This is a genomic window from Limoniibacter endophyticus (assembly GCF_014652835.1).
Lineage (GTDB): Bacteria > Pseudomonadota > Alphaproteobacteria > Rhizobiales > Rhizobiaceae > Limoniibacter > Limoniibacter endophyticus.
The window spans coordinates 226,865-326,558 of record NZ_BMZO01000004.1; the positions used below are offsets into that span (position 1 = coordinate 226,865).

The 99,694-nt window shown below is 57.7% G+C and carries 85 protein-coding genes, 1 tRNA gene and 4 pseudogenes; 46 read left to right on the forward strand and 44 right to left on the reverse strand.

Annotation, left to right across the window (positions count from 1 at the left end):
* Positions 1 to 935: 935 nt before the first annotated feature.
* Positions 936 to 3,149 (forward strand): transglycosylase domain-containing protein, encoded by a 2,214-nt coding sequence (locus IE151_RS07590; RefSeq protein ID WP_189489387.1) that lies wholly within the window; start codon positions 936 to 938, stop codon positions 3,147 to 3,149.
* Positions 3,150 to 3,253: 104 nt separating this feature from the next.
* Here the strand turns inward: IE151_RS07590 and IE151_RS07595 are convergent, their stop codons facing one another.
* Positions 3,254 to 4,147 carry a hypothetical protein gene (locus tag IE151_RS07595; protein WP_189489388.1) on the reverse strand — a complete coding sequence of 298 codons (894 nt, stop codon included), beginning with the start codon at positions 4,145 to 4,147 and terminating at the stop codon, positions 3,254 to 3,256.
* A gap of 198 nt (positions 4,148 to 4,345) precedes the next feature.
* On the opposite strand from IE151_RS07595, the gene IE151_RS07600 reads away from it, so the two are divergent.
* Entirely contained in the window at positions 4,346 to 4,993 is a 648-nt protein-coding gene (locus IE151_RS07600) for a DUF1214 domain-containing protein (protein ID WP_189489389.1), read from the forward strand.
* Positions 4,990 to 5,589, forward strand: coding sequence for a hypothetical protein (locus IE151_RS07605; protein ID WP_189489390.1), 600 nt, complete (start codon positions 4,990 to 4,992; stop codon positions 5,587 to 5,589). Before IE151_RS07600 ends, IE151_RS07605 begins: the two co-directional genes overlap by 4 nt.
* A gap of 11 nt (positions 5,590 to 5,600) precedes the next feature.
* Here the strand turns inward: IE151_RS07605 and IE151_RS07610 are convergent, their stop codons facing one another.
* Positions 5,601 to 5,792, reverse strand: coding sequence for a hypothetical protein (locus IE151_RS07610; protein ID WP_189489391.1), 192 nt, complete (start codon positions 5,790 to 5,792; stop codon positions 5,601 to 5,603).
* A gap of 534 nt (positions 5,793 to 6,326) precedes the next feature.
* Here IE151_RS07610 and IE151_RS07615 point away from each other — a divergent pair.
* Entirely contained in the window at positions 6,327 to 7,295 is a 969-nt protein-coding gene (locus IE151_RS07615) for a hypothetical protein (RefSeq protein ID WP_189489392.1), read from the forward strand.
* Between the two features lie 32 nt (positions 7,296 to 7,327).
* Here the strand turns inward: IE151_RS07615 and IE151_RS07620 are convergent, their stop codons facing one another.
* The gene (locus IE151_RS07620; protein WP_189489393.1) at positions 7,328 to 7,693 is read right to left on the reverse strand and encodes a hypothetical protein; all 366 of its coding nucleotides are present in this window, start codon (positions 7,691 to 7,693) and stop codon (positions 7,328 to 7,330) included.
* Between the two features lie 57 nt (positions 7,694 to 7,750).
* Between IE151_RS07620 and IE151_RS07625 the strand changes: the two genes are divergently transcribed.
* Complete coding sequence (locus IE151_RS07625; RefSeq protein WP_189489394.1) at positions 7,751 to 7,906, forward strand: hypothetical protein; 156 nt, start codon at positions 7,751 to 7,753, stop codon at positions 7,904 to 7,906.
* Positions 7,907 to 7,957: 51 nt separating this feature from the next.
* On the opposite strand, the gene IE151_RS07630 is transcribed toward IE151_RS07625, so the two are convergent.
* From IE151_RS07630 to IE151_RS07640, 3 genes are all read right to left on the reverse strand, one after another.
* Positions 7,958 to 8,353, reverse strand: a complete 396-nt coding sequence (locus IE151_RS07630) for a DUF1491 family protein (RefSeq protein ID WP_189489395.1) — start codon at positions 8,351 to 8,353, stop codon at positions 7,958 to 7,960.
* Between the two features lie 65 nt (positions 8,354 to 8,418).
* Positions 8,419 to 9,345, reverse strand: a complete 927-nt coding sequence (locus IE151_RS07635) for a peptidoglycan-binding protein (protein ID WP_244636655.1) — start codon at positions 9,343 to 9,345, stop codon at positions 8,419 to 8,421.
* Positions 9,320 to 11,068 (reverse strand): sensor histidine kinase, encoded by a 1,749-nt coding sequence (locus IE151_RS07640; RefSeq protein ID WP_189489396.1) that lies wholly within the window; start codon positions 11,066 to 11,068, stop codon positions 9,320 to 9,322. The genes IE151_RS07635 and IE151_RS07640 overlap by 26 nt, the downstream gene beginning before the upstream one ends.
* A 328-nt stretch (positions 11,069 to 11,396) precedes the next feature.
* On the opposite strand from IE151_RS07640, the gene IE151_RS07645 reads away from it, so the two are divergent.
* Complete coding sequence (locus IE151_RS07645) at positions 11,397 to 11,822, forward strand: SufE family protein (protein WP_189489397.1); 426 nt, start codon at positions 11,397 to 11,399, stop codon at positions 11,820 to 11,822.
* Between the two features lie 374 nt (positions 11,823 to 12,196).
* On the opposite strand, the gene IE151_RS07650 is transcribed toward IE151_RS07645, so the two are convergent.
* The 6 genes from IE151_RS07650 to tssH all read right to left on the reverse strand — a co-directional run bounded on the left by IE151_RS07650 (position 12,197) and on the right by tssH (position 19,769).
* Positions 12,197 to 12,631, reverse strand: a complete 435-nt coding sequence (locus tag IE151_RS07650) for a hypothetical protein (RefSeq protein WP_189489398.1) — start codon at positions 12,629 to 12,631, stop codon at positions 12,197 to 12,199.
* A 147-nt stretch (positions 12,632 to 12,778) separates the two neighbouring features.
* Positions 12,779 to 13,351 carry an SMI1/KNR4 family protein gene (locus IE151_RS07655; protein ID WP_189489399.1) on the reverse strand — a complete coding sequence of 191 codons (573 nt, stop codon included), beginning with the start codon at positions 13,349 to 13,351 and terminating at the stop codon, positions 12,779 to 12,781.
* A gap of 235 nt (positions 13,352 to 13,586) precedes the next feature.
* Complete coding sequence (locus IE151_RS07660; RefSeq protein ID WP_189489400.1) at positions 13,587 to 13,889, reverse strand: PAAR domain-containing protein; 303 nt, start codon at positions 13,887 to 13,889, stop codon at positions 13,587 to 13,589.
* 4 nt (positions 13,890 to 13,893) lie between these two features.
* Complete coding sequence (locus IE151_RS07665; protein ID WP_189489401.1) at positions 13,894 to 15,795, reverse strand: type VI secretion system Vgr family protein; 1,902 nt, start codon at positions 15,793 to 15,795, stop codon at positions 13,894 to 13,896.
* A gap of 693 nt (positions 15,796 to 16,488) precedes the next feature.
* Complete coding sequence (locus IE151_RS07670) at positions 16,489 to 16,959, reverse strand: Hcp family type VI secretion system effector (RefSeq protein WP_189489402.1); 471 nt, start codon at positions 16,957 to 16,959, stop codon at positions 16,489 to 16,491.
* A gap of 44 nt (positions 16,960 to 17,003) precedes the next feature.
* Positions 17,004 to 19,769: a type VI secretion system ATPase TssH gene (gene tssH / locus IE151_RS07675; RefSeq protein WP_189489403.1), complete on the reverse strand. Its 2,766-nt coding sequence runs from the start codon at positions 19,767 to 19,769 to the stop codon at positions 17,004 to 17,006.
* A 225-nt stretch (positions 19,770 to 19,994) separates the two neighbouring features.
* On the opposite strand from tssH, the gene tssA reads away from it, so the two are divergent.
* The 14 genes from tssA (at position 19,995) to IE151_RS07745 (ending at position 37,709) form a co-directional block, all read left to right on the forward strand.
* Positions 19,995 to 21,035, forward strand: coding sequence for a type VI secretion system protein TssA (tssA, locus tag IE151_RS07680; protein ID WP_189489490.1), 1,041 nt, complete (start codon positions 19,995 to 19,997; stop codon positions 21,033 to 21,035).
* Between the two features lie 68 nt (positions 21,036 to 21,103).
* A complete protein-coding gene (gene tssB / locus IE151_RS07685) occupies positions 21,104 to 21,619 on the forward strand; it encodes a type VI secretion system contractile sheath small subunit (protein ID WP_189489404.1) in 516 nt (171 codons plus the stop codon).
* Positions 21,620 to 21,646: 27 nt separating this feature from the next.
* The gene (tssC, locus tag IE151_RS07690) at positions 21,647 to 23,125 is read left to right on the forward strand and encodes a type VI secretion system contractile sheath large subunit (protein WP_189489405.1); all 1,479 of its coding nucleotides are present in this window, start codon (positions 21,647 to 21,649) and stop codon (positions 23,123 to 23,125) included.
* 62 nt (positions 23,126 to 23,187) lie between these two features.
* Positions 23,188 to 24,576 carry a type VI secretion system contractile sheath large subunit gene (gene tssC, locus IE151_RS07695; RefSeq protein ID WP_189489406.1) on the forward strand — a complete coding sequence of 463 codons (1,389 nt, stop codon included), beginning with the start codon at positions 23,188 to 23,190 and terminating at the stop codon, positions 24,574 to 24,576.
* Complete coding sequence (locus IE151_RS07700; RefSeq protein ID WP_189489407.1) at positions 24,573 to 25,373, forward strand: type VI secretion system accessory protein TagJ; 801 nt, start codon at positions 24,573 to 24,575, stop codon at positions 25,371 to 25,373. Before tssC (IE151_RS07695) ends, IE151_RS07700 begins: the two co-directional genes overlap by 4 nt.
* Positions 25,366 to 25,875, forward strand: a complete 510-nt coding sequence (gene tssE / locus IE151_RS07705) for a type VI secretion system baseplate subunit TssE (RefSeq protein WP_189489408.1) — start codon at positions 25,366 to 25,368, stop codon at positions 25,873 to 25,875. Before IE151_RS07700 ends, tssE begins: the two co-directional genes overlap by 8 nt.
* Positions 25,868 to 27,652, forward strand: a complete 1,785-nt coding sequence (tssF, locus tag IE151_RS07710; protein WP_189489409.1) for a type VI secretion system baseplate subunit TssF — start codon at positions 25,868 to 25,870, stop codon at positions 27,650 to 27,652. Before tssE ends, tssF begins: the two co-directional genes overlap by 8 nt.
* Positions 27,649 to 28,683, forward strand: coding sequence for a type VI secretion system baseplate subunit TssG (tssG, locus tag IE151_RS07715; protein ID WP_244636656.1), 1,035 nt, complete (start codon positions 27,649 to 27,651; stop codon positions 28,681 to 28,683). The genes tssF and tssG overlap by 4 nt, the downstream gene beginning before the upstream one ends.
* Entirely contained in the window at positions 28,673 to 29,791 is a 1,119-nt protein-coding gene (locus tag IE151_RS07720) for an FHA domain-containing protein (protein ID WP_189489410.1), read from the forward strand. Before tssG ends, IE151_RS07720 begins: the two co-directional genes overlap by 11 nt.
* Entirely contained in the window at positions 29,788 to 31,143 is a 1,356-nt protein-coding gene (gene tssK / locus IE151_RS07725) for a type VI secretion system baseplate subunit TssK (protein ID WP_189489411.1), read from the forward strand. Before IE151_RS07720 ends, tssK begins: the two co-directional genes overlap by 4 nt.
* The gene (tssL, locus tag IE151_RS07730) at positions 31,140 to 32,645 is read left to right on the forward strand and encodes a type VI secretion system protein TssL, long form (RefSeq protein WP_189489412.1); all 1,506 of its coding nucleotides are present in this window, start codon (positions 31,140 to 31,142) and stop codon (positions 32,643 to 32,645) included. Before tssK ends, tssL begins: the two co-directional genes overlap by 4 nt.
* Positions 32,645 to 36,154, forward strand: coding sequence for a type VI secretion system membrane subunit TssM (gene tssM, locus IE151_RS07735; RefSeq protein ID WP_189489492.1), 3,510 nt, complete (start codon positions 32,645 to 32,647; stop codon positions 36,152 to 36,154). The genes tssL and tssM overlap by 1 nt, the downstream gene beginning before the upstream one ends.
* A 26-nt stretch (positions 36,155 to 36,180) precedes the next feature.
* On the forward strand, positions 36,181 to 36,858 hold the full coding sequence (gene tagF, locus IE151_RS07740) for a type VI secretion system-associated protein TagF (RefSeq protein ID WP_189489413.1): 678 nt from the start codon (positions 36,181 to 36,183) through the stop codon (positions 36,856 to 36,858).
* The gene (locus IE151_RS07745; protein ID WP_189489414.1) at positions 36,855 to 37,709 is read left to right on the forward strand and encodes a protein kinase domain-containing protein; all 855 of its coding nucleotides are present in this window, start codon (positions 36,855 to 36,857) and stop codon (positions 37,707 to 37,709) included. Before tagF ends, IE151_RS07745 begins: the two co-directional genes overlap by 4 nt.
* Here IE151_RS07745 and IE151_RS07750 read toward each other — a convergent pair.
* Both IE151_RS07750 and IE151_RS07755 read right to left on the reverse strand, forming a co-directional pair.
* Complete coding sequence (locus IE151_RS07750) at positions 37,706 to 38,830, reverse strand: polysaccharide biosynthesis/export family protein (RefSeq protein ID WP_189489415.1); 1,125 nt, start codon at positions 38,828 to 38,830, stop codon at positions 37,706 to 37,708. The two genes, IE151_RS07745 and IE151_RS07750, sit on opposite strands and share 4 nt — an antisense overlap.
* A 351-nt stretch (positions 38,831 to 39,181) precedes the next feature.
* Entirely contained in the window at positions 39,182 to 41,278 is a 2,097-nt protein-coding gene (locus IE151_RS07755) for a S9 family peptidase (protein WP_189489416.1), read from the reverse strand.
* A gap of 150 nt (positions 41,279 to 41,428) precedes the next feature.
* On the opposite strand from IE151_RS07755, the gene IE151_RS07760 reads away from it, so the two are divergent.
* On the forward strand, positions 41,429 to 43,384 hold the full coding sequence (locus tag IE151_RS07760) for a metallophosphoesterase (RefSeq protein WP_189489417.1): 1,956 nt from the start codon (positions 41,429 to 41,431) through the stop codon (positions 43,382 to 43,384).
* Here the strand turns inward: IE151_RS07760 and msrB are convergent.
* Positions 43,342 to 43,740 carry a peptide-methionine (R)-S-oxide reductase MsrB gene (gene msrB, locus IE151_RS07765; RefSeq protein WP_189489418.1) on the reverse strand — a complete coding sequence of 133 codons (399 nt, stop codon included), beginning with the start codon at positions 43,738 to 43,740 and terminating at the stop codon, positions 43,342 to 43,344. The genes IE151_RS07760 and msrB overlap by 43 nt on opposite strands.
* Positions 43,741 to 44,214: 474 nt before the next feature.
* Between msrB and IE151_RS07770 the strand changes: the two genes are divergently transcribed.
* Complete coding sequence (locus tag IE151_RS07770) at positions 44,215 to 44,652, forward strand: Ros/MucR family transcriptional regulator (protein ID WP_189489419.1); 438 nt, start codon at positions 44,215 to 44,217, stop codon at positions 44,650 to 44,652.
* 79 nt (positions 44,653 to 44,731) lie between these two features.
* On the opposite strand, the gene IE151_RS07775 is transcribed toward IE151_RS07770, so the two are convergent.
* Positions 44,732 to 45,154, reverse strand: coding sequence for a hypothetical protein (locus IE151_RS07775; RefSeq protein ID WP_189489420.1), 423 nt, complete (start codon positions 45,152 to 45,154; stop codon positions 44,732 to 44,734).
* Between the two features lie 257 nt (positions 45,155 to 45,411).
* Between IE151_RS07775 and IE151_RS07780 the strand changes: the two genes are divergently transcribed.
* Entirely contained in the window at positions 45,412 to 45,831 is a 420-nt protein-coding gene (locus tag IE151_RS07780) for a helix-turn-helix domain-containing protein (protein ID WP_189489421.1), read from the forward strand.
* Entirely contained in the window at positions 45,828 to 46,583 is a 756-nt protein-coding gene (locus IE151_RS07785) for a DUF6456 domain-containing protein (RefSeq protein WP_244636657.1), read from the forward strand. The genes IE151_RS07780 and IE151_RS07785 overlap by 4 nt, the downstream gene beginning before the upstream one ends.
* Before the next feature lie 57 nt (positions 46,584 to 46,640).
* On the opposite strand, the gene IE151_RS07790 is transcribed toward IE151_RS07785, so the two are convergent.
* The 4 genes from IE151_RS07790 to IE151_RS07805 form a co-directional block, all read right to left on the reverse strand.
* A complete protein-coding gene (locus IE151_RS07790; RefSeq protein ID WP_189489494.1) occupies positions 46,641 to 47,552 on the reverse strand; it encodes a c-type cytochrome in 912 nt (303 codons plus the stop codon).
* Positions 47,553 to 47,556: 4 nt separating this feature from the next.
* Positions 47,557 to 47,985, reverse strand: coding sequence for a c-type cytochrome (locus IE151_RS07795; RefSeq protein ID WP_189489422.1), 429 nt, complete (start codon positions 47,983 to 47,985; stop codon positions 47,557 to 47,559).
* Positions 47,986 to 48,150: 165 nt separating this feature from the next.
* Positions 48,151 to 48,753 carry a superoxide dismutase gene (locus tag IE151_RS07800; protein WP_189489423.1) on the reverse strand — a complete coding sequence of 201 codons (603 nt, stop codon included), beginning with the start codon at positions 48,751 to 48,753 and terminating at the stop codon, positions 48,151 to 48,153.
* Between the two features lie 129 nt (positions 48,754 to 48,882).
* Positions 48,883 to 49,761, reverse strand: coding sequence for a branched-chain amino acid aminotransferase (locus tag IE151_RS07805; protein WP_189489424.1), 879 nt, complete (start codon positions 49,759 to 49,761; stop codon positions 48,883 to 48,885).
* A 402-nt stretch (positions 49,762 to 50,163) separates the two neighbouring features.
* On the opposite strand from IE151_RS07805, the gene IE151_RS07810 reads away from it, so the two are divergent.
* From IE151_RS07810 to IE151_RS07830, 5 genes and pseudogenes are all read left to right on the forward strand, one after another.
* Complete coding sequence (locus tag IE151_RS07810; protein WP_189489425.1) at positions 50,164 to 50,886, forward strand: L,D-transpeptidase; 723 nt, start codon at positions 50,164 to 50,166, stop codon at positions 50,884 to 50,886.
* A 139-nt stretch (positions 50,887 to 51,025) separates the two neighbouring features.
* Entirely contained in the window at positions 51,026 to 52,819 is a 1,794-nt protein-coding gene (locus tag IE151_RS07815) for an HsdM family class I SAM-dependent methyltransferase (protein ID WP_189489426.1), read from the forward strand.
* Entirely contained in the window at positions 52,816 to 53,895 is a 1,080-nt protein-coding gene (locus tag IE151_RS07820; RefSeq protein ID WP_189489427.1) for a BsuBI/PstI family type II restriction endonuclease, read from the forward strand. The genes IE151_RS07815 and IE151_RS07820 overlap by 4 nt, the downstream gene beginning before the upstream one ends.
* A 161-nt stretch (positions 53,896 to 54,056) precedes the next feature.
* On the forward strand, positions 54,057 to 54,377 hold the full coding sequence (locus tag IE151_RS07825; RefSeq protein ID WP_189489428.1) for a hypothetical protein: 321 nt from the start codon (positions 54,057 to 54,059) through the stop codon (positions 54,375 to 54,377).
* A gap of 36 nt (positions 54,378 to 54,413) precedes the next feature.
* Positions 54,414 to 55,588: pseudogene (locus IE151_RS07830) on the forward strand (IS3 family transposase).
* 347 nt (positions 55,589 to 55,935) lie between these two features.
* On the opposite strand, the gene IE151_RS07835 reads toward IE151_RS07830, so the two are convergent.
* Positions 55,936 to 57,423, reverse strand: coding sequence for a helicase HerA-like C-terminal domain-containing protein (locus IE151_RS07835; protein ID WP_189489429.1), 1,488 nt, complete (start codon positions 57,421 to 57,423; stop codon positions 55,936 to 55,938).
* A 222-nt stretch (positions 57,424 to 57,645) separates the two neighbouring features.
* Here IE151_RS07835 and IE151_RS07840 point away from each other — a divergent pair, with 222 nt between their 5' ends.
* Entirely contained in the window at positions 57,646 to 58,977 is a 1,332-nt protein-coding gene (locus IE151_RS07840; protein ID WP_189489430.1) for a methylmalonyl-CoA mutase family protein, read from the forward strand.
* Between the two features lie 3 nt (positions 58,978 to 58,980).
* Here the strand turns inward: IE151_RS07840 and IE151_RS07845 are convergent, their stop codons facing one another.
* Positions 58,981 to 59,985, reverse strand: coding sequence for an asparaginase (locus IE151_RS07845; protein ID WP_189489431.1), 1,005 nt, complete (start codon positions 59,983 to 59,985; stop codon positions 58,981 to 58,983).
* A gap of 119 nt (positions 59,986 to 60,104) precedes the next feature.
* Positions 60,105 to 61,274: an acetyl-CoA acetyltransferase gene (locus IE151_RS07850; protein WP_189489432.1), complete on the reverse strand. Its 1,170-nt coding sequence runs from the start codon at positions 61,272 to 61,274 to the stop codon at positions 60,105 to 60,107.
* 317 nt (positions 61,275 to 61,591) lie between these two features.
* Between IE151_RS07850 and IE151_RS07855 the strand changes: the two genes are divergently transcribed.
* Genes IE151_RS07855 through IE151_RS07865 form a run of 3 tightly spaced genes read left to right on the forward strand, consistent with a single transcriptional unit; the run spans position 61,592 to position 64,617 of the window.
* Positions 61,592 to 63,307: a type I secretion system permease/ATPase gene (locus IE151_RS07855; RefSeq protein WP_189489433.1), complete on the forward strand. Its 1,716-nt coding sequence runs from the start codon at positions 61,592 to 61,594 to the stop codon at positions 63,305 to 63,307.
* Positions 63,304 to 64,044, forward strand: a complete 741-nt coding sequence (locus IE151_RS07860; protein ID WP_189489434.1) for a putative HlyD family type I secretion protein — start codon at positions 63,304 to 63,306, stop codon at positions 64,042 to 64,044. The genes IE151_RS07855 and IE151_RS07860 overlap by 4 nt, the downstream gene beginning before the upstream one ends.
* A 36-nt stretch (positions 64,045 to 64,080) precedes the next feature.
* Entirely contained in the window at positions 64,081 to 64,617 is a 537-nt protein-coding gene (locus IE151_RS07865; protein ID WP_189489435.1) for an HlyD family type I secretion periplasmic adaptor subunit, read from the forward strand.
* A gap of 228 nt (positions 64,618 to 64,845) precedes the next feature.
* Here IE151_RS07865 and IE151_RS07870 read toward each other — a convergent pair.
* Positions 64,846 to 64,922: transfer RNA gene (locus tag IE151_RS07870), tRNA-Pro, on the reverse strand.
* A gap of 221 nt (positions 64,923 to 65,143) precedes the next feature.
* Between IE151_RS07870 and IE151_RS07875 the strand changes: the two genes are divergently transcribed.
* Both IE151_RS07875 and IE151_RS07880 read left to right on the forward strand, forming a co-directional pair.
* Positions 65,144 to 65,485: a hypothetical protein gene (locus IE151_RS07875; protein ID WP_189489436.1), complete on the forward strand. Its 342-nt coding sequence runs from the start codon at positions 65,144 to 65,146 to the stop codon at positions 65,483 to 65,485.
* Between the two features lie 216 nt (positions 65,486 to 65,701).
* Positions 65,702 to 66,454 carry a proteasome-type protease gene (locus tag IE151_RS07880; RefSeq protein ID WP_189489437.1) on the forward strand — a complete coding sequence of 251 codons (753 nt, stop codon included), beginning with the start codon at positions 65,702 to 65,704 and terminating at the stop codon, positions 66,452 to 66,454.
* Between the two features lie 67 nt (positions 66,455 to 66,521).
* Here IE151_RS07880 and IE151_RS07885 read toward each other — a convergent pair whose 3' ends face one another.
* Positions 66,522 to 67,436 (reverse strand): transglutaminase-like domain-containing protein, encoded by a 915-nt coding sequence (locus tag IE151_RS07885; protein ID WP_189489438.1) that lies wholly within the window; start codon positions 67,434 to 67,436, stop codon positions 66,522 to 66,524.
* A 163-nt stretch (positions 67,437 to 67,599) separates the two neighbouring features.
* Between IE151_RS07885 and IE151_RS07890 the strand changes: the two genes are divergently transcribed.
* The 6 genes from IE151_RS07890 to IE151_RS07915 all read left to right on the forward strand — a co-directional run bounded on the left by IE151_RS07890 (position 67,600) and on the right by IE151_RS07915 (position 73,648).
* Entirely contained in the window at positions 67,600 to 68,511 is a 912-nt protein-coding gene (locus IE151_RS07890) for a cation diffusion facilitator family transporter (RefSeq protein WP_189489439.1), read from the forward strand.
* A 144-nt stretch (positions 68,512 to 68,655) separates the two neighbouring features.
* On the forward strand, positions 68,656 to 69,762 hold the full coding sequence (locus tag IE151_RS07895; RefSeq protein WP_189489440.1) for a branched-chain amino acid ABC transporter substrate-binding protein: 1,107 nt from the start codon (positions 68,656 to 68,658) through the stop codon (positions 69,760 to 69,762).
* A 1,314-nt stretch (positions 69,763 to 71,076) separates the two neighbouring features.
* Entirely contained in the window at positions 71,077 to 71,286 is a 210-nt protein-coding gene (locus IE151_RS07900) for a cold-shock protein (protein WP_189489441.1), read from the forward strand.
* A gap of 175 nt (positions 71,287 to 71,461) precedes the next feature.
* Positions 71,462 to 71,737, forward strand: coding sequence for a DUF982 domain-containing protein (locus IE151_RS07905; RefSeq protein ID WP_189489442.1), 276 nt, complete (start codon positions 71,462 to 71,464; stop codon positions 71,735 to 71,737).
* Between the two features lie 288 nt (positions 71,738 to 72,025).
* Positions 72,026 to 72,784 (forward strand): LuxR family transcriptional regulator, encoded by a 759-nt coding sequence (locus IE151_RS07910; protein ID WP_189489443.1) that lies wholly within the window; start codon positions 72,026 to 72,028, stop codon positions 72,782 to 72,784.
* Positions 72,785 to 72,940: 156 nt separating this feature from the next.
* Positions 72,941 to 73,648: an acyl-homoserine-lactone synthase gene (locus tag IE151_RS07915; RefSeq protein WP_189489444.1), complete on the forward strand. Its 708-nt coding sequence runs from the start codon at positions 72,941 to 72,943 to the stop codon at positions 73,646 to 73,648.
* Positions 73,649 to 73,703: 55 nt separating this feature from the next.
* Here the strand turns inward: IE151_RS07915 and IE151_RS07920 are convergent, their stop codons facing one another.
* From IE151_RS07920 to IE151_RS07935, 4 genes are all read right to left on the reverse strand, one after another.
* The gene (locus tag IE151_RS07920; RefSeq protein WP_189489445.1) at positions 73,704 to 75,335 is read right to left on the reverse strand and encodes an ABC transporter ATP-binding protein; all 1,632 of its coding nucleotides are present in this window, start codon (positions 75,333 to 75,335) and stop codon (positions 73,704 to 73,706) included.
* Position 75,336: 1 nt separating this feature from the next.
* Positions 75,337 to 76,476 carry an ABC transporter permease gene (locus tag IE151_RS07925; RefSeq protein WP_189489446.1) on the reverse strand — a complete coding sequence of 380 codons (1,140 nt, stop codon included), beginning with the start codon at positions 76,474 to 76,476 and terminating at the stop codon, positions 75,337 to 75,339.
* A 10-nt stretch (positions 76,477 to 76,486) separates the two neighbouring features.
* Positions 76,487 to 77,410: an ABC transporter permease subunit gene (locus IE151_RS07930; RefSeq protein ID WP_189489447.1), complete on the reverse strand. Its 924-nt coding sequence runs from the start codon at positions 77,408 to 77,410 to the stop codon at positions 76,487 to 76,489.
* An 87-nt stretch (positions 77,411 to 77,497) separates the two neighbouring features.
* Positions 77,498 to 79,093: a peptide ABC transporter substrate-binding protein gene (locus IE151_RS07935; RefSeq protein WP_189489448.1), complete on the reverse strand. Its 1,596-nt coding sequence runs from the start codon at positions 79,091 to 79,093 to the stop codon at positions 77,498 to 77,500.
* A gap of 38 nt (positions 79,094 to 79,131) precedes the next feature.
* Between IE151_RS07935 and IE151_RS07940 the strand changes: the two genes are divergently transcribed.
* On the forward strand, positions 79,132 to 79,374 hold the full coding sequence (locus tag IE151_RS07940) for a hypothetical protein (RefSeq protein ID WP_189489449.1): 243 nt from the start codon (positions 79,132 to 79,134) through the stop codon (positions 79,372 to 79,374).
* An 8-nt stretch (positions 79,375 to 79,382) separates the two neighbouring features.
* Here the strand turns inward: IE151_RS07940 and IE151_RS07945 are convergent, their stop codons facing one another.
* Positions 79,383 to 81,014, reverse strand: coding sequence for an alpha-D-glucose phosphate-specific phosphoglucomutase (locus IE151_RS07945; protein WP_189489450.1), 1,632 nt, complete (start codon positions 81,012 to 81,014; stop codon positions 79,383 to 79,385).
* Positions 81,015 to 81,378: 364 nt separating this feature from the next.
* On the opposite strand from IE151_RS07945, the gene IE151_RS07950 reads away from it, so the two are divergent.
* Positions 81,379 to 82,503 carry a DegT/DnrJ/EryC1/StrS family aminotransferase gene (locus tag IE151_RS07950; protein ID WP_189489451.1) on the forward strand — a complete coding sequence of 375 codons (1,125 nt, stop codon included), beginning with the start codon at positions 81,379 to 81,381 and terminating at the stop codon, positions 82,501 to 82,503.
* On the opposite strand, the gene IE151_RS07955 is transcribed toward IE151_RS07950, so the two are convergent.
* Positions 82,504 to 83,601, reverse strand: a complete 1,098-nt coding sequence (locus IE151_RS07955; protein WP_189489452.1) for a DUF2793 domain-containing protein — start codon at positions 83,599 to 83,601, stop codon at positions 82,504 to 82,506. It lies immediately after the preceding gene.
* A 323-nt stretch (positions 83,602 to 83,924) separates the two neighbouring features.
* Here IE151_RS07955 and cysQ point away from each other — a divergent pair, with 323 nt between their 5' ends.
* Entirely contained in the window at positions 83,925 to 84,728 is an 804-nt protein-coding gene (gene cysQ / locus IE151_RS07960; protein WP_189489453.1) for a 3'(2'),5'-bisphosphate nucleotidase CysQ, read from the forward strand.
* A gap of 84 nt (positions 84,729 to 84,812) precedes the next feature.
* Here the strand turns inward: cysQ and IE151_RS07965 are convergent, their stop codons facing one another.
* The 3 genes from IE151_RS07965 to rpsO form a co-directional block, all read right to left on the reverse strand.
* On the reverse strand, positions 84,813 to 85,829 hold the full coding sequence (locus tag IE151_RS07965; RefSeq protein ID WP_189489454.1) for a class I SAM-dependent methyltransferase: 1,017 nt from the start codon (positions 85,827 to 85,829) through the stop codon (positions 84,813 to 84,815).
* 78 nt (positions 85,830 to 85,907) lie between these two features.
* The gene (gene pnp, locus IE151_RS07970) at positions 85,908 to 88,037 is read right to left on the reverse strand and encodes a polyribonucleotide nucleotidyltransferase (RefSeq protein WP_189489455.1); all 2,130 of its coding nucleotides are present in this window, start codon (positions 88,035 to 88,037) and stop codon (positions 85,908 to 85,910) included.
* 224 nt (positions 88,038 to 88,261) lie between these two features.
* Positions 88,262 to 88,531 (reverse strand): 30S ribosomal protein S15, encoded by a 270-nt coding sequence (gene rpsO / locus IE151_RS07975; RefSeq protein ID WP_189489456.1) that lies wholly within the window; start codon positions 88,529 to 88,531, stop codon positions 88,262 to 88,264.
* Positions 88,532 to 88,987: 456 nt separating this feature from the next.
* On the opposite strand from rpsO, the gene IE151_RS07980 reads away from it, so the two are divergent.
* Positions 88,988 to 89,185 (forward strand): hypothetical protein, encoded by a 198-nt coding sequence (locus IE151_RS07980; RefSeq protein WP_189489457.1) that lies wholly within the window; start codon positions 88,988 to 88,990, stop codon positions 89,183 to 89,185.
* A gap of 49 nt (positions 89,186 to 89,234) precedes the next feature.
* On the opposite strand, the gene IE151_RS07985 is transcribed toward IE151_RS07980, so the two are convergent.
* Positions 89,235 to 89,591: a winged helix-turn-helix transcriptional regulator gene (locus IE151_RS07985; RefSeq protein WP_189489458.1), complete on the reverse strand. Its 357-nt coding sequence runs from the start codon at positions 89,589 to 89,591 to the stop codon at positions 89,235 to 89,237.
* 141 nt (positions 89,592 to 89,732) lie between these two features.
* Here IE151_RS07985 and IE151_RS07990 point away from each other — a divergent pair, with 141 nt between their 5' ends.
* Entirely contained in the window at positions 89,733 to 90,347 is a 615-nt protein-coding gene (locus IE151_RS07990; protein WP_189489459.1) for an NAD(P)-dependent oxidoreductase, read from the forward strand.
* A gap of 56 nt (positions 90,348 to 90,403) precedes the next feature.
* Here IE151_RS07990 and truB (IE151_RS17950) read toward each other — a convergent pair.
* The 9 genes and pseudogenes from truB (IE151_RS17950) to trmB form a co-directional block, all read right to left on the reverse strand.
* Positions 90,404 to 90,634, reverse strand: a pseudogene (truB, locus tag IE151_RS17950) (tRNA pseudouridine(55) synthase TruB); the annotation flags it as partial.
* A gap of 143 nt (positions 90,635 to 90,777) precedes the next feature.
* Positions 90,778 to 91,441, reverse strand: a pseudogene (gene truB / locus IE151_RS17955) (tRNA pseudouridine(55) synthase TruB); the annotation flags it as partial.
* Entirely contained in the window at positions 91,441 to 91,848 is a 408-nt protein-coding gene (gene rbfA, locus IE151_RS08000; RefSeq protein WP_189489461.1) for a 30S ribosome-binding factor RbfA, read from the reverse strand. The pseudogene truB (IE151_RS17955) and the gene rbfA, both read right to left, overlap by 1 nt.
* Positions 91,849 to 92,063: 215 nt before the next feature.
* Entirely contained in the window at positions 92,064 to 95,054 is a 2,991-nt protein-coding gene (gene infB, locus IE151_RS08005) for a translation initiation factor IF-2 (RefSeq protein ID WP_189489462.1), read from the reverse strand.
* A pseudogene (locus tag IE151_RS08010) lies at positions 95,051 to 95,725 on the reverse strand (RNA-binding protein); the annotation flags it as partial. The gene infB and the pseudogene IE151_RS08010, both read right to left, overlap by 4 nt.
* 20 nt (positions 95,726 to 95,745) lie before the next feature.
* Positions 95,746 to 97,353 carry a transcription termination factor NusA gene (nusA, locus tag IE151_RS08015; protein ID WP_189489495.1) on the reverse strand — a complete coding sequence of 536 codons (1,608 nt, stop codon included), beginning with the start codon at positions 97,351 to 97,353 and terminating at the stop codon, positions 95,746 to 95,748.
* A 124-nt stretch (positions 97,354 to 97,477) separates the two neighbouring features.
* Positions 97,478 to 98,134: a ribosome maturation factor RimP gene (gene rimP, locus IE151_RS08020; protein WP_189489464.1), complete on the reverse strand. Its 657-nt coding sequence runs from the start codon at positions 98,132 to 98,134 to the stop codon at positions 97,478 to 97,480.
* 168 nt (positions 98,135 to 98,302) lie between these two features.
* Positions 98,303 to 98,659, reverse strand: a complete 357-nt coding sequence (locus IE151_RS08025) for a DUF1236 domain-containing protein (protein WP_189489465.1) — start codon at positions 98,657 to 98,659, stop codon at positions 98,303 to 98,305.
* Between the two features lie 147 nt (positions 98,660 to 98,806).
* Complete coding sequence (gene trmB, locus IE151_RS08030; RefSeq protein ID WP_189489466.1) at positions 98,807 to 99,535, reverse strand: tRNA (guanine(46)-N(7))-methyltransferase TrmB; 729 nt, start codon at positions 99,533 to 99,535, stop codon at positions 98,807 to 98,809.
* Positions 99,536 to 99,694: the final 159 nt, after the last annotated feature.

The following is a 99,694-nucleotide window of genomic DNA, read 5'->3' on the forward strand; positions in this document are numbered from 1 at the left end:
CAGCCCTTGGCGGCGAGCCGGGGATCGCCATCGCCTCCCCGCCTCCCCGCCTCATGACATCGGCCGACACATTGCTGCCAGTCCCGCGCACGAACCTGCAAGCGAGTGGACCAGCTAAAGCGCTATCCGCGCAATGCACGGCAGACCGTCACCAGCCGTGAAACAATGAGCACCGTGCCTCGTGGATGCGAGTGCGACGGCTGCAAGGAAGTTTCTTGCAAGCCTGTCGCAGCTGTGGCGACACGTCTGAAGTGTTTGAATTTAAGAAAGAAGCGCCGACGAGATTACGCTGGCGACAGAGATTTGGACCGACCGATCTCTGGACTTCTCTGAACAGCTAGCATAATGCGCCAAAGCATCCCGCATACGCCTTTCGACGCACAACTCTGCCGCACTGCATGACAACTAGGCAGGCTTTCCCATTATGGAGGTTTCTAGCAAATCACCGTAACGGTGTCAACACTATATTTAAGGATATCGATTTTTTAACCGTGATATTCTTTTTATATTACTAAATACTAAATATACATAAGATTTTCATTGCTACCCACCTCCAACCCGGGCAGCCTGCCTACAAGAAGAGTCTCATATTAGTAACTGTGATCAGCAAACATTGTGTGATGACCCGCATTTGACTTGCCTTTGGTTCAATTTCGTCGACAATATGCAAGCAAGTCGATAGTCTCTCCAAGGGTCCCTGCGCAGCCATGCGTCGGAAATTCCTTTCAGAAACACAGACTTGAGACGGAGGAGAGTCCAGCGCGAAAAAATTCCGGATCGCATGTCGCCTGCCGGGCGCCTGCGCTCTTTATTGCGCGCTCTTTCCCCGAACAATTCGCCTCAGGCAACTGGTCAAGGCGAAAGCGTGAGGCGACGGAACTCCTTTATCGGCGCTTCGTTGCGGTGTAGTACATGATCGGTGAGAGTTTTAGTCGATGTTCTGGCGCAGGAACAGAAAGGCGCGTCGCGCCGTCCGGTCTCGCAATGCCATCTCTCGCAATCTCCTTGCGCTGGATGCCGCGCTGGATTCCGCACTCTACAATCTCGGCTTCACGCTCGCAGATCGGTGGGAACGCGCCATCATCTTCTTCCGCCGCTTCCGTTTCACCGGCTGGCGACGTGGCGTCTTCGAGATTCTCGGCGAAGGCATGACACTTGGTGCAGTGGGTTCGGTGGCGCTTCTTGCGCTTGCAATGCCGGCCTTTGAGGATACCAAGGGCAACTGGCGCGCCCAGGATGATTTCGCTGTCACCTTTCTTGATCGCTACGGCAATGAGATTGGCCAGCGCGGGCTGCTGCAACGTGATTCCGTCACCGTCGAGGATATGCCGGATCATGTCATTCAGGCAGTTCTCGCCACCGAGGATCGACGCTTTTTTGAGCATTTCGGGATTGATTTCCTTGGCCTTTTCCGAGCACTCAGCGAAAATGTCCGCGCCCAGGGCGTTGTTCAGGGCGGTTCGACGCTGACCCAGCAGCTTGCCAAGAACCTGTTTCTGTCCAACGAACGTACGATCGAGCGAAAGATCCGCGAGGCTTTTCTTGCTCTCTGGCTGGAAAGCAATCTGTCGAAGAGGGAAATTCTCCAGCTTTATCTTGACCGGGCCTATATGGGCGGCGGCACTTTCGGGATCAATGCGGCGGCCAATTTCTACTTCGGCAAGGACATTCGTGACGTCACGCTTGCGGAGGCGGCCATGCTTGCCGGCCTCTTCAAGGCTCCCACAAAATATGCGCCGCATCTCGATCTTCCGGCAGCGCGGGCACGCGCCAATGTCGTGTTGAGCAACATGGTGGAAGCCGGTTTCATGTCGGAGGGGCTGGTATTGCCCGCCCGTCTCAACCCGGCGGCAACCATCGACCGCGCCAAGATCAAGAGTCCTGATTACTTCCTCGACTGGGCGTTCGAGGAAGTGCGCCGAATCGCCAGGAATTCGCCGGTGCATTCGCTGGTGGCTCAAACCACCATCGACATGAACATCCAGCAAGCGGCCGAGGAGTCGCTCGAATTCCACCTGCGCAAGTTCGGCAAGGACATGCATGCGAGCCAGGGGGCCATCGTGACGCTGGAATCGGATGGCGCCGTGCGCGCCATGGTCGGCGGGCGCGATTATGGCGAAAGCCAGTTCAACCGCGCCACCAGGGCGTCGCGCCAGCCGGGCTCCTCGTTCAAACCTTATATATATGCGCTTGCCATGGAGCGCGGCATGACGCCCCAGACCCTTGTATCGGACGGGCCGATCTCGTGGGGCAACTGGTCGCCGAAGAATTACGGGCGCTCCTTCTCCGGGCGCATGACGCTGGAAACCGCCCTTTTGCGTTCCATCAACACGGTGCCGGTGCGCCTCGTGAAGGAAAAACTCACCACCGCGCCAGTCGTCGCGCTGGCGCATGCCATGGGGGTTGAGTCCGAACTAAGCACGCACAAGACGATGGTGCTCGGCACGTCGGGCATGACAGTGCTTGATCAGGCGACCGGTTATAATGTTTTTGCCAATGGCGGCTATTCCGGCACGCGCCACGCCATCATGCGCCTCACCTCGCATCATGGCCAAGTGATCTATGATCGCGGCCGCGCCAACCACGTGCCCACGCAAGTGCTTTCCGAGCAGGCCGTGGCGTCGATGAATTCCATCATGGTGCAAAATCCCGAACGTGGCACCGGCCGACGCGGCGCCCTTCCCGGTATCCGCTCAGCCAGCAAAACGGGCACGACGCAGGCTTATCGCGACGCCTGGTACGTAGGCTATACCGGCAATTACACCACCGCTGTCTGGATCGGTAATGACGACTTTTCCCCGACCAAGGACATGACCGGCGGCACGGTCCCCGCCATGGTCTGGCAGCGTGTCATGGCCTATGCGCATCAAGGCGTCGAACTTCGTCCCATTCCAGGTGTCGAGAACCCGTTCCTCAGCCCGGAGGCTGTGGCCAAGGCGCATGCCGAGCAACAGAAGCTCGCCGAGGCCAATGCGGAGACCTCCCGGCCCGCCGCCATGCCGTCGCGTCTCACGGTGGAAATGAATGGCGCGCTCACCGATCTTCAGATTCGCCTGCTCGCCGCGCCGCAACCGATTGCGGCTAACGCAAAGACGATCAAGGGGCCGGAGCGCCTATCGGCTGTAGCGGAAGAAACCATGCGGCGATAGCGCCGCGCATCTAGCCTGATCTCTGTCCTGAAACGTCGGCCCGATCTGATTCGGGCCGATGCTTCCCTGTGTTTCGCGCTGCGCGCGCGCCGCACCTATTGCAACTAAAGCCGGGCGCGAACCGAGATCTTGTCCACTTCGATCCGCTTGAAGCCAGCCGGAACGACGATTTCAAGCTTGTTCACACCAGGTGAGAGCGCAAAATCGCCGGAAAATGAGCCGCTGCTTTTCGTTGCCGCGAGCGGCAGCCTGTACTGGCCATCATTCAATTGCACAAATGCCGCATCTGGTGCTGTTCCCTGCTCATTGTGGCTGAGATCGACGGCAACATTATAAAGACCGGCATCCTCTACCTGGAACTCTTGACTGGCGATCACTTCGACGGTGCGAACCTCCAGGAATGATTTTCCATCGCCCGACAGGAAACGATAGGTGTCAGGTGCACTCGCGACCCAGTGCTCGGAGGCATTGATGAAATCGCCGTTCAGGATCAATTCCTCGCCGAATTCGATGATTTCGACCAGCGAAATGGACGTAATGGTAAAATGGTGGGCCCGGTAGTGATCAAGATTGCCGATTTCGATCTTATAGGAATTCGTGTCGCTCGGTTGGATCGTGTATTCGACGAGATATTCCTGCTCTCGGGTGGAGAATTCATGGATCCCGTTGTTAAATCCGAGCGTTACACCTCCGTGTGCAGCCCACTGGTTTCGGTCCTTCAGTACATCCTTGAATCCGATTTCCAGCTTGTATTTTTTATCGAGACTTAGGTCCAGATCTTGCGAAAGCCGCGTATAATCCTTGTCGACGTAGTTTTTTCTTCCTTGATCATCCTCAACTATTTGAAAGTCGTCGGCTTTTGCAGGTGCCGTTCCCCCGCCCGTAACCTGCAGAACAGTCCAGTCAAGGGGCAGTCCATCGCTTCCGAGTTCGAAGGAGGGATTTTTAATCAGGTTGACGGCGCGCACAGCGGCGGGCCTGACGGCTTTGGTAGACATTCGGTTTATCTCCGGTGAATTTTCCAAAGAGATATTCTGCAATTATAAGTTGTATTTCTATACGTGTTTCATGAAATCGCGCGATAAAACTCAAATTCACCTGAAGCCAATTAACAGCTCCCATAATACGGCTTGAGCAATTCCGACGTGCGCCTCGTAAAGGCGGGGTAATCTTCCCGCCGGACTCGAGCGCTCCGCTTGCTCCTCCTGTGCCCCTGCGCTATCCACGATGCGTCGCAGTTCTTCAAACAGGCATCCGATTTGCGCTTCTACACCTTCCTCATCGCCTTTACTGTGGCCATTTTTCTTGGTCTTGGAAGTGCATGGATCGCGCTTGAGCGCGGCTATGGACTTGAAAGACGCGTCAACGGCGTCTGGTATTCTTACCCTGATCGCGGTTCGCCCGATGCCGGACCTTATGCGCGCGCGCAACTCGCTGTTGCGGGGCGTCTCATTCCGGGTCGTGCGGAAGGCATGGTCTTTTATGCCGATATGGATAGCGCCGGACATGCCCTGCTGCGCCAATGCAGCTATCGCATCCAGGGGGAGTTCCCGCAGGCCCGGTTCTGGTCGCTGAACGCGCAGGATGAAGCGGGTGCAGTCATTCGCACGGCTGGCCTTTCGCCATCCTTTGTCTCCGATCATGCCACATATGGCGAGAATGGTACGATCTCGCTTGTCATTGCGTCACGCATCGTGTCCGGCAACTGGCTGGGAATCTCGGGCGAAGGCCCGATGCGCCTGGTGCTGAGCCTCTTCGACACGCCCGCCAGCGCCAATTTTGGCTTGGCGCAGTCCACCATGCCCACTATCACGCGTCTGACCTGCGCAGGAGATCGCCAATGAGCCTCTTGCGCAGCACCGCCTATGGGCTTTTCGCCGGCCTCGTCGGCGCGGGTATCCTCCATGCAGGGGCGATTTTGCTCGCCCCCACGCTGGCCATTCGCTACGAACTCAGCCCCTTCCCGATTCCCGCCCCCGGGGAAGTGGCGCGACTTGGCACCGATGGGGAAAACGGCGTGTTCGAGCCGCACTCGCCGGTTGTCCTTGCTGCCGCATGCGGCTTTTCGCTCGAAGATGATGCCGTCACCCTGTCCGCTCATGGCACTGTGCCCTACTGGGCAGTCACCACCTATGATGCGGAAGGTCATGTCACCTACAGCTTCAATGATCGCGTTGCCACGGAAAGTGCATTTGAGGTCGCGGTCGGTACACAGCCGCAACGTGATGGCTTTGCACGCGCACGGGTCGAAGACGAGGCCGATGGAGGGACGCTTGATCAGCGAGCACCCGTCATTGCCATCGCGCAAACAACGCGTTTTGCCGTGCTGCGTGTCTATGTGCCGGATGCAAGCTGGACGGAAAATGCGAATTCCATGCTGGAGAGCTTGAACTGCTCCCCTCTTCCCGTCCCCACGTCGGAAGCTGCACCGCAGGATTGACCTGCCACAGTCTATTCCGGCTGCGCCTTCAGAAGCGACTTCTTGCGCGAACGACGGCGCTTCACGGGTTCGGCAGTGGTCTTCTGGTCGGTAAAGCGCTCATAGCGAATGCCTGGGAAAATCACGATCTCCGCAGAGACGTGCTTGCCCGTCTGCACAATCTTGCAGGATCTGGAAGGCAGGAACTGGATAATCGTTGCCATGACACTTCGCCTTTTCCGAGACATTCGGAGCGGCTAGGTCGCGCTTCTCCTGCATCGGCGCGAAAATCGGAATGATCCTCGACAGGTGCGATGCAGCAGATTCTGAATCATAGCGCATCACTGTGCGTCGGCTGACTGCACGATGCGCTAGAAGCGCAATTTGCTCCAATGCCTAAAATCTAATTTACCAGATCATACAGGACGTGACGACAGCTTTTTTCCATCCGTATTACCGACACTACTAACGAAACGTTAATTTTCCCGTGAAGCCCATAGGCATAACTGCACATTGTCCGCGGTTCTCATATGTGGAAACTGCTTTCGGGGTAGAGCGGATGCGCCATCGTTTCACCACCTGTTAACCACGGCAGTCTAGGGTCAGGAAGCCGATGCGGCATCACTCCTGCAAGAGCGTGACAGCGGATCGGCATCGATGTTCGGATCGAGGATGGCGCGCAGCCTTCTGTTCCGGAAGATTGGTTTCAGGCGGCTTCTCGGTCGCAACGTGTCTCTTGTATCTGTTCGGGCGTAATCGTGGTCAACGAAGACTTCAGGTTCATTACGGTGAATAATGATCGAGGGGACCGTCCCGACCGCATATTGAGGGCTGCCGTTTGCGCGTTCTGCGCCTTGCCGCGTCCATCCCGAAACGAGATCGCGCAGCTCGACGATCTTGCGCGACCGCTTGTGCCGCGTGCATCCAAGGCGACGCTGGCTTATGTGTGCGCCATGCTATCGGAATGCACCGCTCAGCCGCCAAGACTTCTGCGCCTGTTGTGCAACCAGCCTATCGACGTGTGTGCGCCGCTTTTACTGCGCTCGGTTGCGCTCTCTTCCATGGATTTTCTGACTATCATCGGTCGCCGTGGCCTCGGCCACGCCAAGGTCATCGCGGCGCGGACCGATCTCGATCCGCAGATTCGTGATCTCATCGCCACGTTGACGGCTGCTCCCGCTGTCGTGCAGCCGGCCATTGCGCAAGCTCTGTCCATCGAAGTCGAGCCTGCTGCTCCGGAAAAAATGCAAGCTCCGCTCGCGCCCGCCTCCCTTCCGGGTGGAAAGGCCGAGGCCGTGCGCGAGCAATTGCGCAGCTATATGAAGCCGGCAGGCCCCGACGGCATCGCCCAGGCGCGCACCGACTTCGCCGTTTTGCGCGCTGCTGCCCTTTCCGGCATCCCGTCGCAAATCATTGCGGCCTTTGCGGCCCGTGGCCGCATCGACCTATCGACAGCGCGCCGTGTCGCCACCTCGCGCGATCCCTTCACCATGCTGGTCGGTTTGCGAAAGCACGAACTCGCCGTCGAGCAGGCTTTCTTTATTGTTGCGGCCATCCTGCCCGAGGCGTTCAACTCGACCGCGGATATCCGCAACTTCGCCAGCACCTATGCCGCTATCGGGCCGGAAGAGGCCACTGCCCTCCTCAAGGCCTTCGCTGGCAGCCTCCGCACTACCATCCCCTCGCCTCTGGATCGCGATTTCGCGGTGGAGCGTTCATCCGTCTGATCCGTCGTAACGGAGCCGCGTTGAGGGTTTGATCAGGCGATCTGCTCGCCAGCCTGCACCGTCCCGATCTTCTGAAAATGAGGACTCTGATGGAGCACCTGCCAAAGATAGGATGGCAGGTAGGACGCGCTGTCGAGGTTGAACGTCTTTGCAATGGCCTTTGTACGAAGGTCCCCCAGGATTGCATTCTGTTCTATGGCGATCTGGTAGCACAGGACGACGAACTCCGAACAAAAATACGATGATCCGCCGTCGGAAAACAGCGTATCGAGCGTTTCACTACCCAGATTTTTGCGTCTCCGCACAGAACGGATCAGCGAAGGACTGATGGCGCTTCGATAACCGATCTTCATGCCATCGCCCTTGAAACGGCAGGCGAGATCGCCCTTCTCGATCATTAAGGCAACTTCCGTCGCTCCTTGCGCTATGCGGCTTATCTGGCAACGGAAAACGTCATGAACCTCATCGAACTCATCCAGCTCGTTTCTGGCGAAGGTCCGCCCATCCATTTCTATGACCGACTGGCCGGAAACGGCAAGCGCGGCATGTACGATTTGGGACGGGCCTTTCCCGAAGGATTGAAACAAGGAAATACCGATATTGTGGATTGATCGGTTACTCCGCTTAAGGAGAACGTCGCCAGGTAAAATCATAAAAAACAATTACTTATTATTGGAAGACCGGCTGTCGCCACGCGCTTGAACCGCGTCGCTGTCCTTCACCAATGCAATGTAATCGTCAATGCCTTTTGATCCCAATTCGACATCAAGCACCCAGACGTCAGGGTCGAAACGCCGCTCGCGCGCAAGCTTTGCCTCGACGGCTTCGTCTTCGGCCTCCTTCAGCATCAGCCTGAACAGGCGTTCGTCGGGTTTTCGCTCGTCATAGGCGCTTTGCGGCGCCGGGCCATAGAGCGTCACCTGCCCCATGCGATCGCGCAGGGTAAAATAGATCGCGCCTGCCTCGTCCGCACCATGCGATACGACCGCAGCAAAGCCGCCGTCGGAAAAGATGCGCCGCGTCAGCGCCGAGACGAAAAAAGCGGATGTGACTCGCATCAGGATGCGCCCGGCAGACGCGAGAACCATGATCCCGGCGTGTCAGTTTCCATCGCAAGCATTCCTCAGCTCACCAGACCAATTTCTCGCATCTTGCTCAATACATCCGGCGATGGCTCGCCCGTCTCGTTCAGGCCGAAAAGCGACTGGAATTCTCGGATGGCGTTCTTGGTCTTGGCGCCCATCTTGCCATCGACTTCGATATTTGCGGCACCGAAGGCCCGAAGACCCTTCTGGATCTTTCTGATGCGTTGCTCGGCGCTGCCGCCGAGATCGGCCTGCGGGCGTCGAAGGCTTTCATCCGTCCGGACGGATGCAGTCTGTGTAATATCGCGTGGCGGCGTTGGCGCCGCATTCGGTCGGATTTGCGGACGTTCCTGCGGCAGCGCCACCGTCTGCACGCGCGCCGGCGCTTCCGGGTCTTGGCGCGGCTGTGGCGGGATGCTCTGCTGCGGACGCGCCGCTGCGGGCTGCGACGCCAGCCTCTGCGCTGCATGTTCAATGCCTAGCTGGCTCAACAGCGCGTCGTCCACCTTGCCGCTCACCGGCATCCCCACGATACGTTGATAGCGCGAGACAGCCTCGCGCGTGCTAACACCTTCCAATCCATCGATCGAGCCGTTGTAAAGTCCGAGATCGGTCAGTACGCGCTGTACGCGTTCGACCGGATTGATCTCCCGTTTTTCCTGCGGACGCTCGATCACGAAGGTGGTGGCGTCGTTCTTGCGGCCAAGGCTTTCCTGCCGGGTGATGGCGGGTGCCTTGTAATGCGCATTGTCGCGCGTGCGAAAGAACGCGTCCTCATGGAACTGTCCCTGATACCAGACGGCGTTGGCGGAAACGAAAGAAAGACAGACGACAAGCGCCGTCGCGCCCCCCACCGCAACCGGGTGGCTGGCAATCCAGTTGCCGACCCATCCCGCCATACGCGCGATCAACGGCGAATTCTTCTTCTTTTTCCTGCGCCTAGCCGGCTTTGCGGAGCGAGCCATGGGTCTCCTCTTGCATTTCGTTCGTCTGCGCCTGCGATACCATCGGTCTCTCGGTCGCAACCTCCAGCGGCAGCGTCACGGTCACCGTCGTGCCCTGATCGACCACGCTGTCGATCGTCACGGTGCCCTTATGCAATCCGACGAGGCCCTTGACCAGAGCAAGACCGAGACCGGAGCCTTCGCGCATATCATTGCTGTGGACTTGTGTGAATGGCTGGCCAAGCTCGGCGATACGGTCGGCCGGGATGCCGATGCCGTCATCGCTGATGCGGATCACCAGATGAGAGCCGGAGGCGCGCGCGGCGATGGTCACATGGCCATTCTGGCGGCAGAATTTCACCGCATTGCAGGCCAGATTGATCAGCACCTGCTGTACCGCGCGGCGATCCGCTTCGAGTTGCGGCAGGTCGGCGGCGAGATCGAGCGTGATATGCACATTCTTCTTCCCCGCCTCCGTTTCCAGCATGCGGGCGCAGAATTCGGCGACATCGGCAAAGGCGAAAGGCTCCGCCTTGAGACTATAGGCGCCGAATTCCACCTTCGAGACCTCGAGAACGGTGTTGACCACGGAAAGAAGATGATCGCCGGATTGACGGATCAGAGAAACATATTCGCGCTGGCGCTCATTGGAGAGCGGGCCGCAAATTTCATGCGCTAGCATATCGGACATACCGATGATCGCGTTGAGCGGCGTGCGCAGTTCATGGCTGACAGTCGCCAGGAAGCGGTTCTGCGCGCTATTGCGCCCGCCTTCGCCATCTTCGATGTCAACTTGCCTGGCAATGGCATCTACCGCAGCAAATTCCAGCCAGAGACGTCCGTTTGCATCGCGGCCGAGATCACATGCCAATGTATGAAATGTACCATCGAAAGAATGAACCCGCAGCTCCAGGGGACGCGTTTCCCCATCCAGGTGCACATCCGATACGGCCTTCAGGAAGACGACGCGGTCGGCGACGTGCAGCCGTTCAAACAGGCCCCTGCCCATAAGGCCCTCTGCCGGGAAACCGGCGGCACCCTCGCATTCGCCGCGTTCCTCCAGGACATCTCCCTGGCTGCTTAATTCAAGCGCAGGCTTCACTTCTTCCACCTGATCGACATCGACCGTCGGCGCAACATGCCCCTTGCCGCCACGGATGAACCGGCCTCCCAGCGTCATCCCGTAAAGCAGCGGCGCAATCCATTGCGAAATCGATGGTCCACCGGCGAAGTCTCCCGTCTGCTGCACGATCATCGCAACAATCGCGGCACTCAGGCTGGCTGCCCCGGCAAGTTTCAGGTCGCCGCGTGTGCGGCCGATCCAGCGTGTCTCGAGGAAGGGTATTGCAAGCAGCAGCGCCAATGGCGATGCAAGCCCCCCCGAAAGGGCCATCGCGATGCCGATCATCAGCGAGAACATGGCGAGACCGGAAACCAGCCCCAAATTGTGGCGACCGCTAAGGGACTGCGCAATCGCACAAGTCCAGAAGCCGCAGAACGCAACACCGCACAGAACCGTAACTTCCTGGATCGACGAGCCCTGCGCTACGCTTGCAGCAAAAGCCGGGGATAGAATGAATGGCGCGACCATGAGCCCGGCAAGCAGGCGCGATTGGCGCAGCCGCTCTTCCGCGCTCTTGACGGAAAAGTGAACCAGCCGATCGAACGACCGGGAAAAACGCGCGGCTGCTGGAAGCAGTCTGTCGGCGACGATTTTGGCGATGACCGATGACACTGGGGGCACTCGAACTCAATCCTTGCGGAAACGCTGTCTTACGTCCCCACCCTCGCATCCGCACCTTTAAGGAAAGGATAAAAGTGGAACGATCGCGGCAACCATGTGGGCACAAACCCCGCAATTGCAGCTTTTTCGAATGCTCAGTTTTGGCAATATGGTTAACGAAGGATTTTACGTGTGTTTCGGCTGAAAAGCCGAATGGCTTTTCAGCTCATGCGCAGAGATGCCCGGCACGTCCCCGGCTTGTCGGTTTTGTCGGTTTTGTCGGTTTTTTGTTGGCCATTGTCTGTTGTTTTCTCGTGACGACAGACAGGGCAATCCTTATATGAGGCGCATGAGCGACCGTATCGAAGAAATCCGCAGTGACTTCTCTCTCCTAGAGGATTGGGAGGACCGCTATCGCTATATCATCGAGCTCGGGCAGGACCTTTCCCCTTATCCGGAAGATGCACGCGACGATGACCATAAGGTTCCCGGCTGCGTCAGCCAGGTCTGGCTCAAGACGTATGTAGGCGACGGCACCGACCCTCTCCTGCGCTTCGACGGTGATTCTGACGCCCATATCGTTCGCGGTCTGGTCGCCATCGTTCTCGCCCTCTTTTCCGAAGAGCGCGCCAGCCGCATTCTCGACATCGACGCGGAGGCAACATTGCGCGAACTTGGCCTTGATGAGCATTTGAGCCCGCAGCGCGCCAATGGCCTGCGCTCCATGGTAAAGCGCATCAAGAGCGAAGCCGCGATCGCAACCACGCCAGCCTGACCTTCGCCCAAATTTGCACCCATCCCCTTCAGCATCACATGCAAGCGGCACAGATTGCATGACGATGACTGCTTTCGTTCGTCCCGAGGCGCTGGTGAATGACAGCTCGCAACCTGTGATCCGGCCAGGCAGAGCGTCCGCTTCCGCGAGAGCGGTCTGAGAACTCACCACCCCACCGGCACCAGCAGTCATGTTCAGGGCATCTCCATGTGCAGATTCACGGGCCTCTGAAGCGACCAGGTATTTGCAATGTTTTGCAAGATCATGCGGCTGTTCTCACGCATAGCAGAAGCAGCATGATCACAAAGAGTGCGGGCGAGCAGTCGCCCGTCACTCATTTTCCATAGCACACTTCGACCTATAAAATCAGCGCCTTACGATTCCTCGATCAGGCCGCGTTCCTGCAAATGCTCCAGATACTGGAGGCCAAAATCCTCGAAGATTTCATCGCCTTCCATCATGTATGCCTTGAGCAGGGGCTCCGTTGCCTCATCGTCGCGCCCAAGATCGAACAGAAGCGCGCCCAGCATGATCTGAACAAAGGGGTTGGAGACGCCATCCTCGGTCTTGGCAGCACGCTCGAACGTGGCAAGCGCCTCTTCATCATCTCCCATGTTGGCTTGCGCTTCGCCAATCGAGGCCAACAGCCAGGTTGCGGCCTCCCACTGGTCCTGCGGTTGCGGCAGGAGCGCAAAAGCTGCGCGCCAGACGGCAATTGCACCGGCATCGTCGCCAGCCTCGACGAGCGCATCGCCCTCTTCGGACAACGCCGTGACCTTTTCATAGATATCCTTGGGCAGTTCCTGCATCGATGCGCTCCTGGTTGCTCAGCGTACCCACGCATAGAGCAATTCCGTTAAAAGGGAAAACCGGTTTCGCCTCTTCCTCAGTTGATCTTGCACAGCGTCATCCGATCATCTCCCGCGACCGCGCTCCCACGCGGTGTCCATCCGCTCTCAGAGAACCGGATAGCGGTATTTCGCCACTAGTTCCTCTTTCGTATCCAGTTCGCTCAGAAATGTCGTGAAGGACGAGGCAACGAAGCCTATGTCGTTCCAATCATAGGCGTTCGTTCCGAAAGTCTGTCTCTTGATCTTCGGGAGATACCAGACCTTCCCGAATTCATCGTCACGTATGTCGATCAGCAATGTCGACTGATTGTCGATAGTCAACGGCACCAGCCCCGCGGGAATGCGCGGACCGACGGTGGAGTCTGTCGCCATTGTCTTTCTCAATGTGCGAGTGGCGAGAAGTGTCAGCTTCGCCCACGGGATAAGCGTCGCGTCCCAGGTGATGACGTCCTTGCCCTGGTATGTCATCGTGAAATAGTTGGCTCCATCGCCTATACGCGCGAGAACCGTGGAATACTCCTTCAGGAATTCCTTATAATCTTGAGGCAGCTCTGCTTTAACTTCCCCTTCGAGAGCCTTTATATCTTCGTCCGTGCTTTCTTCGAAATAGCCTGGACCGAGCTTTTTCTGAGCAATCCACATATCGTAAAGCTTGGGATTGATGGCTTTCAAATCCATGTGCGCCTCCCATAACCGGTTTTGGATCCTGCACCGAAAGGAACGGTACGTGGCACAATCGTGAACTGGCGAAGTTGCGAACCGTTCCATCTTGGAAATGGCCGTCCACGCTTGGAATGGCAAGAAACGCGACCGGCGCGAAAGCGTTTTGCGCTTCGCCATCATCAGCGTCGGTCGCGTCTAACGTGACATGCCATCGAGGCGCACGGCCTCGGTCAATCAGGTGCCGATTTACTCAGTCGCAGAAGAACCATCCAAGTCCTTGCGCGACCTTGCCCCCATGCGCTGTCGAATCTCCCATTCGCGCAGCAGGCTTTCCGTCGATTATCAGAAGCGTCGAGCCGGAGACGATCGCGTCCGGCGCCGGGGACATGCAGGCGCATTGCGACCCAAGCGTTGCTACCGGAACGCCGCCGACAACTGCTACGGTCTGCATGGGTTGCACGATTGCACCGCCCACATGCGGCTTCGGCACAGGTCCCGGATCGACCATGGGGCATATGTGATTATGGCCGATCAGCGCAACAGGAAGCCCCATGATCCTAGCCCTTTGCCATATTGATGAGGGAGGCCAGCATGTTCATGCCCTTCGCCTTCATGTTGAGATTGGCCTTGGCGCGGATATTGATGCTTGCGGCGGAAAGATCGATTCTCTGATCGGCCTCGAAGCTGATCTTTGTCCCTGAAACGTGAACGGTTCCGTCAGCCGACATGACGAGGCGCGACTTTCCGACCGTGACCTCATAGCGATCGCCGACCTTCAACGTCTTGATCTTGCCAATGTTTTCATCGTGGTTCTTGCCGACCTCTGTCCCCTTGTTACGCCCGACGGTCTCGCTTTGGTCATTCTCGACATGTTTCTTGCGATCATTGCCGATATGCAGACGCTGGTCCTTCTGGGCGTGCAAATAGATCTCCTCGCGACCGTTCTCGTCTTCGAAGCTCAGTTCGTTGAAGCCCTGCCCCTTATGCGTATGGGTACGGAACGCGCTTTTCGTCTTGTTGGCAGGAAGCGCGTATGGCACGGCGTTGCCGGCGTTCGCCACCGCTCCGACCACCAGCGGACGATCCGGATCGCCGTCGATGAAGGCGCACATCACCTCCATTCCAATGCGCGGGATGATCTGCCCGCCAAAGCCCGCCCCCGCCCAGTTCTGCGCGACGCGAACCCAGCACGTATCGGACCCGTCCTTTCGGGCTTTCCGGTCCCAGGGAAACCAGAGCTTGATACGGCCATAGCTGTCGGTCTCGATTTCCTCGCCCGCCGGTCCGGCAACGATTGCCACCTGCGCACCGTGGACGCGCGGTCGCCTGGTCTTGCGATGCGGCGTCAAGGCGACACGAGACGGCACTGCCTCGAAGCGATTGGCATAGGAACAGTTCCGACCGCCAGCATCATACGAGCCGTCACTGATCTCGTGCACGATCCTGACAATCACATATTCCTCATATATCTGATCCGAATGCGCCTTCTCGCACGGCGTAAAACGACGACCCGGCTCCAGGAAGCGCACGCTGGAGGCGCCGGCGATCCGCTCGTGATCGGCTTCGCTCGCCTGCATCCGCCACTTCTGCGCCCGCTCGGCAGCGCCAACATCGGAGACGCGCGCCGGGTACTCATAAAGCTCGCGTTTGGAAGCCTCGGGCATCTGCACCAGAGAGGGTACCGTCGCGAGCGGCATGGTGGAGGGCGTCTCGAAATTCCAATCGGCACCGCTGCGGCTGCCCGGCACGAAAGCGAAGTTGCGCGTCCAGCTTTCAATATGGCTCCCGGCGGTAGAGCCACGGGAGATAGGCACGCGACTTTTGCCCTGGGCGCAGGCCGATGCCCCCCTCCAGCCGCTCGCGCTATTGGCGACGACGAGCTTATGACTGCCCTTAGCGTGCTCGAACCAGAAGAACAGGCCGTCCTCCTCGAAGCGACGCATAAGATAATCGAGGTCGGTCTCGTTCCATTGCACCGAATAATGCTGCGCCGGCGGAGGCGAAACAACGCCTGACTTGTCGGCGGCAGGCAGCCCATGCTCGGAAAGCAGCGTGTCAAGAATGTCGAGGGACGTCTTGTCCATCCAGATACGGCAATCCGAACGCTGTGACAGAAGCCATAATTGCGGACGAAGCGTCATGGAATAGCTGCGCAAGCCGCGCCCAAGCATCGGGCCTTCCTCAAGACCGGTTACGAAGCCGTTGAAGGATCGGCGAATATCGTCACCGAATTCCTCCTTGGAAACAAGAAGCGAAATATCTACGAGACGCCCGACGAGCTTTTCGGCCTCCATCTTCTCGACCTTCGCATGGACTGCGGCGCGAATTTCAAAAAGCGTGGATACGCCTTCGTCGATATGAATCTGTTGCGGCAGCAGCATGTCTGAGCCGAGGGGGGAATCGATCTTCAAAATACGATTTGCCTGGACAAAATTCCCGGCAGATAAAAATTGGTTCATCTATGTTTCTCGTTCTTCGCTTCCAGCCTTCGTAGACAGAACTCGCGATGCGTCCGGAAGCAGCCATCCGCGCCAGTGGCACTTGACGCGCCGTCGACCTGGAAGCCTGCCATCGGCGCATCAGGCCCTTTGCCCGATAAGACGCGCATAGAGCCACTCAGCGTTCCTGGGCGGCGTTTCATCAATCTGCGGACCGTACGGAATGTGTCGGTCAGTATGTCGTGCACGCGGTCGAGATCTGGCAAGTGCCAAGCAGATGGATGCAACGGATCATAAAGGTCCGCGTATCGAAACCGCGATAAAAGTGCGTAATTCACCTTGACGATGAAACGCTGTGGTTGCGCCGTCCATCTCGCACAGGATCCTTGTCTCGTGCGCCTCGAGCCACTTGCGTGTCCCGACCTTGACGGACAATTCGTTCAGCGCCTCGATGCCCGTGCGGAAGGCTCCTGCCCCAGCACCGGCTTTTGCTGCGCGCGCCACGCGAGCGGATGGTCTTAACTCCCGTTCATTCGCCGGATGCACACGAAGCGCTCCGTCGTAATGTTGAAACCCGGCATAGCTCCTCGCAAGCAAAGCCGATATCACCGGCCTGCCCGAGGGATTCGACCGAATGCCAGGCCGCTTCCTCACCTACCAGTGAGACACAGGCGAGAGACTGGCGCGAACGCCAGTCTCGGGCTCTTGATGAGCTTAGGCGACTTTTGCGTCTTCGAGGTTGTAGGTCGTGCGGACCTTCGAACCGTTTGCGTTGTCCGCGGTACGCGGCGTGTAAGACATTTCGATCTTTGTGAAATTCAGGCTGATATGCTCCTGCGAAGAGGTGCCATCGGCCGACTGCTTCACGAAGTTGGAGATCAGCGCGTTGGTGAGCGTGAACTCTTCATAGGTTCCGTCGACATTGACAAAGTGTATCTGGACGGTATCGCCATTACCGCCCTTGAGCGCCTTCTGGGCCAGCTGCGGGCTGGCGGAATCGACGACCTTGTTGAAGGTGATTTCATCCACATGCGCATGAGCGCCCTCACGGTTCGAAGCACGACCGACTTCCGTGTGGATGTAACGGTGAATGCCGAGCTGGAAGTTGTTGATTTCGATCCAGCCCTTATGTGCCTGCTCCGTAACGTCGCCAGTGATGCCCGGAATCTTCAGGTAAATTGCCATTCTCTAATTTCCTTATTCAAAGTTGAGGGTTCGCCCTGTCGCTGTCAGGGCGTATGGGCCTTTCGGGTCTTCTGCATCCGGACAGTTTTATGGCCTGCCGGGTCTGCTTTATCCGCCACCTCTCTCGAAGATCGGGCGGATGCGTTTGCGGCATTGAGCGGCTCCGTAATTGCGAAACCGTCCTTGCCGAATTCGATGGCGATGCCGGTGACCTTTCGCTGGTCAGCCAGGGCATCGAGAAAAAAGGTGGAGAGCACCGGCAGAAGATCGCGAGCGATCATCACCTCGATGACGCGCGCACCCATTTCGCTGGTGCCTGCACGCGCCACCAGCGCATCGCGTGCAGCTTGGCTTAAATGAAGGGACGCGCCATACGTCGCGGCGACGCGGCTGCGAATGCGCTCGATCTGGATATCGACGATACCGGCCAGCGTTCGCGCCGTCAGCGGCATGAAGGGCAGAACCGTGGTGCGCCCGACGAAGGCAGGCTTGAACGCCTTCTGCAGCTCGGGCAGCAGCATGGCTTCCAGCGCCGCGCCCTCAGGCATGGTGTCGGGGTCGGCAGCCAGACTCGCCAGAAGCTCCGAACCTGTATTCGCGGTCATCACGATGGTCGTGTTCTTGAAATCGATGTCGCGTCCTTCGCCATCGCGCAACGTGCCCTTGTCAAACACCTGGTAGAAGATTTCCTGAACGCCCGCGTGCGCCTTGTCGATCTCGTCTAGCAGCAGAACGCCATAGGGGCGCCGACGCACTGCTTCCGTCAGCACGCCGCCCTCGCCATAACCGACATAGCCGGGAGGCGAGCCGAGCAGCATGGAAACCTTATGCTCCTCCTTGAACTCCGACATGTTGATCGTCGTGAGGTATTGCGTGCCGCCATAAAGCATGTCCGCCAGCGCCAGAGCCGTTTCGGTCTTGCCGGTGCCGGACATGCCAACGAACAAAAATACCGCCGGAGGACGGCGCGGATCATTGAGGCCCGCACGTGCCGCCCGCATTGCATCGGCGATATGTTTCAGAGCCCTGTCCTGGCCGATAACGCGCTCCTTGAGGCGCGCATCGAGCGTCTTGGCGGCAGCCACCTGATCGGAAAGAAGTTTACCGACCGGAATACCGGTCCAGCGGGCGACCACCGCGGCAATCACCTCGCGATCGACGACGCGCGGCACCAGCGCAGCTTCGCCCGCCACCTTGCCTCGCTTCTTCTCGGTTGCGGCATAGGCCTTGCGTGCCTGTTCGCCTGTGTCCTGCGGATCGACCTTTTCGGAAGGAACCGCGGCAATATTGCCAGCTGCAATATCCGCACGTGGCGAAAAAGCTTCTTCGAAGCGATCGGCTTCCCGCACCAGACGCAACTCAGCGTCAAGGCGGATTTCGACAGCTTTCTGCTCGGTGGCGAGCTGCGTCTCCCTCGCCTTGATAGCCTCAAGACGCTCATCGATTGCAGGCGTCAGCGGCTCACGGCGTAATGATTCCGCCTCACGAGCCAACATGGTGCGTTCGGACCGAAGATTTGCCAGCGCTGCGGGTGTAGTCTGGCGCGCGAGCGCCACGGCCGCGGCAGCCGTGTCCATAAGGCTGATCGCCTTGTCGGGCAATTGGCGCGCCGGAATGTAGCGCGCAGAAAGTTGAACGGCGGCCGCAAGAGCGTCATCGCGTATGCGCACCTTATGATGTCGTTCGAAACGATCGGCGATGCCCCGCAACATGCGAATGGCGGTCTCTTCGTCCGGCTCGTTGACGTGAACGACCTGGAACCGCCTGGTAAGCGCGGCATCTTTCTCGAAATAGCGCTTATACTCGCTCCAGGTGGTAGCGGCGATGGTTCGCAGTTCACCGCGCGCCAGCGCCGGTTTTAGAATGTTGGCCGCATCGCCCTGTCCGGCATGTCCACCCGCCCCGATCAGGCCGTGCGCCTCGTCGATGAACAGGATGATGGGTTCGACGCTCGCCTTGACGGCATCGACAACACCATGAAGACGGCGCTCGAATTCACCCTTCACGCCCGCTCCGGCCTGCAACAGGCTTAAATCGAGCATGAGAAGGCGCACGTCGCGCAGCATTTCCGGCACATCGCCTTCGACAATGCCGAGCGCCAGCGCTTCGGCGACAGCAGTCTTCCCGACCCCGGCCTCGCCAACGAGAATCGGATTGTTCTGACGCCGCCGCATCAGCACGTCGATGACCTGGCGCATCTCGCGTTCACGGCCGATGACCGGATCGATCCTGCCATCGCGGGCTTGCGCTGTCAGATCATGCGTATAGAGCCGCAAAACCTCATCGCCCGGGCTGGATAAAGCGGCAACAGCAGCTCCATGCGCGATCGGCGCTTGCACCTCCTTGGCCAGGCGACCGGATTCCTCCTGCATTTCCTCCAGGGCGCGCATGTCCAGCCCGCGCAGGCTTGGGGCGATCGCACGTGACAGAAGCCGCAGTGATGAGTCCGAAACCAGGGCGGTGAGAAGATCACCCAGAAAAACGATGTCGCGACCATGTTGAAGCGACGCGACAAGCCAGGCTTCCCGCGCGAGAGAAAGCAGATTTTGCGACAGTGTAAGATTTGCGCCCTCATCTCGTCCCAACTCACCAATGGCAAAATCAAGTTCAGTGCGCAGTGCTTCCGGATTCAAATCAAGTTTATCTAAAATCGAAGTATTTTCAGCCTGATCAAGTATAGATCGAAGAAAATGAGCAACCTCGACAGAGCCGTTACGATTGCGAGCCGCGTGTGAAGCCGCATGTTCCAGGGATACACGCAGGCGTGGCTCAAGCGTTCTTATTAGACGATTGAGATCTATATACACCATACGGCGACCCTCGTTACTTAGAAAATTCAATTTTCTTAGGCCTGAATGAACAACTAAAGGCGATTAATGCGTCTTGAATAGCAGGCTTAAAATAACATTACGTTATATATTGAACCCAAATTAAACATAGTTATGGCACGAAAATTTTACCGGTTGACAATTAAATTATACAAACGCAGTCCTATTACAAATATTATTTTACAGTAAAAAGGTTCATGCTTGATCATGTCTGTTGCGGCGATTTCATCTCCACTTAATGGCGATCACCCATGTGGAACGAATGTTCGATCGCAATCGTCTACGCGTGAAATATATTTCAAAATTAAAGATTTAAGAAATGCATCACGCAGCGCGGAGCGCGGCCAAAGCCCTGAAGAACCCTTCACACTACCCCCTGGATGGAAAGATATAAGTTCGCTCGCATTGCAATTACTTGGCCATCACAGCAAAGATATAGAATTGCTTGCATGGCTAATGGAAGCACAATTACGTATTTCCGGCTTCTCAGGCTTAAGAAATACTTACTCGGAAAGCGCACAACTAATAAGCGATTACGGCCACAGTCTTCATTCGGTCGACGAGGCGGCTGAAGAGCGCTTCCAGCCATTTGCCGGCTTGAATGGCGAGGGTGGCGAAGGGACGCTGATACAGCCGCTCCGTCTCACTTCTCTGATACCCAACGGCAATTTTGCACAGTTTTCGCTGTGGGATTTTCAGCTGGCGCAACGCGAAGGGCAAGAGAAGCGACGGGAAGAACTGCTCGAAGCGGCCAATGATGCGGGGCGTGAGGCGATGGCTGCGCGACTGCGCGAGGTAATTGGGTGCCTGGAAGCCTTTGATGCGTTCGTGACGGCGGTCAATGCGCAGGCGGGCTCGCAGGCACCATCCAGCTCGAACATCCGCAACACTCTTCAGGAGATTGCCGTCGCCATTCGCGCGATTGGCGGCTTTGCCGAGATTGAAGACGCCGCTGCCGATCAGGCGTCGACGGCCCTCGCCGAGAGCAGCGCCTCCGTAGCGAAGGCAGTGCGCAGTATCAGCGGCGAAATCCAGTCGCGCGAACAGGCCTTCGAGATGCTCGCCGCGATAGCGGGTTACTTTCGCCGCTACGAGCCTCATTCGCCCGTAGCGCTTTCCATCGAGACGCTGGTCCGCCGCGGTCGCATGGATTTTGCCGAATTACTGACTGAACTCCTGCCCGAAATGCATACGCGCAACGCGGTACTGACCGCAGCGGGAATACAGCCAAAGCCGGAAACGGAATAAGCCTGTCAGACAAGACGATCGCAACACCGAAATGGCGCTCCCGCGCCTTGTGAAGAAGGAGATGACCCATGGCTTCCAGCGTGCATGAAAAACTTGAGCGGGTCCGCAAACCCCGCGTCCATATCAAGTACGAAGTCGAGACGGAAGGCGCGATGGTGGTGAAGGAGCTGCCTTTCGTCGTCGGTGTTCTGGGCGACTTTTCGGGCAATCCGACAGCCCCTCTCAAGCCTTTCGGCGAGCGCAAGTTCGTGCAGATCGACCGCGACAATTTTGACGAGGTGATGCGCCGCATGACGCCGGGCCTCAACCTTTCCGTCGACAATACGCTGGCCGATGACGGAACACGCATGAGCGTCGATCTCAAGTTCGAAAGCATGGACGATTTCGAACCGGGCGCCATCGTCAGTCAGGTTCCGGCGCTGAAGAAGCTGCTGGAGGCACGCAACGAGCTGCGGGACCTGTTGAGCAAGGCCGATCGCTCAGACGAGCTGGAAAAGCTCCTCGAAGACGTTCTCCAGAACAAGGCTGACCTTTCGGCGCTTTCAGAGCAGCTCGAAGCGATCGGCAAGAAGCCATCGGCCTGAACCGGCGCAGCGACAAGGATCTAGAACATGAGTGCACAGACCCAAGCGAAGCAGGATGCTTCCACCGTCACAACCGAGGAAAATCTTCTTTCCAAGGTGGTCGCAGCAACCCGCCAGACGGAACCGGACCGCGCCCAGGACCTCCTGCGCAACCTGACCGACCAGGCACTGAAGGGTATGGTCACTTACGACCGCAACCTGACTGTGACGCTGAATAATGCCATCGCAGCGCTCGACAAAATGCTTTCCAGACAGCTTGCGGCCATCATGCAATCTCCCGAGTTCACGAAGCTCGAGGGCACATGGCGAGGCCTGCACTACCTGGTGAAGAACACGGAAACCAGTTCGAACCTGAAAATTCGCGTACTGAACGCCAGCAAGCGCGAAATCTACAAGGATTTAACCAAGGCAGTCGAGTTCGACCAGTCGCGCCTGTTCAAGTCGATCTACGAGGATGAATTCGGTACCCCGGGCGGTGAACCCATGGGCGCGCTGATCGGCGACTACGAATTTGACAATTCCTTCGAGGATATGGAACTCCTGCAAGGCGCTTCATCGATCGCGGCTGCTGCCTTCGCTCCCTTCATAACCGCGGCCAGCCCGAAGATGTTCGGCTTCGACGACTATCGTCAGCTGTCCAAGCCGCGCGATCTCGAGAAGATTTTCGAGACGGCGGAATATGCGAAATGGCGCGGCCTGCGCGAAAGCGAGGATTCCCGCTTCGTGACGCTGGCCCTCCCCCGCGTTCTGGCACGGATGCCCTATGGTCCGAGCACCCGCACCATCGACGCGTTCAACTTCGATGAGACCGACGGCACGAAGAATGGCGAGCTGCCGCACGAGAATTATACCTGGATGAACGCGGCCTATGTGATGGGCACCAAGCTGACGGACGCATTTGCGAGGAGCGGCTGGTGCACGGCAATTCGCGGCGCCGAAAACGGCGGCAAGGTGGAAGGCCTGCCTATGCACGTCTTCTCCAGTGACGATGGCGATCTCGACCTGAAATGCCCGACGGAGGTTGGCATCACCGACCGTCGCGATGCAGAACTTGGCAAGCTGGGCTTCCTGCCGCTATGCCATTACAAGAACACCGATTATGCCGTGTTCTTCGGCGCTCAGACCGCGCACAAGCCGAAGGTCTACGACCGTCCGGAAGCCACGGCAAATGCCGCCGTTTCCGCCCGCCTGCCTTACATGATGGCCACTTCGCGCTTTGCCCATTATCTCAAGGTCATGGGTCGCGACAAAATCGGCTCCTTCATGGAGGCAGAAGATTGCGAGGCATGGCTGAATCGCTGGATCTCCAACTATGTCAATGCCAACGACAATGCCGGCGAGGACGCAAAGGCGAAATATCCGTTGCGAGACGCGAAAGTGACCGTTCAGGAAATTCCCGGCAAGCCGGGTTCCTATAATGCGGTGGCATGGCTGCGTCCGTGGCTGCAGATGGAAGAGCTGACCACGTCGCTACGCATGGTGGCGCGCATTCCCTCCAAGAACTGAGCCGACACCAGGACCGTCGTCGCCTGTGCGGCGGCGGACCCTTTCGTTGAATGCAGGGCGCAATGACGAGCGAAACACGCGCAAGAGCACTGGCCGACCGGTTGATCGCGCTTATAGACGAAGTGCTGAACGCCCAGGTGAATGCCATTCTGCATCATCCCGGCTTCCAGGCCATGGAAGCGCGGTGGCGCGGGCTTGCCCTGCTCGTGGAGGAAGCCGGCAAGAGCTACGATGTTCGCATCAAGATTTTCCCGTGCGGCTGGGTTGAACTTGCGCGCAGCATGGAACGCTCCACAGACTTCGATCAAAGCGCCCTGTTCGAGCTGGTCTATAGCCGCGAATTCGGTATGGCGGGCGGCGAGCCGTTCGGTTTGCTCCTCGGCGATTACCTGCTTTCGCCCCTCGATGAAGGCTCGGCCGACACGGTGAGCACGCTGGCGCAACTCGGCATGATCGCGGCAGCGGGTTTTTGCCCCTTCATTGCTGGTGCAGCACCGGAAGCGCTCGGACTTTCCCGGTTTTCCGAACTTGACCGCGTGCAGGATTTTTCATGGCTCGGGCGCGATCCGGCCCGAGCGCGCTGGAATTCGCTCCGTCAGCGCGAGGATTCACGCTTCCTCGGCCTTGTGGCGCCGCGTGTGCTCGTTCGCCCGCCTTATAAGCCTTTCGCGCGCGCGCGCAGCGACGGCTTTCCATTTCGGGAGAAGGTGGCGGCTGATGGAAGCACGCTTTTATGGGCGAATGGCGCGTTCGCCTTCGCAGCGGTGATCATCCGCAATTTCATCCAGTCCGGGTGGTTTGCCGATATTCGTGGCGTAACCCAGAACGAGATCGATGGCGGCATGCTCTCGCCTGACCAGCTTGCTCCCTACGACCCCGGCACGGAAAGCGAAAGCCTATCGGCGCAGGTTCCGGTGGAGGCGCGCATGAACGGGTGGCAGGAGCAGCAATTGAGCGATCTCGGCATAGTGCCGATCGCAACCAGCTACATGTCGGCCAACGGGATATTCAATTCGAACCAGTCGCTGCACGCGCCGCAACATTATTCCACCGAAGCGGCGCGGCAGAACGCGCGACTTGCCGCAATGCTGCAATATGTGCTCTGCGCCTCACGCTTCTCGCATTATCTCAAGGTGATCATGCGCGAGGAAATCGGCACGCTGCGCGATGCCGAGACGATCCAGCGCCGCCTCGAAACCTGGCTCGGCGACTACACGGTCGGCAATGAAGATGCGCAATTGTCGCTGCGCGCGCGCTACCCGCTGCGCTCCGCGGGTGTCGATGTGCACGAGATTCCCGGCAAGCCCGGCGTCTTTTCCTGTATGGTCCACCTACAGCCGCACTTCCAGCTCGACGACGTTTCCACGAGCTTCCATCTGATCGCCGAGGCGCAAACACCCTCGCTGCGAGAGCCTTCGGCTGCGCCAACCACCCAGAGGATTTCAGCATGAAACTGTCCAGCGACATAGCCGCCGCCCTTTCGGAGGACCGACTTTCCGATGCGCTCACGATGGCAAAGGAGCATGTCATGACAAAGCCGGCCGATACGGAAGCGCGGCATTTCTACATCGACCTGCTGATGCTTTCCGGCGAATATGAGAAGGCGGATGCACAATGCAACATAGCCGTGACCTTTTCGCCTGGCGATACGATGGGCTTTGCCTTCCTGCGCAACCAGTTGCGTGGCATTGCCGCTCGCAACGCCTGGTTCGAGACAGGTGCGATGCCGCAGTTCCCGCACGGGCCGGATGCGGTCGACCAGGCTGCATTGAAGCTCAATCTGGCGCATCGCGAGGGCGAGGCCGGGGCTGCCCTTCAAGCACTGGAAGAAGCACGCGGCACCCAACCTATGCTCTGGAACGGCAAGGCGCTCGATGATCTGCGCGATCTCGACGACCGCACGCCACACATTCTGGAAATCATCACGACCGGGGGCGCCTATCTCTGGATCGGTCTTGCACAGATCACCTCGGTCAGGCTCGAGCCTATCGCGCGGCCTCGCGATTTCGCCTTTCGTCGAGGGCAGGTTGCAATGCATGACGGTGCAAGCGCCGATGTCCTGATCCCCGCGATTTACCCTGGTACCGCTGGCAATGCCGCCCTGCTGCTCGGCCGCGAGACGGACTGGATAGATGAAAAGAGCGGCATCGTGACGGGTCGCGGCCAGCGATCCTTTCTGGCAGGCGACGAGATAGCCTCGTTCCACGATCTGACCCTGCTCGAAGCTGTCGAGGTCGCCCATGGCTGATCACCCGCTTGAACGCTACCGCGCCAAGGATCGCATCCTTGCCCGCTCACTGCTTGACCGGTTACTCGACGACGCGCCGGATCAGGCTCAGGACCAGCCGCTGACGATCCCGCAACAAGTGCGCGAAATGCGTGAGGCGCTGCGCCGCGACCTTGAAGCATTGCTCAACACGCGCCGCAATCCCGTTGGCGCACCGACCGAACTGACAGAACTGCGCGACGCGCTCGTCAATTACGGCGTGGACGGTCTGGTTTCGGTCAATCTCGCCACAGACCAGGCGAAGCTGCAGCTTGCGCACGCGATCGAGCGGCGCATCGCCCTATTCGAACCGCGTTTGCAGGATGTCAGCGTGACGATACTCAAGCGCAATGCCCATGAACGTGCCCTGCGGATGCGCATAGAAGGCACGTTTCGCCTGTGGGATGACATGCCGCCGATCAGCTTCGAATCGACCATTGACCCATCAAACCAGCGCATTTCGGTGGAGGCACAGAATGGCTGACGGCTTTCTGTCCCGCTATAATGAAGAACTCGCCGGACTGCGCCGCCGGGCTGCGCGATTTGCGGAAAAATTTCCCAAGATTGCCGGGCGCCTGCGGCTGAACGGCGAAGTCGCGGATGATCCGCATGTCGAGCGGTTGATACAGAGCTTTGCCTATTCCGCGGCGCGCGTGCGCCAGAAGCTGGACGACGAATTTCCCGAGCTCACGGACAGCCTGCTGGAAACGCTCTACCCGCATTATCTGGCACCGCTGCCATCGATGAGCGTGGTGCAGTTCACGCCCAGCGCCACGCTGGCAGGGATCCAGAAAATTGCCCGCCATACGGAGATTCTCGCCGAACCGGTGAATGGCGAAGCCTGTCGTTTTCGCACCACGCAGGATGTGGAGATTGCGCCAGTCGAGATCGTGTCCGCAGCCCTTTCCGGTCAGCCGATCAACGCCCCGCTCTCGCCGCAAACGGGTGCTGCGGGCTGCCTGCGACTGTCGATCCGTCCGCTCGATCCGCGCAAGACGTTTTCCGAACTGAAGATTTCGAAGCTGCGTCTGCATATCGGATCGAACTGGCCGCAGGCCATCGCGCTGCATACTCTGCTCTGCAATCATACGCTCGGAATCGGTCTTGCGAAGCACAGTGATGATCCGGACGCCATCTTTCTCCCAGCCTCCAGCCTGAAGCCTGCCGGCTTTGCCGAAGAGGAAACCATGCTGCCCTACCCGGCCAGCAGTTTCGCCGGCTATCGACTACTTACAGAATTTTTCGCCTTGCCGCAAAAATTCCTCTTCATCGACATTGAAGGGCTGGATCGCCATGGCGACGACAATCTGGAGATCTTCGTCTATCTTTCCGAGAGCGATCCCAAACTGGAACGCGCCGTTTCCGCACGCGATTTCGTTCTGCACGCAGCCCCGGTCATCAACCTGTTTGAGCAGGCCTGCGAGCCGCTGGTGCTTGACGGAACGCGCACTGAATACCGCCTTCTACCGGATGCACGCCGCCAGAAGACACGCGAAATCCATGCGGTCCAGCGCGTTGTGCTATCCGGCCACGAGCGACCGGAAGAAGTGAGCCAACCTTTCTTCGGGCGGACGCAGCGGGCGGGAAGCTATAGTTCCGTTTTCTGGCAATTGTCGCGCCGTTTCGACCCGTCGGACGGCACGAGCGACATCGACATCGCTTTCATCGATCGCGGACGCACGCCAGCCAGCGCCCTACAGGCGGTGGCGAGCATCGACGCGCTGTGCATGAATCGCGATCTGCCCGAAAAGCTGCCCTTTGGCGGCGGCCATCCGCATTTGAAACTGGCCTCCGGCAATGAATCTGTCGCAAATGTCAAGGCGCTGATGGCGCCGACACCCTCGGTGCGCATGAACGATCCGGACGGACGGCACTGGCGACTGATGTCGCATCTCAATCTCAACCACCTGTCGCTGTTTGACAATGACGGTGCGGCGCTGAAGGACATGCTTTCGCTCTATGCCTTTCGCGACATGCCGGAAACGCGACAACTGGTGGAGGCGATCATTCGCGTGGATGCGAAAAGCTCGACGGCGCGGCTTGCCCATGGGGGCATGGTTTCAGGGACCGACGTCCGGCTGGAGTTCGATCCCGCAGCCATCGACCGCGCATCCGCCTATCTTTTCGCCAGCGTGCTCGACCGCTTCTTTGCGCTCTATGCCTCGATCAACAGCTTTACCCGCCTGACCGCGACGCTGAAAGGACATTCGCGCCCGATCGCAAGCTGGCCGGCGCGCGCCGCAATGAGGCCGTTGCTATGAGGCGGAAGCAGATGGTGACGCTTGCACCTGTACGAGAGCACAGCGATCTTGCCAAGCTCCTCGAGACGGAACCGGAGTGCTTCGAACCCACCACTGCGTTCCGGGTAGCACAGGCCAGTGCCACCATGCTGGATGCCGGAACCCATGCGGGCGTGACGCCGGCAGCTCTGCCCGTCAGCGGCTTTTCCCGTGACGCGGACGGCACGGCGCGCCTGCGCAGCACTTTTGCAGGCGTGAACGGCGTCAACGGTTCTCTGCCGCCCGCCTATGACGCGCTCGTGATGCGCGAGGAGCGTAATCGCGCGCATGGGCTTTCCGCCTTTCTCGACATGTTCAGTGCCCGCATGGCCGAGCTTTTCGTCGATGCCTCGGAGAAATACAGGCTGGCGCGATGCATGCGCTGGTCCGCCGCGCGAAATGTGCAGAACGGCTTCGTGACAACGCTTCTGGCATTGTGCGGCTTTGGCACGCGCAATCTGCGGGATCGCACGAAGATCGAAGAAGATACGCTGCTGCGTTTTTCCGGCTTCTTTGCCAATCGCACCCGCAACTCCGCCGCCCTTGCTGCAATGCTGCGCGAGGTGAGCGGCCTGCCGGTCGGGATAGAGCTGTTTCGCAGCCGCTGGCTGGATATTCCAGTCCATGAACAGAGCCAGATAGCGAAGGGCGGTGCTGTGCAACTCGGGATCAATGCGACGGCTGGGGCGATGGTGCACGATTTCGCTGGTAGTTTCAGGGTGATCATCGGCCCGCTCCGCTACGCAGACTATCTATCGCTAGGGCCCGGCAGCCACAATGTCGAGGCGCTGTTTGCGCTGACGCGGCTCTTCGTCGGGACAGGCTTCGATTTCGACATCGAAATCGTGCTGCGCAAGGAGGACGTGCCTTTCTGCCAATTGGGCGGTACGGGCGATCCGCCCCGTCTTGGCTGGAACAGCTGGGCACGCAGCGAACCGGCGTTAGAGGACAGCCGCGATGCGATCCTGCGCGAACCGCCCCTGACGACGAGGGAGGTGGTCCATGCGACTTGAGCTTCGCCAGACTGCGGGACCGGCGCTTGCAGGCACAGCACGCTTTTCCATGCAACGCGGACGGGTGACCATGGGCCGCGCCTATGATTGCAATTGGATGGTGGAAGACGAAACCCGCACCATCTCCAAGCAACATTGCCGCATCGAGCGAGACCGCGATGGCTATATCCTTTTCGACATGAGCGCCAACGGTACGCGGGTGGATGGCGAACTCCTGCTGGAAGGCCAGAGCAGGCGGCTGAACGACGGATCACAGGTGCAGCTCGGCGCCTATGCCTTCGAGGCAGCGATCAACGGCGCCAATGAGCATGACCGGGATGAAGCGCGAGAGGATGTTGCCCCGAGCGGCGAAACGCTGACGATTTCGGCCATTCTTTCCGATGTCAGCCCCGGCGGCAGCACAACGGGCATTCTCGCGCCCGGCTCCGACGATTGGGCGCTACCGGTGGCCCAGCCGATTAGGGGAACTCCTTCGTCGCGAAATGTCGACATCGGCTGGAGCGGGCCGCCCCAGACAGACGGCAGCGGTTTCCTGCCGGACGACTGGAACCGCGACCTCGACATGGGGAACCGGCTTGAACATGCATCCGCCATGCATGTCTCCGTGCCGATCACCCGTTCCAAACCAAAAGCCGCCGAAAAGGCAGCCACGGCAGACAAGGCCTTCAACGCGATTTTCGAGGAACAACCGAAGGAGGTGGCGCCGCGCGCGCCCGCCGATGACCAGACGCTCCCGTCTCTCCTGCTACGTCAGGAGACGGTTCTGGCGCGTCTCTCCAGCGACCTTGGTCTGCGCTTCGAGCCAGCAATGACGGGACAGGTTTCGGATCGGATGACGCGGATTGCGGTCGTGCAGGAAGAGATCGCCAGGCGCATCGAGGAGATGATGGCGCTTAGCAACAAGATGCTGGAGCCACGCGTGATCGAGGCGCGGGTGGATGCGCGCAAGCGCCTGCTGCCCTGGCAGAGAAACGGCGCTTACTGGGCAGAATACAAGGAACAGTTCGAGCGCCACGGGCAAGCTGCCAGCGTGCATGAGACATTGGTTTCCGCTGTTGCCGCAGCCTTGGCTGGCAACGGCGGAAAAAAGACAGGCGAGGAAGAATGAGAAGCGAAAATCGCGTTGCCTGGAGAGAGGGCATGTTCCTTCGCGTACAGCATTTTCAGCAGTCGGACCGCTGGACGGAGCGGCTGGTACGCAGCGCGACACGCGCGCTTTCGCCCTATCCCTGGGGCGTAGCCGAAACAAGCATCGACCGCGGTGCACTGGCTATCGGCCAGTTCGCGCTGTCGACGTTGCGCGGCATCCTGCCGGACGGCACGCCGTTCGAAGCTCCCATCGACACCGACCTGCCCGCCCCGCTCGAGCTCGACGAAACGGTGCGCAATGCCATCATCTATCTGGCCTTGCCGGTTCGGCAACCCGGAAAGGCGGACATGACTATGAAACCGACGAGTGCCGGTCCTAACGGGTCGGCCCGCTCGGTTCGCATCGTTGCAAGTCCCTACGAAGCCCCAGACGCCAATATTGACACGGATTTCATGGCGCCGATCGATGTGGGCCGCCTCAACCTGCGCTATCTCAAGACCGGCGACGAGCTTGCCGGCTACGAACTCATCGGCGTTGCACGGGTGCTGGAAGTACGCTCCGACCGGGCAGTCATCCTCGATGCCGACTATCTGGCGCCTTCGCTCAATTGCGCCGCAGAGCCGCGTTTGAAGGAGCTGGTAACCGAGTTGCTGGGGATTGTGCGCCACCGCGCTGAAGCAATTGCCGAGCGTATCGGCGACCCGACCATCCGGGGGACGGCGGAAGTGGGAGACTATCTCCTGCTGCAAATCCTAAATCGCACTGACCCGCTCCTGGCACATATTCTTTCCAATGCGACACGCCTGCACCCGATCATGCTCTATGAGGAATGCATTCAGCTGGCTGGAGAACTTGCGACGTTTACGACCGACAAGAAGCGCGCCAGCGACTTTCCACCCTATCGCCATGATGATCTGAAGGCGACCTTTGCAGCCGTATTCGACGATCTGCGCGCCTCGCTTTCCGCCGTTCTGGAACAGGCGGCGGTTGCCATCGAGCTTTCGGAGCGCCGCCACGGCGTACGGGTCGGCACGATCCACGACCGCACACTCATCAAGGATGCAGGCTTCGTGCTGGCAATCCGCGCCGACATGCCCTCGGAAGAAGTGCGCCGCAAGCTGCCCGCGCAGATCAAGGTCGGTCCGGTAGAGCGCATTGCCGAGCTGGTCAATGTGGCGCTGCCGGGGATCCCTGTGCAGCCGCTGCCGGTCCTGCCGCGCCAGTTACCCTATCGCTCCGGCACGATCTATTTCGAACTCGACACGAAATCTCCCCTTTGGAAGCAGCTCGAGACGTCCGGAGCGGTCGCCCTGCATCTCTCCGGCGAGTTTCCGGGTCTTGAGATGGAATTGTGGGCGATCCGCGAATGACCAGGGACAACGGCGCAGAAGCACCGCAATGGCAGGACCTGCCAACCGTCGTCGAACTAACAGAGGAAGGTCAGCGCAAGGCGCTTTCCGCCCAGCGCATGGCCGAAATGCTGGATGATATTGTCGAGCCGGAAGCCACAGCCCAGACCGGCCAGGGAGGCTGGTCCGTTGAAAGGATGATGCGCGACTTTCGCTTCGGCGGCGATGAAATGCCGATAATCGTGCGCTCCGCCGCACCCCTGCTCAATCTGGCGCACGGGCTACGCCAGACCGACGCGCAGCCGGATATCGAGGAGTTGCGCGGTATCAGCTTCGATGCCGTCCGCCGCTACGAGCGCGATTTGGCGGCAGCACGCATCAGCCCGGAACGGGCGCGGGCAGCGCATTACGTGGTTTGCGCAACGGTTGACGACGTGATCCTGAGCAAGGCCTGGGGCGTGCGGGCGGGCTGGGCGCGTTCCGGCCTTGTCTCAACCTTTCATATGGATGTGACCGGCGGCGACCGCGTGTTCGACCTGCTCGACCATTTTCACCAGAACCCCGGTGCCAGCAAGGACCTGTTGCTCCTCATCTACCTCTGCCTTTCGCTCGCCTTTGAGGGGCGCACACGCGTTTCGCCGCGCGGCCCACTGGAACTGGAACATATTCGCGGCGGGCTTTATCGCTCGTTGATGGGACAGTATGGCGATTTCGAACGTGAACTCTCGCCGCACTGGCGGGGTGTGTCGGCCAGGCATACGCCCTTGAAGACGGCGACCGGGCTATGGACCCTGCTCGCCGGGCTGATGCTGGCACTGGCACTCGGCTACATGTTCTTCACTCTGTCGCTCAATCGCGTCTCGGACGGCACCTTCCAGCAACTGGCGGGACTGCCGCCGCGCGACACGCCATCCATTCGGTTTACCGAGCGCGCCGAATCCGCGCAGCCGCCACCGGTGGTTTATACTCCGCCCGAGCGCAAGCAGATCGTACAGTCGACTGAGCTGCAAAATCTCATCGGCTTCCTGCAACCGGAAGTGGATCGCAAGCTAGTGACGCTATCCGATGCCGATGGAAGGCTGCGCATCCGCATCAGCAATTCCGGGCTGTTCGCAACAGGCAGCGCCGAAGTGAGCGATGAATTCCGCGGGCTGCTGGAACGAATCGGCGGAGCACTCGCCAGCGAAAAATTCCGGGCTGTCGTGGTCGGCTATACCGATAACGTGCCGATTCGTACCGTTCAGTTTCCGTCGAACTGGCATCTTTCGGAGGCGCGCGCCAAATCGGTAGGCGAAATTCTGACGGCCTATACGGGATCGGAAGCCATCCTGACGGAAGGTCGCGCCGATTCCGATCCGCTGGCGACCAACGATACCTCTGAAGGGCGCGAAACCAACAGGCGCACTGAAATTCTCGTTCTGACCAATCCCACCGAACAACTCGAAGCACACGGCATATTTGCCGATCCGCCTCGCCTGGATGCCAGTGGTCCGGCCGCCGGCAACGGAGGTAATGCACCGTGATGAACCCGCTCAGCAGTTTCTACGTCATCCGCAGCCATGTCGAATCCTATGCGAGCCTGATCGGTTATCGCTTCCTGTCACTGTTCTGGATTGTCGCGCTCGGGATCGTCATCTGGTTCTACGGCTCCATGCTGGCGCTGGGCGATTGGCGTCCGCTCACGGCTGTATTCAACCGGATCGTCGCGATCGGCATCCTCATTCTTGGCTGGGTGCTGTGGACGATCATTTCACTGGTTCGTGCCCGTCGGCGTGACGATGCGCTTGTGGAAGGGATCGAGCAGAATGCCGCCGCCGAAGCTGCCGCTGGCCATAACGCGGAAGTGGAGGAGATCCATGGACGACTGAAGGAAGCAATGTCGCTTCTCAAACGCATCGCCAAGAAACGGTTCGGCTATGTCTACGAGTTGCCCTGGTACGTGGTCTTCGGCGCCCCGGGTTCAGGCAAGACAACGGCGCTGACCAATTCCGGCCTGAAATTTCCGCTTGGCGACGCGCTCGGGCAGGCCTCCGTTGAGGGCATGGGCGGTACACGCAATTGCAATTGGTGGTTTGCCGAGGAGGCGATTCTCATCGACACCGCCGGGCGTTACACGACACAAGACGACCTGAACGGCACTTCCAGGGCCGGGTGGGAAGGTTTTCTCTCGCTACTCAAGAAATATCGCAAGTCGCAGCCGATCAACGGCGTGATCGTGACGCTCTCGATCGGCGACCTGATGAAGCGCGACGAGCAGGTGCAACTCGAAGAGGTGCGTGCTGTTCGCCAGCGTCTTTCGGAGCTGGATGATTATCTGGGCGCGCGCGTTCCGGTCTATCTCATGCTCACCAAAGCCGATCTGATGACGGGTTTCGTCGAATTCTTTGACGGGCTGAGCAAGAGCGACCGAGATCAGGTCTGGGGCATGACCTTCGGGTTGGAAGAGAGCTACGGGGCGAAATTTCTTCCAGAACGCTTCATGGAAGAGTTTACGCTGCTGCAGGAGCGTATCGGCGCCATGCTGCTTGAGCGCATGCAGCAAGAGCCCGATGCAGCCAAGCGCGGGCGTATCTTCCGTCTACCTGCGGAGCTTGCCTCGCTGAAGGAGCGCTTGCACGAGGTGATGGGCGAACTTTGCGCCTCTTCCAGGCTGGTGGAAGCACCGCTCCTGCGTGGCGTCTACTTCGCCTCAGGTACGCAAAGCGACGTCGCAACCATCGAGACTTCCGGCTCGCTGTCACGCTTGCGCCGCAGCTATTTCATTGAGCGACTGTTTAAAGGGGTGATCTTCGAGGAAGCTTCGCTCATCACCCGCGACAAGCGCCTGTCGCGCCGGCAACGGATGCTGCGCCGAGGCGCCTATGCGTTAGCCGGGTTTGCCTTCGCCTTCATACTCGCGGGCTGGTTCACGGCCTATTTCCAGAACAGCCGCGCCCTTGCGCAGGCACAGGACAGGATCGCCGCATATGATCAGCAGATCCAGGGAATTGCGGTACGCGACGTTTCGGATGCCGATTTCCTGCGCGTGCTGCCCGCCCTCGATTCGCTACGCAACGTGACGGCTGGCTTCCAGAACGACGGAGACTGGATGCCTCGCTTCGGCCTGGATCAGGGCGAAAAGATTGCCGGCCGTCAGCGAGAAGCTTATCAGCGCGCGCTCAATGCCCTTCTTCTGCCACGCGTGCTGGTGCAGTTGCAGGGTGACATCGAGCACGAGCGCGATGCCGAAACGCCCGACGTAGCGCGGACCTTCAACACGCTGAAGCTCTATGGCATGCTGGGGGGGCTTGGTCCTGTCGATCGCGATTTCGTTGCCGTTCAGGCGCAGGACATGTTCGAGCGCCTGTTTCCAGGCGAAGGGCGGCGTGCCGCACGCAACGCGCTGGTGGCGCATGTGGAAGCCCTGGCGCGCGGGGCGATGGTTCCGATTACACTCGACACGACGCTTATCGCCGAGGCACGCGCAATCATTGCCGACCAATCTCTGGGAAACCGCGCCTTCGATATTCTGGTTAATCTGCGCGATTCCCGCGCCTTGGGTCCATGGAATGCCGCCGACGCGTCCGGACCGCTGGGCGAACAGGTTTTCGCGCGAAAATCCGGCGCGACGCTGCGCGAATCCATTCCCGGCATCTACACAGGAACAGGGTATCGCGCCGTCGTGCTGCCACGCGTGAGCGATGCGGCACGGCAGGCCCTCGCGGAAGAATGGGTGCGCGGCTGGCAAGCTAATCCGGCCGGGTCGAGCGTCGAGACGATTACGCAAGCCGCATTGCAACTCTATTTCGACCAGTTTGCGCAGCGTTGGAATGCACTGCTCGCGGATATCGTCACGCGTCCATCGCAGACGCTGGGCGATGCGACCGAAACCTTGCGCGTGCTTTCCAGCGACCCCGGCCCTGTAGAAACGATTGCCAAGGCAATCGCCGCGGCCACCGATCTTGGTGCGCAATCGGGAATGCGCCTTGCCTCGACGGGTGACAATGCAGATGCAATCGCCAGCGCCTCCAGTTCAGCGCTGGTTACGGCGGCAAATGCGCCCGATCCATACGGCCCGCTGCGCGAGGCGCTCGAGGTAGCGCAGAATGCGCAAGGCCCGGACAGCGAACAGCCACGGTCGCGGATCGGCAGCCTGCGCCCGATTCTGCAGAAGCTCTACGGCCAATTGTCCCGCGCCTCGACTTCCTCCGGCGACGTGGCGCAGATGTTCGACGTCGACAGCCAGCTGACCAATGCCAACCAGGATCTGATACAGGAAGCCCGGACCCTGCCGGCGCCGGTCGATCAGTGGATGGCCAGCGTTTCTGCCGATATAGGCGGACTCGCCGTGAAAACGGCGCGTGGCCGGATCGGTAATATCTGGGCGGCAAGCGGCGCAAATCTGTGCGGCAATATCGTCAGCGGCCGCTATCCGTTCGATCGGGAGTCGAGCCGGGACGTTGCGATGGCTGATTTCGTGCGGCTGTTCGGCCCGAGCGGGCTGTTTCAGAGCTTCTTCAAGGACCGCCTGGAGCCTTTCGTCGACAAGAGCGAAAGCCCCTGGGGCTGGCGCGGCACATTTGGTGGCGAAAGCATTCCCAGCCCGGCACTGGCGCAGTTTGAAAATGCCGACAGGATCCACCGCGCCTTCTTCCCCGCCGGGAGCGAGCAACCGGCGGTGTCGATCAATGTCAGAACGGTATCGCTTGCCCGCACCAATGCGGCGATGCTGAGCATCCAGGATGAATCCATCGTGCAATTTGCCGACCGTCCAGTCTCGAAATCCTTCAGATGGCCGGCGCAAGGCCGGAAAAATCAGTCCTATATCGCATTTCAGCCAAGCGGAATTGCGGGCGCCACAACGACATCCGGCGACTGGTCACCGTTCCGGCTGTTCGATCGCGCGAATATCCAGATGCAGGGCGACGACGTTTTCCTCGCTAGTTTCGACAAAGGTGCGCAGCGCGCCACGTTCGAAGTTCAGTTCGGCTCGGTGCTCAATCCGTTCCGCCTTCCTGCACTGACGGAGTTTCGCTGTCCGACGCAGTTTTGATGAGGCCAAAGAGAATGAGCGGGCGCATGAACATAAGCCAGAAGGCGATACAGGCAAACCGGATCGGCTTCTTCGGCAAGGTACCTGCACATGGCGATTTTATCGCTTCCGGTTTCGAACGTGCAACAGAGAGCGGCCTCGATGCATGGGTGCGCGGCGGCTTGCAGGCGCTGCGAGATCAAGACGAGGCGGGGTGGAGGCATTCCTTCGCGCACGGTTCCACCTGGCGCTTCGTTGCTGAGCGCGGGGCCTTCGGTCCATCCGTGCTGGCGGGCGTCATCCTGCCCAGCCGCGACCGCGTGGAACGCTGCTATCCCCTGGTGATCGCTACGCAGATGCACGGCTTTGACCAGCATCCGAGCGTGCTTTGCCACGATGATGAGTGGTTCGAACTACTGACACGCCTGGGCCGCGACACCAGCGCGGAGCGCTTCGCCGTTGCCGCCTTCTCGCAGAGCCTGAAGGCCCTGCGCACGCCTTCAGCACGCAGCGGCAAGGCAAACACGGCTTTCAGGCCGGGCGATGGCAGGGCGACGACGCTCTGGTGGCGCTATGACCCACAAGCGGAAGCCACTGTCGGCTTTCGCACATGTGGCGCGCCCACCGCCACCGATTTTGCAAGACTGTTCGAGCCCAATGACGCATTGATCGCCAATGTCCCCGAGGACGTTTCGGCCATCGCGACAGGCGTCGAGGTCGAATGAACGAAGATAAAATCGCCCGGCATTTCAGGGCATTGACCAATGCATTGCACGAATCCGCCCCGGACGTGCGCGACAGGGTTCGCGATGCGCTCGACCGGCAGCTAGCGGCACCAGGTTTGGCGACCGCATTCATTGCGAACAGTTTCAGCACCGAAGCAACATTGCACGCGGGCGGGCGATATCTCGTCCAGCGCCTTCGTCACCGCGATCTGGCGACCGCGCACGTGATGAAGACGGTGCAGCTTTCCTGCCGCGATGACGGCATCAGCGCGGCATTGCTGTTGCGCGAGGCGGAGATGGCGATGCGCGTGCAAAATCCCTATGTCGTTCCGATTCAAACAGTTCTTCGACTGGATGATGGTCGCCCTGCCATGATCATGCCGGATCGCGGCTTGCCACTGGCAACTGCCCTGCCCTCACTCAAGATGACGTCCGGCTTTCTCCGGTGCTTTGCAGCCGCGCTGCTGGAAGGTCTGGCTGGCATTCATGCACAGGGCATCGTGCATTGTGACATAGCTCCCGACAATCTCCTGCTACGGAACGGCGATCCCGCAAACCTTGGCATTTGCGATTTCGGCATCGCGCTGGATGCCGGAGAGCGCCATGCCGATCACAATCTGGCGCGGGCGGGACGTGCCTCTTATGCCGCCCCTGAACAGTTACGCGGCGAGGCGCTGGACGCGCGCGCCGACCTTCATGCCGCCGGCAAGGTGATCGAGCGGCTTCTGCCAGGCGTAACCGACAAGGGTATGCAGGATCTATGCGAGAGCCTGACACAGGAACGCCGCGAGGAAAGGTTGGCGACGGCTTCCGAGGCTCTGAGACATCTTGGACGTCTCCCTTCTCCCTAGTTGCCCGCCCCAGGAGGCGGCGCGGCGGCCGTTTCGGCCCCCTTCTGAAAGACTGTGACGATCTTGGCGGCATCCACGAGACCGGCATTGCTTGCATAGAGAATGTCGCCATCCTGAATATGGAATTGCTGCATCAAGAGGAAATTCGAAACGTCGCGCAGGTTGACGCGATAGATGATCGGCTTCACCGTGATGAAGGGCGCATCCGGGCTCTTGCCTGCGGAAGCCGCAGCCGCACTGTTTGCGACCTTCTCGTTGCGCAGCACGTAGAAATCGCGCGGATTGGCGCGGCTGTCGAGGAGGCCGCCGGCCCGTGCGAGCGCCTGTGCAAGGGTGAGCTTGCCCGGCTCGAACTCGAATTCGCCTACATTCTTGAAGGCACCGAAGGCGGTAAAGCTCGGATTATCGCCATCGACGATAATCTGATCACCTGCGGACAGGACAATGTTTTGGGCACTTTCTCTGAGAATGCGCGACAGGGGAGCTGTGGCCCGGCTCTTGTCGCGGATGACCGTGACATTGGCCGTTTCGACGCTCGCACCGCCAGCCAGAGCCAGAGCATCCAGCACGCGTTCGCGCTTCGCCGTCAGGGGAAAGAGGCCGGGCGCCTTTACGCCGCCGGAAACATTGATGCCATTCGACGGCTTGTCCACCACGGTAACGACGGCCTGAGGATTAACGGCCTGACCTTTCAGACCGTTGACGATCTGCGTCGAAAGCGCGTCGGCTGTAGAGTCCAGCACATGTTGGCGGCCGACGAAAGGCATGATCACATAGCCTGATTGATCCACCGTGAAGCGGCCGAGATTCAGGGTCTTGCTGTCGGTCGAAGAGAACACGGCTTCCTCGCCAGTATCGAATATCGTGACTTCGATCGTATCGCCTCGCTTCAGGCGCGTATCGGCGCGGGTAACCGAGCGCAAGGTGACAAGCCCCTTGTCGGCCGGGGCATAGGCCGTGACATGCGGCCCCATCGGCGCATCGGCCAGCTCAACAACCGGTATCTTCTCATGCGTATGCGGAAGTCTGCCGTTCTTGACCGCCGACGCCTTCGGTCCATCCGCCGACATCGCACATGCGCTGAGCAACGCGACAAAGACGACCGGTAAAAACTTCCGCATCCTGTGTCCCTCAAACCATCACTAAAGATGCCTCAATAAGAGATGATTCGCACATAGCAATATTATACAATGATATTTATACATAATCAGAAATCATACTATATTAATTTTTTAAGAAATTTAACTAAGTGAAGTATTTTACATTTTAAACACATAATAATTTATATTATTCAATAATTATATAAATTCCAGCCATCTAAAATGAATTTTGCTGGAGATGAAATTTATACGCCTTTCACGCATGCAATCCTTGCAAAGCTTGCGCAGTATCCAATGCCTAACATATTCTGAAATAAGAAAGAGCCGCCTGTGCGGCGACCCTTCTTCTTCATGGTTCGGCCAGCTCATACGTCAGATTTTGCCCGCGATCTTAAGCGCGAAAGCATAATTCAGCGCGATTTCCTCGAGCCTCGAGAAACGACCGGACGCACCGGCATGGCCCGCATCCATATTGATCCGGAACAGGACCGGGTTGCCGCTGGTCGAATATTGGCGCAACTTCGCCACCCATTTGGCGGGTTCCCAATATGTGACGCGAGGATCGGTGAGGCCAGCAACTGCAAGGACCGGCGGATAGGGCTTTGCGCCGACATTATCATAAGGCGAGTAAGCGGCGATGGTTGCGTAATCTTCCGCAGAGTCGATCGGATTTCCCCATTCCGGCCATTCCGGCGGCGTGAGCGGCAATGTGTCGTCGAGCATGGTGGTCAGCACGTCGACGAAAGGCACTTCGGCGATGATCCCGGCGAAATCCTGCGGCGCCATATTTGCGACTGCGCCCATCAGCATCCCCCCGGCAGAACCGCCCTGGGCCACAATGCGATCATGCGCTGTGATATTTTCTGCCGCCAGATGACGCGCAGCGGCGATGAAATCGTGGAAGGTGTTCTGCTTCTTCTGGCGCTTGCCTTCATCATACCAGGCGTAACCCTTGTCCTTGCCGCCGCGGATATGGGCGATGGCATAGACGAAGCCGCGATCAACCAGCGAAAGACAGTTGGTGTTGAATGAGGCAGGGATCGCAATGCCGTAGGAGCCGTAGCCATAGAGCAGGCAGGGCGCGGAACCGTCGAGCGGCGTCTCCTTGTGATAAAGCACCGAAACCGGCACCAGCTCGCCATCATACGACTTCGCCATCAGGCGGCGGGTGATATAGTTCTCCGCATCGTGACCGGACGGCACTTCCTGCGTCTTGAGCAATGCACGTTCACGCGTGCGCATATTATAATCGAACTGCTGTGCCGGCGTGGTCATGGAGGAATAGGTGAACCGGATCGTATCCGTATCATATTCGTAAGAGCCGGATAGCCCCAGGCTATAAGCTTCCTCGTCGAAGGCGATCGCATGTTCTTCACCGGAAGCGCGGTCACGGATGACGATGCGCGGCAAGCCCTCGGCGCGCTCAAGCCGCACGAGATAATCCCTGAAGCTCATAATGGAGAGGATCAGGCGGCCCGGCTGATGAGCGACGAGTTCGCTCCAGTTGGAGCGGCCCGGCGCATTGACAGGTGCCGTCATGATCTTGAAATCGCGCGCGCCATCGGCATTGGTCAGCACGAAGAAGACGTCTCCGCCTTCCTCCAGCTCATACTGAACATCTTCCTCGCGCGGTTCGACAATCTTCGGCTCACCATAGGGATCGTCAGCCGAAAGAAGACGCGTCTCGGTAGTTTCGTGGTCATGAATATCGATGAAAACCCACTTGCCGTCGCGGCTGTCCGAAACGGACATAAAGAAGCCAGGATCCGCTTCCTCGTAGACAAGCTTATCATCTGCCTCCGGCGTGCCAAGCTTGTGATAGAAAATCCTGGACGGGCGATGATTTGAGTCGAGACGTGTATAGAAGAAACCTTCGTTCTTCTGGTCCCAAACGCCACCTCCACCAGTATTTGCAATCGTATCCGGCAGATCGGTTCCGCTTTTCAGATCACGCACCTTAAGCGTGAAGAATTCCGAGCCCTTATCGTCATAGGCCCAGACAAGCCGCGCATGATCTGAACCATGATCGACGCCACCAAGACGAAAATATGGTTTTCCGGCAGCCTCCCTGTCGCCGTCGAGGATGACTTCCTCGCGTCCCTCGGCGTCGAGGCGGAAATAGCGAGGCTGTTCGCCGCCGAGCACGAAGGCGGTGCCGTAGGCGTAGGGGCCATCGCGCATAGGCACGGATGAGTCATCTTCCTTGATACGCCCCTTCATCTCCGCAAAGAGCTTCTTACGCAACTCCTCCGTGTCTGCCATCAGCGCAGCCTGATAGCTGTTTTCCGCCTCCAGATGGCTGCGAATTGCGGGATCCAGCACGGACGGGTTCTGAAAAACTTCCTGCCAATTCTCGGCCCGCAACCAAGCATAGTCGTCCGTTCGGGTGATGCCGTGGCGGGTGTCGGAAACAGGGTGTTTTGCGGTGTGAGGTGCGGGGAGAGACGGAAATAAAGCAGCGTTTTTCATCAGGATGCAATCTCTTGAAATGACTGGCTGGAACGTAGGTGCCGAGCGGCAGCGGGTCAATGCGAAGCAGACCGAGATGCGCTCAGATTATACGGGACAGATAATCTTTTTGGTTGTATAAATAATTTGCCACAACCTATGGAGGTTTTAATGTTGAGTTTCAGATCTGTACTCGCCGCGTTGCTGGCGACAAGTTTGTCACTTCCAGCCATGGCGCAAGATCCTGCATCCAATCCAGCTACTCCCGCATCGAACAATTCAGCCAGCACCGGTGTCACCCAACGTTTCGTCATTCGATCCGATACGCAATATCCGTGGACCAACAAAGGCGGGGACGGTAGCGACAGCGAGGATGAACAAGCCGAGTCCCGGGAACTGATCGAGGCACAGGACGCGGCGATCAACGTCTGGCGTGATTCAAAGGGAAGCCGCGACGATATCCCAATCTTCCTGAACGGCGATGTCACCGCATTTTATCATGGCTGGCAGGCAGACTATATGAAAAGTCGCATCGCGGCCATGGCCCCGACCTACTATGGCCTCGGCAATCATGATTATGAGAACAATGTCGACGACTGCTACCAGAACGGATGTGCATCGCAGGCCATGCAAGATCTGTTCAGGCACATCGACAATATTGGGGCGGATGCTCGCGACAATTATCAGGAATCCGGTTTTGGCTGGGAAAAATACCGGGGAAGCCAAGCTTATTCCAAGACCATCGGCGATTTCACTTTCATCCAGCTTCATAACCATTTCAATTACGTAAAACAGTGGGATGATCCCTTCACCAATTTCGAGCGAAAAGAGTACAGAATTGAACCCTCCCTGAACTGGCTGGAAGAACAACTTAAAAACGCACGCAGCGCTGGCAAACTTGTCATCATCAACATGCACCGTCCTCCAGCCGACCTGGACGGCCTGAAGACCCGGTTTTCCGACCTGATGTCAGAGTATGAGGTCGTGGCCATCTTTCATGGCCACACACATATTGCCGGAGTTGGATCAGACATCGGCGGAGCAAAAGTTCTGAACACCGGCGCTGCATTCAACAAGACGTTCATGACGGCAGAATTCAAGAAAGCAGAGGGAGTAATCGAGGTTTTTCAAGCCACCGACAATGTCGTATCACCGTCACCCGTTGCCGAGATTCCTATTCGTAAAGATGCCAGTAATTCCTTGGCCGTGCCTAATTTCGGCAATATTCTTCCAAGTCGAAACTCCGTTACATTCACTGTTCATGCGAGCTGGCAGCAACAGGGACAACCGAAGCCGAAAGGCATTACTGCAAAAATTACGGGCATGGATCAGGAGTATGGAACATTCTTCACAGACAATTACGATGAAATAACAATTCCCAATCTCACTCCATCGACCGACTATACTGTAACCATCCAGTCGGAAGACGATTTTGGACGACGCTCGAAACCGGTTACCAGGGTGATCAGAACCGCTGACTCAGATACAGGCCCGGCCAAACCGATCAATTTCTGCTTCAACACAAACGATAAAATAGTCGAATGGAGTTTCGAGCATTATTACGAAAATCCTCTCAGTGTAGATCAGGAAATGGACACGGTTCTGACGGTCAATGGATCGCAACGGATACCCGTCGGACGCTATATTTCACAGAACACGCGTCATGAATATCTTTCCTTTGTGGAATCTATATTTCCCTTCACCGGAACCAGAAGCTTAGTCCTTCGGCAAAAATATCAAAGCATATGGTCCGACTATACCGAGCTGCCTTTGAACGATTTTTACGATGCGGACGGCAATTACGCCCCGGACACAGACGAAGCCTACTGGAGCGAGTACAATTGCGACGTTATGAACGGCAGACGCTCCGCGCGCAACGATGCACCACGCAACCGGAGCGATGCACAACCGACCAACAGAAGCGATGCAGAAACATACGCCTCAAACGTCAGGGAAAGATTCCGGGCGGTCGAAGCCGAAATCCAGTCCCTCAGACAGATCGTCCGCGCCTGCAGCAGCAACGGCCATAAGCGGATCGCCGGAGAAGATCCGCCGGTCGATCCCGGCGGATCTTTCTTCAATTTCTACTTCTTTTCGAAATCCAATGCCGTGCCATTCATGCAATAGCGCAAGCCGGTCGGCTGCGGACCGTCGGGGAAGACATGGCCAAGATGAGCGTTGCATTCGGCGCATTTGACTTCGGTGCGGACCATGCCGTGGGAGGTGTCGCTTTTTTCAGCCACAGCACCATCCTCGATCGGTTGATAGAAACTCGGCCAACCAGATCCGGATTCATATTTGGTTTCGGATGAAAAGAGCGGCTTGCCGCAACAGATACACCGATAAATACCAGGTTCTTTGTTATAATTGTAAGGATGCGAGCCGGGCCTTTCCGTTCCGCCCTGGCGGGCCACGTAAAACTCCTCCGGCGACAGTCTATCGCGCCATTCCACATCGTTCTTCGGTTTGTCTGCGCTGGTCATGGCGATTCCTTTCTACAGCTCTTCGCGGGTCGTCCCTGAAGATGCGTATGCGCCAGACGATTATCAATGGTCTCACACGCATCAATGGTCTACCGCAGCAGACAGAAGCTTAATTTAAGATGGTACAAAAACGTGTACAAAGAAACAATACAACCTGCTTTTGCAACCTTGAGCGACGCAATTCTGCTAAATTTTTAGCATCACAACAGATGTGCCGGGTCACCTGGGACGATGTTCTATCCCGCCTCCCCTGCCATCTCATGAAATCGAAAGATTGGCGCAATTTTCCTGTCGAATTATTCGGCCTCTACACATTCGATACTAAACAGAATTAAAAATCGATTTGACTTGCTTTCATAAAGCGCGCATTTACCAAAATCATTCGATTCGTTGAATGCATGCTCAGAAAATAAGAAGTCACCTCGGAAACATATCGAGGGACCAAACCGAAAATCTATCTGGGGCCGAAACCACATGGACACTACAGAACCAACGATCACCTCGAATTCCGAGATGCTGATTGAGCTTACTGCGGACGTCGTTGCCGCCTATGTCAGCAACAATCCCGTTCCCGTCAGCGAATTGCCGAACCTGATCGCCGATGTGCATGCAGCGCTCGGTCGTGTTGGCGGCAATGTCGAGCAGCCGGCTGCCGAGAAGCAGAAGCCTGCCGTCAACCCCAAGCGCTCGGTACATGATGATTACATTATCTGCCTTGAAGACGGCAAGAAGTTCAAGTCGCTGAAGCGCCATCTGATGACGCATTACAACCTGACGCCAGAGCAGTATCGCGAGAAGTGGGGTCTCGACGCCAACTATCCGATGGTTGCTCCCAATTACGCCGAGGCCCGCTCCAATCTCGCCAAGAAGATGGGCCTGGGCCGCAAGCGCAAGGCTGCAAACGCAAAGTAATTTTTCGCCGGCCTTGCCCCCAAGACCGGCGAAATTCTCTTAAAAGCGCTGGATGGCTTTTTCGGCCACAGCGCTTTTTCTATATGGGCTTTCCTCTGGAAAGAAGCGTCCGGCGAGCCAGACGACGGGCAGTGAGCGCGACGCGCAAACGCGCCCGTCGCGTCGCAATTGTCTCCTGACGCACGCAATCCGCGCCTTTTGGCGAAACATCCAGCGCCGCTCCCAACTCCAGCAGGCGTTGCCGGATGCGATCCAGCGCCTGCGTCATCGCGATGTGCCGATTGAGATCGTAAGACCAGTGCTTTTCCAGACCGCGTTGCCGTTCACGCTCGATCAGACGCACGAGCTTCAGTTCGAGCGCCCGGGCTTCAGAAATATTGAAACTGTCGAGCTTCGAAATATCCATGCCGCAGCTCATTTGAAAAGCGAAGCGTTGACGCGCCTCAATGGCAAGTAATTTCTGACGGGCAAGAAACGCTTCCCGGTCTACTTCGATATTCATTATGCCCCACTTCCTTATATCATAATTTTCGAATGTCGTCACTGGTGCGATCACGCAATACGCAACAGCCCCAATAATTTCGGATAGTTATCGTGGGGCGTGGACAAAATGAACGCGAAAAAATTCTCAATAATATTTTATTCTATCTTTTTCATATACTTAATCAGCGGGAATTTTATTTTCGTGCCGCAAGTTTCCCCACCCCCGGACGCAAACCTTAAAAACCGAACGTGCAATGAATTTGGGGGCACTTTCATATGAATTCCGGTTGCAACACCCTACCGACATCCTCTTCACCCGTCGGCATCCTGCCCGGCAAGTCCAATGAGTGGCCGACACTGCGCCACATCACAAGCAAGCGCCGCAAACAACAGGCCTGCGAGGCCATGGCAGATATTACAGCGGCAATCTTCAACATAAGCAGCACCAAGATCCGTTCCGGCGAACGCTCGCTGGATATTTCCCGCATCAGACAGATCGCCATGTATGTGAGCCATGTGGCGCTCGGCCTGAGCATGTCAGAAGTCGGCAAAGGGTTCGGTCGCGACCGCACCACCGTGCTGCACGCGTGCCAGGTGATCGAGGAGTTGCGTGACGATCCACAATTCGACGAGCTCATCACCATGGCCGAACGGGTTGCTTGCGCAGCGGTTCGTTTTCATGGAGAGCAAGGATGAGCATTCTCCCAACCGATCGGCAGACGATGCGCCTGCTCAAAATCCTGACCAAGGCCCCCGGAACACTTTCTCCCACCAGCACGCAACATGTTTTGTTGGTCGAATGCGGTGAACATGGTGCGGTTACAATTGGGGAACAGGCGCTGCGCAAGGCGCTCAATGCCGGATTGCTCCTCCGCCAGGGCGACGATATAGTTCTGGCACCGGATCTCGCTCAATCTCTTCCTCTCTCCGGCAAGGAAACGGGTCTGGTGAGAGGAGCCGACAAGAATATTGCACTTGTCGAGATCAATACTGCGGAATCCCCCCTTTCGCAGCTATTTCGACGGCGGGATCGGCGTGGCCGGCCCTACATCGACAGGGCGGAGTTTGAAGCCGGAGAACAATTGCGGAGCGATTTTACCCGAGCGAGCCTGACACCGCGCGTGACGCAAAACTGGTCTGGCGTTTCAGGCGGCGGGCAGAGCAGCGCCGATAGTGCCGCCCAACTTGCAGCGGGAACGCTTGCAGCGCGAAAACGCGTCGAGATGGCACTCGATGCTGTTGGCCCCGAACTATCGGGCCCGCTTCTCGACATATGCTGCTTTCTCAAGGGCCTTGAACAGGTGGAGGCGGAGCGCGGTTGGCCGGTGCGCTCTGCCAAAGTAATGCTGAAGGCGGGACTTTCGACTTTGGCTCGGCATTACGCGCCGCAAAGGAAACCACGCCCGCATCACTGGGGCGCGGAAGGATACAGACCGGAAAACATTTGACAAAACGGAGCTGCCCGAACCGAGCCAACTGCATTCAGTCAGCATCTTCCAGAGGCTTTATTCGGGCAGCGCCTTCAAATATTCGCCAATCGCCTGACGATCTTGGGCAGAAAGACGCGCCATATTCTGCTGAACCTCGACCATAGTGCCTCCCACGGAATCGAAATCCGGTGTGAAGCCGGTTTCCAGATAGGTGGCAATGTCATCCGCCGACCAATCGTCGATCGCCCCGCCCGGCGCAATCCCAGGTACCGTTCCGCCGCCTTCCGCAGCTGGTGCGCCCTGGAGCCATCGCGCTTTGTCGAGTGCACCGAAAGCATTGCGCGGCGTGTGGCACTCGCCGCAGTGGCCGGGGCCCTCGACGAGATATTGACCGCGCTTTACCGCATCGGCGGCATCCGGTGCCAAAGCAATGACAGGCTCCTCGCTCAAATAGAGCCGCTGCCAGAGCCCTACCCCGCGGCGCAGCGAATAAGGAAAGGTCAGCTCGTTTGCGGGTGCCCTGCCCTCGACCGCGGGAAGCGTCTTCATGTAAGCGAACAGGTCCGCAATATCGGCGTCTGGCATGCGCGCATAAGAAGTGTAGGGAAATGCCGGATAAAGCACGGCGCCGGCCGGATCGACACCGCGCTTCATTGCATTCATGAAATCGCCCAGCGACCAACCTCCGATGCCATCCTGCGGATGCTGCGAGATATTGGGCGCAACGAATTGGCCATAAGGCGTTTCGAGAGCGAGACCACCGGCAAGCCGGGTCTGCGCATCACCTTCAGCCTGCGGACTCGCGTGACAGGAGGCACAACCACCCGCCCAGAACAAGATTTCGCCCCGCGCTGCATCGGCACCGTTCGCTGCTGCATCGATCCGGGTCTGCCCAAGAGGCTGCGGCGCCGTGACAAACCAGAAACCGACGGCTCCGGCAAGCATAAGCCCGGCCAGACCGGCAGTGATTTTACCCGCCTTGCCCATGTTTTTACTGGCGATATTTCTGGTGGCACGCACCGCAATTTTCTGCAACTGGTCCGAACGTCGCCTTGAAGCTTGCCAGATCCTGCGGATTGGCATCGACGGCGGCCTTGGCATCTGCCTGAAACTTGGCGACAGCAGCGTTGAAGCCTTCGCGATCCGACCAGATGGCGGGGCCGGCCTTCGTATCGCCGGTCTCTGTGCCCGCCGGATAATGCGCCTCGACATCCATCCTGTCAGCATCTTCGCTCAGCTTCTGAAGCGCAGCCAGTGCGGTAGCCGCATCGAAAGGGGCCTTCTCCTGCGCCATCGGCGCAAGAACACGCATGACCGCAGCATTCTCCTTCATGAGCGCCTGGCGATCGGCGATGGGATCAGCATGAGAGACGAGTGTAGAAGCTGCAAGAAATACGACGGAAGCAATCGGTTTCAGCATGGTGTCCCCTGGCATTTGGCTTGAGGCGTTATTCAGACGCCCAGCTTGGCAGGATTTTGTGACAAGCGCTATGCATTCCATTCAAAGCTGCGTGATCGCGCACTGAAAGCAGAAGAGGCCGCCAGCACCTGCTGACGGCCTCTTCCAACAAAAAGCTTGCAGCGCTTACTTTGTAGCAGCTTCGTAACGCTCGAGAACGTAATCCCAGTCGATCAGGCTATCGACAAAGGCTTCCAGATATTTCGGACGCGCGTTGCGGTAGTCGATATAGTAGGAATGCTCCCACACATCGACGCCGAGGATCGGCTGACCGCCGTGAACCAGCGGGTTCTCACCGTTCGGGGTCTTGGAAATTTCGAGCTTGCCGTCCTTGACGGAAACCCAGGCCCAGCCCGAACCGAACTGCGTCATGCCAGCCTGGACGAAATCGGCCTTGAACTTGTCATAGCCACCGAGATCGGAATCGAATGCCTTCTGCAGGGCACCAGGAAGCTTGTTGCCGCCGCCGCCCTTCTTCATCCAGCGCCAGAAGTGGATGTGGTTGTAATGCTGGGCAGCATTGTTGAAGAGCGGCTGATTCTTGCCATAAGAAGCCAGAACGACTTCTTCGACCGACTTGCCATCGAGACCAGCTTCTGCAGCCAGCTTGTTGCCGGTATCGACATAGGCCTTGTGGTGCTTGTCATGGTGAAACTCAAGCGTTTCCTTGGACATATAGGGCTGAAGAGCCTCGTAATCATATGTCAGTTCCGGCAGTTCAAAAGCCATCGGATCGTACTCCCTTCATCAAAACCGGCGCGACTTGCGCGCGCCGGCGGATTTGAAACTTTCCCCCCGCTCTAGGCAAGGGGCTATTTTTTAAATTCAGCTCATAATTGAGACAGGCTTATTACAGGTTCAGCCCTTCGGGGTTGAATGCGCCCAATCCCAATAGAGATCGCGCAACCTTTTGGCGACCGGACCAGCCTGAAGCTCACGGTCCTCGACTTTCGTAACGGGTACGACCTTCGAGTGGTTCCCGGTCGAGAATACCTCGTCGGCATCCATGAAATCCTGCACCTTCAAGCTTTTCTCGCGAACCTTGTAACCTGCATCTTCAAGCAGCTGCATGGAGCGAGCGCGCGTGATGCCGGCCAGGAAGGTGCCGTTGGCCGCAGGCGTGAAGACCTCGCCATCCTTAACCATGAATATATTGGAGGAGCCGGTTTCCGCGACATTACCCAGCATGTCGAGCACGAGCGCATTGTCAAAACCGCGCGCCTTGGCCTCCATGATCATGCGACCATTGTTCGGGTAGAGGCTGCCAGCCTTGGCGTTCGTCACCGCAGTCTCGAGCGACGGGCGGCGGAAGGAGGAAACGCCGACCGAAAAGCCCGAAGACGGAATCATCGGCGATTCATAAAGGCAGAGACAGAAGCGCGTGGTTTCCGGATCGGCAGGCACGCCCATATAGCCGCCATCCTCGGCCCAGTACATGGGACGGATATAGACGGCCGTCTTGCCATCGAACTTCTTCAGGCCATCCCACGTAAGCCCAATTATTTCCTCGGTGCGCATGGTCGCCTTCATGCCGAGATTATTGGCCGAATTGTTGACGCGAGCGGCATGCAAATCGAGATCGGGCGAGACGCCTTCGAACCAGCGGCCGCCGTCGAACACGGTCGAGCCGAGCCACATTGCATGGGAGCGCGGGCCGATAATGGCCGGATTGCCCTCATACCAGTCGCCATCAATATAGGTCCAGGTGGTAGAGGTTGCGGCGCGAGCCAAGGTCATTTCAATAAATCCGTTCTTGCTACAAACTGCGCCCATGTGACTCCGGCGAGGTCCCGGCGTCAACCTCTGCCCGGACGAAGAGGGCGATGGGGCGCAAACTGGCGCAAAAAAGCATCCTCCATGGCCCAATAAAACGCGTTGCTAAAAAGTCACATCTTAGTGCGTTCCGATTTTCGCCTTGATTTAACCGAGTTGTTGACCGATTTGCGGTACCTATCGGTCAGTAAATCGTGGCATCAATGTTTCCGAAGCAAAGCCAGGCGGCTTTCCTTGAGGCAAGATGCAACGCGATGCGCTCAGATGCATTATCGGTCGGTCAAAAGCGTTCTTCCGATAAAGGCGCGTGATTTTGATGGCTCTTCCTTTAGGCGGGCCAGTTTGCAATGTGGAATGCGGGGTATAATGACCAAGTCCAGTTCCGAGACGGCGTTCAGCCGGCGGCAATTTCTTTCGCTCACTTCTGCTGCCGCTGCAGCCTCCGTACTGACGGCTTGCACCACGGTTTCGCAGCCAGTCATTCCGGCAGTCGCTCCGGCTCCGGCAGAACCGCCACTTGACGGTTACGCGCAAATGTATGCGGCGCGCATCGATGAAGGCTATGAGCTCCCGGCCATTCCCTATCAACGTATCGACCGCCGCTTTCTGCGCCAGTTGGTTCCGGACCCGACCGGGGAAGAACCCGGCACGGTCGTGGTCGATACGCAGCAACACTTCCTGTATCTCGTACGTGATGACGGGCAGGCCATGCGCTACGGCGTAGGCCTGGGTCGCGCTGGGTTCGAATGGGCCGGACGCGCCGTAATCCAGTGGAAGCGCAAGTGGCCAAAGTGGACGCCGCCTGCCGAAATGATCGCACGTCAGCCGGAGCTGGAACAATATTCCGCTGCAAATGGCGGAATGGAACCGGGCCTCACCAATCCGCTCGGTGCACGCGCGCTCTACATATTCCAGAACGGCGAAGACACGCTCTATCGTGTGCACGGGTCGCCGGAATGGTGGACAATCGGCAAGTCCGTTTCATCAGGCTGCGTACGCATGATGAACCAGGATGTCATCGACCTCTACGATCGCGTCCCCAACAAGACGCCGATTATCGTCAAGCAGAATGGCCTGCGCATGGCCTGACGGCCGCACCAGTCGGAATTCGAGAAGCCGGGGGAATTCCCCGGCTTTTTGCTTTTCCGAATATTGCACCTATGAAACATAACGAGAACATGCAATAGTCCGCTCGTCAAAGCCGATTGCAAGCCCTAGAGTCCTTCGCATGAATCAGAGCGTCCAGATTTCCACGCCCCAGCTTTGCGACAGCACGGACGAAATGCGCACAACGCGCATCGAGCTTTCGAACGCGCGTCTGATGGCCAGGGCATGGGCCTCGACAAGCGCTTATTCGGACAGCGAAGCGCTTGCCGCGTCTTTTGCCGGTCACGCGCTTGCGTCACTCGCGGCAACCTGTGCGATTTCCGAAGAGTTCTGCCCCTCTCTCCGCCGCGCGCGTCGCACGCTCGACGAAACGGCAATGGCGCTGGCCACCAAGATAGGGGAGATCGCCGCTCGGCTACCCTTGATCGAAGCGCTGCATCAAGTCACCAGTCTGTATCCTGCGCTTATGCCCGCGAAAGAGCGGAGCGCGCTTGGCGCCTTCTATACGCCGCCTGCTCTCGTGACACGGCTTCTGGATCAGGCAGCGCAAGCAGGCGTCGACTGGAGCACGGCAAAGGTTCTCGATCCGGCGGCCGGAGGCGGGATTTTTCTGCTCCATGCGGCGCGTCGGATGGTCGACGCGCTTGGCGAATGCGAGCCGGTATTTGCGCTGAGCCATGTGACGGCGCGGCTTTCCGGGTTCGAACTGGATGCGAATGCCGCAAATCTGGCGCAATGCGCGCTGGAAATCTCGCTGGCAGACCTGGCGCGAAGTGCCGGCAGGCCAGCGCCGCAGATCGTCAAGACCTGCGATACGCTGGCGATGCAGGCGCAGCCGGTCTTCGATCTCGTCATCGGCAATCCGCCATATGGACGCGTGACTCTTCCAACCGAGATGCGTGCGAAATATGCACGCAGCCTCTATGGTCACGCCAATCTCTACGGAATATTCACCGATGCGGCCATGCGCTGGACCAAACCTGGCGGGATCATTGCCTTTCTGACACCTACCAGCTTTCTCGGCGGACAGTATTTTTCGGCTTTGCGCTGCCTTCTGGCGAAAGAAGCGCCGCCCGTCGCCATCGACTTCGTCCATGCGCGCAAAGGAGTTTTCGAGGATGTGCTTCAGGAAACCCTGCTTGCAATATATCACCGCGGGGCCTTGCGTGGCGGCACATGCATTAATTATCTGACAATGCTTTCAGAGATCGAGGCAAGGATCACCAGCAATGGTGCGATCATTTTGCCGCAAGATGCCTCGGCCCCCTGGCTCGCACCCCGGCTGCCGGACCATATTGCACTTGTCCGCCGGGCGCAGCGAATGTCTCACCGGCTTTCGGACTGGGGCTACAAGGTGTCCACCGGGCCGCTGGTCTGGAACCGCCACAAGAGCCAGCTACGTGATCGCGCTGGCGGCAAGAATGTGCATCCATTGATATGGGCCGAAGCAGTGACGCCCGACGGCCGCTTCACCTATCGTGCGCACAAGAAAAACCACGCACCCTTCTTTCGCATGGAGCCGGGCGACGACTGGCTTCTGACCCGCAAGCCATGTGTCGTGGTGCAGCGCACTACGGCGAAGGAGCAGACGCGGCGCCTCATCGCCGCTGAACTGCCGGCGGCATTCATTGCCGAACATGGGGGCGTGGTCATCGAAAACCATCTCAACATGGTGCGCGCTGTCGATGATGAGGCGGTGGCACCAAGCATCGTCGCCGCGTTTTTGAACAGCCGCATTGCGGACGATCTGTTCCGCTGCATCAGCGGCAGCGTTGCAGTTTCTGCCTTCGAACTGGAGGCGGTACCCTTGCCCGCACCGTCGCAACTCGCAGTGCTGTCAAAGCTTGTTGCATCCGGTGCGTCCAGAGACGAGATCGACACGGAATGTGCGCGGCTCTACGGGACGGATGCATGACCCTGTTGCCAGCGTATGCAACGCGGCAGCTCGTCGCCGAGCGCCTGCCGCTGATCTTCCCGGAAGGAACGCCTAATCGCACCTACTGCGTGCGCGAGCTGGCAGCAAGCACCGTGTTCGCCGCGCTCTATATTGGCGCGATAGAGGGTAGCGATCGTTTTCTCGGGCCGATCCACGTCTACCGGATGACGCATGAGCAGGCAGCCATGGCCGCAGATGAGGAACGTTTCGCCTACGCGAACGCCGTCATGCGCAAGAACGGCGTCGTTTCCGGCACACGCTGGTATGCAGACAATACGCGCGAACCGATCCGCGACGAAACCTTGCGCGACGGGCTGGTGGCAATCGGAGCGGTTCTACGGCGAGAGGACCTGGCGACCACTTCGGGACGACCACGATATGCGCTGAAAAAGCAGTTTGCCGATCTGTTCGATCCGCACATGGAGGGGGAAGCGCTGGAAGCGGCGATCGCGGAATTTCAGGCGAAGCACTTGAGCAAGAGCGCCCTCGCCCGCGTCACCATCATGCGCGCCGGCGCGGTCGCCAACACCTCCGGCGTTCTCGCCACATTTCCAAATGGTGAGACACGAATGCTCGCACCAGGCCCCAGTTCGATCATTACCAAGGCGGTGGTAGAGGTTTTCGCGCCGCGCTTTCTGAAATCGCCGGTCGTGCTCTGGCTCAGCGAAAGCGGCAACAAGGTCGTCCTGCGCGACGATGCTATCGCCAATGCAATCGGCCTGAAAATCGAAGCGGACAAGAACCTGCCCGATCTCATTCTGGCGGACCTGCATCCGGCCGAACCGATCATTCTCTTTGTCGAAGTGGTCGCCACTGACGGCGCGATGACGGAACGTCGGCGCACCGCGATGCGCGAACTGACCAACGCCGCCGGTTTCGATCCCAGGCAGGTCGCTTTCCTGACGGCATATCAGGATCGGCAGTCTCCCGGTTTCAAGAAGACCGTCGCCCAGCTTGCCTGGGGATCATTCGCCTGGTTTGCATCGGAGCCTGCGCAGATCATCGCATTGCACGAAGGTCGCTCTGAAGACTCGGTACTAACCGACCTGCTTTGAACGGCAAGAGGGAGAACTCAGGTCCTCCTTCATCATCAAAACCGGAAGGATCGATCAGGCTGCGGCCTGATAAAAGCGCATCCAGACGCGTGAGTATGCAATGAGAACGGCGGCAAGATAGTTGCGCACTCTTCATATCTGGCGACATTTTTCGGAAACGTTTGATTTTACTGAAGAAGCGCCCGACCAGATTGCGGGCTGCAGGTGGCCCGCTCTATAGTTTGTTGCTGATTGCGCCTTTGGGGCGGAATGTACCCTCTCCGGGAGATCATCTCGAGGATGGGGCGGGCGCCGTATCCATGGGTTCCACATTGCCAATGACGTCCCGTGCTGTCAGCAACGCCGGAACAGCTGCCTTGTCGGAAGGCTGGCCAGGCGTTAGCGTGATCGCCGACAGGCCCATTGTGGTCGATCATGGCGTTGATCCTGGTGCTCTGTCCTCCACTGAACTGCCTCCACTTTCGACCGGACACTCAGCATAAGCAGGAAGGCTCAAGCACAGGCTTGAGGATAGGCTTATGTCTAACGAGTTTCGACAGGTTGATCTGATAATCGGTGACGTCCGGCGGCGACGCTGGACAACGGAACGCAAACTGCGGATCATCGAGGAAAGCTATGCCGCCGGGGAGACCGTTTCCTCCGCGGCGCGGCGGCATGGAGTTGCGCCAAATCTTCTGTATCGCTGGCGCAGGCTCCTGAGCGAGGGAGGTGCGGTGGCCGTGGATTCCGACGAGCCAGTGATCGGCAATTCCGAGGTGAAGAAGCTGGAAGATCGAGTGCGCGAGCTTGAGCGCATCCTCGGGCGCAAGACGTTGGAGAACGAGATTCTCCGCGAAGCTCTTTCCAAAGCCCACTCAAAAAACCGATATCGCGGCCGCTCTTGTTGCCGAAGGACGTTCCCGATGAAGACGGCGGCAGATGTCCTGGGCGTATCGCGTTCCAATCTCCTCGAGCGTCTTAAAGGCAAGTCCAAGCCGCGTGGGCCGTATCTCAAAGCGGACGATGCCGAGCTGCTGCCTGCCATTCGCAGACTTGTGAATGCTCGGCCGACCTACGGCGAGCCGCCGATCTGCCCGTCGTCAATCGCAAGCGCGTTCATCGCATCATGGCCAATCACGCTATGATCCTTGAGAAACACACGGCGGTGCGAATAGGCCGTGTCCACGACGGCAAGGTCATGGTGATGCGGTCTAACCTCCGCTGGTGCTTGGACGGCCTTGAGTTCACCTGCTGGAATGGCGAGGTGGTCCGTCTCGCGTTCATCATCGATGCGTTGGACCGGGAAATTATCTCATGGTCAGCGGTGGCCAATGCCGGGATATCCGGCTCCGACATTCGAGACATGATGTTGGAGGCCGTCGAAAAGCGCTTCGGCGCAACCAGCGCCCCGCATGCAATAGAACATCTATCTGATAACGGCAGTGCATACACCGCGAGGGAGACCAGGCTGTTTGCCCAAGCCCTCAAGCTGATCCCATGCTTCACACCGGTTGCTAGCCCACAGTCGAACGGCATGTCTGAAGCCTTCGTCAAAACCCTCAAGCGCGACTATATACGCATCTCACCCATTCCGGACGCCGATACAGCTCTCCGGAAGATCGACGGATGGATCGAAGACGATAATGAAATCCATCCACGCTCAGCGCTGAAAATGGCCTCACCAAGGGAGTTCATCAAAGCATTGTCTCAATAGCTGATCTGTCCGTTGAAAGGGGAGGGCACTCCATCCACGAAAGCGACCGATGGAGCGATCCAAGCCGCTTTTTACCCAAGACTGCATGCTGACGCGACGGCTTAATCGAGGCACCGATGAACTGGATGAAGCTTGCGCCTTCTCGGCCCATTGCTCGGACATGCGCGCACAGATGCCTGCTTTGCCAGCGGGCGAAGCGATTGCAGACCGTCGTTGACGGCTCACAATGCTCGGGCAGCCTCGCCAAGCGAGCCGGTCCTCAAGACCCGGATACTCCGTTCCAAGCCTGCCGGTCCATCGGCCAGCCAAGCACAAAGCTGTATCCGGGGATCCTGTGAGTTCAGAGCCTAACGTCGCGTCAGGCTTCCCAGAATACCTCGGACGATGGCGCGCCCGACTGACGTGCCGACCGAACGCACCACGGATTTCATCGCTGCTTCCACAACGCCCTGACGCTGACTGACGGTGCGACGTGATGCCTTCTCCGCCGCAGCCTGCTGTTCTGCCGCCTCGTCCGCGGCAAGCTTTTCCTGCGTACGCTTTTGCAGGATTTCAAAGGCCGATTCCCGATCAATCGCCTTGTCGTACTGACCCGCGACCGGGCTCGTTGCCATCATGGCCGCGCGCTCCTGAGGCGTGAGCGGACCGATGCGCGAAGCCGGCGGGCGGATAAGCGTACGCTCGACCATGGACGGAATGCCCTTGTTTTCGAGCGTCGAGATCAGGGCTTCCCCAGTCCCGAGCGAAGTGATGGCCTTATAAGTGTCGAAATCCGGATTGGGACGGAAAGTTTCGGCTGCGACCTTGACCGCCTTGGTTTCCCGTGGCGTGTAGGCGCGCAATGCGTGCTGCACGCGGTTACCGAGCTGCGCCAGTACGCTTTCCGGCACATCGAGCGGATTCTGCGTGACGAAATAGACGCCAACGCCCTTCGAGCGAATGAGGCGCACGACTTGTTCGACGCGGTCGATCAGTACCTTCGGCGCCTCATCGAACAGAAGATGCGCCTCATCAAAAAAGAACACGAGCCTGGGCTTTTCCGGATCTCCAACTTCCGGAAGCTCTTCGAAGAGTTCCGACAGAAGCCAGAGCAGGAAGGTTGCGTAAAGGCGCGGGCTGCTCATCAGCTTGTCGGCGGCGAGAATATTGATGGCGCCAGCGCCGTTCGGCGCGGTACGCATGATATCCTTGATCGCAAGCGCAGGTTCGCCAAAGAAATGATCTCTACCCTGCTCTTCCAGCACCAGAAGCGCACGCTGGATGGCACCGACGGAGGCCTTGTTGACATTGCCATAGGAGACCGAAAGCTCGGAAGCGCGCTCATAGACATGCGCAAGCAGCGCCTTCATGTCCTTCATGTCGAGAAGAGCAAGGCCTTCTTCATCGGCAATGCGGAAAGCAATATTGAGCACCCCTTCCTGCGCATCCGTCAAATTCATCAGGCGCGACAGGAGCAACGGCCCCATTTCCGAGATCGTCGTGCGAATCGGATGGCCCTGCTCGCCGAACAGGTCCCAGAAGATAACCGGATTGTCGTGGAACTCATAAGGGTCGAGCTTTATGGCTTCAGCGCGGGCAAGGAGGAAATCCTTCGATTCGCCCTTGACGGCCGTGCCCGAGAGATCGCCCTTGATATCGGCAGCAAAGACAGGCACGCCAGCACGCGAGAAGCTCTCAGCCAGTATCTGAAGCGTTACGGTCTTGCCGGTACCGGTCGCGCCGGTAATGAGCCCATGCCGATTGCCATATTTCAGGAGAAGCGTTTCCGCCTCCTTGTAGGAATCATCGGGATTGCGGCTCGCGCCAAGGAAAATCGTTGCGTCCTGCTCTGACATGCCACCCTCTTCATGATCCTTATAATCGCGGAAACCTTACGCATTCGGATTGCAAACGTATAGATGCCATCCAACACAGCCCACAATGTAGCTCCGCACCGTTGCGGAGGGCATTCATTCGGCGAGAATCTCTTCATGCAAACCGGTAACAAGTGTTTTCCTGTCTGTTACCTTCTGCTAGTTTGGCGCTGAGGGTTCGCAAAAATCCCGGCAGGAGAAGGCATGAACAGCATGACAGTCGCACAGCAGACCGTAACGGCATCGTTTGAAAGAGACGCGCTCGCCGACCGGATTGGCAAGGCGATCGCCGAGGCGGATGGTCGTGTGCGCAATGCGACACCGCTGATCCTGCAACGCGCTGACGACCCCAACCCTGCACAGGCAAAACTACAGGCGAAAGACGATATGGACGGCGGCAGCGACGGCCTTGCCATCGTCTTCGAAGGCGCGGTCGGGGCTGGCGCGACTGGCATTGCCGCCAAGCCCGAGAGCCTCAAAAGCCTGCTTTCTGAAATTTGCGGCGACAGGCTTGCGCTGCGGATCGAACCGCACCAGGCAAGCCGCGCTTCGGCCGATTGGCTGATTGAAATCTTGAGCGCATCAAAAATGCGTTCCGACCGGCTGGATGTCTCCTTTGGTATAGACCCATCCGCAGTATTTGCCGCAACAGGCGGTCTACGCATGTCGATCGAAGCGATGGAAGCCGCAGCGCCGCAGCTTCTCGCCTATTTCTTCAGCATGGACGTTCCGGGCGTTTTGCTGGAAAGTGACGGGCGCCCCTATCACAATGCAGGCGCAGGGGCGGAAACCGAGCTTGGCGTCGTGCTGGCCGTCGCACTTGATCATCTGCGCATGTTTAAGGCCGCCCGCCAGCCCGTCGTCTATGGCGTACCGCATATCGGCTTCTCGATCAGCGTGGACGATGATGTTCAGGAAAGCCTGGCACGCATGAAGGCGTTGCGCCTGCTCTGGGCCGATGCGCTGAAGGCCCACAATATTCTCGATGGCGGCCAGGTGCGCATTCACGCCGAAACTTCCTATCGCATGATGAGCGCGGAAAGCGTGCGTGCGAACATTGCCCGGAAGATACTGGCGGCGTCGGCAGCCTTTATCGGCGGCGCAACCACGCTGACGGTTCTACCGGTGACGACGGGCAACGGCCTGGCCAATGCTATGTCGCGCGAAGTTTCGCGCATCCTGCCTTCGACATTGAGGCGGATCGATTTCGGCAGCTTCGATTTTGAAGCCGTGGACGCGCGCGCCGAAGAAATTTTCGCGGAAGCGAAAGCGCTTGCAGCGGAAATCGAGGGACGGGGCGGCGTTCTGCGCTCCCTTGCCTCGGGTTTCATCCAGGCTCGCATCGCCCAGGACTTGCAGAAGCTGAAGCCGACGACGAATGCACAGGCCGATGCGAAGATCGGCCAAAACCTGATACTTGCCTTCGAAGGCAATCCGAACCTGAACCTAAGCGGCATCAAGCGATTACCCGACACGGCCGATGATTCATCCTCCGTGTGCGAACCGCTGCGCCCTGTCCGATTGGAAACGCTCTGACGCCTAGAGGATCGCTGCGGCGGGACGCATTTCGCCGATGGGAGTGCCGACCCAGTTCTTCATGAGAGGATGCGCGATCTCGTCGAAACGTGCAGCGATTTCCGGTTCGCTCCTGAATAGCTTTGCGAGCAGCGCAGCGATCATCACCTCCGCGCCCCGCACGCCGCCGTCGTCGCATTTGAGGGCGATGCCCATGCCAAGTTCCGGTACGGCACCCGTATAAATCCCCTCGGCACCCATTTTGACAAAGACGCGACCGGGCGCTGCCTGCATCAGCTTGCCGCAGGCCCTGCCCGTACCGGCGACGTAAAACGGCTCGTTCATGCAGGACTGCATCAATCGTCTTGCGGCTGCCGCACGTGACGCGCCGACGCCGTTGCCGCTGGCCAGGCGCGCAAAACCCAATGCCGTATTCTTCAACGGAACGGCGTAGGTCGGAATACCACAACCGTCGATGCCTGCTTCCTGCGGATCGTGCCTTGCGTCGGTAACGTTTTGCATGACGTCCGCCAGCATGGTCTGGAGCGGATGATCCCGCTGGATATAGCCCTTATATGAGATCTTCTGATGCTGGCAGACGCAAAGAAAGCCGGAATGCTTGCCAGAGCAATTATTGTGCAGCGGTGTCGGCTCGATCCCGGCCTTTGCCTGCTCGATGGCAACCGGCTGGCTCATAGACCAGTGCGCTCCGCATTCAAGAGCATGGAGATCCAGCCCGGCGCGCTTCAACGTATCGGACGCAACAGCAACATGCGCCTCCTCGCCATTATGCGAGGCGCAGGCTAGCGCCAGCGCCTTTTCGTCCAGCCGATAAGCATCGGCCGCACCTGTCTCTATCAGCGGCAATGCCTGAAAAAGCTTGATCGCCGAACGCGAGAACACAGGCCGCTCGATCTCTCCAATTGCAGCCACCACCTTGCCATCGCCATCGACAATGGCCGCCGCCCCGGTATGGACGCTTTCGACAGTGTTTCCACGCAGAACTTCGACGCAAATCGGATCAGACATTTTTCTTCCTCTGCAGGCCGGCTTACAGAACTGATGCCAAGTCGGTTACCTTCTCGCAACCAAAAAGACCACCGGCTTGGAAAGTCGGCGGTCTTTTTCTTTCAGCCGAAAAATGCGTCTTACTTGATCCGCTCGAGGATCGACACATAATTCGCGACGGCTGCACCGCCCATGTTGAAAATGCCGCCAAGCGTCGCATTCGGCACCTGGATGCCACCTGCTTCGCCGGTCAACTGCATGGCGGACAAAACATGCATGGAAACGCCGGTGGCACCAATGGGATGCCCCTTGGCCTTGAGGCCACCTGAAACATTGATCGGAAGACGTCCGTCCTTCTGGGTCTGCCCCTCGAGGGCGATCTTGCCGCCCTGCCCGCGCTTGGCGAGACCCATGGCTTCATATTCGATCAACTCGGCGATGGTAAAGCAATCATGGGTTTCGACGAAGGATAGATCGTCAAGCGCCACGCCCGCACTCTTGAGACCGCGTTTCCAGGCTTCCTCGCAGCCTTCGAACAGGAGAATGTCGCGCTTAGACATCGGCAGATAATCCTGCACATGCTCGTGGGCACGGAAGGCAACCGCGCGGCGCATCTTGAGCGCCGTCTGCGTATCGGCCAAAACCAGAGCCGCCGCTCCGTCCGACACGAGCGAACAATCGGTGCGCTTGAGCGGACCGGCAACGATCGGATTCTTGTCGCTTTCATTGCGGCAGAAATCGAAGCCGAAATCCTTGCGCATATGAGCGAATGGATTGTCCATGCCGTTCTTGTGATTTTTTGCGGCGATGGTGGCAAGCGCATCCGACTGATCGCCGTGGCGCTGGAAATAGGCCCCTGCGATCTTGCCGAACTGACCAGCGAAACCCATGGGAATATTGGCTTCTTCCACCATGTAGGACGCCTTGACGAGGATGTCCTGCACCTGGGTGTTCGGCGTCGTCGTCATCTGCTCGACGCCGACAACCAAGACGACCTTTGCATCATTCGCCTCAATGGCGCGAATGCCCTGATGAACAGCCGCAGAACCGGTGGCGCACGCATTTTCAACGCGGGTCGCAGGCTTGAAACGAAGCCGGTCATCAGCCTGCAATACAAGGCTGGCGGTGAAATCCTGCTGCGAAAAACCGCCGTTGAAATGACCCAGAATGATTTCATCGACATCATCCGGACCGATGCCAGCGTGATCGAGCGCTTCCTTGGTCACGCGGACGATGAGATCTTCAACGGTTACGTCATCACCAAGCTTTCCGAAAGGCGTGTGCGCCCAGCCGACAATACAAGCGGTCATCCTCAACTCCCTGATTATTCCTGTGCGGCAAACGGAAAATCCGGCCGCTTTCTCCCTTCTGCAAGATGAACGGCTTTCGAGCCTACGTAAAGGCATCATCGAACATGAGGTTAGTTACTTTACGCACAACCACAGTGCGGATATGCGCAAGAATGCGACGTTGCCGCCTCGCCCTGGGTTATTTCAATTTGAAACCTTATCTTCGGCTTTGGCGGAGACTTAAGCACGGCATTCTGGCATACTAACAGAATATCGATAAAAATCAGAAATTTAGTTGAATTTTAAAGAAGCATTTTAATCACCGGAAGATAGTTTTCATGCGTCCACCCCAGAGCCCTTCACGGAGATCGCCGATCTCCGAATGTCTGCGCTCGGTTCGTTCGGCCTTCGTTGGCGTTGCCGCCCTGAGCGGCATCACCAACCTCCTGATGCTGACCGGCCCGATCTTCATGCTGCAAATTTACGATCGCGTTCTTGCTAGTCGCAGCGTGCCAACCCTCGTCGCGCTTTCGCTGCTAACGCTCGGCCTTTATGTCTATCTAGGCATTCTCGAGATGCTGCGTGGACGCATCCTGACCCGCATTGGCAACAGCCTTCAGGAAAACCTGAACGACACGACCTTCAAGGCAACCATGGAACTGCCGCTGAGCGGCCATCCGGAACTTTCAGGCGCGCAACCGGTACGCGATCTCGATCAGTTGCGCCAGTTCATGGCAGGTCCCGGCCCTGTCGCTATCTTCGATATGCCGTGGTTGCCGATCTATCTGCTCATCGTGTTCAGCTTCCATATCCTGCTGGGCTGGCTGGCGGTTGCCGGTGCCGCGGTTCTGTGCTGTATCACGCTGCTCAGCGAACGTGTGCTACGCGACAAGCTGAAGAAACTCACGGCTCTGTCTGGCGACCGTGCGACCTTCCTCGAGGCAGGCCGCCGCAATATCGAGACGCTACGTTCAATGGGAATGCTCGGTGCCCTGGGCGCACGCTGGAATGGCGTGAATGACAAATTCCTTGTCGAGCAGGAGGCCACCAACGACCTGACGGCGACCTTCTCGTCCGTCACAAAGGTGTTTCGCCTGGCGCTGCAATCCGGCGTTCTGGCGCTGGGTGCCTGGCTGGCAATCCGCCAGGAAGTATCGCCCGGCATCATGATCGCCGCATCAATTCTGACAGCACGTGCGCTCGCTCCCATCGAAATGGCCATCGGTCAATGGCGCAATTTCCTTGGCGCGCGGCAGGCGCATGAACGGCTGGACAAGGTTCTGACACTGTTTGCGAACAGCCGCCCTCCATTTGCGCTGCCGCGGCCTGCAAGGCAACTGGATGTGGAGCATATGTGCACGGGCATGCCCGGCACGCAGTTCATGACGCTGCAAAACATCACCTTCTCGCTTGGCGCCGGCAACGGGCTTGGCATTATCGGCCCGAGCGGCTCCGGCAAATCGACGCTAGCGCGCGCTTTGGTCGGAATTTGGCCGGTTAAACGCGGCGCGATCCGCCTCGACGGTGCGGAACTCGAGCAATGGGACCCGGAATTGCTCGGCCCGTCGATTGGCTATCTGGCGCAAGGCGTGGAGCTTTTCGACGGCACGATTGCAGAGAATATTTCCCGCTTCCGCACCGATGCATCGATGAACGCAATTATCGAAGCTGCGCAAAAAGCCGGCGTTCATGAGTTGGTGCTGTCCATGCCGAACGGTTACGATACGCCTATCGGAACGGGCGGGTCGATGCTTTCCGCCGGGCAGCGGCAGCGCATCGGCCTTGCCCGCGCGCTTTATGGCAATCCGTTTCTCATCGTGCTGGACGAACCCAATTCCAACCTCGACGCGGAAGGCGAACAAGCGCTTTCCGAAGCCATTCTCTCAGCACGCGAGGGTGGAGCAATCGTCATCGTGATCGCACATCGTCCGAGTGCTCTGGGAGCGGTCAACAACGTTCTCGTCATCGTGGGCGGCCAGCAAACAACCTTCGGACCTCGCGACGAGGTACTCCGTCAAACGACAGTGCAACCAACTACGGAGACGGTGCAATGAAACATGATCCAAACTCCCGTTCGGCTGCATCGATCCGCAAGAACCTCCTTGCCAGCGGCGCGCTGGTCGCGCTTCTGGTGCTGGGCTGCGGCGGCTGGGCGGTCTCGGTTGAACTGTCCGGCGCGGTCATGGCTCCTGGCCAGTTGATGGTCGAGACCAATACGAAGAAGATCCAGCATCGCGAAGGCGGCATTGTCGGAACAATCAATGTGCGCGAGGGCCAACGCGTCAAGGCGGGCGACCTCCTCCTTCATCTCGACGAGACGCAGACCCGCGCCAATCTTTCCATTGTCGAGCAACAGCTATTTCAGCTTCTGGCACGCCAGACGCGCCTGGAAGCGCAGCGCGACAAGATCGACAATCTGGGCGACCTCCCGCCGGAACTTGTCGAAAACAATGGCAGAGCCGACATCCAGGTCTGGCTTCGCGAAGAAGACAAGCTGTTTCGATCGCTTTACGAAATTCACCAGGGGCAGGTTGCGCAATTAGAGAAGCGCATCGAACAGATCGGCCATGAGATCGAGGGCGTCAGAGTCGGCCTCGAGGCGTCTCGAAAGGAATTTGCCCTTGCGGATCAGCAACGCAGTGCAAATGAAGAATTGCACAGACGCGGCATTATTCCGAACCCTCGCATCGTCGAAATAAGGCGTCTGCACGCGCAGCTCGAGGGCGGGACAGGACGTATGGTTGCAGAACTGGCCCGCGCGGAAGCGCAAATGGCCGAAAGCAGATTATAACTGCTGAGTCTCGAGCAGGATTATCGCTCCAAAGCCATGGCCGAACTGCGCGAAGTCGATATGCGCGTCGCGGAGCTGCGCGAGCGTCGCATCGCCGCACTCGACCAGTTGCAGCGCATGGATATCCGTTCTCCGCGCGACGGTGTCGTGCATCAACTGGCAACGCACACGATCGGCGGCGTCGTTAGCCCGGGTGAGCCAATCATGATGATTGTTCCCGAAGATGAAACGTTGATCGTCGAGGCTCGCATCCAGCCGGTCGACATTGATCAGGTTGCGATCGGCCAGCCAGCGAACCTGCGCTTCTCGGCTTTCAGCCAGAAGACGACGCCGGAAATCGAAGGGGCAGTAAGTCATGTTTCCGCCGATCTCAGCAAAAATCCGCAGACGGGCGAAAGCTGGTACACCGCTCATATCCAGATCGAACCGGATCAGGTCGATCGGCTGGGCAATGTCCCGCTGATTTCCGGCATGCCGGTAGAGGCATTCGTCAAGACGGGCGATCGGACGCCTATGTCATATCTGCTGAAACCGCTTTCGGACCAGCTGGCGCGCTCAATGCGCGAGCCGTAAGGCGGATCGACTGGGCGCCTCCCCCTTGATCTGGGGGAGGTCCGGGATTCACCAATATCAACGGCGCTCGAGGAAGCGGGAGCGATTGGCCGGGCAGACAAGAAGAGTCCGAAAAGCGGCCACACAAAAACGCTGGAAGGCTGCGGACAAATGACGACGCAAGATACGTATCAATGGACGTATCTTCGTACGTTCATGATTACTGTATCGCCAAGCTATTGATTTTACTGGTCGGAGTGAGAGGATTCGAACCTCCGACCCCCTCGTCCCGAACGAGGTGCGCTACCAGGCTGCGCTACACTCCGACATCAGTGCGTGGGCTTATAAACGCGGCGGGAAAACTACGCAAGAGGTTGATCGCCCAAAAAAGCGGTTGTAAGGCGGCAAAGTCAGACGGCTCTTCGCGCTTCATAAACGCTTCGTTGCACGAGCTGATCAAGCGTGATCGTCGTGCCTTGGAACCGCCGCATAACCTCCCCGTTTCCCATGCAGAACCGAACCGTATCAACGGCGTCAGGAGGAAAACATGTTGAAGCTTTTGAGTGCGGCGGGACTAGCTCTTGCCATGGCGGCGGGAGGCGCTGCCGTAACCGCGCCAGCCCAGGCGCAGGACGTCGAATTCCGCATAGGACCGGACGGTGTTCGCCCTGTCGTACGCGATCGCGAACGGGAAAGAGATCGGGACCGGCGTGAAGCCCGCATGCGCGGCTGTAGTGAGCGAGAAGCCCGTGCCGCGGCCAGACAATATGGCTTCCGAGACCCCGAAGTGATCCGCCAGACGAGAAGCCGGGTCATCGTGGAAGGTGAAACGCGACGCGGTATTCGCGAGATCACCTTTGCCAACGAGCCCGGTTGTCCGGAACTTTGACACCAGCCTTTTTCAGGCTGAAGCCCCGGAACACTGATCGCGTCCCGGGGCGTCTTCTGCAATTTTCAGCTCAGTTCTGACGCAGTTCCAGAAATCGGCGCCGATGTTTTTTTGCTGCCGTCGTCGTTTCGGGTCGAAAGGTTTCTTACCCTGCAGCAGGAACCGCTCTCGCTCCCTCCACGTTGAACGCAACACCCATCGGAGAAGCGGTTGATCATGACTTACTGCGTCGGAATGCGGCTCGACAAGGGCCTCGTCTTCATGTCGGACACGCGTACGAATGCCGGTGTCGACGATATTGCAAGCGTCAAGAAAATGTATAGCTGGGAAGTGCCGGGGGAGCGCCTCATCACCCTGCTCTCGGCCGGTAATCTCGGCACGACGCAAGCTGTCGTCGGGATGCTGGAAGAGCAGCACAAACGTCGGGAGGATCGGCAATCCGACCTGCACGAGACCAATACGCTTTTTCAGACTGCAAGGCTTATAGGCGATACGGTAAAGGCGACCATAAGGGACGCGCACGATGGCGGCCCGATGCAAGGATCGACATTTCACGCCACCTTCATCATGGGCGGACAGATCAAGGGCGAAGAGCCGCGCCTCTTCTTCATTTATCCCGAAGGCAATTTCGTCGAGGCAACTAATGAGAATCCATTTTTTCAGATCGGCGAAAACAAGTATGGCAAACCCATTCTGGTGCGTGCCTACGAGCCGGGCCTGAGCTTTGAAGCCGCCGCGAAACTCCTGCTCATCTCCTTCGATTCGACGCTGAAATCCAATCTCTCCGTCGGTATGCCGCTGGACTTCCAGGTCTACGAAACCGACGCTCTTTGCAAGGGTCCGGAAAAGCGCTTTGAAGTCGACGACATCTATTATCAGGAAGTCTCCGGCGGCTGGTCCCACGCAATCAAGTCCGCCTTCAACAGCCTGCGCGACTACTCTTTCGAGGCACAGCCACAGCGCGTCTAAACCCGACACATCGACAAAACAAACCCGCGCATCGAGCGGGTTTGTTCGTTGGCCGGCGAACGTCTCGTCAAAGCAGGCTCGTCACATTGGTGCCGATTCCCAAATCATAGGGGGAGCGTCCCGCCGGACCATAACGCGTGGCAGTACGCGAGCGCCTCACAGGCAAATCAAGATCGACCGGCAAGGCGCCGAAATGCTCATGCGTCCATACTTCGAAACGGTTCAGAGTGTGCGGCCCGAAAGTATTGAGAAGCGGCACGTCTGCCGCATCGCGCCCCCGGGCGACAATGATGCGCCCGATGCGGCGGCAATTATGACGCGGGTCAAAAGTATACCACTTGCCGCCGAGATAGGCTTCGAACCATGCATTATAATCCATGGGCGCAGGATCGGGTTCGACGCCGATATCGCCCATATAGCCGTTGACATAGCGAGCGGGGATATTCAGCGCCCGGCAGAAGGCTATCGCCAGATGCGCAAAATCACGGCACACGCCAATGCGCTCGTCGTAAGCCTCCATCGCGGTACGCGTCGAGCGCGCATAGCCATAGGAGAAGTGCAACCGTTCATGCACGAAATCACAAACGGCCTTCACCCTGTCCGCACCTTTTTCATAATGCCCGAAGAGCTGCCAGGCGATCGGCGTCAGACGGTCCGTCTCGCAATAGCGGCTGCCTAGCAGATACGGGATGCAATAGGAGGGAATATCCGCGGGCGCGACTTGCTCAGCGTCACCATCGAAGGCATCGAGCCGGCCATCATCCTCCACGAGCGCATCATATGCCAGAACGGTTTCACCAGGTTCGACGACCATGCGCTGGCACGCATTGCCGTGATTATCGATGAACTCATTTACGGCGGTTTCCTTGGGACGATACCAGCGAATATCTCCCCGACGCTCAGGATGAATGCCAAGGTAGGCATATAGAGCGGTGGGTTGCTCAACGACGATCGAGATCTCATAGCCGACACGAATAAGCATGACCGCACTCCATTTTTATCACTCACCTAACCCAATCATGCGACTTTAGTTGCGTAGGATTCGCAGCTGCATGCGTTTGTTTTTGCTTATTAACCGGGTAAAACGTGACTTTTCGGGAACAGGCGTGTAGCGTCGCGCGATCTGCAACAACCGCGTGTGCTCCATGAACTCAGAGAGGACTGTTCTGACAGTCTCCATCGCCGTCACTGTCCTTATCTCGGTCTTCAGTATTGTCTTCGGTATCCTGGCGGGCTCCTCGGCGATCATTTTCGACGGCATCTACTCCCTCACCGACGCCAGCATGACCGTCCTGGCTCTCATCGTTGCCAACTTGATCGCCACCACTGCCACCAATCGTTTCGCCGAACGTTTCACCATGGGCTTCTGGCATCTAGAGCCAATGGTGCTCGCCTTGAACGGGATGCTGCTGATCGGCGCTGCGATCTATGCCCTTGTCAATGCCGTTGCCAGCATCCTTGCGGGCGGACGCGAACTCGCCTTCTTTCAAGGGATCATCTACGCGGCGGTGACGCTTATTACGGCCGTCGCCATGGCATTGTTCGGGACGCGCGCCAACAGGACGATCCGATCGGATTTCCTGACGCTCGACATTCGCGCCTGGTGGATGTCAGCAGGCCTGACGGGCGCCCTGCTCATCGCCTTCGTGTTCGGACTTCTCATTCAAGGCACATCTGTGGAATGGCTGTCACCTTATGTTGATCCGGCCGCGCTTGCCTTGATCTGCCTCATCCTCATTCCCCTTCCCCTTGGTACCGTCAAGCAGGCTCTGACCGATATTCTTCTCGTGACGCCGACGGACCTGAAGAAGCAAGTGGATGAGATCGCAGCCCGTATCACGCAGGAATACGGTTTCCTGTCTCATCGTGCCTACGTCGCCAAGGTCGGCCGCGGGCGACAGGTGGAGCTATATTTCATAGTGCCCAAGGCTTGGCCCGCCAAACGTCTTGAGGAATGGGACGCCATCCGCAACCAGATCGGCAAAGCTATCGGCGGAGATACGAACCACCGCTGGCTGACCATCGCCTTCACCACCGACCCCGACCTGGCAGAGTGATCCCGGATGCATTCTGGACGGATACAATTCACGGTCTTGGTCAATTGTCTCAAAGGTGATTTCCTTTTATCAGACTCTTCGACTTTATTTACGCGAGTCACTGCCGGGCGCTGAACCCGGCAGGCCAATTCGGAGGAAAACCATATGCGTATCACCAAGCTGGCGGGTCTGAGCCTCGCCGTATCCATGCTCATGTCGTCGGCAGCGTACGCCGACATCGTGATCGGTGTCGTCGCACCGCTGACCGGCCCGGTCGCCGCCTATGGCGAACAGGTCAAAAACGGCGTCGAAACCGCCGTCGAGGTCATCAACGAAAAGGGGGGCGTCAATGGCGAAAAACTCGTCGTCAAGCTCGCAGACGACAAGGGTGATCCACGCGACGGCGTCAGCGCCGCCAATAATCTTATCGCCGATGGCGTCAAATATGTCGTCGGTCCGGTGACATCGGGCGTTGCCATGGCTGTCTCCGATGTTCTGGCCGAGAACGGCGCCCTGATGGTCACGCCTACCGCCACCGCTCCGGATCTTACGAATCGCGGCCTGGAAAACGTCCTGCGCACCTGTGGCCGCGACGATCAGCAGGCGGAAGTTGCAGCCGCCTACGTGCTTGAGCACATGAAGGACAAGAAAGTTGCCATTCTCGACGACAAGGGCACCTATGGCGCCGGTCTGGCAAATGCCTTCAAGGCAGCACTCAACGAAGGCGGCATGACGGAAGTAAGCCACAACACCCTCAATCCGGGCGAAAAGGACTATTCGGCACTTGTCACACGTCTTAAGGCAGACGGCGCGGAAGTCATCTACTTCGGCGGCTACCACCCCGAAGGCGGGCTGCTGGCACGTCAGCTGAAGGAAGGCGGCGTCAACGCCACGATCATCGGCGGCGAAGGCCTCTCCAATACTGAGTTCTGGGCGATCGGCAACGAGGCTGCGCAGAACAGCCTGTTCACCAATGCCGCAGATGCATCGAAGATCCCGTCTTCTGCCGAAGCCATCAAAGCGCTGGAAACCAAGAACATTCCGGCTGAAGCATTCACGCTCAATGCATATGCTGCTGTCGAAGTGATCAAGGCCGGCATCGAAAAGGCCGGTAGCGCGGATGACGCGACCGCCGTTGCCGCCGCGTTGAAGGACGGCTCGAAAGTGCCGACCGCAATCGGCGAGCTTTCCTATGGCGAGACCGGCGATCTTTCCTCGCCCGCCTTCTCAGTCTTCAAGTGGGAAGACGGCAAAATCGTCGCTGCCCAGTAAGGCAAGTTCAATTACCGAAAGGAAAGCCGGGCAGCACTGCCCGGCTTTTTTTTTCACCATCCGTGGCGCGCATTGGTATTGTCAAGCGCCTGACTCGAAATGGCCAAGGCCACAGTTTTTCTACACGAAGATGTCAATCCGCTCGGAAGATAAATCAAATCTAAGTCTAGAATATTTCCACTCTCATACGCGCGCCAGCTTCGTCCTTTTAATATAAAAATGGAAATGATTTCATCGTAAATTAATACTATAATTTTCTACAATATACTAAAATACACTCTTAAACCATTCCTCCACAAATAAGAATAATAATAACCCGACTATATCGCGACAACGATCAAATAGAAGGGAAATGACGTGAACACATCGGACTCAGACGAAAAGACAATCATCCACCTTCAGGACATAAGGCTCTGGCTACAGGTATGCGCCGGACTGCTGATCATGCTCAATATCCTGGTCATCGTATTCTAAATCGCATTGAAACCGCTCCTGCTATCGGGTCGAAAGTCGTTCCGTCCCTGGATGCGATGGCATGGAGCTTTCAGGCGCAGAGCGCGGGGAGGATACAACCAAGCTTCCCGCGCACCTTCCCTGTTCGGAAAATACCTCGTCGCCGTCTTTATTTTCCCATGAAGGGAACGCAATGCGCGATCCCCTCGTTTGAGAGGCAATCGTTTCATCCCCTCCTGAAACTTTGGAACCCTGGACCTGCACCCGAAGGCGCCTGGGGAATAGAGTATGGCATAGTGACATTTACACACGGGTGAAATTGCCATGTATTCGCCTACATTTCTTCATCAGGCGGTCAAGAGTGACCCCTACCATGTGAGCATGCAAGACATGGAGATTCCAACAATGATAACGCCGGAACTGACGTTTGACGAAGCACTCCAGGACCCCATGATCCACCAGGTCCTCCGCGCGGATCGCGTGAGCGTAGCGGAGTTCTCATCAATCATGGCAAGTGCTGCTCTCCGTGTTAATCGCACCCGCTGGGAGCGTTGCACCAAAACCATTCCGGCGCGGTTTCGCGAAATTGCGTGACAGGCCACACAAGCACAACATCCAGGGACCCGGCCGCCGTATCGCGCCGGGTTTTTTGTCGCCCGGATTCCTGAGCGCGGGTATATGCAGGAGCACTGTCACAGCATCTTGATTGTTTCCCGCCGTTTCATTATGTTCGAGCGATCGATCTTGTAATGAATATGGTTCTTCTGCGGCTTCGGCCATGACGACGTTTCCTTTCACTATCGATTTGCCGGCAGGGGGAGACCTTTGCCAACCTTTCTTGCTACGATTAGGAAAATCGTCATGATCAATGGTACCGTTAAGTGGTTCAACTCGACCAAGGGCTTTGGCTTCATTCAGCCTGAAGACGGCGGCCAGGACGTGTTCGTCCACATTTCGGCTGTAGAACGCGCAGGCCTGAACGGCCTGAACGATGGTCAGAAAATCTCTTACGAACTGGCTACCGACAAGCGTTCGGGCCGTCAGTCCGCTGACAATCTTCGCGTAGCCTAACACTCGCGAAAATGCCAATGAATGGCCGGCTTAGCCGGCCATTTTTATTTAAATTCAAAGAGATAGGCATAAACCGAGATTTCCCCCTCTCTCCGGAACCTCTATCCTGCCCGAGCATTTACAGGTGTCCTCCAACTCCTGATTAGATGGGACAGAAAAAGATGAGGTTATGGCGATGAGCGATAAACCCTTTCCCCAGCCGGTTTCGGTTCGAGTAGGAACCTTGGTCAATCGCATTTCCTCTACGTGGGAGGCACTCGAGCTATTGACTAGTCAGTGGCCCTGCCCGAAATGCGCCCGTTACCGCAAGGCAGTTGCAGCCTGCCATGATACGCTCGACGGGTGGGCATCGATCGACAAGGCACATTGTGCGTTTGTTGAGGCAGCCGAGAGTGCCGGCCTTCTGACGGAGACACCTCCGATTAAGGGAAAGACGCCGCTGGCGATCTAGCCTCAAAACGCTTTCAACGCCTGATTGATTTGATATTATATTGTGTCCCATCTCGCACCCTGCATGGGACATTTTTCTTTTCAGAAGATTTACTTCTTTCATCACGCCGACATTCATCCTCTCTATGAATAGGATCTTCAGCGGCACCCTCGAACTCGTTTCATTACCCTCCCCTAAAGTAGAGTTTTTATATAATTACAATTTTCACGATAAATCACATTCCATAAAGTTGACTTCCTTATTTTAGCCTGCAATATTTGACGCTGTTCAAGCGTCAGGACGTTAAGTATGCCCGTCCAAAATTTTGCAAATGATGTTCTTGCATTCGTTACGGCAAGCTCATCCGTTTCGACGGAAAGAGAACTGAACGAGAAGTTTACCTCGCTACTGCATAAAAACTCCTTTAACTCGTTCATTGTCAGCGACTTGAAGAGATCCGGTGCAGAGATTTCCACCCAAGTCATCCTGAATCAGTGGCCGGAAAGATGGACTGAACGCTATATCGATCAGAACTACTTCCAAGTTGACCCGGTTAGTCAGAATGCACTGGTATCCGAAGTCCCCTTCACATGGAATTCAGTAAAGAATACGCATTTCGGCAATAAAGCGGAGCGAATAAAGCGAACGGCTTTGCAAAAGGAGTCCGAGGCTCTGGGCATGGCGGACGGCATAACTATCCCTTTGCGGGATACCAAATGGGGCAAACGCGTCGTCTCGTTAGCAACCGAAGCTCCGTTGATCAACGAAACCAACACTGTTGCGATGGCATATCTGGCAGCTAGCTACTTCAACCTGGCATTGTCTCGCCTTCAACAAACCGCAGCCAGAACCGCGGCGGATCAAGCCAACAGGCAGATTTCGGGTCGCGAAATGGAAATTTTGACCTGGATAGCGCTCGGCAAAACTTCCTGGGAAACATCCGTGATCCTGGGCATCTCGGAGCGGACAGTCCATGTCCATCTTTCCACCATACGTGGAAAATTGAACGTTTCGACTACAACCCAAGCTGTAGCAATCGCGCTCCTGAACGGCTATATCAACCTCTAGACATAACGGAACAGACGCGCCGGACCGAGAAGCCGCGGTATATTCGCGCGAGAATCAATTCAACGTACTGTTCTTAAAAATCAATATCTAAATCTACGTATTAATAAAAACTTCCTAAAAATTAATATGCGCCCTGAAGCTTTCAGGGGAGCAGCAATGGAAACGCACGTCATAAACAGTGCAAATCAAAGCGAATACATAGAAATTCTGGAAAAATTATTTTCAATACGGCACGATATATATGTTGGGGAGAAAAATTGGCGCGAAGAACGAGCCGATGGCCTTGAAATTGATCAGTACGACACGGATCATGCAACATATCTTGTCAGCATGAATGGTGACGAGATTATCGCGGGCTCCCGCCTTATCCCTTTCACACAGCCAACCATGCTAGGCGAGCACTTCTCCGAGTTTTGCGGCAGGATACCGGTACCGACCGAAGCTTGCATTGCCGAGTGGACGCGGGGTTTCGTCGCCCCCAAATATCGCGAGAAGGGCGTTGGGGCGATCAAGAGCCGATTTTGCGCCGATGTGATGGAATATTGCATAAGGGAAAACATCACCTTCATCGGTGGGATACAGGAGATCTATTGGCGCCGCATGTGGAACGAGCTGAGATGGCAGGTCATCGTGCATGGCAAGATCGACCGCGTCTCGGGAAGGCGCTGCTTTGCAGCGTTCAATAGAGTAAGCCGTAATGCGCGGGACAAAGCGCTTCGATATGCGCGCAAAGCGGCAAAACATCCGGAAAGTCTTCTGGCCCTGGAGGAAGCGAAATCCACGGGGCTGGTTCATATAGGCCCTTATAGGCCCTTTATTCCCGCAACGCCCGCAATGCCAGCCGTCGCTGTTCAGGCAGCATGACCCTTGGGCAGGGGAAGAGCATATGCATCCTCCCCTGCCCGCTCAGCCAGCATCCTCAGACAGTTTGGCTTTTTTCGCCAAAGCGGGTCGGATCGATGGCGGCAGCCATGAGCGTCCTGGTATATTCCATCTGAGGATCATCGAAGATCGCCTCTGTACCTCCTTCCTCAATGATCCGGCCGTTCTTCATCACGATAATATAGTCGGCCATGGCGCGTACGACGGCGAGATCGTGGCTGATAAACAGGTAAGACAAGCCGTGCTCACGCTGGAGGTCGCGCAGAAGATCGACGATTTGTTTCTGCACCGTGCGATCGAGAGCCGAAGTAGGTTCGTCCAGCACCACGACTTCGGGCTTCAGAATAATTGCCCGTGCAATCGCGATTCGCTGGCGCTGGCCGCCCGAGAACTCATGCGGGTAGCGATTGCGCATAATGGGATCAAGGCCAACTTCCTCTAGCGCCGCGATGGCGCGCTGGTCCCGCTGCTTCCGACTGATTCCCGGTTCATGCACGAGGAGCCCCTCAGTGATGATCTGGCCGACCGTCATGCGCGGCGAGAGCGACCCGAAGGGATCCTGAAAGACAAGTTGAAGCTGCCTGCGGTAGCGTTGCATCGCCTTGGCATCGATGTGCGAGATGGCGTTGTTCTGAAAACGTATGTCGCCCGTGCTTGGCTGAAGCCGCAAGAGAGCGCGACCGAGCGTCGACTTGCCGGAACCGGACTCGCCCACGATGCCGATGGTCTGCCCCTTTCGCAGCGCAACACTTATGCCATCGACGGCCTTGAGATAAACCTGCTTACCAAAGAGAACGGATCCTCCAATATTGAAGGTCACGCCAACATCGCGCCCCTCCAGCAAAATCGGCGCATTATCGGCAACCGGGTCTTTCCGGCCCTCGGGTTCGGCGGACAGGAGCATTCTGGTATAATCATGGGAAGGCGCGCTGAAGAGGGCTTCCGTCTCGCCCTGCTCCACCACCTCGCCACGCCGCATCACATAAACGCGATCCGCAAGCCGTCGCACGATGCCAAGATCATGGGTGATGAAGACGATGGCCATACCTAGTTTCTTTTGCAATTCTGCCAGCAGTTCCAGAATCTGTGCCTGAATTGTTACGTCGAGCGCGGTTGTTGGTTCGTCGGCGATCAATATGTCCGGATCATTGGCGAGTGCCATGCCGATCATGACGCGCTGACGCTGGCCGCCCGAAAGCTCATGCGGATAGCTGTCGATACGACGTTCCGGCTCGGGGATGCCGACAAGGCGCAGAAGTTCCAGCACACGCTCGCGTGCAGCCTGCTTTGACAAGCCCTTGTGATGGATCAGCGGCTCCGCCATTTGCCGTCCGATCTTGTAGAGTGGATCGAGAGACGTCATCGGCTCCTGAAAGATCATGGTGATATCATTGCCACGAATCCGGTTCAGGTCCCTTTCGCGCAGGCCTACAATATTCCTGCCTCGATAAAGAGCCTGGCCACGTGTGCGCCCATTGGAGGCGAGCAATCCCATGATGGCCATCATTGTCTGGCTTTTGCCGGAGCCGGATTCACCGACGATCGCAACGGTTTCGCCCGCTTTCACGTCAAGCTCCACCCCTTTGACCGCGTGCACGGCGCCGTCATTGGTCTGAAACTCGACATGCAGGTCCCGGACGGACAGGACGGTCTGCGTTTGATTTTCCATGTCAGCGATCCTTCGGGTCGAGTGCATCGCGCAAACCGTCGCCCAGGAAGTTCAGGGCAAACAAGATAGCGGTGAGCGTGAGCGCCGGATAGACGAGCAGCCAGGTCGCGCCGCGCATGTTGGCTGCCCCCTCGGAAATAAGCAGGCCAAGACTGGTAAGCGGTTCCTGCACACCCAGCCCAAGGAAAGAGAGCAGGCTTTCCAGCAGGATCGCCTTCGGGATCAGCAAAGTCGAGAAGACCACGACCGGCCCGAGCGTGTTCGGAATAACGTGGCGTCGGAGGATGCCGCTTGATGAGACGCCGAGCGCTTGTGCCGCCTGCACATATTCCTGCCGTTTGATGGTCAGTGTCTGGCCCCGCACGATTCTGGCCATGTCGAGCCATTCCGTCGCACCGATGGCGATAAAGATCAGAATGAAACTTCGCCCGAAGAACACGACCAGCAATATGACGAAAAAGATGAACGGTAGCGAATAAAGCACGTCCACAACGCGCATCATCACGTCATCCACCTTGCCGCCAATATAACCGGACGCAGCACCGTAAGTAACGCCCAGCAGAAGCGACATGACCGAGGCGAGCAAACCAATGGCCATTGAAATGCGAATGCCAACCATGATGCGGGCCGCGAGATCGCGCCCATTCGCATCCGTGCCAAAGATAAAGCGAACGCGGTTGACGTCGGCCGCTATTGTTCCGGTGCGACCGTCAGCGGTCAGATCCTCGATGCGGGCATTCGTGAACAGGTCGGATCGTTCGAGATAACGCGTTATGCGCGGATCGATTTCATCCGCGCTCGAAATCGGCGCGCTGATCGATGACGAGCCAACTTCGATTTCACCCACTTCCAGCCCGCGCACGCGGTCCAGCGCGGATGCGAAGGCTGGCTGGATATCGTCGGCCTTCGGATAGGCCTCTATCGACGCTGGCATACGTACATATTGCGGATAGATGCGATCGTAAGGGTGCGGCCAGAGCATCGGGCCGAAAATAGCGATCAGCGCCATGAAGCCAAGCACGATCATGCTGGTAACGGCGGCCTTGTTGCGTCGCAAGCGGATCCAGGCGTCCTGCCAGAGCGAGCGGCCCGAAACGGTTTCGCCAGTGGCGGCAATTTCGACTGCGGGGGTAATCGTCATTTCATGCTCCTCAGTCGTAACGGACGCGCGGGTCGAGCCAGGCATAAACAAGGTCGACGATCAGATTGAACACCACGACGAAGCAGGCGATCACCACGACCGTTCCCATGACGAGGGTGTAGTCACGACCAAGCGCGCCTTGAACGAAATAGCGCCCGATACCCGGGATGCCAAAAATGGTTTCGACCACCACCGACCCGGTGAGCAGGCTTGCCGCTGTCGGTCCGAGATAGGAAACGACCGGCAGCATCGCAGCGCGCAAAGTATGCACAATCAGCACGACGCGGTTCGGAAGACCATAGGCTCGCGCCGTGCGCACATGATTTGAACGAAGCGCCTCGATGGTTGCGCCCCGGGTGAGGCGCGCGATGATAGCGATCTGCGGCAGTGCAAGCGTCGCGACCGGCAAGATGAGATGACGGATTGAACCGCTTTGCCAGCCACCAGCGGGCAGCCATCCCATCATGACGCCGAAGAGCAGACTGAGAATCGGCGCAACGATGAAGGGCGGAATGGTAATGCCGAAGGTTGCAACGCCCACGACCATATAATCGACCCAAGAATTCTGCCGCAGTGCTGCCAACGCACCGAAAAAGGTGCCAAGTACCAGCGCTATCAGGATCGACAGACCGCCGATCATGATCGAAACAGGCAGACCGACGCGGAAGAGATCAGCAACGGAGAAGTCACGTCGCGTGAAGCTTGGGCCCAGGTCGCCATGGGCGAGATTGCTGAGATAAAGCAGATATTGCTGCCAGACCGGCTTGTCGAGATTATAAACGCGCTCAAGATTTTGCATGATCAGCGGATCGAGCGGACGCTCCAGATCGAAGGGACCGCCAGGCGCCAGCCGAATCATGAAGAACGAAATCGTCACGATGACGAACAGGGTCGGGATGGCTCCCGCCAACCGACGCAACACATAGAAAAACACCGCGCTACTCCTGGATTCGGTGATGCCCAGCCGTATGGAAGAGCAATCCGGCGGAGCGGCAGGCTCCACCGGAACACGTCTCAGAGATTATTCAGCGATCGAGATATAGCGCGCGCGGTGCGCGTTCTGGAGATTGTCTTCCCAGCCGGAAACCTTGTTTGAAACCAGCGATCCCGATGCATAGTAGAGGACCGGGATAGCCGGTTCTTCGTCCAGCAGGATAGTCTCGGCCTGCGCCAGGATCTTGCTGCGCGCAGCGAGATCCGTTTCCTTCGCGGCTTCGGCCATCAGCTTGTCATATTCGGCGTTCGACCACCGAGGATAGTTGAAGCCGAGATTATCCGTTTCGAACAGGAACAGGAAGTTCTGCGGATCGGAATAATCGCCGATCCAGCCAGCGCGGCTGATGTCGAACGCGCCGTCATTCTTCATATAGTTGAAATAGCCCGTGCCTTCCATTTCAACATAAGTGGCGTTGACGCCGATGTTCTTGAACATGTCGCCCACGGCGGTCATCGTGTTCTTGTGATTTTCAGATGTGTTATAGCGCAGCTCGACAGTGAGCTCGCCTTCCTTGATGCCGGCTTCCTCAAGCAGTCTCTTTGCTTCATCCTCACGATCCAGAAGATCGTCCTCCTTGAATTCCAGGAAGACAGGATCATTGTAATTGTCGATGCCGGGGGGAACCATAGAATAGCCGGGCAGCATGGTATCACGCCAGATATCCTTGGCGAGGAAGTCGCGATCGATGACCAGCGACAGCGCCCGACGGACGCGCTTGTCCTTGAGCGGTGAGCCTTCCTTACCCTTCACCGGCAGATAATATGTGCCCAGATAAGGCGCGATGCGCACTTGATCCCCAAGGTTCTGCTTCATGTAATCCATTTGCTCGGCAGCCAGGTCCGAACATGTATGGATTTCCCCGGCTTCGAAGCGCCGCAGGCAGGCAGCCCGATCTTCGAAGGGGATGATGTTGACGGTCTCGAGCTTTACCTCGTCAGCCGCATGATAATGCGGGTTCTTCTTGAGAACGATCTTGTCGTTTGGAACGAAGGATTCCAGCATGAACGCGCCGTTCGAAACAAGATTTCCCGGACGAGAGAAGGCCTCACCATGCTCTTCGACCGATTTCTTGTTCACGGGAAGCCCTGTCTGATGCGTTAGCAGACCAAGAAAATACGGCGTCGGCTCGTTCAGGGTAATTTCCAGCGTGCGCTCGTCAATGGCTTTCACGCCAAGCTCGGCCTTATCGACCTCGCCCTTGTTCAGCTTCTCGGCGTTCTTGATGATATAGTGCATATTGGCATAAGGCGCAGCCGTTGCCGGATCCTGAATACGCTGGAAGGTAAAGACGAAATCTTCGGCCGTGACCGGCTCTCCGTTCGACCACTTGCCGTCTTCGCGCAATTTGAAGGTATAGACGAGACCGTCCTCGGAAATTTCCCAGCTTTCGGCTGCACCCGGCACGATCTCGGCCTTCGGGCCAAAGGCTACGAGACCTTCCTGCAGGTCACGCATAATATGCCCCTCGGCCACCGTCGAGGTCTTCTGATGATCGAGCGTCGTTGGATCGGTGTCGTTGCCTCGGTTGTAGGTTTGAGCCTGAGCAACGGAAGCAAATACGCCTCCTGCCATCGTCAGGCTCGTCGCGAGCATTGCACCTTTAAGGAATGTCTTTAGCATTTTGCCGTCTCCCATTGGCTTATATTGTGAGGCCGATTATGGGCACAGAATCCGGGATGACAATCGCCTTTCACGTAAACGAAAATGCAGGTCGCGATTTCCACTATACTGGAGATGTGCGAGCGAAATTTTCGGTCGCCATAAAGCCGCCACCTTTTGTTAAAGTTCTTTTTAAATCGACAAAACAAGGTTTTGCTGTGGATGGCGGGGAAACTGATTCACAAAAAAAATCGACGTGGCGATCTTTGCAGCCGCCACGCCAGGGTTCTTCATCCGGATAATTTGGTCATCAAGTGATAACGGAAGGCGCATCGCGTCCGGTGTGTCGCGCTATACCGGCGATTTCTTCTGCTGCATGAACCAGCTTGACAAGCGCCGCCTGCGTCTCCTGACGATGATTTCCTCCCGCAGGCTCGTAGCGCTCCAGATAAACGCGCAAAGTCGCGCCGCTTGTACCGGTACCGGACAAGCGAAAGACGATGCGCGACCCGCTTTCGAACAAGACACGAATGCCCTGATTTTCGCTGACCGAGCCGTCAATCGGGTCGTGGTAGGCGAAGTCGTCAGCATCCGAGACCATTTCGCCTTCAATCGCCTGCCCCTTCAATGTACTCAGCTTCGCACGGAGTTCGGTCATCAAGGCGTCGGCGCGCGCCTGCTCCACTTCCTCGTAATCATAGCGCGCATAATAGTTGCGTCCGAACTCAGCCCAGTGCGCATTGACAATGTCGGCAACGCTTTCCTTGCGCACAGCCAGGATATTCAGCCAGAGCAGAATGGCCCACAGGCCATCCTTTTCCCGCACGTGATCCGAACCGGTTCCAGCACTTTCCTCACCGCAGATGGTGACCTTGCCAGCGTCAAGCAGATTGCCGAAGAATTTCCAGCCTGTGGGCGTTTCATACATGCCAATGCCGCGCTTTTCGGCCACACGGTCAGCCGCGCGGCTGGTCGGCATGGACCGCGCGATCCCGGCAATGCCGTTCTTATATGCGGGAGCAAGATGTGCATTGGCCGCCAGAATGGCAAGGCTGTCGGATGGATTAACGAAAATACCGCGCCCCAGAATGAGATTGCGATCACCATCACCATCGGAAGCGGCGCCGAAGTCCGGCGCGCCGGATCCCATCAGCTCTTCGTACAGTTTCTTCGCGTGCACGATGTTGGGATCGGGATGATGACCGCCAAAATCTTCGAGCGGCTTCGAATTGAGAACGGTACCCGCAGGCGCACCAAGACGTTTCTCGAAAATCTCGAGCGCATAAGGTCCGGTGACAGCACTCATCGCATCGAAGCGCATGCGGAATCCTGAGCCAAGCAGGTCACGTATCGCGGAAAAATCGAAAAGCTCTTCCATCAATTGCGCATAATCACTCACAGGATCAACGATCTCGACAGTCATTCCGGCCAGATCGAACGTACCTAGGATAGCGAGGGATGGCACATCGGCGTCGAGCGTCTTGTACTCTGCGATTTCCCTGGAGCGAGCGTAGACCGCATTGGTCAATTTTTCGGGGGCAGGACCACCGTTGCCGACATTGAACTTGATGCCGAAATCGTAATTGGGGCCGCCGGGATTATGGCTGGCAGAGAGAACGATGCCACCATCGACTTTGCGCTTGCGGATAAGGTTCGATGCCGCCGGCGTCGAGAGAATTCCACCCTGGCCAACTATGACCTTCGCGACACCATTCGCAGCGGCCATTTTCAAAACGGTCGCGATCGCCTGCCGATTATAATAACGCCCATCACCGCCAAGGATAAAGGTTTTTCCCGCTGCCCCCCCCTCCAGACTGTCGAGCAGCGACTGGACGAAATTCTCCAGATAGTTCGGTTGCTCGAAGATCTTTACCTTCTTGCGGAGCCCGGAAGTGCCGGGTTTCTGGTCGTTGAAAGGCGTCGTGAAAACGGTCTTGATCATTGTAATCCGGTCAAAAATGGAAGGGCGCTTGCCTTCAGGTGGGAACGCGAATCGAAATTGAAACGCAGATTCGCTATTCGTTTCTAACGCATTGTTTGTCTGTCGGTTTCATGTCGAGGGCGAGACGCTGCACACGCATTCCGTTCACTTCCTGTATCATACACGCCCAGACGGGTGATAACAAAGCACAGAAAAACTCATTTTTACTATTTATAACAGCCACTTGTTCATTTTCTTCGGCGCTCCGATTCAAATAGCTGCGACAACTGGTACAGTATTCGGGGGCTGGCGACGCTTTCAGGACCAGATGGCACCTGCTATTGAGCGCCCAGCAATATCTCGATTTTAAAACAGGCGACATATCATGCAGTTTATCGACCTAGGAGCCCAGCGCGAACGTCTCGGCGACCGCATCAATTCCGCAATCATGCGCGTGGTCAACAGCGGTAAATATATTCTCGGCCCGGAAGTCAGCGAACTGGAAGGCGCATTGGCAGAATATGTTGGCGTCAAGCATGTCGTCGCCTGCGCGAATGGTACGGACGCGCTTCTGATACCGTTGCTTGCCCGTGGCATTGGCCCAGGCGATGCGGTGTTCGTTCCGAGCTTTACCTTTGCGGCCACCGCGGAAGTGGTTGCACTCGCAAAGGCCGCCCCGGTTTTTGTCGATGTCGATCCGGACACCTACAATCTTGACCCCGCCAGTCTTGAAGCCGCAATCGCCATGATCAAGCAGGAGGGCAAGCTGAAGCCTCGTGCGATCATTCCGGTCGACCTGTTCGGTGAGCCAGCCGATTACGAGGCCATTCTGGCAATTGCCAAACGCGAGAACCTGATGGTGATCGAAGATGCTGCACAGGCGATCGGCGGCGGTGCTGACCAGATGTGCGGTGCTTATGGCGATGTTGCGGGTACAAGTTTCTACCCGGCCAAACCTCTTGGGTGTTATGGCGATGGCGGCGCAATGTTCACCAATGACGGAGAACTGGCCGATCTGCTGCGCTCCTATGCCTTCCATGGCAAAGGCGAGACGCAATATGACAATGTTCACGTCGGGCTGAATTCACGTCTGGACACCGTTCAGGCAGCCATCCTGCTCGAAAAGCTCGCCATTCTTGAAGACGAGATGGAGGCTCGCCGCAAGGTCGCGCAACGCTATTTCGACGGCTTCGGTACGATGTTGAAAGCCGCATCCAATCGAACAGGGACGCGGTCGGCATGGGCGCAGTATGCGATTGAAACATCCCACCGCGACGCGCTACGCGCTCATTTGACCGAAAACGGCATCCCCTCGGTGATCTATTATGTGAAGCCGTTGCACGTCCAGAAGGCCTATGAGCACTTTCCACGCACACCGACCGGTCTCGCCGTCTCGGAAACGCTACCCAAGCAGATTCTCTGCCTGCCTATGCATCCCTATCTCTCCAGCGGCGATCAGGACCGTATCATCGACACGGTCCTGACCTTCATCAAGCGTCAGGGCAAGTAATCATTCTATTTCGGCGAGGGTCAGGGAACTCTCGCCGACCAGCATAGTGTCTGCGGCGCGGCGATTGAGATAGACCGGGCCGCCATCAGAACTCGCGATGGCAATCTCATAGACGAAGGTGCCCTCACCTGGTTGATCCTCGCACTGGATAAGTGCCGGCGCGATGTGCCACGTCGATGCTGGCGCACTTCCTGTTTGCGGATAGTAGCTCGCATCCGCCAGTTGGGGCCATATACGGACTCCGTTCCGCAATATCCCGACCTTCGGCACCGTCAGCGCAAAATCCGCTCCCAGGCACAATGATGCGAGCAAGCGGATCCTGGCACTCCCCGAAGAGGTCGTGACGGTGCAGGAAAGCCCTGTCCGCGTCAGGACAGTAGATCCTGTCGACACTGCATCCGTCAGTGCGGCATAAAGGTTGTGCGTGAGGATACCAGGCGCACGCACTCCACCTGGGAAGATCGCCTGCCCGCTCGCACCGTCGATGCGCATGGCATCCCGCCAGGTCTCGCCGTCGGCGCTTACCTTGACGTTAAAATCATCGTTACCCGCCAGGCCCATTTCAGCACGGCCCGACCAGTTCGTCTGAAAAACCATTGTGGCTGTGTCGCTGGATACGTTCTTGTTCATCGTCAGCCGGTGCGATCCGCCTTCATGATTGAAAAGACTCGCCTGCGCATTGATGCTGAAGCGGTTATAGCTATCGGCCTCGGCATTGATCCCGATGCCATCCTGACGGATGAAGCCCCCCGGAAGCTTCGTCCTCACCGCCTCCCAACCGTCTGCATGCTTCACGAACACGCTCTCTTCATCCGCAACATAGGCGAGCGCGCCAACCGGCAGAATCAGAAAATCCCAACCATTACCGCGCCAGACAGCAAGTTTCTGCGCTTGGCCCTCCCATGCTCCGGTCGGATCGGGTGCAATGATATATCGATCGCCTAAAGCTGGCGCCGCTGGCGGAGCAACCGCCGTTCGGCTCAGAACCGAGAGTTGAACAAGGGCGTCGAGCATGTCGAGCGCTTCGTTGTGTGTGACGTGTTTCTGAGCCTGCGAGGGCATGATGAGAGGAAGCGAGAGAATTGACGAGCGGTCCATGCATTTTCTCCAGATTGCGATGGCCGCAATTCTCCCACCGGACACAAGAAGGTGGATAACATCGCCTTGTCCTCGCGCCCCGCTTGAAGCACAAATGTGAAAAAATGCGGCCCTGCAAGCCTTTAGCGATGTTCTTCAATGCGCTCGCAGCAAAAAACCATCCCCGTCCAGATTGGAGAGATCGCAGTATAAAGCCGCTGATCCTCTTACGATTTCCCTCCCAACAGATGTTTTTGCAAATCTCGCTATTCTGGTACTTATTGTGTTATGATCCGTGGCGCCCTAGACGGAGCACAGATGCTCCATGGACAAGCCGGTTTCTTATGCACGACGCCCTCATTCTTGATCTCTTCGCTGATCTCGCTCTCGCTGCTGGCAAGGAGACGCTTAAACATTTTCGCGACGAGACGCTCGCTGTTGAACACAAGTCGGATGCATCGCCCGTTACCGTGGCGGATCGTGCAGCCGAGGCGATCATTCTCGACGGGCTGAAAGACCATCTGCCGGACATTCCCGTTATCGCTGAAGAAGAAGCCGCGGCAGGACGAATCCCGAATATCGATGGCGAGCGTTTCATTCTGATCGACCCCCTTGACGGTACGCGCGAATTTGTCGAAGGACGCAGCGAGTACACAATCAACATCGCACTGATCGAGCATGGCATTCCAGTCATCGGCGCTGTGTTCGTGCCATGCCAACGCGTACTTTATACAGGTCTGCGGGACCATGCCGAAAAGATCGTCTATGACAAGGACTGGCAGGTCGAAAGCCGGGTGCCGCTGAAGGTGGTCGAACCCGGGGAACGCCTGCGCATCGTCGCCAGCCGCTCACACTCAACGCCCAAAACAGAAGAATTCATCGCGCGCCACAAGCAGGCCGATCTCGTTTCGGTAGGATCATCGATCAAGTTCTGCCTGATTGCATCGGGAGAAGCCGATCTCTATCCCCGCTTTGGCCCCACCATGCAATGGGACACGGCGGCAGGCGATGCCGTATTGCGCGCAGCCGGCGGGGTGACAGAGCGCGAAGACGGTTCGGTCGTGCGCTATGGCAAGCGTGAGGACTGCGACAAAGGCGGCTTCTCCTGCACCCATTTTATCGCGAGCAGCGGGCATGGGCGGAGCTAAACCCGGATAGTTGAGATACCCTCGTTCCGCGGTAAAGATTCGCAGTGCCTCATGCGAATATGAACCAAACTGCGTGAACGACTGCTATCGGCGCGCCGTCAGCACCTTGAAACCGGCCTGATCCGCAAGTTGCGTATAATTGCCGAAAGCCTGCTGCAGGACAGCCTCGTAGGGCAGCTGCCGATTTGCTACCATGTAAAGTCTGCCGCCAGGGCGAAGGCGCGCAGCGGCCTTCTTGATAAAGGCCTGCCCCAGTGACGGTTCCGCAGCTCTTCCCTTGTGGAAAGGCGGGTTCATGATGACCGCGTCATAAATCCCGGAGATTTCCTCGCGCGTCAGATCAAGCCATTTGAGGGAGAGCTCTGCCTCGCTAGCCTGCTCGTCCAGATTGGCGCGCGCGGCTTCAAGTGCTTCGAAATCCGCTTCATAGAGATCGAGATGCGTGATCTTGCCGGAAACCTTCAGCGCGTGAGCGGAGAGATATCCCCAGCCAGCGCCGTAATCAGCGACGCGCCCCTTGAGCTCTGGCAGATGCGCGACCAGCAATTTTGAGCCGACATCGATGCGGTCATGCGAAAAGACGCCCACCGGCGCCTTCATGCCTCCGGTGCCAGGAATTTCGGCGGTCGCTGCCTGCAACTGCTCCACGGCCGCCTCGCATGCCACCGGCCGGCGAAACCAGAAGGCGATGCCATGATATTTTGGTTCGGAACCTTCGATCTCGACCAGCTGCGCGATGCGCTTTCGCAAGGATTGTGCCCCGTCATCCTTGGAAGCGGCGACGACGATCAACCCGCCTTCCTTCACGGCGCGCAAAGCTTCTGCCACCCGCGCCTCGCTGCGACCGCGATAGCGCCCCCCCAGAATGAGCGCCGCATCAAAAGTCCCTTCGCTCAGGCGCGGCTCGACAGTCCAGCCGTATCCTTTGGCAGCAAGATAGGCGGGTCGCGACGGCTGCACACAGAACGCGGGCTTTGGAAAATCCATTGGCAAAGATCTATCGGCCTCGACGTCGAGAAATAAAACGCGATCGTTCGCAGCGGGATTTTCCAGCGATCCGGTTTCGAATGGGTGGAACAGGGTTTTCAGCGCTTCGTTCATGGCAATCAACTCGAACAAATATGGAAAAGGCGCTGCCCGCCAAGGCAACGCCTTTCCTGGTTTCAAAGGCAATTCTGCTTATTCAGCAGCGTCGTCCTTCTTGATTTCCTGGCCGGTTTCCTGGTCGACGACCTTCATCGACAGGCGAACCTTGCCACGCTCGTCGAAGCCCATGAGCTTGACGTAGACCTTCTGGCCTTCCTTGACGACATCGCCGGTCTTTTCCGGGCGGCCGTTGGAGAGCTGCGAAATGTGAACCAGACCATCCTTAGGACCGAAAAAGTTCACGAACGCGCCGAAGTCGGCAACCTTGACGACTGTACCTTCGTAAATTTCGCCAACTTCCGGCTCGGCAACAATCGTGTGGATCCACTTGCGGGCGGCTTCGATTTCCTTGCCGCTCGAGGACGCAATCTTGACCGTGCCATCATCTTCAATGTTGATCTTGGCGCCGGTCTTTTCCACGATTTCGCGAATAACCTTGCCACCCGAGCCGATGACGTCACGGATCTTGTCGACCGGAATCTGCATTACTTCGATGCGCGGAGCGAACTCGCCAAGCTGGCTGCGGCCTTCGGTAAGCGTCTTGCTCATTTCCCCGAGGATGTGCATACGGCCACCCTTGGCCTGCTCCAGAGCAACCTTCATGATCTCTTCGGTAATACCGTCGATCTTGATATCCATCTGCAGCGCGGTGATGCCTTCGCTGGTACCGGCAACCTTGAAATCCATGTCGCCAAGATGGTCTTCGTCTCCGAGGATGTCAGAGAGAACAGCGAAGCGATCTTCTTCCTTGATCAGGCCCATGGCGATACCTGCCACCGGCTTTGCCAGCGGAACGCCGGCATCCATCAGCGCAAGCGAGGTGCCGCAGACGGTTGCCATCGAGGACGAGCCGTTGGACTCGGTAATCTCCGAAACGACGCGCAATGTGTACGGAAACTGCTCGGCAGCCGGCAGCATCGGATGAACAGCGCGCCATGCAAGCTTGCCATGGCCAATTTCGCGACGACCCGGCGAACCCATACGGCCCGTTTCACCAACGGAATAAGGCGGGAAATTATAGTGCAGCAGGAAGCTTTCCTTGCGCGTACCGGTCAGCTCGTCGATGAACTGCTCGTCTTCCCCCGTGCCAAGCGTGGCCACGACAAGAGCCTGCGTTTCACCACGGGTAAACAGCGCCGAACCATGGGTGCGAGGAAGGATTCCTACTTCCGATACGATCGGGCGAACGGTCTTGAGATCGCGACCGTCGATGCGGCTGCCGGTATCGAGGATGTTCCAGCGAACGATTTTGGCCTGCAGATCTTTGAAGACCGCGCCAACCTGTTCCTTGGTCCACTTGGGCTCTACGTCGCCTTCGGGAAGAACTGCGGCAATGGCCTTTGCCTTTGCGGCATCGACGGCATTGTAGCGGCTCTGTTTATCGGTGAGCTTGTAAGCCTCGCGAAGATCGCCTTCAACGGCGGCAAGCAGCTCGGCTTCGAGAGCGGAGAGATCGTCGGCGTTGAATTCACGCGGTTCCTTCGCAGCAACTTCGGCGAGCTTGATGATCGCGTCGATAACCGGCTGGAATCCCTTCTGGCCGAAAATGACGGCTTCAAGCATCACGTCTTCGGAAAGCTCCTGAGCTTCCGATTCAACCATGAGAACAGCTTCGCTCGTACCAGCGACGATCAGATCGAGCTTCGATTCCGGCATTTCATCGACATGCGGATTCAAAACGTACTTGCCGTTGATATAGCCGACGCGCGCGCCGCCGATCGGTCCCATGAAGGGTACACCGGAAAGGGTAAGTGCTGCGGAAGCGGCAACCATCGACAGGACATCGGGATTGTTTTCCAGATCGTGCTGGAGAACGGTGATAACAACCTGCGTGTCGTTCTTGTAGCCTTCGACAAAGAGCGGGCGGATCGGACGGTCGATCAGTCGCGAAACAAGCGTTTCGTTTTCGCTCGGACGGCCTTCGCGCTTGAAATAGCCACCTGGAATGCGACCGGCAGCGTAGGACTTTTCCTGATAATTCACGGTCAGCGGGAAGAAGTCCTGGCCCGGCTTCGGCTCTTTTGCCGAAACGACGGTAGCCAGCACGACGCTCTCGCCATAGGTCGCCAGCACGGCGCCGTCAGCCTGACGGGCAATCTTGCCGGTTTCGAGCGTAAGCGGGCGGCCTGCCCATTCGATCTCGACTTTGTGGTGGTTGAACATGTGTCGTCCTTGGTTGGTCGGCAGCGTCATTTCGAAGACGCGCCTTTCGTTAGTTTTCTTGGCCACGGGCAAGACAACGGGAGACTCTATATAAAAGTATCCTGCAATCCTGCCCCAGGACCCTCATGGTTTGCTGCCTCGACACCCTTGCCGAACAGCACTTCTCTCCAAGGGGAGAAAAGAGTTCCGGCGGATTTCGCATTGAAACCCGCCGGAAATTCGTTTTAGCGGCGCAGGCCGAGGCGCTCAATCAGCGACTGATAACGCGGTTCATCAATGCGCTTCAGGTAATCAAGCAGGCTACGACGCTTGGAAACCAGCATCAGAAGGCCACGACGTGAGTGGTTGTCCTTCTTGTGGTCCTTGAAGTGCTCGGTCAGATTCTTGATGCGTTCGGAAAGAACGGCAACCTGCACTTCCGGCGAGCCGGTGTCATTTGCCTTCGTCGCGAATTCCTTGAGAATTTCTGCCTTGCGTTCCACGGTGATCGACATCGGGTCATCCTTTCAAAAATGAGGAACAATCGTCGCCCACAGCCGGGATGTCGTCCAGCAGGGGCCGTCTAAAGCATCGCCTAAAAGGCAATGATGCTGCGCATATAGGGGAAAAAGGCGCGAAACGCTAGGGGAAATGCGATTTCTCAAAGCGATGGACAGAGCAGCCTCTATTCATGCAAAAACAGAGAAAAACGTTGATAGGGATGAAAACCTGTCAAAAAAACCAACATAGACTATTGAATATTATGGAAGCGCTACCCATAATTGCGATGTTACTGATTTCTACATCAATAACATGAGCAGGTCGGCGGTGCGCCAACACCAACCGACCTATTTTGTACCCACCGTGCAGGTGGAACATAAGTGATCACTTGAGACGCTAAGTGGGCGCTATAAGCTCATTTGTCAATAGGGATAACATCAACTGCACGGATGTTCAGGAGCTAAACGCTTATGAAAATTCGCATGCCATCTTACAAGTTGACCCACAATGATGCTGTGGAGATTTGGTTGAGTTACTGGAACGGAGAATTCCAGCATCGGATCGCAGCTAAGTATGACGTCAACCCCGGCCGGGTTAATGAAGTCATTAAAGGCCATCGCCATCCGGGAAGTGAATTGATTGCTCGCAGCAAGAAGCCAGCAGCTTAACACTAACTTTGGGGGAGCGATGCTCCCCCAAAGTTATCAAGTTTTTCTCCTAATATTGACGCCGCGATTCACAGATGGTTGCGTGGTTAGCATCAGCCCATTGCACCAGTGCCTGCATGGGCACAAGAAACGAGCGCCCCACATCGGTCAGCGCATATTCGACGCGTGGTGGAACTTCTGCAAAAACTGTGCGGGTGATGAACCCGTCCTGCTCCAGCCGCTTCAATGTCCGTGACAGCATTTGCTTCGAGATATCATTGATCTCACGTCCTATTTCGTTGAAGCGCAGCGTTTTGCGCGACAGCGTTTCCAGCACGAGCAGGCTCCACTGGTCGCCAATCCTGTGCAGTACGTTCCGAATGGGGCAAGGATGATCGAACTGCGCTTGCTGCGTTAAAATATTCATGGCTTCCAACCCGGCATTTGCGCAAAAGTCATTACGCTGTGACCTGTTCGCGCAAAACTGACTTTTTGCGCCGTTTCCTGTCCTACCATAATTCTCAGCTTTCGGTCTACATTTGAGACTATCGTTGAAAGGAAAAGAAAAATGGCAAAGGTTGCACTTGTCGGCGCATCGGGAAATGTCGGTTCGCGTCTGCTGAGGGAATTGAGTTCGCGTGGCCACAGCATCACTGCGATTGCACGCAATCCTGAGAAAATCGAAACGCTTGAGGGTGTGACGGCAACCAAGGGCGATCTCAATGATGCTGCGGCGCTTGGCGAAGTTTTGAAGGGCCATGAGATTGTCATCAGCTCGGTGCATTTCAGCGCCACCGATCCAGACAAACTTTTGTCAGCTGTTCGCGCCTCAGGTGCAAAGCGCTATCTCGTCGTTGGTGGCGCGGGCAGCCTCGAAGTCGCCCCTGGCAAGCGCCTCGTCGATCAGCCCGGATTTCCGGCAGCCTATTTCAATGAAGCCTCTAAAGGGGCAGCCTATCTTGACATGCTGAGAAATCAGACAGACCTCGACTGGACCTTTCTTTCACCTTCGGCTGAATTCGTTGCGGGCGAGCGCACCGGCAATTTCCGTCTCGGCCAAGACACGCTGCTTACCGATGAGAACGGTCGCAGCTGGATTTCCTACGAAGATTTCGCCATTGCCCTGGTCGATGAAATCCAAACGCCAAAGCATCGCGGCGTGCGTTTTACCGTCGGATATTGAGTGGCATGAAGAATTTCCACGCAAAGCCTTCTTGCGTGGAAATTCCATCTCACGCTTTAAGAGTGCGTGAACACCCGTTTGGGGCGGAACATACCGGCTTCCACCGAGCCGATCGCGACCAGACGACCGCGTGCGGTGGCAAACGCTTCGTCGGCATGGCTGATCGCGTCGCGGCCCTTGACGATGATCGGATTGCCAAGACGCAAGCGCGTTGCCATTTCGTCCGAAACGACGACTTCCGGCAAACAATCGAGCGCGGCGGCCGTTTCGATCAGCAGACCATCAAGTGGCGCGTAGCGCTCCTTCATGCTCGGACCGCGCTCCAGCGTTGCAACAGGCGCGGCCTCGGCCGAAACGACCTCGCCATCACGCTCTTCAACAGCCAGGACGACCTTCTCCGCTTCCTTTCGCTCACGTGGGGGAGCAAGTTTTTCGAGCTCGTCCAGCGTTACGAAATCCTCCGTGGTGAAGGGATCGACTTCGATACGGCGCAAATCGGACACATGGCCATAGCAGCCAAGATCGCGGCCCAGGTCGCGGGCAAGCGAGCGCACATAAGTGCCCTTGCCGCACTCGACCTCCAGCGTCGTCTTCTCGTCCGTATGATCAATGATCTCGAGCCGGTCGATCTCGACTTCGCGCGACGGAAGCTCGACTTCCTCGCCGCCCCGCGCCCGGTCATAGGCACGCTCGCCGTCAACCTTGATGGCTGAGAAAGCAGGCGGCTGCTGCATGATGACACCGGTGTAATTAGGCAGAAGTGCCTCCACCTCGTCGCGCGAAGGGCGCTTGTCCGAGGTTTTACTGGCAACGCCTTCCAAATCGTCCGTCGTGCGTTCTTCTCCCCACGCGATGGTGAAGCGATAAACCTTGGTACCGTCCATCACGTAAGGTACGGTCTTGGTGGCTTCTCCCAGGGCAATCGGCAGCATGCCGGAAGCAAGTGGATCGAGCGTGCCTGCGTGCCCTGCCTTTTCGGCATTGAACAGCCACTTAATCTTGGACACGGCTTCCGTCGACCCCAACCCCACCGGCTTGTCCAGAACCACCCAACCGGAGATCGGACGACCTTTTTTCTTGCCACGACGCGACATCAGTCTTCTTCCTCTTGGTCTTTTTCTACGTCGCTGCGTACGACTTCCGAACGCAGCAGGTCGTCGATCTTGGCGAAATTGTCGTAGGACGTGTCCAGCCGGAAACGGAACTCCGGCATGTATTTCATCTGCCCCAGTGCATGGCCAGCGCGACCGCGCATGAACTTTGCGTTCTTATTCAGCGCTTCGACAACGGCGGCGTCATCCTTTGCGCCCAACGGCGAGACGAAGGCGGTCGCAATCTTCAGATCTGGCGACATGCGCACTTCCGAGATTGAAATGACCGTACGTTCGATCAGCTCATCGCGGATTTCACCGCGGTGCAGAATATCCGAAAGGGCGTGACGTACTTGCTCGCCGACACGCAGCTGACGCTGCGACGGCCCTTTGTTCGGGGTGTGAGACATCGTCTTCTCATAGGTTACGGGTTACGGGGAGACGTCAGGGCTTGGACCTGCACGCCTTCGCACATTCAGCCGCCAGAATAGCACATCGCGACCATCGCCGCGACGGGCCAGTTCCAACTGAAACTGCTTGTTTTTTCCGAAGCACCAGGCTTCGAAACTGAAACAAGCATCCGTGTTGCCACGGATGCCTGCCTCGTTTTTTCAAGCCGCAGACTTTAGAGCGTGCGGGTGATGTGTTCGACGCGGAAGGCTTCGATGATATCGCCAGCGCGCATGTCGTCGTAGTTCTCGAATGCCATGCCGCATTCCTGACCGACCGGCACTTCCGACACTTCGTCCTTGAAGCGCTTGAGCGTCTTGAGCTTGCCTTCATGGATGACAACGTTGTCGCGGATGAGGCGCACACCTGCACCACGCTCGACTTTGCCTTCGGTAACGCGGCAACCTGCAACCTTGCCAACCTTGGAGATGTTGAACACCTCCAGAATCTCGGCATTGCCGAGGAAGGTCTCGCGACGCTCCGGCGTCAGCAGGCCCGACATCGCTGCCTTCACATCGTCTACAAGGTTGTAGATGATATTGTAATAGCGGATTTCGATGCCCGACTGTTCAGCTGCATCCCGTGCCTGCTTGATGGCGCGGACATTGAAGCCGATGATCGCCGCATTGGAGGCTTCTGCCAGTGAAACGTCGCTTTCGGTGATGCCGCCGACGCCTGAATGCACGATACGTGCACGCACTTCATCGGTGCCCAACTTGTCGAGCGAGGCAATGATGGCCTCCACCGAACCCTGCACGTCGCCCTTGATGACCAGCGGGAATTCCTTCTGGCCGGACGTCTGCAGCTGACTCATCATCTGCTCGAGCGAACCGCGCTGACTGGTCTGGCGTGCAACGGCCTTTTCGCGAGCAAGACGCTGACGATATTCCGAGATCTCACGCGCCTGCGCTTCGTTTTTGACAACCGCGAAGCGATCGCCTGCGGCCGGCGCACCCTGGAGTCCCAAGACTTCGACCGGCATGGACGGCAATGCCGCCTGCAGATTTTCGCCACGGTCATTGACCAGAGCGCGGACACGGCCCCACTGGTCGCCGGCAACGACAATATCGCCGACGTTCAGGGTACCGGTCTGGACGAGGACAGTTGCAACCGAACCACGGCCCTTGTCGAGCTTGGCTTCGACCACGACGCCTTCGGCGGTACGATCCGGATTGGCCTTCAGTTCGAGAACTTCGGTCTGCAACAGAATTGCTTCCAGAAGCTTGTCGAGATTGGTGCCGTTCTTCGCCGAAACTTCGACGTCGAGCACTTCACCACCCATGTTTTCGACAAAGACTTCGTGGCGAAGCAGTTCGGTGCGGACCTTGTTCGGATCAGCCGACGGCTTGTCGATCTTGTTGATCGCCACGATAATCGGCACGTTGGCTGCTTTGGCGTGATTGATGGACTCAATCGTCTGCGGCATCACGCTGTCGTCAGCCGCCACCACGAGGATGGCAATGTCGGTTGCCTGGGCACCGCGAGCACGCATCGCCGTGAAGGCTTCGTGGCCCGGCGTATCGAGGAAGGTGATCTTCTGACCATTCTTCTCAACCTGATAGGCCCCGATGTGCTGGGTGATGCCACCGGCTTCACCCGAAACGACATTCGCATTGCGGATGGCGTCGAGCAGCGAGGTCTTACCATGATCGACGTGGCCCATGATCGTTACCACTGGCGGACGCGACTTCAGATCGCCGGCATCGTCAACAATGTTGAACATGCCTTCTTCGACATCCGATTCCGAAACGCGGCGCACCGTATGACCGAAATCGCTGGCAACCAGTTCGGCGGTGTCGGCATCGATCACGTCGCCAGGCTTGACCATCTGCCCCTGCTTCATGAAATATTTGACCACGTCCACCGCACGTTCGGACATACGCTGAGCGAGTTCCTGGATGGTGATCGTTTCTGGCAACGTAACTTCGCGCGAGATTTTCTCACGCGGCTGCTGCATCTGCGCACGCTTGAACTTTTCCTGACGACGACGCATCGAGGAAAGCGAACGACCACGCGTCTCATCATCACCCGTTGACGCCTTGGTCAGGGTCAGCTTGCCACGACGCTTGTCGTCGCCTTCGCGCGTTTTAGTAGGACGCGGGGCAGCTTCCTGCTTCATCGGCGCACCGGGACCGCGACGCGCAGGACCGCGACGATCCTCATCACGATCATCGGTAGGCGCAGAACGCGGACCACCACGCCCGGGCACTGCCGCCGCGCGAGCTTCCACCTCGGCCTGCGACAATACTACGGCAGGCTGCTTCGGCGGAACGCGACGCTGGGCTTCGGCTTCTGCCTTGCGACGCGCTTCTGCCTCGGCCTTCAAGCGTTCCTCTTCCTCGGCCTGACGGCGTTCGGAAGCGATGCGCTCCAGACGACGGCGTTCGTCTTCCTCTGCGCGACGCTTTGCGTCTTCGATTGCTTTGGCGCGATCTTCTACTTCGCGGATCCGTGCAGCTTCAAGAGCGCGACGACGCGCATCCATTTCACCGGTAGACAGGGAGTTCAGAACGACACCCGTGCGACCACCCTGGCCTGGACGATCATTGCGCTGAGGACGTCCGCCACCGCCCTGCCCGGGACGACCACGATTGTCACGACCCTGACCACCACCAGAACGGTCGTTACGATCATTGCCACGACCGCTCGGCTGGTTCGACTGAGCAGGACGCTGTGTTTGAGCGGGTGCGGCCGGACGCGGCGCCGCCGGAGCAGGTGCCGCAGCCTTGGCCGGCTCAGCCGCCGGGGGGGCTGCCGGCTTCGGTGCCTCGGCAACGGGCGCAGGCTTGGCTTCAACAGGTGCAGCTTCCGGCTTCGGCGCCTCGGCGGCGGGACGTTGCTCGACCGCCGGCTTTGCTTCTACCGCCGGCGCAACCGGAGCAGCAGGCGCTGCTGGTGTGCTCGGTGCGGGCGCGGGCGTTTCCGCGACCGGTGCAGGCGGCACAGCACCGCCTGCGGGGCGCGGCTTAAACAAGGCCTGCGCTTCCGTGGGCTTGTCGCCGGGCATGGAAAACTTACGCTTCTTGGTTTCAACGACGACCGATTTCGTTCGGCCGTGCGAGAAATTCTGACGCACGGTCCCCTGCTCGACTCCTGGACGTTTCAGGGTCAAGGTCTTCTTCGTGTTGACGCTCAGCGTCTTGTCGTCGTCGTTACTATCGCTCATTCCGTATCCGTATCCTTTGCGGCGCCTTGTTCATTCGACAGGGCTGCAGCTTGATGCTGCGATTCCGAGGTACCGCCCCGGTATCGGTCAAGCGCAACCATGCGCTTCAAGGCCGCCCTTCCCACCTTCGAGGCGAGAAGCGCAGCATGTATCACATTTGTGCCACCCAATGCCAAGCTCATTTCAGCTTCTGAAAAGAGACTATAGGCGGGAATGTCCACATCGAAGAGGTGGAACGTGGCAGTTCGGGCATTGGTGATCTTGCGAACACCGTCTTCGGCAGCTTCCGTGGCGTGAAGAACGGCTTCGATCTCGCCGGAGCGAACCTTCTGATCGATCTTGGCACCACCCGTCACGACCTGTCCGGCCTTGCGGGCTAATCCCAGTGATCCTAGCGCAGAACGCGCCAAAAGGCCATCGATCATGTCGGGAAGATCGGCGGGAATATCCACTTTGCACTTCAGTGCACGAGAAAAATGGCCCTTAGCGACCGCAATTTCAATATGCTTGCGGTCGGCAGTAACCCAACAACCCCGTCCAGGGAGGTCACGCTTGAGATCAGGAACGAGCACGTCGTCGGGAGCGACGACGAACCTTATCAGGTCATCGGCGCTGCCGGCCTTGCGCGTAACTATGCAAGTGCGCTCGTTCATACGTTGTTTCTGCTTCCTTCCGACGGGACGATGCGCAGTTACGCATCGTTGTCTTCCTCTGCATTGTCTTCGAGTACCGCCTGTTCGGCAGCCATGTCTTCTTCAGAGATCCAGCCGGCCTTGAGACGAGCAAACAGAACCATCTGCTCGGCATCTACACGCGACAACTGCTGTGCGCTGAACACGCCGGGCATCATCTTTGTTTCGCCGTCCTTGCGTTCCTTCCAACCGATGAGATCGTCAGCTGCGTAACCGGCGAAGTCCTCGATCGTCTTCACGCCATCTTCGCCAACAGCCACCATCATGGCCGTGGTGAAGCCAGGGATTTCGCGCAACTCATCGGCAACACCCAGCGCCTTGCGCTTGGCATCGAGATCGGCCTCGATCTGCTCGATGTAATTGCGGGCACGCGTCTGGATTTCGACAGCCGTATCGTCATCAAAACCGTCGATCGACGAAATCTCGTCCTGATCGACATAGGCGACTTCCTCGATCGAGGTAAAGCCTTCCGACGCCAGAACCTGACCGACCATCTCGTCAACGTTGAGCGCCTCCATGAAGAGATTCGAACGCTCGACAAATTCCTTCTGGCGACGCTCCGACTCTTCCTGCTCGGTCAGAATATCGATATCCCAGCCGGTCAACTGCGAAGCGAGACGTACATTCTGGCCACGACGGCCGATGGCCAGCGAGAGCTGATCATCCGGAACCACGACTTCAATACGCTCCGACTCTTCATCCAGAACGACCTTGGCAACTTCCGCTGGCTGAAGAGCGTTGACGATGAAGCTTGCCGCGCTGTCGTTCCAAGGAATGATATCGATCTTTTCGCCCTGCAGCTCACCGACGACGGCCTGAACGCGCGAACCGCGCATACCAACGCAGGCCCCAACAGGATCGATCGAGGAATCGCGGGAAATGACGGCAATCTTGGCACGGGAACCCGGATCGCGGGCAACAGACTTGATCTCGATGATGCCATCGTAGATTTCCGGCACTTCCATCGTGAAGAGCTTAGCCATGAACTGCGGATGAGTGCGGCTCAGAAAGATTTGCGGGCCGCGCTGTTCGCGACGTACATCATAGACGTAGGCGCGTATGCGATCGCCATATTTGAAGCTTTCACGCGGGATCAGTTCGTCACGGCGAATAATTGCTTCGCCCCGGCCGAGATCGACGATCACGTTGCCATATTCCACGCGCTTGACGGTGCCGTTGATGATTTCTCCAACACGGTCGCGATATTCTTCATACTGGCGATCACGCTCGGCTTCGCGCACCTTCTGTACGATGACCTGCTTGGCCGACTGCGCTGCGATGCGGCCGAATTCGAGTGGCGGCAGCTGTTCAGCAATAAAATCGCCGATCTGAGCGTCGGGATTGCGGCGGCGGGCCTCGTCAAGCGAAATTTCCCGCGCATATTCCTCGACCGTCTCGACCACTTCCATCAGGCGCTGCAGCTTCATCTCACCGGTCTTCGGGTTGATGTCTGCGCGGATGTTGGTTTCCTGACCATAGCGCGAGCGGGCAGCCTTCTGGATCGCGTCAGCCATGGCGTCGATGACGATGCCCTTGTCGATCGATTTTTCGCGCGCGACAGCATCCGCGATCTGCAGAAGCTCAAGCCTGTTTGCACTGACTGCCATCATGGTCTCCTGTAAGCATCCCGCTGCCATTCGTTCGCAGCGCGGGCTAGGGTCTTTCTTTTGTGACGCAATTCCGAAAGCAAAACCGTTTCCCAGCTTTGCTGGATTTGCCTGAAATCAGCTCTTAGTCTTTATTGTCATTCGCAGCTTCATCGAAGCCGTCGAGATCGTCATCTTCGTCATGTACTTCCAGATCATCGAAGTCGTCGGTATCGACACCCTTCTTCGCCTGCTTGCGCAGCTTCTTGTCCTTACGGAGCGCCTCGCGGATCAATTCGTCCGTGAGAACCAGACGCGCTTCGGCGATCGAATCGTAAGCGAGGGTCGACACGCCATGCTCACCGCCCTCGTCCAGCGTGAAGCTCTCCGCGCCAGCATCAACGATACGGCCGCGATAGCGCTTGCGGCCATCGACAAGAACCGAGGTCTCGACACGCGCCTCGTGACCCTTCCAGTCGGAAAAATCGGAACGGCGGACCAACGGGCGATCGATTCCCGGCGAGGACACTTCGAGATTATACGCCTTATCGATCGGATCTTCCACATCAAGCGCCGGCGACACGGCCATCGAAACGGCCTCACAGCCCTCCACATCCATGGTGCCATCAGAACGCTCAGCCATGATCTGGAGCGTCAGGCCCTCGCGATGCGACAGGCGCACTCGCACCAGACGATAGCCGGTTGCAGCAACGACCGGCCCGACGATGGCGGCGACGCGCGCATCGACGCCGCTTTCGCGTACGATCCGATCGTCCTTATATCCGCGTTCGTTCTCGCTCATGTCCGTCTCCAGAGTGCCTTTGTGAGAGGCAAAGATCGTCGAGGTAATAAAAAAGAGCGGGTCCTTTCGGGCCCACCCTTGTTAAGCTCAACAAGAATTTGAAATGGATATAGACGATTCAGAGACCTCTTTCAAGGCTGCTGATAAAGCGTCCACATCTTGCGTTCATCAATCCAGTACGCGCACTATTTCGTACGAGTTTGGATTGACGATCACCCGCTGCTCATTGACGACAGCGTAGCGATAGGTCGGCTCATCCGGAATGGGATAGAGCTCCACGTCGCGCGGAAGTTCTGCGCCCACGGCGATGGGCGCCTCAATCACTACAACGCGCTCAGGCATAGGCTGACGCTCTACATAGGTGATGATTTCCTGCCGCGGCTCAACAATTACTTCTCTCTCGATCACACGTACGGGTTCATCGACCGGTACGCCGCGCTCCAAAAGCTCGCGCTCCTGCGCCATCGCAGCTCCGGAAGCAATCGTCAGCGCAGCGGCCGAGAAAAGGATCAGTCTGCGTTTCATGGCGAACTCCTTTCGCGTTGAATTGCCATGTAAAGACAATGGCCATTCACGAAAATGGTTCGCGCAATTCTGCATCACAGTTCACAAGGGAAGCGTCGTCAAGTGTGATGATCACATAACGGAACGAACGTAATTTTGCCCCGATTGTTATATGCGCTGAAAACGCAGATATGCGGGCCTGCGGCCTTCCCGAAGCGCCTTGGCTTCGTAGCGAGTGCCCGGCCAATTCTCGTAGGGTGTGTGCCAGTCAGCGGCACTTTTCGCTTGCCATTCAAAGGCCGGATGCGCCTCGCAATGCTCCAGCGTCCAGTTCACATAGGTATCGATGTCAGAGGCAAAGCGAAACAGGCTACCGGGCTTCAAGACGCGAGCGAAGCGATCCAGGTTGACCTGACTGACGAAACGACGCTTCCAGTGACGCTTTTTTGGCCACGGGTCCGGGTAGAAAAGCGCGATTCCGTCGAGGCAGGCATCCGGTAGCCAGTCGAGCACCTGCGTCGCATCGTCATTATAGACGCGAATCGTTGCGGGCCAATCCTCGCCCCCCCTTTGCGGCGCAATGGCCGCCAGCAGCTTTGCCATACCATTGACGAAAGGCTCTATGCCGATCAGGCCCGTTTCCGGATTGACCCGGGAATCGTGCAACAGATGTTCGCCGCCGCCAAAGCCAATTTCCAAACGTACTTCTTTCACCTGCTTTGCGAACAACGTCTTGATATCGGCCGGTGCCGGAGCCTCAAGGTCGAGCTTCAAACGCGAAAGCCCCTCCTCCATCTGCTCGGCTTGCGTTTCGCGCAAAGGGCGTCCCAGACGACGACCGTAAAAGGCTTCCGTCGAGCGCGAACGGCGTTCTTCTTCGTGTTTATCTTCGCTCATCGCGTCTTAGCCTTTTTAAAAAGCAAGCCCGGCGGAAATGGTCTTGCGGGAACAAATCTGAAGCAGCCGGCATTTCGAAAACATACTGCTCCAGGAAAAGAGAATGGCCGGGCTTTTTGCAAACCCGGCCATTCCCGTCAATGTATTTCAAGCTGGCGG

Coding starts and splice junctions, on each gene's coding strand:
- IE151_RS07590 (WP_189489387.1), top strand. CDS start 936: ATGTTCTGGCGCAGGAACAGAAAGGCGCGTCGCGCCGTCCGGTCTCGC.
- IE151_RS07595 (WP_189489388.1), bottom strand. CDS start 4,147: ATGTCTACCAAAGCCGTCAGGCCCGCCGCTGTGCGCGCCGTCAACCTG.
- IE151_RS07605 (WP_189489390.1), top strand. CDS start 4,990: ATGAGCCTCTTGCGCAGCACCGCCTATGGGCTTTTCGCCGGCCTCGTC.
- IE151_RS07610 (WP_189489391.1), bottom strand. CDS start 5,792: ATGGCAACGATTATCCAGTTCCTGCCTTCCAGATCCTGCAAGATTGTG.
- IE151_RS07620 (WP_189489393.1), bottom strand. CDS start 7,693: ATGATCGAGAAGGGCGATCTCGCCTGCCGTTTCAAGGGCGATGGCATG.
- IE151_RS07625 (WP_189489394.1), top strand. CDS start 7,751: ATGAACCTCATCGAACTCATCCAGCTCGTTTCTGGCGAAGGTCCGCCC.
- IE151_RS07630 (WP_189489395.1), bottom strand. CDS start 8,353: ATGCGAGTCACATCCGCTTTTTTCGTCTCGGCGCTGACGCGGCGCATC.
- IE151_RS07635 (WP_244636655.1), bottom strand. CDS start 9,345: ATGGCTCGCTCCGCAAAGCCGGCTAGGCGCAGGAAAAAGAAGAAGAAT.
- IE151_RS07645 (WP_189489397.1), top strand. CDS start 11,397: ATGAGCGACCGTATCGAAGAAATCCGCAGTGACTTCTCTCTCCTAGAG.
- IE151_RS07650 (WP_189489398.1), bottom strand. CDS start 12,631: ATGCAGGAACTGCCCAAGGATATCTATGAAAAGGTCACGGCGTTGTCC.
- IE151_RS07655 (WP_189489399.1), bottom strand. CDS start 13,351: ATGGATTTGAAAGCCATCAATCCCAAGCTTTACGATATGTGGATTGCT.
- IE151_RS07660 (WP_189489400.1), bottom strand. CDS start 13,889: ATGGGGCTTCCTGTTGCGCTGATCGGCCATAATCACATATGCCCCATG.
- IE151_RS07665 (WP_189489401.1), bottom strand. CDS start 15,795: ATGAACCAATTTTTATCTGCCGGGAATTTTGTCCAGGCAAATCGTATT.
- IE151_RS07670 (WP_189489402.1), bottom strand. CDS start 16,959: ATGGCAATTTACCTGAAGATTCCGGGCATCACTGGCGACGTTACGGAG.
- tssH (WP_189489403.1), bottom strand. CDS start 19,769: ATGGTGTATATAGATCTCAATCGTCTAATAAGAACGCTTGAGCCACGC.
- tssA (WP_189489490.1), top strand. CDS start 19,995: ATGTCTGTTGCGGCGATTTCATCTCCACTTAATGGCGATCACCCATGT.
- tssB (WP_189489404.1), top strand. CDS start 21,104: ATGGCTTCCAGCGTGCATGAAAAACTTGAGCGGGTCCGCAAACCCCGC.
- tssC (WP_189489405.1), top strand. CDS start 21,647: ATGAGTGCACAGACCCAAGCGAAGCAGGATGCTTCCACCGTCACAACC.
- tssC (WP_189489406.1), top strand. CDS start 23,188: ATGACGAGCGAAACACGCGCAAGAGCACTGGCCGACCGGTTGATCGCG.
- IE151_RS07700 (WP_189489407.1), top strand. CDS start 24,573: ATGAAACTGTCCAGCGACATAGCCGCCGCCCTTTCGGAGGACCGACTT.
- tssE (WP_189489408.1), top strand. CDS start 25,366: ATGGCTGATCACCCGCTTGAACGCTACCGCGCCAAGGATCGCATCCTT.
- tssF (WP_189489409.1), top strand. CDS start 25,868: ATGGCTGACGGCTTTCTGTCCCGCTATAATGAAGAACTCGCCGGACTG.
- tssG (WP_244636656.1), top strand. CDS start 27,649: ATGAGGCGGAAGCAGATGGTGACGCTTGCACCTGTACGAGAGCACAGC.
- IE151_RS07720 (WP_189489410.1), top strand. CDS start 28,673: ATGCGACTTGAGCTTCGCCAGACTGCGGGACCGGCGCTTGCAGGCACA.
- tssK (WP_189489411.1), top strand. CDS start 29,788: ATGAGAAGCGAAAATCGCGTTGCCTGGAGAGAGGGCATGTTCCTTCGC.
- tssL (WP_189489412.1), top strand. CDS start 31,140: ATGACCAGGGACAACGGCGCAGAAGCACCGCAATGGCAGGACCTGCCA.
- tssM (WP_189489492.1), top strand. CDS start 32,645: ATGAACCCGCTCAGCAGTTTCTACGTCATCCGCAGCCATGTCGAATCC.
- tagF (WP_189489413.1), top strand. CDS start 36,181: ATGAACATAAGCCAGAAGGCGATACAGGCAAACCGGATCGGCTTCTTC.
- IE151_RS07745 (WP_189489414.1), top strand. CDS start 36,855: ATGAACGAAGATAAAATCGCCCGGCATTTCAGGGCATTGACCAATGCA.
- IE151_RS07750 (WP_189489415.1), bottom strand. CDS start 38,830: ATGCGGAAGTTTTTACCGGTCGTCTTTGTCGCGTTGCTCAGCGCATGT.
- IE151_RS07755 (WP_189489416.1), bottom strand. CDS start 41,278: ATGAAAAACGCTGCTTTATTTCCGTCTCTCCCCGCACCTCACACCGCA.
- IE151_RS07760 (WP_189489417.1), top strand. CDS start 41,429: ATGTTGAGTTTCAGATCTGTACTCGCCGCGTTGCTGGCGACAAGTTTG.
- msrB (WP_189489418.1), bottom strand. CDS start 43,740: ATGACCAGCGCAGACAAACCGAAGAACGATGTGGAATGGCGCGATAGA.
- IE151_RS07770 (WP_189489419.1), top strand. CDS start 44,215: ATGGACACTACAGAACCAACGATCACCTCGAATTCCGAGATGCTGATT.
- IE151_RS07775 (WP_189489420.1), bottom strand. CDS start 45,154: ATGAATATCGAAGTAGACCGGGAAGCGTTTCTTGCCCGTCAGAAATTA.
- IE151_RS07780 (WP_189489421.1), top strand. CDS start 45,412: ATGAATTCCGGTTGCAACACCCTACCGACATCCTCTTCACCCGTCGGC.
- IE151_RS07785 (WP_244636657.1), top strand. CDS start 45,828: ATGAGCATTCTCCCAACCGATCGGCAGACGATGCGCCTGCTCAAAATC.
- IE151_RS07790 (WP_189489494.1), bottom strand. CDS start 47,552: ATGGGCAAGGCGGGTAAAATCACTGCCGGTCTGGCCGGGCTTATGCTT.
- IE151_RS07795 (WP_189489422.1), bottom strand. CDS start 47,985: ATGCTGAAACCGATTGCTTCCGTCGTATTTCTTGCAGCTTCTACACTC.
- IE151_RS07800 (WP_189489423.1), bottom strand. CDS start 48,753: ATGGCTTTTGAACTGCCGGAACTGACATATGATTACGAGGCTCTTCAG.
- IE151_RS07805 (WP_189489424.1), bottom strand. CDS start 49,761: ATGACCTTGGCTCGCGCCGCAACCTCTACCACCTGGACCTATATTGAT.
- IE151_RS07810 (WP_189489425.1), top strand. CDS start 50,164: ATGACCAAGTCCAGTTCCGAGACGGCGTTCAGCCGGCGGCAATTTCTT.
- IE151_RS07815 (WP_189489426.1), top strand. CDS start 51,026: ATGAATCAGAGCGTCCAGATTTCCACGCCCCAGCTTTGCGACAGCACG.
- IE151_RS07820 (WP_189489427.1), top strand. CDS start 52,816: ATGACCCTGTTGCCAGCGTATGCAACGCGGCAGCTCGTCGCCGAGCGC.
- IE151_RS07835 (WP_189489429.1), bottom strand. CDS start 57,423: ATGTCAGAGCAGGACGCAACGATTTTCCTTGGCGCGAGCCGCAATCCC.
- IE151_RS07840 (WP_189489430.1), top strand. CDS start 57,646: ATGAACAGCATGACAGTCGCACAGCAGACCGTAACGGCATCGTTTGAA.
- IE151_RS07845 (WP_189489431.1), bottom strand. CDS start 59,985: ATGTCTGATCCGATTTGCGTCGAAGTTCTGCGTGGAAACACTGTCGAA.
- IE151_RS07850 (WP_189489432.1), bottom strand. CDS start 61,274: ATGACCGCTTGTATTGTCGGCTGGGCGCACACGCCTTTCGGAAAGCTT.
- IE151_RS07855 (WP_189489433.1), top strand. CDS start 61,592: ATGCGTCCACCCCAGAGCCCTTCACGGAGATCGCCGATCTCCGAATGT.
- IE151_RS07860 (WP_189489434.1), top strand. CDS start 63,304: ATGAAACATGATCCAAACTCCCGTTCGGCTGCATCGATCCGCAAGAAC.
- IE151_RS07865 (WP_189489435.1), top strand. CDS start 64,081: ATGGCCGAACTGCGCGAAGTCGATATGCGCGTCGCGGAGCTGCGCGAG.
- IE151_RS07875 (WP_189489436.1), top strand. CDS start 65,144: ATGTTGAAGCTTTTGAGTGCGGCGGGACTAGCTCTTGCCATGGCGGCG.
- IE151_RS07880 (WP_189489437.1), top strand. CDS start 65,702: ATGACTTACTGCGTCGGAATGCGGCTCGACAAGGGCCTCGTCTTCATG.
- IE151_RS07885 (WP_189489438.1), bottom strand. CDS start 67,436: ATGCTTATTCGTGTCGGCTATGAGATCTCGATCGTCGTTGAGCAACCC.
- IE151_RS07890 (WP_189489439.1), top strand. CDS start 67,600: ATGAACTCAGAGAGGACTGTTCTGACAGTCTCCATCGCCGTCACTGTC.
- IE151_RS07895 (WP_189489440.1), top strand. CDS start 68,656: ATGCGTATCACCAAGCTGGCGGGTCTGAGCCTCGCCGTATCCATGCTC.
- IE151_RS07900 (WP_189489441.1), top strand. CDS start 71,077: ATGATCAATGGTACCGTTAAGTGGTTCAACTCGACCAAGGGCTTTGGC.
- IE151_RS07905 (WP_189489442.1), top strand. CDS start 71,462: ATGAGCGATAAACCCTTTCCCCAGCCGGTTTCGGTTCGAGTAGGAACC.
- IE151_RS07910 (WP_189489443.1), top strand. CDS start 72,026: ATGCCCGTCCAAAATTTTGCAAATGATGTTCTTGCATTCGTTACGGCA.
- IE151_RS07915 (WP_189489444.1), top strand. CDS start 72,941: ATGGAAACGCACGTCATAAACAGTGCAAATCAAAGCGAATACATAGAA.
- IE151_RS07920 (WP_189489445.1), bottom strand. CDS start 75,335: ATGGAAAATCAAACGCAGACCGTCCTGTCCGTCCGGGACCTGCATGTC.
- IE151_RS07925 (WP_189489446.1), bottom strand. CDS start 76,476: ATGACGATTACCCCCGCAGTCGAAATTGCCGCCACTGGCGAAACCGTT.
- IE151_RS07935 (WP_189489448.1), bottom strand. CDS start 79,093: ATGCTAAAGACATTCCTTAAAGGTGCAATGCTCGCGACGAGCCTGACG.
- IE151_RS07940 (WP_189489449.1), top strand. CDS start 79,132: ATGGGCACAGAATCCGGGATGACAATCGCCTTTCACGTAAACGAAAAT.
- IE151_RS07945 (WP_189489450.1), bottom strand. CDS start 81,014: ATGATCAAGACCGTTTTCACGACGCCTTTCAACGACCAGAAACCCGGC.
- IE151_RS07950 (WP_189489451.1), top strand. CDS start 81,379: ATGCAGTTTATCGACCTAGGAGCCCAGCGCGAACGTCTCGGCGACCGC.
- IE151_RS07955 (WP_189489452.1), bottom strand. CDS start 83,601: ATGGACCGCTCGTCAATTCTCTCGCTTCCTCTCATCATGCCCTCGCAG.
- cysQ (WP_189489453.1), top strand. CDS start 83,925: ATGCACGACGCCCTCATTCTTGATCTCTTCGCTGATCTCGCTCTCGCT.
- IE151_RS07965 (WP_189489454.1), bottom strand. CDS start 85,829: ATGAACGAAGCGCTGAAAACCCTGTTCCACCCATTCGAAACCGGATCG.
- pnp (WP_189489455.1), bottom strand. CDS start 88,037: ATGTTCAACCACCACAAAGTCGAGATCGAATGGGCAGGCCGCCCGCTT.
- rpsO (WP_189489456.1), bottom strand. CDS start 88,531: ATGTCGATCACCGTGGAACGCAAGGCAGAAATTCTCAAGGAATTCGCG.
- IE151_RS07980 (WP_189489457.1), top strand. CDS start 88,988: ATGAAAATTCGCATGCCATCTTACAAGTTGACCCACAATGATGCTGTG.
- IE151_RS07985 (WP_189489458.1), bottom strand. CDS start 89,591: ATGAATATTTTAACGCAGCAAGCGCAGTTCGATCATCCTTGCCCCATT.
- IE151_RS07990 (WP_189489459.1), top strand. CDS start 89,733: ATGGCAAAGGTTGCACTTGTCGGCGCATCGGGAAATGTCGGTTCGCGT.
- rbfA (WP_189489461.1), bottom strand. CDS start 91,848: ATGTCTCACACCCCGAACAAAGGGCCGTCGCAGCGTCAGCTGCGTGTC.
- infB (WP_189489462.1), bottom strand. CDS start 95,054: ATGAGCGATAGTAACGACGACGACAAGACGCTGAGCGTCAACACGAAG.
- nusA (WP_189489495.1), bottom strand. CDS start 97,353: ATGGCAGTCAGTGCAAACAGGCTTGAGCTTCTGCAGATCGCGGATGCT.
- rimP (WP_189489464.1), bottom strand. CDS start 98,134: ATGAGCGAGAACGAACGCGGATATAAGGACGATCGGATCGTACGCGAA.
- IE151_RS08025 (WP_189489465.1), bottom strand. CDS start 98,659: ATGAAACGCAGACTGATCCTTTTCTCGGCCGCTGCGCTGACGATTGCT.
- trmB (WP_189489466.1), bottom strand. CDS start 99,535: ATGAGCGAAGATAAACACGAAGAAGAACGCCGTTCGCGCTCGACGGAA.